Source organism: Arthrobacter sp. MYb214, assembly GCF_002979865.1.
Lineage (GTDB): Bacteria > Actinomycetota > Actinomycetes > Actinomycetales > Micrococcaceae > Glutamicibacter.
In genome coordinates, this window is sequence record NZ_PCPZ01000006.1 from 1 (window position 1) to 113,788 (window position 113,788).

The window sequence follows — 113,788 nt, forward strand, 5'->3', positions numbered from 1 at the left end:
CGCCCGCCGATGGTGACTTCGGGGTTGCGTATTGGTACTCCGGCGTTGGCTACCCGTGGTTTCTCGGAGGCTGCGTTCGCTGAGGTTGCGGAGATCATTGCACAGACGTTGATTGCTGGTGCTGAGGGTAATACGGCGGTGTTGCCGGAGCTGAAGGATCGTGTTCTGAAGCTTGCCGCGGCCCACCCGCTGTACCCGGAACTGGCTAAGGTTTCCGAGTAGCATCATCTGATTAGGATGTGGGCCCGGAAGGTGGAAATACTCGCTTTTCGGGCCCGCGGTCTTTCAACATCCAGAGGTCCAGGCGCTGCACGGTACGTGCGGTGGCCGCAAGCCTCTGGAACCACACTCCACAGATCCGGGGCAGAAGCTCTCGGATTACCCAAGTTCTAAGGATGTGACCCGCTATGGCGGTTAGCGTATTCGATCTTTTCTCGGTTGGCATCGGACCGTCTTCCAGCCATACCGTGGGACCAATGCGTGCAGCACACGCATTCATTGCCCAAGTAATCCGAGAAGGCCAACTGGACGCACTGGAAAATATCCGTGTTGATGTCTACGGATCCCTGGCCGCTACCGGACGCGGCCACGGCACCTTCACTGCCATCATGCTGGGGCTTGAAGGCTTCGAACCTGAAACCGTGCTGCCATCACAGGTCGATGACCGTCTGGCGGACATGGAAGCCACTGGAATCCTCCACCTGGCCGAACAGCTTGATCAGCGCAAGGACCTGAACTACAAGGTCGAAGACATGATCCAGCATCCGCTCACCGTACTGCCACGCCACACCAACGGCGTGAAGTTCATTGCCCTCGACGCTGACGGCAACGAAATCGCCAACGAGACCTTCTTCTCCGTAGGCGGCGGCTTCATCGTGCGCGAAGGCGCCGAAGACCGCATCGAGAAGAACCTCGAAGAGAAGCTGAACAAGCAGCCCTATCCCTTCACCACGGCAGCCAAGCTGCTGGAACATGTGAAGGAAACCGGCCTGTCCATTGCCGACATCATGATGGCCAACGAAATGGCTTACCGGTCCCGCGACGAGATCCGCAACGGCCTGGTCCACATCTACGAAGTGATGGAAGACTGCAAGGATTCCGCGCTGGAACGCACCGGCGTGCTGCCCGGCGGCTTGAAAGTTCGCCGCCGTGCGCCGGAATGGCATGAACGCCTGCGCAAGGAAGACAAGGACCGGGATCCGGTCTACTGGCAGGAATGGATCAACCTCGTTGCGCTGGCCGTCAATGAGGAGAACGCCTCCGGCGGACGCGTGGTCACCGCTCCGACCAACGGCGCAGCGGGCATCATCCCAGCCGTGCTGTTCTACGCCACCCACTACGCACCGGGCGCAAAGTACTGGAATGAGGAGGAAAAGCACGACGCTGTCGTACGCTTCCTGCTCACCGCTGGTGCCGTCGGCGTGCTGTACAAGGAGCAGGCATCGATCTCCGGCGCCGAAGTCGGCTGCCAGGGCGAAGTCGGTTCGGCATCATCGATGGCTGCTGGCGGCCTGGCCGAAATTCTTGGCGGCACCCCAGCGCAGGTAGAGAACGCAGCGGAAATCGCCATGGAACACAACCTTGGCCTGACCTGCGACCCGATCGGCGGACTGGTCCAGATCCCTTGCATCGAACGCAACGCCATCGCTGCTTCCAAGGCAGTGAACGCGGCGAAGATGGCGCTGATGGGCGACGGCGAACACCACGTCACCTTGGATGAAGTCATTATCACCATGCGCGAAACCGGCAAGGACATGAGCGACAAGTACAAGGAAACTGCGATGGGCGGCCTGGCCGTCAACGTGGTGGAATGCTGATTTCCCAGTAACGCATGACCCAGTTCGGGAGGCCTGCACTGCAGACCTCCCGAACTGTTTAAATGTGATCTTGGCCCCCAAGTCCGGCAATTCCCAGCCATAGCTGATAGAACTGGGACTAGGCCTGATGCGCGCTAGCGCAAACCAGTTTCGAGGAGGTGAGTGTCGTGGAAGACAGTTCTAGTCGATCTATGCACACGAACTCACCCGGACGCTCGTAGCCGAATCAGCCGAATCTGGCAGCATCCCGCCATGGGATCCCAACGAGTTCGTGACTCTTGTACATGTCACCGGCGCCTGGTCCTGCACGCAAATACTGACTGATTTATCTCCCTGTATTCATGGGGTGGTCAAGCGGTGAGAAGTTGCTGGCAGGCTTGTATTCACGCGCCAAATGAACCATTTGGACCAAAATCATGTTTTCTCCAGAAAAGGTAGACTTCTCTACTATTTCGCGAGCCTTGCGCTCCCATCTCAATCACGCAGAATTCCAGCTCGCGGCAGGGCTGCTGGGCGGTCTGCACATCGCCCAGACCATTGAGCACCTCGAAGCACTGGATGCCACGGAGGCTGCCCTGGCCTACCGGCTGCTTGACAAGCAGACCGCGGTACTGGTCTTCCAGGAACTCGACGCCCCGGTGCAAGCCGACCTGGTGCGGGCGCTGCAGTCGCAGACCGTCATCGATGCCTTCGCCCAACTCCCCGCCGCGGGACGGGTAGCGCTGCTCGATGAACTGCCAGCGATGGTGGCCACGAAACTGCTGGCAGGGCTGCCGACGGCCACGCGCCAGGAAACCGGAATCCTGCTGGGCTATCCGGAATCAAGCGCCGGCAGGGCGATGTCCCCGGATTTCATCTCGACCCACCCGCAGCTGTCTGTGGCCGAAACCCTGGAACGCATCAGCGCACGCCTCGGGAACTGCGAGAACGCGCAGCACATCCTGGTGATCGATGATGAACGCCGGCTGCTTGGCACCATCAAGCTCAGCGAGTTGCTCACCGAGCCGGCCGGGACAACGATCGGAGAACTGTGCACCCAGAGCCCGGTCGTCCAGGCCTGCGAGCCGGAGACGAGCGCGGCACGGGTGGTGGTGGATCGGAAGGCAGGGATGCTCCCGGTGCTTGATCGGGAAGATCGCCTGCTGGGAGTGCTGACCTTGCCCATGGCGATCGCGATCCTAGAGGATGCCGAAGAGCGCCGCTCCGCGTACGGCTCCGGAACGGATCCGCTCTTCCGCCCTTACCTGGGGACGCCATTGCGCCACCTGGTGAAGGCGCGCGTCATCTGGCTGCTGGTCCTGGCTATCGGCGCCACCTTGACGGTCAAGGTGCTGTCCAGTTTCGAGCAGACACTGGAGTCGATGGTGGTGCTTAGCTTGTTCATCCCCTTGATCGTGGGCATTGGCGGGAACACCGGCAACCAGGCGGCGACCACTGTCACCCGTGCGCTGGCCATGGGTGATGTGCGGGGAAGCGACTTCTGGCGGGTGCTGATGCGCGAGGTGCGAATCGGAGCGGTCCTGGGACTGTGCCTGGGCGCCATAGCGCTGGTGGTGGCCGGGAGCATTTTCGAACTGCGCATCGGATTGGTGATAGGCATCAGCCTGGTGGCACTGTGCAGCATTGCTGCCGCTGTCGGCGGGGTGATGCCGATCATCGGTAAATTCTTCAAGGTTGATCCTGCGGTATTTTCCAACCCCTTCATTTCAACCTTCGTGGATGCCGCCGGGCTGATCGTCTACCTGTCGGTGGCCGTGCTGATTCTTGGATAGCCTGCAGCTGCACTGGGGTGCGCGGAATAAATTCGCGCACCCCAGCGTCGTAACAGGTATGCCTCATAGCAAGCTCTTTACTGAATTTACCGTCCCGGCCAGAAGCGGAGCAGGCCTGAAGCTTCGCAACCGCGTCGTGCTTCCGCCGATGTGCCAGTATTCCGTGGAAAAACGCGACGGCGTTCCAACGACCTGGCACTTGGCTCACCTGGGTTCCATGGCCCATGGCGGATACTCCTTGGTGATCGCCGAAGCAACTGCGGTGGCAGCTGAAGGCAGGATCTCGGATCGCGATACCGGCCTGTGGAATGACGAGCAGGCCGAAGCCTGGAAACCGATTGCCCAATACATCCGCGCCCATGGGGCAGCCGCCGGCGTGCAGCTGGCGCACGCCGGAGCCAAGGCATCGACCTATGGCTGGCTCAAGGATCTTGAAGAAGCTGGAAAATCCGGCAGCATCAGCGCGGAAGATGGCGGCTGGGAGACCTTCACTTCCTCGCCCAGCGAGCTCTACGGGCTGAAGCCAGCTACCGCGATGAGCGTGGAACAGATCCAGGCATCGGTGCAGGACTGGGCTGATGCGGCTAAGCGTGCCGACGCGGCCGGATTCGACCTGATCCAGATCCATGCCGCGCACGGCTACCTGGTGCACCAATTCCTGTCGCCGCTGACCAATAAGCGCACCGACGAATACGGTGGCAGCTTCGAGAATCGCACTCGATACCTGCGTGAAGTCATCGAGGCTGTGGCTGCCGTGTGGCCGGAAAACAAGGCCCTGGGCATTCGCTTCTCCGGAGAAGACTGGGTGGACGATGGATGGAGCATTGCTGACACCGTTCGGATCGCCAAGGAACTCTACGGCTACGGTGTGCGCCACTTCGACCTCTCCAGTGCAGGAATTGGCAAGTTCAACGGACCGTCTGGTCCGGGCTACCAAGTGCCGTTGGCTCAGGCAGTGAAGGAAGCGCTGCCCCAGGATGCCTTCGTTACCGCGGTCGGCGTCATCACCGAGCCGATGCAGGCAGAGCAGATCGTCGTGACCGGGCAAGCGGACGGCGTCTGCGTTGGGCGCGCTGCCCTGGGCGATCCGCAGTGGGCTAACCGTTCGGCGCAGGAATTGGGTGCACCGATGGCATTCCCCGCCCAATACTGGCGCGGCCGCTGGTAAACGCAAGTTGCCATGCTGATTTCATCCAAACAACGACATAGTTTCTGGTTACCTCTTCCAGCCACTGAATAGTGATGTTAGGTTAGTGCCACGGATCTAGTCGCACCGCGGCCAAGGGTCGCGTGCGGAAGGGAGTCAGCATGGCACTACGCGCGGATTCTAATGGAATCGACGCTTCGCTCTATCGGAGAAACGGCTCGTGGAGCACAGCTCTCGTGGATGCATCGTTGGGAACCACTGCCGCCCAGGAAGCAGCAGACCGGCTTCCGGACGAGGTAGCCAAGCTGCTCAAGAGCCAGCAGGCGCAGCCCAGCGATGTCCAAGCACTGATCGGCGCACTGGAGCCAGCCCAGGGACTGCGAGCACCAGTAGCACGGTTCGTAGCTGTTCATGACGGCGAAATCGTCCTGAACGAAGTCATCCCAGGCCTCAAGGTCCAAACTTCATCGGTTGATGTGGGTCCGTTCCCGAACTTCACGGCGCTGGCCCGCGCCCGTGGCGGATCGTTCTCCTACCTCGTAGCTGAAGTCAGCAAGGACGGAGGCGAGGTGCACCTCTACAATACGGCGTCACCTGAACGCCTGGGCAGCCGTGGCATCGTCGGGTTGCCCGAGGAAATCCACCATGCACGCAAGGTGCCCGGGGAATACGACCAGCCCAAGGCGCAGGCCGCCGCCGATGAGATGGCTCGTCGAAACGCTGACGAAGTTGCCGAGCTGATCAGTGAAATGTCCAACGAGAACTACGTCCGCCTGATCATTCTTTCGGGCGACATCAAGGCTCGTGAACTAGTGCTCGGGGCAGTACCCGTGGCGCTCAAGGACTATGTAGAAGTCATCGACTCGCATACGCGCACCGGGGGTGCGGACACCAAGCAAGTCGATGCCCAAATCACCAAGCTTGTAGAGGAAGTGAAAGCCAAGTCCCTGGCTGAATTGGAATCGAAGATCGCTGCGCAGTCCGGCAACGGCAAAGCGCAGCTTGCTGTCGGTCTCGATGAAGTTGTCACTGCGCTCCAATCGGCGCAAGCCGAAATGGTGCTGGTTGGACAGTACCAAAGCGAGCATACCCTTCGCGCCTTGAGCGCCGAACCATGGATTGCCCATCAGGACGGAGATGACCATGCAGAGTTGGTCGTCGGGGAATGGCCGGCGCCAGAAGTGCTCCTGCGGGCCACTGCGCTGACCGATGCCAGCATTCGCTATGTACCGGATTCGGTGATTCCTGGCGGTGCAGGAATCGCAGCCTTGCTGCGCTGGGCCAAATCCTGAACAGTTCATTAAAAGAAACGATCCGCACAGGAAATCCTGCGCGGATCGTTTTTTGCGTTCCAGCTATCTGGTGCCTAGCGATCTGACGGGCCGGCTGCCGGGGGAGCCGGTGGGGAAACATCTGAACCGTGATCGGAGTTCTGCTGCTGTCCAGGCTGGTAGGCCGGAGGAGCCCAGTAGGCCTGGCTAGGGTGAACCGGTGGCTGGTTCATCTGCCAAGGCTGCAGCATCGGACGGCGCTCTGCTGCTGGAATCGGGCCTGCCGTACGCGCAATGCCTTGCCTGTCTGCCAGCTTCACCAGCACGAAGGTCAATAGGGCCATGAAGCACACCGAGAAGACCAGCGAGACCGGGTTGGATTCCGTGGCGTTCAGATCAACTACGCCCATTGCACCGAGCAGGAACAAGAAGGTGTTGTTGATGATGTGCATCGCCATCGCTGCTTCAAGCCCACCGGTGCGCCAGGTCAGATAGCCTGCCGCGATAGCGAACGCCGCCACATCGAGAAGCCCCCAGACATCGTAGAGATGGCCGATGGTGAAGAAGGGAACTGGAAGCAGGATGGCGAACAGTGGATGCTTCAGCCAGCTGCCGATGACCTGCATGAACGCGCCACGGAAAACAAGCTCTTCAGCTGCGCACTGGAAGGGCGTCAAGAGGATCACCAGCAGGGCATAGAACAGCGGATCGGCCGGCAGGCTGCTCGCCGGCACGGGTTCGGACTCGCCAATGCCCAAGGCGCCCAACCCGAAACTCAGCCCGAAATACACTGCGAACAAGATGGCGCTGGCACCCAACACCAGGCCGAACCAGCGCCAGCGCAATTTGCCGGCGACCGATATCAGCAAGCCGACAGGCTTGGGTCCGATGAGCAAGTAGGCGAGGTAGACCGCCGGGATCATGATGATCAGGGAGACCATGGTCATCGAGAAGTCCGTCGCCGTGGCCATGTTCAGGGTTGGATCCATGAGGAACTGATCGGGAGCCTCATCTGGATTCTCCGCAGCCCACGTCAGCGGGTTCATGATCAGTGCAATGAACATCGCCAGTATGGCGATGAGCAATGCCGCGCCGTAGAAGCCAATGCCGATGCCGGTGAACGCCAGCGGCCTCCACCAGCGGTAGTTCTCACTGCGTCTCATTAGGCGATGGAACGAATAGTTCATCTCAACCTCGGCGCCTTGCGGCAAGGGTGGCTGGTTCATTGGCAAGCTCATGGCTCAATTCTCCCGTTCCGCAGTGTTTGAAGGTATGAACCTTACGGAGGATTTATCGGGTCATCCTTTTGAATATCCAGGACCAGCTCTTCGCAACGCGGTCGGCATCCAAGGCAAACTCCAATGGGCTAGCTCTTACACTGGGAAAGAACGATTCGCCTTCTTTGATTTGGAGCAGCACCACGTGGGCCATCATCACCATGACGAACCGATTTTGCAGGATCCCCGGCGCCGGCGGCGTGCCTCGATCATCTTATGGGCGCTGCTTGCGCCTATCGGCGCCCTGGCCCTGGTCATGGTCATCTTGTTGTGGCCGCAAGGCAACTACGACAAGTTTGCCCTGAATGGAGCCATGGACACTACCGGTGGCGCAACGATGGAAGTGGGCACTGTCACGCGCAGCACAGTCCAGGACTGCCCGTCTTCCCAAGGGTTGGAAGAAGTTGGTGGCAAGGTTCTCGAATGCCAAGTCACCTACGTGATGCCCGAATCCGGAGGCGCGGAGATCCAATTGGAAATCCCACCGGAAATGCTGCAATCACGTGATGCGCGCGCGGGCGACAGCATTCGATACCTTGATCTCTCCGCGGTGGACACCACCAGCGGCAGCCCGTACGTATTCGTTGACTTCGTGCGCACTTTGCCCATGGCACTGCTGGCCATCGCCTATGGCGTGGTCGTGGTGCTGGTCGCCGGATGGCGCGGCACGCGGGCGATGATCGGCTTGGTCGGTGGCATCGCCTTCATGATCATCTTCATGGTTCCGGCCTTGCTTGAAGGCGGCAATCCGGTCCTGGTGGGACTCACCGGTTCTACCGCCATCATGTTTGTCGCGTTGTATTTCGCCCATGGTCTGAACGCGAAAACATCCACAGCGCTGCTGGGAACGCTCTTTGGCCTGGCGGTGACCGCGGCGATGGTGCTTTGGTTGACCGATGCGGCCGCTTTGACTGGAGCCAACGATGAATCGGCAATCACCCTATCGACGGTGGCCCCGCAAATTTCCCTGCCCGGCTTGCTGATCTGCGGCGTGCTGGTTGGCGGCATGGGTGTGCTCAATGACGTGACAATTACCCAGTCGGCAACCGTCTGGGAACTGGCAGAGAGCACGCCCAAGGCCTCGGCCAGGGAACTGTTCTTCCGCGGCATGCGCATCGGCCGGGACCATATCGCTTCGACCGTATACACCATCGCCTTCGCCTACGCCGGTGCGGCCCTGCCGGTGCTGGCCATTGCGGCGCTGAGCAACCAGAGTTTCGGGGTCACCCTCGGCTCCGGCGCCATGGCTGAAGAGGTCATCCGAATCCTGATTGGTTCCATCGGATTGGTATTGGCGATCCCGGTAACCACCGCCATTGCAGTGATGGTGGTGAAAGCTACCGGCACCGGTGGTGCCCACGGCAAGCGGGCTTTGCAGAGTGTAACCTCCGACTCCTAGGTGCGAACCATTCTCATATGTAATGTAGAATAGTTCTCAATAGCGATCCGATTTAGATGGAGACCACCATGAAGAACTACCGCTCGCTGCTCGCAGCTGCCGTCGCCCTGCCCGCTGCCGGACTGATCCTTGCCGGATGCGGTAGCGCCACGGGAAGCGAATCGAAGGACGCGGAATCTGCAGGGATCAGCGTAGTGGCCACGACGAACGTCTACGGACAGATCGCCCGTGCCATTGGTGGAGATAGCGTGGAGGTCAGCGAGATCATCACTTCGGCCGCACAGGATCCGCACTCCTATGAGCCAACCGCACGCGACAAGCTTGCGATATCCAGCGCGGACCTGGTCCTTGCCAATGGTGGCGGATATGACCAATTCATGGACTCTCTCGTTTCTTCGCTACCGGAAGGCAAGTCTGGAGAGATCACGCTCATGCACGCTGTGGACTCCTCGCCGGTAGCTGCGGAATCCGAAGAGGCCGGGCATGAGGGCGAAAGCGCTGAGGAGCATGCGCAGCACGCTGATGAGGGCGGCCATGAGGGCGAAAGCGCTGAGGAGCATGCGCAGCACGCTGATGAGGGCGGCCATGAGGGCGAAAGCGCTGAGGAGCATGCGCAGCACGCTGATGAGGGCGGCCATGAGGGCGAAAGCGCTGAGGAGCATGCGCAGCACGCTGATGAGGGCGGCCATGAGGGCGAAAGCGCCGAGGAGCATGCGCAGCACGCTGAAGAGGGCGGCCATGAGGGCCACGACCACGCGGGCTACAACGAGCACATCTGGTACGACCTGGATTCCATGGGTGAACTTGCTGATGCACTGGCCGAGTCCTTCGCCAAGGCCGATACCGCCAACGCGGATCAGTACAAGCAGAACGCAGCAGCCTTCAACGAAGGGATCGGGAAACTCGAAGCCCAGCTCGAAACCGCCAAGCTGGATGGCAAGAGCTTCATGATGACCGAGCCGGTTCCATTCCACTTGCTGGAAGCAGCCGGCATGGAGAACACCACTCCTGAAGGGCTGAGCGAAGCCATCGAAGAGGGCGAGGGCATTGCGCCGATGACCATGAAGAAGGCTGAAGGCAAGCTCGTTGCTGGCGACGCTGACATGCTTGCCTACAACGTGCAGACCGAAGGCAGCGAAACCAAGGCGCTGAAGAAGAACGCTGAGCGGGGACAGGTACCTGTAGTCGACTTTGCAGAAACCATTCAGGATGATTCCAGCTACCTCGAATGGATGGAATCCAACATTTCCGACTTGGCTTCCGCAATCAACGGCTAAACCTACGTAAACTAAATGCATGGCATTGTTCTCTTCCCAGATAACGCAAGCGACAGGTAAAGCACGCTCCCTCATTGCGGAGCGGTCTGTTCGAGCGGAGATCGCTCACTCGGACCGGGGAATCGAGCAAGCCGACCATGTGCTTTTCTTCGCCGAGGGGCCCGGGCAGTTCTACCAGCTCGGAGTCTGGCTGGGTACCTTCGAGCGACTGGCTGCCCAGGGTCTCAACGTCGGCGTGGTGCTCATGGACGCACTAAGTGCACGACACGCGCTGGCAGAGTCGAACCTGCCGATATTGTTCTCGCGTTCCATGGAGCAGATCGAGAATAAGCTGAGCGAGTGGAATACCAAATCCATCAACTACGTGAACAACGCCCAGCGGAACTTCACGATGCTGCGCTTCAACGGACCGGCGCATATTCACTTGAACCACGGTGAGAGCGAAAAGGCCTCCATGGTCTCCAACCAGCTCAAAGCCTACGATTTCGCCTGCGTGGCTGGTGCTGCCGCGGTAGAGCGCATCACCGAGAACATCTCCCGTTTCGACCCATCGCATCTGGTGCAGATCGGACGCCCGCAGCTCGATGAACTGGAATTGCCCGGCCCTTCGGAGAAGATCCGGGTTCTCTACGCACCGACTTGGGAGGGCGACTCGCAAGCCATGGCGTACTCCTCGGTGGCTACTTTGGGCGAGAGAATTCTAGCCCAGCTGAGCAACGATGAGCGTTTCGAAGTACGTTTCCGTCCTCATCCGAAGACCGGTGATGTGTCCGCAGAGGCAAAAAAGGCCGTGGTAAGCCTGAAAAGCAACTACGCTGCCACCGTGGATGCGCTCAGCGACGCGGCGCAGTCCTTGGTGTGGGCGGATGTGGCCATCTGCGACACCTCGGCGATGGCCTATGACGCGGTAGCGCTCAACATCCCGCTGCTGCTGGCCGGAGACCCCCAAAGCAAGCTCCATTCAGGGTTGCCATTGGACCAGCGGCTGGGCAACGCCAACGGACTGGCGCAGCGGGTTGCGGATCTTGCCGCATCCTCGGTTGCCGGGGCGCAAAAACAGCTGGCACAGTACTTCTTTGCCACCACAGAACCCGGGGTGGCTACGAAGAAGCTGAGCCAGCTGCTTTCGAGCCTCTAGCCTTCTGGGCCTAGCGCTGCTTGAAGACCGTATCCTGCCATTCGCGATGGGCCGCGGGATCATGGGAGATCATCACATGCTTGACATTGGTGTACTCATCGAAGGAATACTGGCTCATGTCCTTGCCCATCCCCGAAGCCTTGTAGCCTCCATGCGGCATATCGGAAACGATCAGGATATGCTCGTTGATCCACACGCAACCGGCCTGGATTTCGGCGCTGGCACGCATCGCGCGGTCAACGTTCTTGGTCCATGCGCTCGCCGCCAGGCCATACGGGGTGTCGTTGGCCAATTCGATGGCTTCGTCATCGGTATCGAACGCCAACGCCACCAGGACCGGGCCGAAGACTTCCTGCTGCACGATCTCTGAATCCTGCGCAGCTCCCACCACCAGGGTAGGACGGTAGAACCAGCCATCGCCCGGAAGCTGCTTGCCACCGGCAAGCACCGTTGCTCCGGCATCCTTGGCACGCTCAACCATCGAGGAAACCTTCTGCAGGTGGGCTTCGCTGATCATCGAACCCATGTCGGTATCGGGATCGGTCGGATCTCCCACCACCATGGCCTCCATCAGTTCGGCCACCTTGCTGGTGAACTTCTCGAAGACCGAGGAATGCACGTACGCGCGCGTGGCGGCGGTGCAATCCTGTCCGGAATTGATCGTCGAGCCGGCCACCGCACCATGTGCGGCAGCTTCGATATCGGCATCATCGAAGACCACCATCGGCGCCTTGCCGCCGAGTTCAAGATGAACCCGGGTACCGGTCTCGGCCGCCATGGACATGATCTTCAGGCCCACGGCGGTAGAGCCGGTGAACGAAGTCATCTTCACCAGCTTGTGGCGCACCAAGGGCGAGCCAACGCTGGGCCCGTCGCCAACGACAATGTTGATCACGCCGTCCGGCAACCCGGCATCCTTGGCGGCCCGGGCAAAGAGCACCGAGGTGCCCGGGGTCAGCTCGCTGGGCTTGAGCACAATCGTATTGCCGGCGGCAATCGCTGGCAGGACCTTCCACGCAGCCATCTGCAGCGGGTAGTTCCACGGGCTGATCGAACCGATCACGCCGATAGCTTCACGGCGAACCATCGAGGTGGTGTTGCCCGCGTAGTCCCCGGCGGCCAATCCCTGCAAATTGCGTGCAGCGCCAGCAAAGAAATTCACGTTGTCGATGGAACCGGGCACATCGAATTGGGTCGACATGCGGATGCTCTTGCCGGTCTGAGCGGTTTCCAGGGCGGCGATTTCATCGGCATGCTTTTCCAGTTCGCGAGCGAATGCCAGCAGGTGGTCGGCCCGTTCGCCCGGGGTCAGCCGGGACCAGGTCTTGAAGGCGCCGGCGGCCGCCTGCACCGCCTGGTCAACCTGCTCGCCGGTCGCGGTATCCACGTCCAGCAGCTTCTTTCCGGTGGCTGGATTCGCGCGCTCCAGCACCGGGCCGTGCCCGCGGACCTGCTGGCCATTGATGAACTGGTGTCCAAGGGAACTATCGTAGTAGGCCATGTGAATTCTCCTAGGGGGATTCAGAGGGTGAAATAGATCTTGCGCAGGGTTTCGGTGACGATCCAACGGGTTCTCATGCCCGCATGGAGCCGGACAACGCTGCCTGGAACCAGCACCAGTTCTTGGGCACCGAAACCTTCGGTTTCCAGAATCTGCACCGTCGCGCACCCGGCAAGCACCACGAAGTACTCGTCCGCTTCAATATCCTGCATGGCGCCGCGGGACATCTCCCAGACGCCGATTTCTGCATCCCCGAGGGTGCCCAGCTCGCGGTAGCCTGCGGTTGCGGATGCCTGACCGGCGACCACCTGCTCGTCGCCGATGGCAACATGCTTGACCTCAAGGGCATCGGCTTGGACGATGCCGGCTTGAAGTATTCTTCCAGGCATCAGGAATCGAACCCCATTCCGATCTTATCCATCAGCTTCAAGAAGGCCGAGCGCTCGCCTCGATTGCGATCGGCCTTGACCAGCTGGCTTGTCATCAGGTTCACGCCCACCCATGCGGCAGGTTCCGGCGGGAATGGGATCGGCTTGGTACGCACCAGTTCCAATTCGGTCAGCTCGGTCTTCTGGCCCGAGAGCAGATCCAGCATGACCCTTGCACCGAAACGGGTAGCGCCGACACCGAGGCCGGTGAAGCCTGCACAGTAGGCGACCTTGCCGCCGTAGGCCAGATCGAAGAAGGAGAAGAAGCGGGAGCAGGTATCAATGGCGCCACCCCACGCATGAGAGAACTTCACCTGTGAGAGGTCCGGGAAGCTGCCGAAGAAATGCGCGGCGAGCTTCTCGAAGGTCTGCTGGTTGGTGTCGTAGCTGGAGCGGACCTTGCCCCCGAAGTGGTAGACCGCGTCGTAGCCGCCGTAGAGAATGCGGAAGTTCCCTTCGGCGTCGATGGTTGGGCGGGCATAGTGGAACCGGTTGTTCAGGTCGGCCAAGCCCACCATGTTCTCCCAGCCGATGGCCGCGCGCTGCTGCGCAGTGAGCGGCTCAGTCATCAGCGCGTAGTCGTATACCGGCACAATTCGGGAGCGGTGGCGCTTGAGCAGAGACGGGAAAACATTGGTTGCCAGGGCCACATGCTTGGCGGTGATCTGCCCGTCGGCGGTCAGCACCTGGACCTGCGTGCCGGCATTGTTCATCTCCACGGCGTGGGTATGCTCGTAGAACTCGACGCCTAGCTCGCTGCAGACGCGGGCAAGTTCCCAGACCAGCTTGGCGGGGTGGACCAGCGCGGTTGAGTCATGGTCACGGGCGCCGGCCAAGAAGTCTGGCGAATTGACCAGTTGCCTTACCGCGCCGGCATCGAGGTAGTCGACACCCGGTGCCTCAGCTTCCTCGGCCACCCACGCAATCTGATGCTGTTCGGTGGCCACGCTGAGCGCGCCCTCGCGGACGAAGTCCACGTCCATTGCATAGCGGCGCACCGTCGCTTCGAACTCGTCGAGGTTCTTCCTGCCGAGCTCCGCAAGCAGCGCATTTTCCTTGGGCAGATGGTTTTCTCCGTTGGCCTCGCCATGGACCAGGGAGGCTTCGCAGAAGCCGCCATTGCGCCCGGAAGCAGCCCAGCCCAAGCGCTGGCCCTCGATCAGTACGACCCTTCGGCCGGGGTTCTGCTCCTTGGCTTGGAGCGCGGTCCACAATCCGGTGTAGCCGCCGCCGATAATCAGCAAGTCGGTGGTGAGCGAGCCATGCAGCGCCGGGTGGGGTGCGGGGCGGTGCTCATGATCCAGCCAGTAGCTGGTGCGCTTGGCGCCGGCCAATGCTCGGGAGATCAGGGTGGGCGAGGCTTCGGCTTCATGCCTGTCAAAAGTCAGGTCATTGGTGCTGTTCATTGGTTCTTTCCTCGAAGGTAGCGGGTTCGGCAGGCGCTATCGAGGCAGGGGAACGACCAGTGGTCCGTGCGGCTTTGCCGTCTGCTGGGCACCGGGGATGCCAGTTGAGTGCCAATCGGCGGCCAAGGCTATCCCTCTTCTCGGAAAGATGAATACAAATTGAATGTGATTCATTACTCATCTAAGCCTGCGCCGCTCGGGGTTGTCAAGGTCCCGAAGCCAAGCCGAAACCCGGCCTTCGAAACAGCAAAGCACTGCTTCGAAGACCGGGCCTGGTCATGCGGGAACCGCGACCGGTTTGCCGCTAGTGAATTGATGCGCCCGTCCCGGGAAATGGCGGCTGAGCCAAGCCGCGCCGAACATCAGGAGGAATTCGGCGGCCGCAACTCCCAGCATCACCGGTGCATGCTGGGCGCCGTGCGCAGCGTGGGACGCGTGATGGCCGCCAAACCACGGCATGCCGATCACCATCGCCACATGGGAGGTGCCCATGAGCGCGCTCATCACCAGCAGGCGCAGGGGAGAACCGCCGCGCAGCACGCACCAGGAGCATTTGATGCACCACAAGGTCATGGCAAGCAATGCCAGGTTCCACCACAAGGAGTGCGGCATCAGTGCCAGAACCAGCAGGTGGGTTGCGGCCAGGCCCAGCGAAGCGGCTCCCAGGGCAATGTGTCCGGCCGGCACCCTGGCCGCGTGGCTAGTCGCCGCTGCCACAGCAACCGTCTGATTCCTTGGTGGCGCAGCAGCCGTGCTGGACCGGGGCTGGAACATCAAGGACAGGGGAGCGGTCGAAGAAGCCCTCGGGACGGATGGTGAAGCCAACGGTGTCCACAGGCATCATCGGCCAGTCCTCGGTCCGCGGGAAGTGGGTCAACGCGAAGGTGTGCCACAGGCTGATCTGCTCGCCGTCGATGTTCTTGTCGTCCTCGATCCACGAGCCAATGCCGTCAACGCCCGGGTTCTGGTTCACGAAGTCACCGGTTGGATAGCGGTGGCCGTCCTCCCGCTTGGTCACCCACAGGGCCTTGGAGGCGAATTCTGCGCGACGATGGATGGAGGATCCTTCGGCGGCCAGCAGGGTCGGCAGTCCCTGGGACATCAGCTTGTAGCCCACCGGCTTGCCGAGGTAGTTCTTCGAATCCGGGTTGGTCACCACCCAAGTGCGGCCGGCGGTCGGATTGCTATCGCGTACTGCCTGCTTCTCGGTAGCCAGCACCGTGTGGCTGCGGGTGAAGGCGTTGCCCCGGGGGTTCTCCTTGCTGATGGGCAGGCGCACGGCTTCTTCTTCGATGACGCGGCTGGGTCCGCCGTCCAGGGCGAAGTCCAGCCGGGCGCCGAAGATGTGCTGGTGGAAGGGCGCGCCTAGGCCAGGCGCCATTTCCGAGGAGTAGCGCTCGTCGAGCATGGCCGAGGTGAACACGATGCCGGTGGCCTTGGCCTCGAATTCGATGGTGCCGTCCAGGTACAGGTACCAGTAGAAGCCGTAGTCGTAGTTGCCCACGGTAGTGAAGAAGCTGATCACCAGGCGGCGGTTGCGGCGCGTGTACTTCACGCCTGACCAGTCATCGGCGTGCTTGGAGAGGATCGAGGCGTCTTCCTCGTGCATGCAGATGCCGTTGGTGATCTTCTGCGCATTGCCATCGGCGTCGGTGACCACAGGGGAGATGTAGTGGATTTCGCCCAGGCAGTCGCAGCCCAGCTCCAGCGAGTTGGCCAGGCGCCCGATCAGGTACTCGCCGGTGTCGAAGTAGTTCTGCCAGCTGCGCACCGGGGAAGGGTCCCCGTAGGGGACTACCATTTCCGCGATGGACGCACGATCCAGGATGCGGCGTTCGGTGCCCCGATCGTTGAAGGCGATGTTGTAGAGCACCAGCCCTTCGCGCATGTCGAAACCGATATCCAGCGACCATTTCTCCCACTCGACGTGGTTGCCTGCGCTGACCGTGAAGCTGGCGCCCTCAGGCTGGGTGATCTCGATGGGCTTCTGGGTGGTGCGCACCGGGCCAGTGAGTTCCGGATCCGTGTAGTTGCCGTGGGTTTCGGGCACAGGGATGACTTCCAGGTCCAGCAGCTGGTCGATCTTTCCGGCGATGGTGTCAATGTAAACCACCAGTCCATCAACGGGATGGGCCCAGGCGGAGTCTTCGGCGAAATCCTGGCGGAAGGCCAGGCCGCGCAGGATGCGGCGCCCGGCTTCTTGCGGGTACTCGTCCTCGTAGACACCTGCGGAGAGCGGGGCAACGCGCACCTGTTCTGGCGTCAGATTGCGCTTGGCCAGAGCGGCCGCCCACTGCGGATCGGCAACCAGGATGGCCTCCACCATTTCGAATTCCTCCAGCAGCACGGGCATCTGCCCCACCTTGGCCGGATCCAGGTCGATTCGGGAGTGCACGGCCTGCGCGCCCAAGTCCAGGACGACGTCCTTGGGTGAGTTGGCCAGCTTGTCCATGAGCATGACGCGGACAAAACGTCCGGGGCGGTCAGCGCGTGGATCTTCCAGGCCCATGTAGGCGATGCGGGTGTTCTCGGTGAAAAGCTGGTGGCTGACCAGCAATTCCTTGGCGGTGGCAATCTCTGCTTCGCTGAGCAGGGTGAAATCCGTGGTGGTGGTGATTGGCATGGGAGTGGCTCCTTCGGCACTGAAGTGTGATCTGCGGCATTTATTATTCTCTAGTTGTAGAGAATACGGACGGGGCCAATGTGACGCAAGCCCTTGCCTGAAATAAATTGTTTTTCGCTAATCTTGAATCATGCCGAAAATCGTGGACCATGATCAGCGTCGCCGGGAGATTGTCGAAGTCACTTGGCGATTCATTGCCCGCGAAGGCATCGAGAAGCTGAATCTGCGTGACTTGGCGGCCGCAGCCGGCTATTCGAATGGCGCCTTCAAGCCCTACTTCCCGACGCGCGATTCGCTGCTGGTTGCCACGTTCCGCTACGTGGCCGAGGCTACTGACCGGCGCATCGCCCGCATGTGCCAGGGGCAAGCCGGGCTGGGTGCGCTGGAGGCGTTCTCGCGCGAAGTGCTCCCGCTTGATGAGCTGCGGCGCAATGAAGCCCGCATTGCTGTGCACTTCTGGCATCTGGCCCTCGGCGACCGTGCGCTGGCTGCGGTCAATGCGCAAACCATGGACCGGTGGCGCGAGCTCATCGACCAGTGGCTTGGGCAGCTGCTGGGTCCGGAGCATCCCGCGGCGCGTGTTGCCCGCGACTCGATGATCAATTTCCTGATGGGCGCTCAGGCCAGCAGCGTGCTCGATGAAGCTGTCAACACCGCCGAGTCGCTCGAAGCGCAGCTGCAATACCGCCTGGATGCCTTGCGCCGCCTGCACCCCCAGAGCTAGGCGGATATTCTCCGCGCGAAGAAAATAGTGACTTTTCGCCTCGCTCGGCGTACTCTCATTCGTGATGCCCGACACAGTTGATGGGCTTCAATGGGGAGGCAAGCATGTACCAACTTCAGCACGTCGATTCGTTCACCGCGTGGTCGCGGCTCATTTCCGACGCCTTCGTCAGGCTGCAAAGCGAGCAGATTTCCAGCGGCCATTTCACCGCCACGCTGGGTGCCAATATGCTCGGCGATATCGGTTTGATGCGCATACATGCCAAACCCCACGCAGTGCAACGAACCGAGAACCTCACCTCCAGCGGCGACGGGGATTTCTACAAGGTCTCCTACCAGCTCGATGGCTACGGGCTGCTGATCCAAGACGGTCGCGAGACCCTGCTGGCCCCAGGGGACCTGGCGATCTATGACACGCAGCGCCCCTACACCCTGGCCTTTGAAAAGCCGGCGTCGGTGCTCGTCGCATTGGTTCCCCATGGTCTTTTCCGCCTGTCCCAGCAACAGGTCGGCCAGCTCACCGCCGTCGCCCTGAGGCAAACCCACCCGCTATCGGGAACCGTCGCCCCGCTGCTGCGCCATCTTGGCGCCAATCTGTCCCAATGGGATGAATTCGGCGGCTACCAGCTGGCGCGCAATACCGTGGACCTGCTGGCAACTGCCCTGGGCGGGGCGCTTGGCGCCGAGTGCCATGGCGATGCCAAGGAGCGGCAGCGCGAATTGGCCACCAGCTACATCGGCGCACACCTGGATGATCCCGACCTGGGACCTGCACGCATCGCTGCCGCCCACTTCATGTCCGTGCGCAGCCTGCACGCGCTTTTCGAGAACCAGCCGCTCAGTGTTGCCGCATTGATCCGCCATCTGCGGATGCACGAAGCCGCGCGCCTGCTGCGCGACCCGCTGCTGGCCGAACTGCCCGTCCAAGCCATCGGGTCCCGGGTCGGGATTGCCGATGCGGCCGGATTCAGCCGCATGTTCTCCAAGGAATTCGGTTCCACCCCGGGCAAATACCGCTGCGCCGGCTGAGGCGCAGGACACTCTTGTGCACGCGGAGCCAATGGTCCTGCACTCAATGCCAAGGACAAGCCCGAGCACTTGGGCGATGCTGATATCCAAGCACTCGGCAAATGGGGGATCGAATGGGACTCGAACAACGCACACTGACGGTGCCGGCTCTGGTCGTGATGATCATTGCCGCCAGCGCACCGCTAACCGCCGTGGCTGGCGGCGTGACTACCAACTACGCGGTGACCGGCATGGAATCCGTGCCGTTGTCCTTCCTCATGGTCGGTGCCATCCTGCTGGTTTTCAGCATCGGCTACACCGCGATGAGCCGCTACATCCCGAACGCCGGCGCCTTCTACGCCTACATTGCCCAGGGGCTGGGACGGGCATTGGGCGTGGGAGCGGCAATGGTCGCCCTGGTCAGCTACAACCTCATGCAGATCGGCATCTACGGCATGTTCGGATTCGCCGCGGCATCCTTTGCCAATGCCTCCTTCGGCACCGCCATCCCATGGTGGGCCATGGCCCTGGCCGCGTGGGCAGTTGTCGGCTTCCTGGGCATGAACCGGGTCGACTTCTCCGTCAAGATCCTGGGCATCGTCGTGGCCGCAGAATTCCTCGTGGTCATCGTCTACAACATCATGGCCTTCGTGCTGGCTCCCGAAGCGCCGCAGCCGGCCGCATCCTTCAACATGGCTGACGCCATCGCACCGGGCATGGGCGCCGTCATGGCCTTCACCATCGCCGCTTTCATGGGCTTCGAATCCGGAACCATCTACAACGAAGAGGTCAAGGATCCAGCACGCACCGCCCGGCGTGCCACGATGATCGCGGTCGTCATCATCGCCTGCTTCTACGCGTTTTCGGCCTTCGCCGTAGCTGTCGGCGAAGGCGCCTCGAACGTCATCGGCGCTTCGGCACAATTCGGCCCCGACCTGATTTTCGCGTTCTTCGGCGCCAACGCGCCAGCCTGGTTCGTCGATCTGGCCAACATCCTGTTCATCACCAGCCTGTTCGCCGCGCTGCTGGCCTTCCACAACGTCATTGCCCGCTACTTCTACTCCATGGGCCGCGGCGGGGCGCTGCCGAAGTTCCTTGCCGCGACTTCGCGCACCACCCACGCCCCCGTTGCAGGCTCGCTGGCGCAGTCCACCCTCGGACTGGCGGTTATCGCCGTCTTCGCGGTGATCTCGCATGGCAAGGATCCGATGTATGTCGTGTTCACGATGTTCACCTGGATGACCAACTCGGCGGCCTACGGGCTGGTGCTGCTCATGGCACTGACCTCTTTTGCCGTCATCGGATACTTCAAGGCGAACCGCAGCGGAGAATCCCTGATAACCCGGATGATCGCTCCGCTGGTCTCGGGCATCGCCCTGGTCTATGTCTTCGCCCAAATCGTCATCAACTTCGAAATCTTGCTTGGCATGGCAGAACCGGGAATGCTCGGTTATGTGCTGCAAGGCATCGTGATCCTGCCTGGCCTCATCGCATGGGTGCTGGCACTGGTCATCCGCTCGTCCAAACGGCGTGCACCGATGGCCGAAGAACTTCCCGTCACCTAACAACTCAGTACCAAGGAGCTCAAAGATGGCTTACGCAAACGCCCAAGAACTGCTGGATGCGATCCAGCCAGCAACCGGTGGCACCGAAATCCTGGACCCGGCAACCGGTGAACTGGTTGGCCGTGTTGCCGAGCAGAGTGCCGCCGATCTCGACGCGGCCGTTGCCGCCGCAAAGTCCGCCCAGCCGGCCTGGGATGCCTTGGGCCACGACGAGCGCAAGCGCGTGCTTAATGCGGCCGCGGACAATATCGAAGCCAATGCGGAAGCGCTCGCCGAGCTGCTCTCCCGTGAGCAGGGCAAGCCGCTGAACGGGCCGAATGCGCGCTTCGAGGTCGGGGGAGCAGCCGCCTGGCTGCGCGCCGCCACCGCTTACGAAATCGAGCCGGAAGTGGTCGTGGACGACGGCGAAACCTATGCAGCCAAGCACTTCCGCGCACTGGGCGTAGTGGGCGCCATCGGCCCGTGGAACTGGCCCATGATGATCTCCATCTGGCAGCTGGCCCCGAGCTTGCGCATGGGCAACACCGTGGTGATGAAGCCCAGCGAATACACTCCGCTCTCGGTCCTGGCCCTGGTCCACGTGCTCAACGAAGTGCTGCCAGCAGACGTGCTGAAGATCGTGGCTGGCGGACGCGAGGTCGGCGAGAGGCTCTCGGGCCATCCGGATATCGCCAAGATCATGTTCACCGGCTCCACCCGCACCGGCAAGGCCATCATCCGCTCCTCGGCCGATACCGTGAAGCGCCTGACCATGGAATTGGGCGGCAACGACGCCGGCATCGTGCTCGAAGACGCCGATCCGCAGGCCATCGCCGAAGACCTGTTCTGGGGTGCCTTCATCAACACCGGCCAGACCTGTGCCGCGCTCAAGCGCCTGTACGTGCCCGAATCGATCTACGACGCGGTGTGCGATGCACTGGCCGGCGTCGCCGCGCAGATGCCCATGGGTGTCGGCCTCGACGAGAACAACGTGCTCGGCCCGCTGCAGAACAAGGCCCAGTACGACATCGTCGCTTCCCTGGTCAAGGATGCCGTGGATTCCGGTGCCAAGGTGCTGCTCGGTGCCAACCCCGATGAAAACGCGGCCGGCTACTTCTACCCGACCACGCTCATTGCCGACATCGACCCGGGCAACCCGCTGGTGGTCGAGGAGCAATTCGGCCCGGCCCTGCCGATCATCAAGGTCAAGGACACGGCCGAAGCGGTCAAGCACGCCAATGCCCTGGAAGTCGGGCTCGGAGCCTCGGTATGGAGCAGCAACCGCGAGAAGGCACTGGAAGTCGCGGCGCAGATCCAGGCAGGCACCGTGTGGATCAACTCGCACGGCACCATCGACCCGCGCATTCCATTTGGCGGCGCCAAGCAGTCCGGTTACGGCCTGGAATTCGGTATTGACGGCTTGAAGTCCCTGGCCCAGCCACAGATCATCAAGGGCTGACGGAGACTGCGTTCTCCAGCATTCCCCGGCGGTGCCCGGTGCCTATCCAGGCATCGGGCACCGCCTATTTGCGTGCGAAGGCTAGTTGATGATCTCGGCAGTGGGGTCATCGGCGATCCTTGCGATGCGTACACGCCAGCTTTGCAAGGCTTCGGGCGACAGCCGGGTCCAATCGTGGACTTCACGGATCACCCGTACGGGGTGCGCACTGCGGTAGGAGCGCGTGGGGTTGCCCGGGAATTTCTTGTCGGTGACATTCGGGTCATTTTCATACGCCCCGGTCGGTTCCACTTCATAGACATGGGCGGTCCCCTCCAGGGCCGCAATTTCGGCGGCCAACCCCGCGCCATCGGCAAGTGCGGTGAAGTAGATGTGGTTCATGATGATTTCGGGACGATAGTTCGAGGGAAAACCGGGGGACAGCAGATCCCCGGGGTGCAGCGCGGCTTTGGTGCCGTGGAAGAACGGGCCGTCATCAAGTTCGTTGCTCATAGGCCAAGACGATAGTCGCCATTGCCGGTTCATGAAAGGATCGGCCGCGTATCGCCACGTATATTGGGAAGTGAACCGACGACAGTATTTGGAGAGTAACGCGTGCCTATTTTGAACAAGGACATGACCCTATGCATTTCGTTATCTGGTCGACCATCTAATATCGGCACCCGGTTCCATAATTACCTGTATGAAGAACTCGGGCTGAACTTCATCTACAAGGCCTTCTCGACCGAAGACCTCGCTGGTGCCATCGCTGGTGTCCGGGCCTTGGGCATTCGTGGCTGTTCGGTATCCATGCCGTTCAAGGAAGACGTGATGAACATGGTCGATGAGATTGAGCCTTCGGCCAAGGCAATCGACTCGGTGAACACCATCGTGAATACCAACGGGCGACTGGTTGCTTCAAATACCGACTTCGAGGCGATCGCGACGCTCATCGAACGCCACCAGCTGGATCCTGAAAGTTCCGTGCTTGTCCGAGGCTCCGGAGGAATGGCCAAGGCCGTCGTGGCCGCCTTCCGCGAAGCCGGATTCAACGACCTGACGGTGCTGGCACGTAACGAAGTTTCCGGCCAAGCCTTAGCTGACAAATACGGTTACCGATTTACCAGTGCTGACCCGGCTCCAGGACACGAGATTCTTGTGAACGTAACGCCGCTGGGCATGGACGGAGCCCAGTCTGAGGAGCACGCATTTAGCACCCAGCAGATTGAAGCCGCACGAACCGTCTTCGACGTGGTGGCTTTCCCAAGTGAAACACCATTGATCCGCGCAACACGAACTGCTGGCAAGCAGGTGATTACCGGGGCAGAAGTCATCGCCCTGCAGGCCGCGGCGCAGTTTCAGAAGTACACCGGCCAGGCACTAAGTGAAGAGCAGGTATTGCGTGCCTCAGAATTCTCCCGGGAATCCTGAAGCCCCGAATATCAGTACGCGCCCTAGTTGGCGGTACTCACTTGGCTTATGATGTTCTTTCCACGAAAAAATACCATCAGCAGGACGAAGAACGCGATCGGCAAGAGCACGATCAATCCCATGGATAGCAACTGGAAGAATTGTGTGTTCAATGCAATTCCATTCGTGATCGGTACACCGTTCTCGGGCATGTAGTCGGCGTACCTTGCAGGCCTGGATGTCGCCCACAAGATAAAGAACCGGAAGATGAATGCACCTGCCGCGGTGATGGCGAGCGAGGGAAGCAGAAGTGACTGGTTGTCGGCACTTGTGCGCCTTATTTGGCATATACGGGCGAAGACCGATATTAGTGCCGAAGCGCCTAGACCCAGCGTGAGGATCTGCAATAACCACGAATGAGCCATGACGAAAGACAAAGCCATCATCGCAATGCTCAGCGCAGTCAGGATTCTGATCTTCGACAGGAAAGTTCTAGACATGATCCGAACCTACCTTGTTAAAGGAAGAAAACCAGCCCCGGCAACTGAACACGGGTGATAGGTATGCCAAGGGCCCGGCACTTTCGTGCCGGGCCCTGTTGCTGGTGAGCTGCTAACCGCGCAGCACGACCTCGACTTCTTCCATCTGCTGGCCGGCAGGGTACTGGCCGTTGAACAGTTTCGAACCTGCCTCGGTGAGCACCGCCGAGAAGCGGGTCTTGACCAGGCCGAAAGCGTTCGAAACGCTGGTTTCGGTGAGCTCGGCAATGGCAACGCGTTCGCCGGCTTCGTCGATCGTGAGGCTGATGTTCTCGTCATGGTTCACGATGCGCGGTTCAAAGAGATCCAGCTTCATCATGCCGCCGTGCCCGGAGAAGGACACACGCCCGTTGAACCAGATTTCGTTTTCCGGTACCTCTGCAGCGGGGGAGACGGGGAACGCCAACGCGTTGCCTGCCTGCCATACCCCGTTGGCAGCTTCAATGCGTCCGTCGGCGAGGGAAGAAATATAGCTCACGAACGAGGTTTTCAGACCCCATTCAAGATGCGGCTGGAACGGATCGCCTGCTGGCGCACCACTTCCGGTCATTGTCTTTTCCCTCCACAGGATATCGGCGTGAAAATATGCTGTGGCCAGTATTTCATACTGGAGTTGGATCATGGCGACAGTTCTCTGCCAGCTAATCCAGCGTCATCTTCGGTTCAACTAGTGGACGGTAGGCAGACTGCATTGAGATCTGGGCATCCACGTAGCTGGTGCCATCGGCAAAGGCGATATCTGCTGTTGCCCACGACCCGTTCCAGTACTTGATCTCCAACTCGGTCGGCGAATATTCCTTCTGGACGTTCGCCACGAGGTTGCTCATCGCGGTGTTGTAGCCGGTGATGCCCATGACCAGGCAGATGGCCGTTGCCACCACAGCAATACCGGCAGAAATGAACTCGGTGCGGATGGATGCGCGTCGCGCATAAGTCTGCTCCCCGTCACGCAGGCGCGTGAAGCCCTTGCGTCGGATCAGGGCGTGGATGATCAAGGGCAACCCGATCAGCAAGAAGATCACAGAAGCCGCCAGCGACACGAGAGGAAGGCTGAAGTCCACCGGTAGATACTCATCCATGTATTTACCCTACCCATGTCAGCGGATGACTTCTAGGGTTAAATCGCCTTGCCCGGGTTCAAGATGCCCTGTGGATCGAACACCGCGCGCACCCGTCGCTGCAGCGCAAGCGAGGTTTCGCCCAGCTCTTGGGCCAGCCAATCCTGCTTGAGCAAACCGATGCCGTGCTCGCCGGTGAGCGTGCCGCCCAGGGACTTGGCGAGGTGGAACATGTCTCCCAGCGCGGCCTTCGGTGCGCCGCTGGTGATGGATTGGCCTTCAGGCACCACGATGATCGGATGCAGGTTGCCATCGGCGGCATGGGCGATAGTGAAGATCGATACTCCGCGTTCATCCTCGATGCGCTGCAGGCCGGCGAAGGCTTCGGCCAAGCGATTGCGCGGCACGCCGATATCGCAGATCGAGGCCGTGCCCAGCAGCTCCATGCTCGGGATCGCCTGGCGCCGGGCTTCGATCAGCGCCTGTGCTTGCTCCTGGTCCGTGGCGATCTCGATGTGCGCGGCCAGCGGGGCGATCGCATCCTGCAAGGCCTGCATTTCCAGCTGCGCGCCGTAGCCGTCGGTCTGCGCGAGCAGCAACGCGCCGCCGCGCGCTTCGTGATCCGTTCCGAGCGCCGCATCCACTGCCTTCAGGGTCTTGCCGCACATCAGCTCCAGCACCGAGGGGGCCAGCCGTTCGGCGATCACCGCCGAGGCGGCCTTTGCCGCGGTATCCTCATCGGGGAAGTAGGCGACTAAGGTGGAGGTGTGCTTGGGCTTCGGGCGCAGGCGCAGCAGTGCTTCAACCACAATGCCCAAGGTGCCTTCCGAACCGATCATCAGCGCATTCATGTCATAGCCGGCCACGCCCTTGATGGTCCGCCGCCCGGTACGCAGCAGCTGCCCGTCGGGCAGCACCACCAGCAAGCTGAGCACCGACTCGCGGGTCACCCCGTACTTGGCGCACCACATGCCGCCGGCATTCGTCGCAATATTGCCGCCGATCGAGCAGATCGCGGTACTGGCAGGATCCGGGGCGTAGAACAGCCCGTGCTCGCCGGCGGCCTGGTTCACCGCCGCATTGAGCACGCCGGGCTGCACCACCGCGGTGGCTTCCACCGGATCGATTTCCAGGAGCTTGTCCATCCGGGACAAGTCGAGCACGATCTGCCCGGCCTCGGCGCTGGCCCCTGCCGCCAGCCCGGTGCCGGCCCCGCGCGGGACGATCGTGGCGCCATGCTTGTGGGCCAACTGCATCGCCAGCACCACATCATCGATGTCCTGCGCGAAGATCACCCCGTCGGCAAAGGTCGGGGGCACATAGCCGGAGCGGTCCACGCTGGCCTGCTTGCGGTCCTGCTCATCGAGCGAGGCCCGGGGATGGGCGCATAGCACTGGACTGGTCGCCACGGTAGTCATCTCGATCTCCTTTGAATGCAGAACTGGCAGGACAGCTGAGCTGTCCTGCCAGATCGGGGCTATTGAACGAACGTGTCGGCGACGGCCAAGGCCTGCTCGAGGCGATCCAGCGCCTGAATGAGCACCTCATCCTCGATGTTCATCGCCGGCACCACATGCAGCCGGTTGAAGTTCGCGAAGGGCAGCAGCCCTGCGGCCTTCGCGGCGGCAACCACCTGGTTCATCTCCGGGCTGCTGCCTCCATAGGCGGCCAGCGGCTCGCGGGTTTCCCGGTTCTTCACCAGCTCGATCGCCCAGAACACGCCGGTTCCGCGCACCTCGCCCACGCTCGGGTGCTCGGCCGCGAACTGCGCCAGGCGCGGCCCGATGATTTCCTCGCCCAAGCGCTGGGCGTTCTCCACCATGGCCTCGTCCTCCATCGCGGTGATGGTGGCTACCGCCGCCGCGCAGGCCAGCGGGTGGCCCGAATAGGTCAACCCGCCCGGGTAGACCCGCTCGCGGAAGGTCTCGAAGATTTCCGGGCTGATCGCCACCCCGCCCAGCGGCACATAGCCGGAGTTCACGCCCTTGGCAAAGGTCAGCAGGTCCGGCACCACGCCGGCATGGTCCACCGCGAACCACTTCCCGCTGCGCCCGAAGCCGGCCATCACCTCATCGGCGATGTACACGATGCCGTGCTTCTTAGTCAGTTCGCGCACGCCCTGCAGATACCCCGGGGGCGGCAGGTAGATGCCGGCGGTACCCGGAATGCTCTCCAGGATGATCGCGGCAAGGGTGCCGGGGCCTTCGAGCAGGATCGTGTCTTCCAGGTGCTTGAGCGCCCGCTGCGTTTCCTCTTCGGGGGTGCTCGAATTGAAGTAGGAGCGGTACGGGTAGGCCGGGAAGAAGCGCACCACCCCATCGGTTCCGTGGTCCGAGGCGAAGCGCCGCGGATCCCCGGTGAGGTTCACCGCCAGGTGGGTGCCGCCGTGGTAGGAGCGGTACGCGGAGAGCACCTTGTGCTTGCCGGTATGCAGCCGCGCCATGCGCACCGCATGCTCCACTGCATCGGCACCGCCATTGGTGAAGAAGATCTTGTCCAGCTGCCCGGGGGTGTGCTTGGCGATCAGCCGGGCCGCCTCAGAGCGCGCATCATTCACATGCTGCGGGGCGATGGTGGCCAGCTTGCCGGCCTGCTCCTGGATCGCGGCGATCACCTTCGGGTGCTGGTGCCCGATGTTCGTGTTCACCAGCTGGCTGGAGAGGTCGATCAGCGCGTTGCCCTCGCCGTCCCATACCCAGGAGCCTTCGGCCTTCAGGATGGTCATCGGGGCGAACGGCCCCTGGGCCTGCCAGGAGTGGAAGACGTGCTTGCGGTCCAGCTCGTAGGCGTGCTGGCCAGCGGCGATATCCGCTGCGGAAACGCCCTGCGTCAGTGGCTGTGCCAGTGGTTCAGTCATGGGTATCAGTCATTCTGCGGGAAGCCGAGGTTGATGCCGCCATGGCTGGGATCCAGCCAGCGCTTGGTGATCACCTTGTTGCGGGTGAAGAACTTGAAGCCCTCCGGGCCGTAGGCGTGCTGGTCGCCGAACAGCGAGGCCTTCCAGCCGCCGAAGGAGTGGTAGCCCACCGGTACCGGGATCGGCACGTTGACCCCGACCATGCCCACCTGGATCTCGTCCTCGAAGCGGCGGGCCGCGCCGCCGTCGTTGGTGAAGATCGCGGTGCCATTGCCGTACGGCGAGGAGTTGATCAGCTCGATGCCCTCGTTGAAGCTCTCCACGCGCACCACCGAGAGCACCGGACCGAAGATTTCCTCGGTGTAGATGGACATGTCCGTGCCCACGCGGTCGAACATCGTCGGGTGCAGGAAGAAGCCCTCGCCATCGGCGTCCACGGTGCCGGTGCGGCCATCGAGCACCAGGTCCGCGCCGGCGGAGATGCCGGCCTCGATGTATCCGGCCACCTTCGCCTTGTGCTCGCCGGTGATCAGCGGGCCCATGTCGCAGCCGCGGGTGCCATCGCCCACGCGCAGCGTCTTGGCACGTTCGGCGATCTTGGCCACCAGCTCATCGGCAATGGTGTCGATCGCGACGACCACGGAGATCGCCATGCAGCGCTCGCCGGCCGCGCCGAAGCCTGCGTTGACCGCCATGTCGGCGGCCAGGTCCAGGTCGGCATCCGGAAGCACCAGCATGTGGTTCTTCGCGCCGCCAAAGGCCTGCACCCGCTTGTTGTGCGCGGTGCCGGTGGAGTAGACGTACTGCGCGATCGGGGTGGAACCCACGAAGGACACGGAGTTCACGCGCGGATCGGTCAGCAGGGTGTCCACCGCCTCCTTGTCGCCGTGCACCACGTTCAGCACGCCCTCGGGCAGGCCGGCCTCGGTGAACAGCTCGGCCAGCCAGTTGGCGGCCGACGGGTCCTTCTCCGATGGCTTGAGCACCACCGCGTTGCCGGCGGCGATCGCTACCGGGAAGAACCACAGCGGCACCATGGCCGGGAAGTTGAAGGGGGAGATGATGGCCGAGACGCCGACCGGCTGGCGCATAGACTGCACGTCGATCCCGGTGGAGGCGTTCTGCGAGAACTCGCCCTTGAGCAGGTAGGGGGCGTTGCAGCACAGCTCGACGACTTCCAGGCCGCGGGCCACTTCGCCCAGCGCGTCGTCCAGCACCTTGCCGTGCTCGGCGGTGATGATCGCGGCCAGCTCGCCCTTGCGCTCGGCCAGCAGCTGGCGGAAGTTGAACATGATCGCGGTGCGGCGGGCCAGCGAGGTGTCGCGCCACTTCGGGAAAGCCTCGGCGGCTGCGGCGATCGCATGCTCGGTGGTCGCCTTGGAGGCCAGCGCAACCTGGCGGGTGACCTCGCCGGTGGCAGGGTTGTAGATCTTGCCGGTGCGGTCGTCGGCGGAGTAATTGGCGTTGTTGATCCAGTGCTGCAGGGTGCCGGTCAGCGTTGCGGTCATCGTATCGGCCTTTCGAAGTTGGGTGCCTGCCTTCATCATGGGTCATGGATGTGAGGGACGACACCATCACTGTGTCATGATTTAAGCACTAGTGCTGACGGAGTGTAAAAAATGCTGACGGTAGACGAGGTACTGCACCTGCCGGTGGTCCAAGCCGCCGACCCCCAGGTGCTCTGCGGAACAGGGATGGACGCGCCGCTTCGCTGGGTGCACGTGACCGAATCCACCGAGAACATCGACCTGCTGCTGGGCCGCGAGCTGATCCTCACGACCCTGCGCAACGTGAGCGACGTGCGCGCCTTCATCACCGCGCTGCGCGAGGCCGGGGCCGTCGGGGTCATCATCGAGGACCTTTCCGGCGCACCGCTGGACGTCGCCGACCTCGGCCTGCCGGTCATCGCCCTGCGCACCACCACCCGCTTCGTGTCCATCACCGAGGTCATCCACCAGAAACTCGTCGCCGAGCAGCTCGAGGCCGTCCAGTTCTCCCGCACGGTGCACGAAATCTACACCGGGCTCTCGCTGACCGAGGCCGACGAAGCGCAGATCGTGGACCGCACCGCGCAGCTGCTCTCGGCCCCCGTGGTCCTGGAAGATGTCCGCCACCACGTGCTCGCCCAGTCCGGCGCGCAACTGGAACACTGGATCACCCGTTCGCGCTTCGTCGGGTTTCTGGAGCACACTGGACGCGCCACCGGCACCGAGAACTGGCTGCAGACCCCGGTCGGCGCGGTCCGCAGCCGCTGGGGGCGGCTGATCGTCCCGGCCGTCCTGGAGGACGACGACCGCGCGGCCCTGGTGCTGGAACGGGCCGGCCAGGCGCTGACCATCGCCCGCCTGTCCGGGCGCGACCAGCGCGAGCTGCTCTACCAGGTGCGCACCTCCACGCTGCACGAACTGCAGGCCGGGCACAGCTACAGCGACAAGGACATCGCCATCCGCACCCAGGCCCTGGGCCTGGCCGCCGCCCCCTACTATGTCCCGGTGGTCATCTCCCTGGCCGGTTCCGGCACGCCGACCGAAACCCAGCTGGCCGACCGCGCCCTGCTCGAAGTGCTCGACCAGCTGGCCGACACCCTGCACCTGGGCATCCTGGCAGGCTCGCTCAAGCCCGGGTACCTGGGGCTGATTCTGCCGCTGCGCGCCCGCGAGCTGCTGGACTCCACCCTGCAGGGCTTCACTCGCCGGCTGGCCGAGCAGCTCACCGCGCCGGTGGCCATCGGCGTGGGGCCCGAAGGCACCCTGGCCACCAGCATCGCCGGGCTGGAGGAAGCCGCGCAGGTCGCGCAGATCGTCCCGCACCTGCCCACCCGCGCCCAGCCCTACTACCGCTTCGCCGACCTGCGCCTGCGCGGGGTGCTCTCGGCCATGGGCAGCGACCCGAAGCTGCGCACCTTCGCGCTGGCCGAGCTCTCCGGCCTGCTCAACCCGCTCGACCTGGCCGCCCTTGACCTGCTCGATCTCTACCTGGCCCACGGCGGGAACAAAACCGCGCTGGCCAAGGCCGGCTACCTCTCGCGGCCCACCCTCTACTCCCGGCTGGCCAAGCTCGAAGCCAAGCTCGGGGTGCAGCTGGACTCCGCCGAATCCCGCGCCTCGCTGCAGGTGGCGCTGCTCTGGTACCGCATGCACGGCTGAGCTATCCACACTTGGCTCCCGGTGAGAAAACCCCGCAGGACGCCGCAGGCATCATGGGGGCATGAGCACAGAGCAGGCACAGGCGCTAAAGGACCTGGCCGACGCGGAAGAACTCATCGCATCGGCCACCGCGGTCCTTGCCGGCGGGCCATTGAGCCCCGGCCACGCGGCCTGCTTTGCGCAGCTTGCTGACAAGCTCGCCCGCCGCCAGAGCCGCACCCAGCTGCACGCCGCCCATGCGCTGCGCCGCACCGGTGCCCACAAGCTCGACCAGGAATCCTTCCAGGCCGTCACCGAGGCAGGCGAGCACCCGAGCCTCGCCGCATTCCAGGCGGCCGCCGGGCGCACCACCACTGCCCGCACGCATTTCAAGAACACGGCCGGGCTGCTGCACGGCTGGCTGGACATCCCGCGCAGCACGGTCCGCGACCGGCTGGCCCTGGTGGATTGCTTGCTGGGCGGTGTCGACGAGGCAGGGCAACCGCTGCCCGCCTGGTTGCCGGAACTGGCCGGGCAATTCGCCGACCCCGACGTGGATCCCCGGCTGGTGTCCTCGGCCGCGCTGAAACTGCATTCGGCCCGCAAGGACTTCGGCGAAGGCCAGGCCGGGCAGGCCAAGAAGGACCAGCTGCAAGCCGAATCGGCCGCCTTCATCCGCAGCGAACCCAAGGCCGCCCGCAGGCACATCAACGCACTGGTGGCGCAGGTGAAGTCCGGCCAGCGCCCGTTGCAGGCCCTGCTGGATGGGATCGGGATCTTCAAGAAGGGCATGCGCCAGGGCCTGGTCGAATACGTCCTGCGCGTCCTGCCCGCCCATGCGGCGATGATCGAAGCGTATTTCAACGCGCTGGACAACCCGGCCACCGTGGCCGGGAACCGCGAAGCCCTGGCGCACGCCGAGGCGCAGTTCACCGGTGCCCAGGGCAGCGGCTGGGATGACGAGGAATCGATGCCCGACTGGGCCAAAGACGGGGAACCTGCCGGATCGGCACCCGAGGGATCCGCCGAACCTGAAGAACCCGAAGAACCTGACAAACCTGACAAACCTGACGAACCTGGAGAACCCGAGGAACCTGACGAACCCGAAGAACCTGAAGAGCCCGAGGAACCTGCCGGCCCGGCCGCCACCCAGTTCGAGGAGCTCAAGCCAGAACGACGCCGGCTCGTAGGATTCCTGGCCTTGTTGATGACCGACCGCAACCAGAGCGGTTCGCCAGGGAAACAACCCGGGTTGGCGGTACCGCAGGTGAGCATCATCCTGGATTACGAGAAGATGAGACGCGACGGCAAGGAATTCGCGGTCACTTCCACCGGGATCCAGCTATCCCCGGGCGAAACCAGAGCGGCATTGTGCACGGCCGGAATCTATCCGCTGGTGCTGAACGGCCAGAGCCTGCCCCTGGATCTGGGCCGCACCCAGCGGCTGTATAGCAAGGCGCAGGGCCGCGCCATCCGGGCGGCCTATCGAGGGTGCCTGTATCCGGGATGCAGCATGCCCGCCGAACGATGCGAACTGGATCATCTCGACGCGTGGGAAAAGGGCGGCAACACGGACATCGAGTCCGCGGCCTTGGGATGCATGATCCACCATATCGGCAGGCATTGCGGGTTGTTCCACGCGGTGAAGATCCCTGGATGCCGGCCGATGGCCCTGCTGTCCAAGGAACTCGACCCGCAGCAGAAACTCCGGGTGAACACCTACTGGATGACCCCGCAGGAAGCCCTGGCGGCCGATGCCCTCGCCGAGCGCATGACCGCGAAGTGGCGTGCCGGGGAACTGGACATCGAGATCGTGGAGCCCTAGGCATCCTCCGGGTAGGGCCACCGCACGTCTTTGCGAACTCCATCGGACCACTGGGCGATCCACTCTCCGGTGCCTTCGGAGACATCGCGGACCCCTGCCTCCAGCCACTGGAACTTCCCGTCCAGCAGGTCCGCGGCGATCCGTCCATCGGTACGGGTGGTGTTTTTCCAGAGCCTGCCGAAATGCTCCTCGCAGCGTTGCGCGGCCTGTTCGCAGAAGGCCAGGGCAAGATCCTGCGCCGAGTTGCGCTGGCCAGCCGGGGACTGCGGCAGCGCAGTGGTCTTGGCGATCACCGCGGACATGGCGAACAGCTCCGCGCCGATATCCACGATATGGCCCAGGAAGACCTGCTGCTTTTCCAGGCCGGCCTGCCAGCGCGCCATCCCGGCGAACGTCTGGCGTGCCAGCCGCCGCGAGGTCCGCTCCACATAGCGCAGGTGCTTGGCCAATGGGCCGTGCTCGGCATAGGAGTTCGGAAGCGAGCCTGCGCCCATCGCAAGCTTGGGCAGCCACCGGGCATAGAACCCCGAGGCATCCACCGCCGCTCGGGCCTTGTCCTGGATGCTCGACCCGGCACGCGCCAGGTCCCCGGCCGCCTGCAGGTGCGCATCCACGGCCTCGCGGGCAATCAGCAGGTGCATGATTTCGGTGGAGCCTTCGAAGATGCGGTTGATCCGCAGGTCGCGCAGCATCTGTTCGACCGGCACCGCCCGCTCGCCGCGCGCTGCCTGCGACTGCGCGGTCTCGAATCCGCGCCCGCCGCGGATCTGCAGCAGCTCATCGGCGATCGTGCAGGCAGCCTCCGAAGCCCAGAGCTTGGCCAGGGCCGCCTCGATGCGAATATCCTTCATGCCGGCATCGGCCAGCCGGGCGGACACCTCGAACACCGCTTCCAGCGCATAGCTGCTGGCCGCGATGCAGGCGAGCTTGCCGGCGACGGCTTGGTGCTTGCCGACCGGGTGGCCCCACTGCACGCGGGCCGCGGACCATTCACGGGCGATCTTCGTGGACCATTTGCCGGCCCCGGCGCACATGGCCGGGATGGACAAGCGCCCGGTGTTCAGGGTGCTCAGCGCGATCTTCAGCCCCGAGCCTTCCTTGCCCAGGCGGTTGGCCGCCGGCACGCGCACCGAGCGGAACCGGGTCACCCCGTTCTCGATTCCGCGCAGGCCCATGAACTGGTTGCGGTTCTCGACGGTGATGCCCGCGGTATCGGCCTCGACGATGAAGGCGGTGATTCCGCCGCGACCTGCAGGCTCTTGGCCGAGGGCCTCATGCGGCTGCACCGCGGCCATCACCACGAGCAGCTCGGCGACCACCCCGTTGGTGGTCCACAGCTTCGCGCCATCCAGGATGTAGTGGCTGCCGTCGTGACTGAGCCGGGCTTCGGTGCCCAACCGTGCAGGGTCGGAACCGACATCGTTCTCGGTGAGCAGGAAGGCGCTGATGGCTCCTGCCGCGCAGCGCGGCAGGTACTCGCGTTTTTGCTCCTCGGTGCCGAAGGCCTTCACCGGCTCGGGGACGCCGATGGACTGGTGGGCCGAGAGCAGCGCGCCGATGGCCGGGGAAACCACGCCGACGCGCATCAGCGCCCGGCCGTAGTCCAGCAGGCTCAGCCCCAGTCCGCCGTATTCGACCGGGATCTTCATGCCGAAGGCGCCGATGCGGCGAAGCTGGGCAATATATTCGCCGGGGATGCGCGCCTGGGCTTCGATGCGCTCCGGGTCGATGCCATCGAGGACCGCTTCGAGCTGCGGCAGGAATTCCTGTCCGCGTTCTGGATGCAGGGCGCTGGGCAATGGTTCGATCAGGGAGAAGTCCACGGCCCCCATGTACAGGCCCTTGGCGAAGCTGGGCCGGTCGAACTGCTCGCGGGACTCCTCGGCGACTTGCCTGGATTTGTCGGCGTTGATTTGCATGGCGATCCCCTTTGGCTCGGCGATCGGCCGCGGCGCCATCGCCTGGTGGCACCAGCGTAGCTGCCAAACCCCGGGGTTGCTAGAGCGCGTGCAGGTGGCCGCGGGTCGCCTGGCCGGCGTCGTGCAGGTTCTCTCCTTCGAGCAGCACGAACGCCTGCCCGAAGGTCAGCTCATGGATCTGCGATGCGGTTTGCCCTAATTCGCGGGCGATCCGTGCGGTGCTGGCCCGATGGTCGCGCTGCAGGGAGGGGAAGACCAGGGAGAAGACCCGGGAGACCAGCTGCTGGTGCTCCTGGGCCGGTTCCAGCGCCAGCTCCTGGGACAACCACTGGTAGGCGCCTTCGCCCAGCAAGCCGCGGGCACGCGAATGCGCGAGGATCACCTGGGCCGGTGCACCGAACTGCTCTTCGAGTGCCAGCAGCTGCGGGATCTGCAGGGAATCGGAGACCCGAACCTGCAGGGACAGGGAGGGCAGGAGCAAGCGTGCCGCGAATTCGTCGGCTTCGCGTTCCGCGGCGGCCACCTGCTCGCGGTTCTCGCCCAGCGAGGAGTGCATCAGCAGATGCCCCAGCTCGTGGGCCATCGCCAGGCGCTGTGCATTGCGGCTGCCGGCGGCCAGGAAGATGAAGGCCTGCCCGTCTTCCCAGAAGCTGAAGGTCTTGACCGCTTCGAGCGAGGCCGGCAGGCTCAGCACCCGCACCCCGCGGGCTTCGAGCAGATGCAGCAGATCGGGCAACGCGCCGCATCCCAGATCCCATTCGGTGCGCAGATGCGCGGCGGCATCTTCCGGGGTGAAGCCGCACAGCTCGGGGATCCCGGTGTGCGGGAGCCGGAAGTTCCGCGTGATCAGGTTGTAGAGTTCCACGCCGTTGCGGCCCAGCGCGGCCGCGGCGACTTTCTGCGCGGTGCTGGTGCGGCGCGGGGAGCGGAAGAAGATCCGCTCGGTGTCGATGCCCTGGGCCGCGGGAAGCCGGAAGAACTGCGGCGCGCAGCCCAGCGCATCGGCCAGCGCAAGGGAAAGATCCTCGGGAGCATGGGCGAGTTCGCGCTCGCAAATACCCAGCGAGGCGGCCAAGGCGGACCGGCTCAGCGCTGCACGTTCGCGTGCCAACCTGATTCTGGTCGGTTCCAAAGTCATGAGGTTCCTGCAATCTTCCAAAAGGCGATCTTGATCGTCTAATGACCTCAGACTAGTGGCCTATGCCACAAAGCACCAATTGCGTGCAGCTTCGTGAAGTAACACGCTCTGACTTGCGAAAAGGCTCGCAGGCGATGCCTGCGAGCCTTCGTGGCGCTAGATCTTGCTGGCCGCTTCCTTCAGCACGGTGCGCAGGATGGATTCGATCTGGTCGAACTCCGGCTGCCCGATCGTGATGGGCGGAGCCAGCTGGATGACCGGGTCGCCGCGATCGTCGGCGCGGCAATACAGTCCCGCCTCCCACAGGGCCGGGGAGAGGTACCCGCGCAGCAGGCGTTCGGACTCCGCGTCGCTGAAGGTCTCCTTGGTCGCCTTGTCCTTGACCAGCTCGATCCCGTAGAAGTAGCCGGCGCCGCGCACATCGCCAACGATGTCCAGATCGGTGAGCTTGGACAGCGTGGATTTGAACGCGTCGGCATTGTTCTTGACGTTCTCGTTCAATCCTTCCCGCTCGAAGATGTCCAGGTTCGCCATCGCCACCGCGGCTGCCACCGGATGCCCGCCAAAGGTGTAGCCGTGGTAGAAGGTGGTATCGCCCTTGGTGAAAGGCTCGAACAGCTTGTCGGAAACGACCATCACGCCCAGCGGGACATAGCCACTGGTCAGCGCCTTTGCCGAGGTGATGATGTCCGGGACGTAGCCGAAGTCGTTGCAGGCGAACATCGAGCCGATGCGGCCGAACGCGCAGATGGTTTCGTCGGAAACCAGCAGCACGTCGTATTCGTCGCAGATCTCGCGGACCCGGTCGAAGTACCCCGGTGGTGGCGGGAAGCAGCCGCCGGAGTTCTGCACCGGTTCCAGGAAGACCGCCGCCACGGTGTCGGCGCCTTCGAATTCGATGGCTTCGCGGATGCGCTCCGCGGCCCACAGCCCGAAGTCCTTCTCGTTGTCCGCGAACATCTGCGGTGCGCGGTAGAAGTTGGTGTTCGGCACGCGGAAGGTGCCGGGGACCAAAGGCTCGAACGGGGTCTTCATATCCGGCAGCGAGGTGATGGCCAAGGCTCCCTGAGGGGTGCCGTGGTAGGCCAGGGCGCGCGAAATGACCTTGGTTTTGCCCGGCTTGCCCTTCATCTTGAAATGCTGCTTGGCCAGCTTGAAGGCGGATTCGACCGCCTCGCCGCCGCCGGTGGTGAAGAAGACGCGGTTCAAGTCGCCCGGTGCATAGCTGGCCAGGCGCTCAGCCAGGTCGATCGCCGGTTCGTGGGCGTAGGACCACAGCGGCATGAAGGCCAGCTTCTCGGCCTGCTTGGCCATGGCTTCGGCCAATTCGGCGCGCCCGTGCCCCGCGTTGACCACGAACAGCCCGGCCAAGCCGTCGATGTATTCGCGCCCGGCATCGTCGTAGATCTTGTGCCCCTCGCCGCGCGAGATGATCGGAACGTGCGCGCCGTTGGAAATTCCGGAGTGCCGGGCCATGTGCATCCAAAGGTGATCGCGAGCGGCTTGCTGGCGATCGGTACCACGTGGTGTGTTCATCGTGTTCCCCAGTTGTATTCCTGTTTTTTGAGTGAAAGGTAGGTGTACGTATTGGTGCTGACCACGCCTTCGAGCCCGCGGATCGTTCCGATCACGCGCAGCAGGTCCTCATCGTTCGAGCAGATGACCTCCGCGAGTATGTCCGAGCTGCCGGCAGTGACCACGCAGTAGTCGACTTCCGGAAGTTCGGCGATCCGGTCGGCGGTGCCGCTGATGTCGCTGGCGGCGACGACGCCGATCATGGCCTGGCGGGTGAAGCCCAACTCCAGCGGGTTGGTGACTGCGACGATTTGCACGACGCGGCTCTCGACCAGCTTCTGCACGCGCTGGCGCACAGCCGCTTCGCTCAGGCCCACTGCCTTGCCGATGGCGGCATAGGAGCGCCGGCCATCTTCCTGCAGCTGCTCGATGATCTCCTTGGAAATTTCATCAATGGCCTGTGCCGTATGCGAGGGCAGCGTCATATCGACCTCCTAGGTCTAAGGGACTTTCCACAGACCCTACCGTCACTGATTCAGTTGCGAAAGGGGTATTTTTGAAAGTTTTCAGTTTTCGTAACGTAATTTTTACAAGGAAACTTGCGTTCGGGTCTTGTTGGACCTGTGCATTGCTGGCAGGATGAACGACAACACTTTCATGTGTGGCCGATCACATTCGTCGTTAGGATTCCAGCCATGTCGCACTCGCAACGCCGACTTCCGCAAGACCCCCAAGTCCGCGCACTGGTCCAGGCCATGAGCCAGCGCAGCTACTCCCGCCGCAGCGTGCTTTCCGCGGCCGGCGCATTGGGCCTGACCGGGCTGCTCGCAGCCTGCGGCACCGGAGGAAGCAGCACCAAAGCCGCACCGTCGATCGAGGACATTTCCGCAAATGACCCCACCGTGAACTGGGCCAACTGGACCCTGTACCTGGATTACGACGACGAGAAGAAGACCTACCCGACACTGGATGCGTTCACCAAGCAGACCGGCATCAAGGTGAACTACCGCGAGGATATCGACGGCAACGACACCTACTACGGCAAGGTGCAGGGCCAGCTCAAGGCAGGCCAGGACATCGGCCAGGACATCATCACGATGACCGACTGGATGGCCGGCCGCATGATCCGCCAGGGCTACGCCCAGGAGCTGGACCTGGCGAACATCCCCAACTCGGCCAACCTGCTGCCCAATCTGAAGGACGTGGACTTCGACCCGGGACGCAAGCACTCGCTGACCTGGCAGTCCGGCTACGCCGGCATCGCCTGGAATAAGAAGGCATTCCCCAAGGGCCTGAAATCCGTCGAGGACCTCTGGGATCCAAAGCTCAAGGGCCGTATCACCGTGCTCGATGAAATGCGCGACACCATCGGCCTGCTGATGCTGCACAACGGCGTGGACATCGCCGGCCAATGGGGCGAAAGCGAATTCGGCGCCGCCGCCGACGTGCTGCGCGAGAACATCGGAAATGGCCAGATCCGCCAGGTCAAGGGCAACTCCTACAAGGAGGACTTCGTCTCGGGCGATGCGATCGCCGGCATCGTCTGGTCCGGCGATATCGTGCAGATGAACTTCGAGAACGATGACCAGTGGGAGTTCGTGATCCCCGAGGCCGGCGGCACCCTGTGGAGCGACAACCTGATGGTCCCGGTGGCCTCGCCACGCAAGGCCAACTCCGAGAAGCTCATGGACTTCTACTACGACCCGGCCGTGGCCGCGCAGGTCGCAGCCTACGTGAACTTCATCTGCCCGGTGGTCGGCGCCCAGGAAGAAATGGAAAAGATCGACCCGGACCTGGTCGGCAACCCGCTGATCTTCCCGACCGATGAGGATCTGGCCAAGGCGCATGTCTTCCGCTCGCTGGAAGCGGATGAAGAGACCGCGTTGAACTCTGAATTCCAGAGTGCAATCGGCGCCTAGAAAGCGGGGAACACCATGACTCGCCAACGAGCCATCAACTGCCAGCGCCTGTCCAAAGGCCGCGGTCCGGGCCCGGCCCGCGCCAGGGACGTCGTCAACCGGGCAACCTCCGCACGTGCTGTACCGGCAGCAGAAACCGATTTCCACAACCAGTTCCAGGAAGTGATAGGGGCATGACAACCTTGGCAACGCGTACCGAAACCACTGCCACCGGCGCGGATCTGCACCTCTCGGGCATCACCAAGCGCTTTTCCAGCTTCGTGGCGGTCAAGGACCTGGATTTGGTGGTCCCTTCGGGCACCTTCTTCGCCCTGCTCGGACCCTCCGGTTGCGGCAAGTCGACCACCCTGCGCATGATCGCGGGCCTTGAGGCCCCCAGCGAGGGCAGCATCTCGATCGGCGGCCAGGACGTCACCGCGCTGGCCAGCCACCAGCGTCCGGTGAACACCGTGTTCCAGTCCTATGCGCTGTTCCCGCACATGAGCGTGCTGGAAAACGTGGCCTTCGGGCTCAAGCGCAAGAAGGACAAGCAGGCGATGGAGAAAGCCAGGGCCGGGCTGGACCTGGTGGAGCTCGGGCACCTTGCCAATCGCAAGCCGATCCAGCTCTCCGGCGGGCAGCAGCAGCGCGTGGCCCTGGCCCGGGCGCTGGTCAATCGCCCGCAGGTGCTGCTGCTCGATGAGCCCCTCGGGGCACTGGACATGAAGCTGCGCCGCCAAATGCAGCTGGAGCTGAAGAACATCCAGACCGAAGTCGGCCTGACCTTCATCCACGTCACCCACGACCAGGAAGAGGCCATGACCATGGCCGACGTGGTCGCGGTGATGAACGGCGGACGGATCGAGCAGATGGGCCCGCCGCGCGAACTCTACGAACTGCCCAAGACCGCGTTCGTCGCGAACTTCCTGGGCAAGTCGAACCTGATGCGCGGCACGGTCAGCGGCAATGACGCCGGCATGCTCAGCGTCATGGTCAACGGCCAAGCCATCTTGCTGCCGGCCGACCGCGCCGTGCAGGCTTCAGGGGAGGTGGTCGTCGGGGTGCGCCCGGAGAAGATCACGATCTCGCGCGAGGGCTATGCGGGGGAGAACCGCTTGTCCGGCACCGTGGTCGACGTGTCCTTCACCGGCACCACCACCGAGTACCTGGTCGAGGTGGACGGGATCGGCACGCTCGGGACCTTCACGCAGAATCGCGGCCAGCAGCCGGCTGCCGAAGGCGACACCGTGTACCTGTCCTGGGAGGCGCAGCATTCCTTCGGCCTGGCCGGTGCCGAGCACGAGGATGCCGGAGTTGACCAGCCATGACGGTCATGACCAAGAAGGGCATCGTCGACCTGCGCAGCCCCGAGGAGATCCGGGCGGAGCGGCGCAAGGGCCGCACCGGCGTCTACCTGATCGCCCCGGGCATGCTGGTGCTCGCCCTGTTCTTCGCGCTTCCGGTGGTTGTCCTGCTGGCAATGAGCCTGTACGTGAAACCCGAGGGCGGGGAAATCGGCGAATTCGTGCCGGGTTTCGAAATCGGCAACTACGCCACGGTGCTCGCCGCCTACTGGCCCGAGCTGCTGCGCTCCTTCGGGTTCGCGCTGATCGCCACCGTCCTGGCCTTGCTCATCGGCTTCCCGATGGCCTACCTGGTGGCAGTCCGCTTGCGCGAGAAGACGCTGCTGCAGGGCATCTTGCTGGTGCTGCTGATCGCCCCGTTCTTCTCCAGCTTCATTCTGCGCACCCAGGCCTGGAAGCAGATACTGGCCGACGAGGGGTTCATCGCCCAAACGCTGAAATTCCTGGCGATCCTGCCAGCCGACGGGCACCTGACCGCCACGCCGTTCGCGGTCGTCGCGGGCCTGACCTATAACTTCCTGCCGTTCATGGTGCTGCCGATCTACGCTAACCTGGGCCGGCTGGACACACGCCTGCTCGAGGCCTCGGGGGATCTCTATGCCAGCCCGATGACCTCCTTCTTCAAGGTGACGCTGCCGATGAGCGCCCCCGGCGTCTTCGCCGGCACCCTGCTGACGTTCATCCCGGCCGCCGGCGACTACGTGAACGCGGCCCTGCTGGGCAATAACCGCAATACTACGATGATCGGCCAGATCATCGATTCCAGATTCTTCAAGGTCATCGATTACCCGGGCGCCTCGGCGTTGAGCTTCGTGCTGATGGTCTCGATCCTGGTCCTGGTCACGATCTATATCCGCCGCTTCGGGACCAAGGAGCTGATGTAGCATGAAGCAGAAAATCGGACGCTGGTTCATCCCCGCTGTCGGCGGGCTGGCTTTCATCTACCTCCTGGTCCCGATCGCGTACATCTTCGTGTTCTCCTTCAACGATGCCGGCCGCACCAACCTGGACTGGCGCGGCTTCACCCTGGAGAACTGGCAGAACCCCTGCGGCGCTCCGGCGGTCTGCGAATCGCTGGCGCACTCGCTGCAGGTCGGCACGGTGGCCACGATTGCCGCCACCGCCTTGGGCACGCTGATCGCCATCGGCCTGGTCCGCTACAAGTTCCGGTTCCGCAAGCTCACCGATGTGCTGATCATTTTGCCGTTGGCTACTCCGGAGGTCGTGCTCGGCGCTTCTCTGCTGGCACAGTTCCTGAACCTCGGTTGGGAACTGGGCTACGCCACCATCGTGATCGCCCACATTGTGTTCTGCATGTCCTTCGTGATCGTCACCGTCAGGGCTCGTGTCTCCTCGCTGGATCCGCGATTGGAAGAAGCGGCCGCCGATCTCTACGCCTCGCCGCGGGCGGCCTTCTGGAAGGTGACGTTCCCGCTGCTGCTGCCAGGCATTGTGGCCGCCGCGCTGTTGTCCTTCGCGATGAGTTTTGATGATTTCATCATCACGAATTTCAACTCCGGCACCTTCCAGACCTTCCCGAAGTTCATCTATGTGGCAGCTACCCGCGGCATCCCGGCCCAGGCGAATGTCATTGGTTCGGCGATGTTCATCCTTGCCCTGCTCGTGGTGGTCATCGGACAGGTGATCAGCTACCGGAAGAAGAAACAGCTGGAGAATTCCTAGGTTCCAAAGGCCCGCGCTCTTCAGCGCGGGCCTTTGGCTTGCCAGCTGGTCAAAAAGCAGGGATCGTCACTAGCGTGAGCGGTACCCAGCTCGCTCCTTGCACCCTCTGGGACCTGCACGTTGTTGGACTGGCGCTAGGCCTCCGGCCGCTTGCTGCTCTTGCGGTGATTTGCAGGACCATTGCCTGCAGGATGCAGCCGCGCCCAAAGGCCATTAGGGTGGCTGGCGGAACGAAATATTGGCAGAGAGCCGAAATGCGGGCATCTGACATATAGTAAATACTTAGCTTTACAATATATGGTCTACAGGTTGATACCTTGCTGGCCTGTAGGTGCAGGTCTATGAACGATTGGAAACTTCATGAGCGATAAGCCAGTTTGGCTCTCCGGGCCTGAACGCGACGCCTGGCTTGGACTGCATGCTGTCATGACTTTGCTTCCGGCGGCCTTGGATTCCGATCTGCAGGGCCTGGAAGGCATCACGCTTTTCGACTACCACATGCTCGCCATGCTCTCCGAGGCCAAGGACCATCAGCTAACCATGACGACGCTGGCTTCGCACACCAGTGCTTCGCTTTCGCGACTGTCGCATGTGGTCAAGAAGCTGGAGAAGCGCGGCTGGGTTACCCGCGAGCAGTCCGCAGAAGATGCCCGTGTGAAAATCGCCTCATTAACGCAGGCCGGATGGGAAGCCGTGCAGCAGATGGCGCCTCACCACGTTGCCTCGGTGCGCGGACTTCTCTTCGATACCCTTGATGACAAGGACGTTAACGATCTCACGCGGATCGCACGCAAAATTACAACTTCGCTTGATGCGGATCATTGGATCCTGAATTCGGAAAACCTCGATTTGGAACACTGAGGAATTCTCGATAAGCTAATCAGGCGTTAATCGCGTGTGTTGTTATGCCGTCTAACAGCAGAACAACTGCGCGTTGCCCGTAATACCGAATATCGTGGCCGACTGAGTACGGGGAAATTGCTCGACCGGTTGCGAAGTTCACCGACTTACATACTTTAAGGCTCTTCGGTTGGTTCTCACCCAGCCTGGTTACCTTCCTAGTGTGCAGTATTAACGGTGTTTCACTGGTTGGCGGGACTCATAACGCAGAAGCGGTGTCGATATTTTGGTATGGGCACTGTGCGCGAGTACCGCCGAATTTTACTACTAACTAACTGAGGAGTGATCATGGCAGCTGTTTGCCAGGTAACCGGTACTACTCCGGCCTTCGGACATAGCATCTCCCACTCGCACCGTCGCAACAAGCGTCGTTTCGATCCGAACATCCAGAAGAAGACCTACTACGTGCCTTCCCTGCGCCGTAAGGTGACCCTGACCCTGTCGGTCAAGGGCATCAAGGTCATCGATGCTCGCGGTATCGACGCTGTAATTGCTGACCTGATTGCGAAGGGTGTGAAGCTCTAAAAATGGCAAAGAAGGATAAGGACGTACGTCCGATCATCAAGCTGAAGTCCACCGCTGGAACCGGTTTCACTTACGTAACCCGTAAGAACCGTCGTAACAACCCTGACCGCATGGTCATGAAGAAGTACGACCCAGTCGTCCGTAAGCACGTTGAATTCCGAGAGGAGCGCTAAGACATGGCCAAGAAGTCCAAGATCGCAAAGAACGAACAGCGCAAGGTCATTGTCGAGCGTTACGCTGCAAAGCGTCTCGAATTGAAGAAGACCCTGGTTGATCCAAACGCAACCGACGAAGCTCGCGAAGCTGCACGCGTAGGCCTGCAGAAGCTTCCACGCGATGCTTCCCCGATTCGCGTTCGCAACCGCGACGCAATCGACGGTCGCCCACGCGGCACCTTCCAGAAGTTCGGTATCTCCCGTGTTCGCTTCCGCGACATGGCGCACCGTGGTGAGCTTCCGGGCATCACCAAGTCTTCCTGGTAAGACCTGCAAGTCTTTTGACTTAGCAAGCCGCCTTCCCTTTCGGGAAGGCGGCTTCGCCTTTTAACGCCGCCACCACCGGCGTTTCACCGGTGCTTTCTCTGCCACCGGTGCAGGTTCTGCCGCCCGGCGTTCCTGCCAACCAAGCACCTCTGCGGTGGAATCGCGCAAAGCGGTGATCACCGGCGGGCCGCCAAGCAGCTGCCGCCGCGCCTCGATAATGCGGGCATTGAAATCCTCGATATGCTCACGCACGGCCCGCTCGGAGGGCAAGCGGTCCAAGGTCTGCTCCATCTGCTCATCTTCCACCCGCAAGGTCAGCGCTGGTGGGCCCAGCCCGGTAAGCTGCTCGCGGCGCATCATGGACTTCAGCCACCAGTCGGGATCGTCATTGCTGGTGATATGGTCGATCTTCTGGCCCGAGAGGGCAAGATTGTCGAAGTCCCCGCGGGCGAAAGCCTCATCGAGCACGGAGTTGGCCACTTCCCATGCCTCGTCCTCGGCATGCAGCTGCAGCGGCGTCTTCTGCTTCTCGACGGGAGCCATCCCGGTGGCCTGCGCATACTCGTCCACCGGCAACGGCTCGCTGTCCTGCTTCATCTTGTACCGGGCCGCATTCAGTGCGGCATCCTCGCTGTGCTCCATCTTCCAATGATCCCACCGTGCGCCTGAGCCCGGCAACGGCACTGGGACTTTCCGAAGCAATTGATGGGGGAGCTGGGAAGATAAAATCATTCCCTTCGGGTTCGGGCGCCTCGCCAAGGATTCAGTGCCCAGCAAGCGGCTGCGAGGTGGCTGGAGATCGCTATAAGCGGCCATGTCCCACCCGCAATCGAGCATTATCCCTGTAGTAGCGTGTATTCCATGAAGCCAGCGACGCGCTATCCGAGACCCGCAACTGACATCTACGCGAACCGGCAGCGGTGGGCGCCGCTGGGCCAAGGCAAGACCGTTGTGGTGACCGGCGCGAATAGCGGCCTTGGCTTCTTCGCGAGCCTCGGCTTGGCGCGAGCCGGTGCGCAAGTCATCCTGGCCTGCCGCAACCAGAGCCGTGCGGAGCATGCCATGGAGCAGATCCGGCTGCGCGTACCGGCGGCTAGCGTGGAATTCATGCAGTTCGACTCCTCGCGCATGGAATCCGCAATGGGACTGGCAGCTGAACTGCGCAATCGGCCATTGGATGCGCTGATCGCCAATGCAGGGGTCATCCGGGCGCCGCAGAGCCGCGTCGAGGGCCTGCTGGGCCATGAGCTGACCATGAGCACGAATTTCATCGGGCATGCGCGGCTAGTCGGCGAGCTGGCCGAACGCTTCGCCCAGCCGCTGCGGTTCATCGGGCTGGGATCGATGTCCACCCGGATGCTGGCTACCGATCCGCAAAACCTGGCCTTGACCCGCGACTACCATCCATACCGTGCCTATGCGCAGTCCAAGGCGGCAGTGCAAGCCTTCACCTTGGCCCTGGACCACCGGCTGCGCCAGCTGGAACTGCCGGCTCGCGCGCTGGCCATCCACCCGGGGTATTCGCTTTCCGGGCTGACCCCGCAGGTGCCCAACATCAACGAACCGGACTTTGCCAAGCGGCTGATTGGCCAATTGCAGTCCAGTTTCGCGCAGGGCAAACATGAAGGTGCGGTGGCATTGGTCGAAGCGGCATTGGCGCCGGAACTCGAAGACGCGCCCCGAGGCAGCTATTTGGGGCCGAAATACCTCACGAAGGGTCCAACGGCACTGGCCAGCCCGGCGAAAGCGACCCGCGGCAAGGAGCTGCAAAGCAAAGCCTGGGAACTTTTCGTGGAGGCAAACGAAGGCCTCGATCCGTTCGCGCTGTAGGTCCCGGGTGAACTTTCACACCCTTGATTTGGCGAAAATTCAGCAGAATCCGCAAGATGATGCACTTTTTGTCGCTTTCAGCTGGTAAGTTCAACTCTTGATAAGTCCGTGCGACCGTGCGGCGTTCGGGGCCCGGAAGAGGGCTTTGGATCACTAGTCCAGGAGGACCATACATTGGCTATGAACCGTAGCGAACTTGTTGCTGCTGTTGCAGCGAAGACCGAAAACTCCCAGGTTGCCGTTAATGGTGTTCTGGATGCAGTCTTCGAGGTTTTCGTCGACCAGATTTCCAAGGGTGAGAAGGTGTCGATCCCAGGTTGGTTGGCTGTAGAGCGCACCGATCGTGCAGCTCGCACCGGCCGCAACCCACAGACCGGTGAAGCAATCCAGATTCCTGCTGGCCACTCGGTCAAGCTGACCGCTGGGTCGAAGCTGAAGGCTGCTGTAGCCAAGAAGTAAGCTTCCGCTAGAGCTTTGCGCAAGGCCCGCTGTCCGTTCCCGGATTGGCGGGCCTTGCGGCGTTAAGGAACGTTGCAAAAGCCTTCATTGAACCCAAAAATGCTGCCGTTGAGCCAAGAAATCTGCAATTAGTTGAAAAAATCCCGGTTTTCCGCCTGTTTTCCGCAGTTCTGGGGCGAAACGTTTGATATGTTCTCACTGGTAAGACCGTGCGACCGTGCGGCGTTCGGGGCCCGGAAGAGGGCTTTGGATCACTAGTCCAGGAGGACCATACATTGGCTATGAACCGTAGCGAACTTGTTGCTGCTGTTGCAGCGAAGACCGAAAACTCCCAGGTTGCCGTTAATGGTGTTCTGGATGCAGTCTTCGAGGTTTTCGTCGACCAGATTTCCAAGGGTGAGAAGGTGTCGATCCCAGGTTGGTTGGCTGTAGAGCGCACCGATCGTGCAGCTCGCACCGGCCGCAACCCACAGACCGGTGAAGCAATCCAGATTCCTGCTGGCCACTCGGTCAAGCTGACCGCTGGGTCGAAGCTGAAGGCTGCTGTAGCCAAGAAGTAAGCTTCCGCTAGAGCTTTGCGCAAGGCCCGACCCGCTCCGGAGAAATCCAGGAGGCAGGGTCGGGCCTTCTGCTTTATCGGAGCACCGTTTGAGGCGCTCTTCTACTTCGCGTAGAATCAGCTTCGATCGTAGAACTCCGCGAAGAATGGCTGCCCATCGTGTCACAGAAACCCGCAACCCGCGTTATCCGCGGCTGGTTGGCGGCAAGCGTGTGCACCTGGACAGCCTTTGCCGCGCACGCCCACAGTGCGCCTACAGCGCTATCGGTGGTGGCCATGGTGCTCATTACCTGCGTCTCTGCGGCTATCGGCGTCGTGCTGGTGGGCCGGAAGTTCTCCCTGTGGGCGACCAGCCTGGTCGTGCTGCTCAGCCAGGGGCTCTACCACCTGAGCTTGTCGGTGATGAGCCACCAGGGCGGCGACATTTCCGGTCTGGAACACGCGCACCATGCGGGGCGCAATCCAGCGCTGGCGCAGGACATCACCGCGCAGTACGCCAACGTGCATACCGAATCGATGCTCTACGCCCACGTGCTGGCCGCGATCGCCAGCGTACTGGTGCTCTACGGCGGTGAACGCCTGCTCAAGGCCATGGCCTGCTGGCTCACCCTTTCAACGGCCCGGCGGATCCTCTCGCGCATTCGCGTGCAGGTACCTGCTGCCCGGCCGCTTCGTGCCTACTTCCCCTTGCGTTTCCAACTCAAGCTGGCGCAATTGGGAAGACTGCCGGAGCGCCGCGGTCCGCCCTGCTTCATTCTTGCTGCCTGAGTAAAGAATTGAAGCGCCCCGCAAGGGGCTTGGAAGGAACATCATGAGCGTAGTAACCAAGAACATCACCCGACTAGTCGCAGTACTGGCATTCTCCTTGCTGGCTTTCGCCGGCTCGATCGGTGCCGCCAACGCGCACGACCAGTTGATCGGCTCTACCCCGGAGGCCGGGGCCACCATCCAGGAAGTGCCCGAGGACATCACCCTCGAATTCTCCGGCGTGCTCCAGAGCCTATCCGGCGTGGACTCCACGGTGGTCTCGCTGACCCTCGATGGGGAAAAGATCGACACCGAGGCCAAGACCAAGGGCACCAAGGTCACCGTCACCCCGGCCAAGGAGCTGGGCAACGGCGAGTACCAGCTGGCCTACCGCGTGGTCTCGTCTGACGGCCACCCGATCGAGAACAAGATCGGCTTCAGCGTCGACGCGCCACAGGCCGCCCCCACCCTGGTCAGCTCGAGCGCGCCAGCGGCGCCTAGCGACTCCGCAGGGTCCGCCGACCTGGATCCAGGCGCTAACCCGGTCCAGGACCTGGGCAGCTCGATGAGCCCGGTGGTCTGGGTCATCATCGGCGTAGTCATCCTTGGCGGCGCGCTGGGCGTGCTGGCCAAGTTCATGCGCCAGTCCAAGTAGCCCCCACCCTTCCGGTGCGCCCGAGGCCACCGCTGCCTTTGGCGCGCCTGCACACCGAACCCGAAAGCTTGAGAACATGAATTTCCGCAAAACCACTGCACTGGCCCTGGGCCTTGGACTGCTGCTCACCGGCTGCGCGCAGAGCGCCGACGGGCAGCAGCCCGCACCGGCCGCCGAACAGAAAACCGCCGGGCAAGCCGAAGCGCTGGCCACCAGCGAAACCTGGGCCAAGGCCGCCGAGTCGGGCATGAGCGCGGCCTTCGGCATCCTGCACAATAATTCTGGCACCCCGATTGCGCTGCGCAAGATCAGCAATGCCCAGGGCGATCAGATCCAGATCCACGAAATGCGCGGCACCGGCGACGGGATGACGATGGCGCAGCTCGAAGGGGATCTGGTGATCGAACCCGGCAAGGACGCGGTGCTGGCACCGGGCGGCCACCACCTGATGTTCATGGACCTGCAGGAATCGCTGGTGGCGGCCCAGACGGCGAGGCTGAAGCTGGAATTCGCCGACGGGTCGAGCACCGAGGTGGACTTCCCGATCCGCAACTTCGACGGGGCCAACGAAAGCTACGACGAGCATGCCGGGGATGCGCATGCCGGGCACTAGCGTCGACCGCCGGCTGCTGCTGGGCACCACCGCGGCCGCCGCGCTGGGCGGAATGCTCACCGGGTTCGGCACCGGAAAGCTGAGCGCTCCAGCCCCAGCGGCCACCGCCAACCCGCAGGGGTACCGCCCGTTCTACGGGAAGTACCAGTCGGGGATTCTCGACGGCCAGCAGGCCCACGCGGTCTTCGCCGGGTGGGATCTGCACTGGCGAGAGGGCTCCAAGAAGGAGCAGCTGCGCGCGGTGCTGCAGATGATCACCGATGATGCGGCCCGGCTGGCCAGTGGCCGCGGGGTGCTGGCCGACACCGAACCGGAAATGGCGCAGCCCGGAGGCGAGCTGACGCTGACCGTGGGGCTGGGCCAGAGCCTGCTGGATGTGGCCGGGCGCGGGCAGATCGGCACGCTGCCGCGCTTCGCCGGGGACCAGCTCGATGAGCAGTACGGGCAGTGCGATCTGCTGATCCAGTTCTGCGCGCAGGAGCAGACCGTGCTGCACCATGCGGTGCGGGCGGTGTCCAAGAACCTGCGCGGGCTGGGCGCCAGGCGCTTCGCCCAGACCGGGTTCATCAACCCCGGCGGGCGCGGGTTCCGCAACCTGTTCGGCCAGCTCGACGGGATCAACAACCCCGGCGGAGAACTGCGCGAGAGCGCGGTGTTCGGCCAGCCGGGTTGGATCGAGAACGGGACCACCCTGGCGCTGCGCAGGTTCGAGATGGACCTGGACGGCTGGGACGAGGTGGACGGCGCCGGACGGGACCATGCACTGGGCCGCCGGCAGTCCGACGGCGCGCCGCTGTCGGGCGCCAGCGTGGATGATCCGGTGGACCTGGCCGCGGCCAATGAGCTGGGGCTGCCGGCGATCGCGGCCAACGCCCACGTGGCGCTGGCCAAGCCGGCCAGCGCGGACGAAACCATGCACCGGCGGGGCTACAACTTCGACGGGGCGGCTTCCGGGTTGCTGTTCGCCAGCTACCAGCGCGACCCGGCCACCAGCTTCATCCCGGTGCAGCACCGGCTGGCGGCCGCAGATGCGCTGAACACCTGGCTGAAGCCGGTGGGATCGGGCCTGTACGCGATCCTTCCCGGGGTGCGCGAAGGCGGCTACCTGGGGGAGGCGTTGCTGGGCCAGGTGTGAGATGCGCCCAAAGCGGGCTGCCGCGCGGTGACCGGCCGGGCGAAAAATGAGATGATGAGAAGGTTATGGATACAGCACAGCGCACGGTTTCAGTCACCCGCTTCATCCTGCCCGGAATCCTCGCTGCGGCGGTGGCCTTCCTGGCGGCGGTGTTGTTCACCGGGATCGCCCGGCCGGCGGATTTGGCCGATCCCGGGGCTTTCGTGCGCTGGTCGCTGCCCATCTCCCGGGCCATCCACCATGCCTCGATGTCGCTGAGCATCGCCGCGCTGGTTTTCGGTGCGGCGATCATCCCGCGGGCCGCCAAGGTGACCGGCGATGCCGAAGGCCAAGCCCATCCGGCGTTCGCCCGCACGATGAATATCGCCGCCGGGGCCGCGGTGGTGTGGACCCTGTCCGCGGCCACCGTCATGCTGCTGACCTTCTGGGATTTGGCCGGCATCCCGATGAGCCTGGATCCGCAGTATTCGGCCGCGATCCTGGACTACATCCTGTCGATCACCAGCGGGCGGGCCTGGGCCTGGATGGTGGTGATCGCAGCGATCACCAGTTCGCTGGCCCTGGCCGCGCGCTCCAGGACCACGGTGGGGCTCAGCGCATTCTTCTCGCTGTTCGGCATCCTGCCGCTGGCCTTCATCGGCCACGCGGCCGGGGGAGACGACCACTTCGCCGCGGTGAACTCCATCGGCCTGCACCTGCTGGCCGTGGTGCTCTGGTTTGGCGGCATCATGGTGCTGGCCCTGCTCGCTCCGACGCTGGCCGGCGAAGCGCCGGGACGCAAACGCGGGCAGGTGCTGGCCGGGGTGGTGCTCAAGCGCTATTCCGCGCTGGCCACCTTCGCGGTGTTCCTGATGATCGGCTCGGGCCTGGCTTCGGCGGTGATCCGCATCACCGGCTGGGACCAGTGGCTGACCCCGTACGGCATCCTGGTGATCGTGAAGATCCTGATCACCCTGGGGCTGGGCGCACTGGGCCTGTGGCACCGGCGCATGGTGATCCCGCGGCTGCTGGAGGGCAAGTTCACGGCGCTGCGCGCGGCCTGGCAGGTCGTGGCCGGCGAGGTCATCCTGATGGCTGCGGTGATGTCGGTGGCGACCGTGCTGGCGCGCACCGCTCCGCCGACTTCCGATGAGCCTCCGGTGCAAGCGACCCCGGCCCGCCTGCTCACCGGCTACGATCTGCCGCCGGCCCCGGATACCGCCGCGTGGTTCACCACCTGGCGCATGGACTGGATCTGGGTGGCCGTGTGCCTGTTCGGCCTGGCCGTGTACCTGTGGGCCTTCATCAAGCTGGCCCGCCGCGGCGACAAGCCCAGCGTGCTGCGCCTGGCCAGCTGGATCGTGGGCCTTTTCGCGCTGTTCTACGTGACCAGCGGCGCGGTGGCCGTGTACGGCAAGATCCAGTTCTCCACCCACATGGTCGACCACATGTCGCTGACCATGATCGTGCCGATCTTCCTGGTCCTGGGCACCCCGGTCACGCTGCTGCTCAAGGTGCTGGGATCGCGCGTCGACGGCACCCGCGGCCCGCGCGAATGGATCCTCTACCTGGTGCACTCGCGCTACTCGAAGGTCATCACCCACCCGATTTTCGCTGCGGTGAACTTCGCCGGCTCGATCGTCGTCTTCTACTTCACCCCGTTGCTGGAACCGGCCATGCGCTACCACGCGGGCCACGAGCTGATGAACCTGCACTTCCTGCTCACCGGATACCTGTTCGCGCTGTCGCTGGTGGACGCCGACCCGGTCCCCAAGCGCTACCCGTACCCGATGCGCCTGGTGGTGCTGCTGGCCACCGTCGCCTTCCACGCTTTCTTCGGGGTGGCGCTGATGAGCACCGAAACCCTGCTGGCCCCGGACTACTTCGGGAACATGGGCCGCACCTGGGGCGGCACCGCACTGGAAGACCAGGTGGTGGGTGCCGGGGCGATGTGGGCGATCGGCGAAGTGCCGACCCTGGTCCTGGCCATTTTCGTGGTCATCTCGTGGCTGCGCCAGGACAAGAAGGACACCAAGCGCTACGACCGCCAGGCCGAGCGCGACAACGACGCCGAGCTGGCTGCCTACAACGAAATGTTCGCCCGCTTCAAGCAAGCCGACCGAAGGGACCCACGTGCCTAGCACCAAGAAAATCCTCGCCGCCTCCCTGGCGGTGTGCGCGCTGCTGGCCGCAAGCGCCTGCTCCGCGCAATCCGAAATGCCGCAGGACGAAACGCACAAGATCGCCGTGCAGGGCACCGCGACGCCCAGCGCATCGCAAGAGCCGCAAGAGCCTGCCCAGCCGGAAGAAATGACCACCGCGCAGGTGGCCACCACGGCCGGCGCAGTGATGGCCGCCGAGCTCGGCTTCCCCTCCAGCGCCAAGATCCAGGGCGAGGACCTCGAATCCCTGGCCACGCCGCCTACCGATACGCTCAAGGACCTGGTGGTCCTGCCGTCCCAATGCTCGGCTCCGATCGAGGACTTGAACTGGTCGCCGGTGCAGCTGGGCACCGAGGCGGCGCGCACCGACTTCACCAACGAGAACCAGTCGATCACCGGGTCGGTGGAGGTGGCCAAGCTCGGCGACGGGGCGGAGAAGGTGGCGGCGCACAATGCGAACGTGGCCACCATCCTGGAGGAATGCAAGAGCGTGAAGCTCAACGGGCTGGACTACCGCGAGACCCTGGCATTCTCCGATCCGGGCGTGCAGGATGCCGATTCGGCCCTGTACTACAGCCGTGATGGGCAGTATGCGCAGGATTCGCTGGTGCTGATCAAGAGCACCGGGGAGTATGCGGTGATGGTCTCCTTCCTCTCGGCGACCTCGCTGCAGGATGCCGCCTTCAACCAGGTGGCCACCGGCATCATGGACACCGTGCTCGCGCAGCTGCCCTAGCTTGCCGCCCCGGCAGGGAATAGAAGCCCTGGGCCTGCGGTTACACCAGCAGACCGTGAGCGAGTTTCACACTTTTCTCAATGTTGCTTAACACCGTTAGCCCCAGCGGGCCGCGGTGGCAGATAATTGAGGTTCGAATTGCCGCAGCCGCGGCGACAGCGAAAGGATCACCATGAGCACTTCCGAATCCGTCCGCGCCAATTACAAGGTGCGCGCCAGCGAACTGCTGGGCCGCAACTGGCTGAATACCGGCGGCAAGCAACTGGATCTGGACGCATTGCGCGGCAAGATCGTGCTCCTGGACTTCTGGACCTTCTGCTGCATCAACTGCCTGCACGTGCTCGACGAGCTGCGCCCGCTAGAGGAGCAGTACAAGGACGTGCTGGTCACCGTCGGCGTGCACTCCCCGAAGTTCGAGCACGAAGCGGATCCGGATGCGCTGGCCGCCGCCGTGGAGCGCTACGAAATCCACCACCCGGTGCTCGACGACCCGGAATTGGTCACCTGGCAGGCCTACGGTGCCCGCGCCTGGCCTACCCTGGTGGTATTGGATCCCGAAGGCTACATCGTCGCGCATCTGTCCGGCGAGGGCCACGCCCAGGGCCTGGGCTCGCTGGTCGAGGAACTGGTAGCCGAGCACGAAGCCAAGGGCACGCTGCACCGCGGCAACGGTCCGTACGTGGCACCGGCAGCCCGCGAGGGCGACCTGCGCTTCCCGGGCAAGGCGATCGCCCTAGCCAACGGCAACTTCCTGGTGGGCGATTCGGGCCACCACCGCCTGGTCGAACTGGCCGGCGACCTGTCCACCGTGGTGCGCACCATCGGCGCCGGGGTCAAGGGCTATGCCGACGGGGACGCTGCCACCGCGCAGTTCAACGAACTGCAGGGGCTGGCCGCCTTGCCGGCGGAACTGGCCGCCGAAGTCGGCTACGACGTGATCGTCGCCGACACCGTCAACCACCGCCTGCGCTCGGTGAACCTGGCCACCGGCGCCGTGGGCACCCTGGCCGGCAACGGCGTGCAGCGCCTGCTGGATTCGGAGAACGCCCGCCAAGAAGTCCAGCCTACCGAGCTGGGCACCGATGCGCTGAATATTTCGCTCTCGTCCCCATGGGATGTGCTCTACCACCCATCGGGGCAGGTCATCGTCGCGATGGCCGGAACCCACCAGATCTTCGCCTTCGATCCGCGCACCGGCGCCGTGTCGGTCTTCGCCGGCACCGGGCTGGAAGGCCTAACCGATGGCGCGCCGGATGAGGCCTGGTTCGCCCAGTCCTCGGGCCTGGCACTGGATGGCGAAAACGTGTGGATCGCCGACTCGGAAACCAGCGCCCTGCGCTGGATCGAGGTTGAAGAAGGCAAGGCCAAGAGCGTGAACACCGCGGTGGGCACCGGCCTGTTCGACTTCGGCTTCCGCGATGGCGATGCGCAGCAGGCGCGCCTGCAGCACCCGCTGGGCGTGGCCGTGCTGCCGGACCACTCGATTGCCATCGCCGACTCCTACAATGGCGCGGTGCGCCGCTTCGATCCGGCCACCAAGACTGTCTCCACCCTGGCCAAGGGCCTGAAGGAACCGGCCGACGTGCTGGTGGACACCACCGTGGACGGCGATCCGGTGCTGCTGGTCGTGGAGACCAACTCCCACCAGCTGGTGCGCATCCCGATCCCTGCCGAAGCACTGGTGGTCGACCAGGGCGCCAGCCAGACCCAGCGCCCCAAGACCCGGGTGCAGGCCGGCAAGCACGGGATCCTGGTCCGCTTCGCCGCACCCAAGGGGCAGAAGCTCGATGACCGCTGGGGCGATCCGACCCAGCTGAAGATCTCGGCCAGCCCGGAGGAACTGATCCTCGACGGCGCCGGCACCTCGGTGGGCCTGTCCCGCACCCTGGAACTGAATCCGGAGGTGGCCGAGGGCGTGCTGCACATTACCGCCCGCGCGGCGGCCTGCGATGGCGAACCGGGCGGCGAGATTCCCGATCACGCGGCCTGCCACCTGTACCAGCAGGACTGGGGCATCCCGGTGGTGCTGGACGCAGAGGGCGAGAATGAACTGCTCCTTGACCTGCGTGGCGTGAACTAGCCCCGGCCCGAAGCATGCATCAGGCGCACCAGCGATGGTGCGCCTTTTGCGTGCCCGGCGGCGAACGCCGGGGCAGCGCCACAGCAAGAATCTGAGGAAACCTCAGCATTTTCCTGCCCGGGTGGCTAGACTGGAGGGCGGGAGGAGCCGGAGGGATCTGGCGGTAGCTATGGCGTCGAAAATGTTCCGTGCACTGGAAGTACCAAATTACCGGTTGTGGGTGATCGGTGCGCTGGTCTCCAATATCGGAACCTGGATGCAGCGCGTGGCCCAGGACTGGCTGGTGCTCACTGAGCTCACCGACCATGATGCAGTGGCCACCGGCATCACCACCGGCCTGCAGTTCCTGCCCGTGCTGCTGCTGGGCCCCTATGCCGGACTGATCGCCGACCGCTTCGACAAGCGCCGGTTGCTGATCCTCACGCAGAGCTTCATGGGAGTCTGCGCCCTGGTCCTGGGCCTGCTGGTGGTTACCGGCACGGCGCAGCTGTGGCATGTCTACGTGCTGGCCACGATGCTGGGCATCGGCGCCTCCTTCGACGCCCCGGCACGCCAGGCGTTCGTCTCCGAGGTGGTTCCCGGCACCCACCTGGCCAACGCGGTGGCGTTGAACAGCGCCAACTTCAACCTGGCCCGGCTGGCCGGGCCCGGCGTGGCCGGTGCGGTCATCGCGCTGGTGGGCACCGGACCGGCGTTCCTGCTCAACGGCGCCTCATTCCTCGCGGTGATTTTCTCGCTGGCGTTCATGCGCAAGGACGCACTGAACCCTTCCAAACCGGTCGCGCGCGCCAAGGGGCAGGTGCGCGAGGGCTTGGCCTACGTGAAGAACCGCAAGGATCTGGTGCTGATCTTCTTCCTGGCCGGCGTGATCGGCACCTTCGGGCTGAACTTCCAGATGACCAACGCGCTGATGGCCACCGAGGTCTACGGGGTAGGAGCAGGGGAGTACGGCATCCTGGGCTCGATCATGGCCGTGGGCACCTTTGGCGGGGCGCTGTTCGCCGCCCGGCGTTCGGCTCCGCGCTGGCGCTTCCTGATCGGCGGCGGCGTGTTCTTCGGCATCGCCGGGATTGCCAGTGCGTGGATGCCCAACTACATCGCATTCGCGCTGGTGCTGATCCCGGTGGGACTGGGGTCGCTGACCTTCTTGAACAGCTGCAACACCATGGTGCAGACCTCGGTGCCCCCGGAGTACCGGGCGCGCGTGCTGGCGCTGTACCTGATGGTGGTGATGGGCGGTACGCCCATCGGCTCGCCGCTGATCGGCTGGTTCGCTGAACTGTTCGGGATCCAGATCGCCGTGACCATTGGCGCCGGGTTGTCGCTGGCCGCCAGCTTGGCAGCGCTGGTGGTCTGGCAGAAGTTCAAGACCAACGCGGTGCCGCTGCGCAGCCAGTTCCGCGAACTGCTCGGACGCTAGCCGGCCACCTGTTCGCCGCCGGCCACCGGAACCACGGAAACTTCGGTGGTGCTGGTGGTCAGCTGCGCGGTGAAGGAGTAGTCATCCTTGACGGTCTTCTTGGCCTTGGCGCCGGTGCGCAGATCCTGCTCGGTCAGGGTCAAGGTGGCGGTGGCCTTCAGCGGGGACAGCACCCAGGCGCCGTTGTAGTAGTTCACTTCAATGGTGGGGTACTTCGCGATGGACCAGTCGATGGTTGCCGGGTCCACGCGCGCCGAGGTGCTGTAGGCGAACGGGCATCCGGCAGGCATCAGCACCTGCTCGCTGGCGCACTCGTTGAGGTAGTTCTTCACCTTGGCATTGATGGCAGCGATGAATTCCTTGGTCGGCTCGGTCTTCAGCGCGATCTCCACCGGCTCCTTGGCAGGCTTGGTGACCACCATCCCGCGGGTGTCGGCCGCAAAGTTCTTGGTGCTGAAGCTCGCGTCGAGGATCGAGGGGTAGAACACCGGAAGGGTGCTCACGCCAGCCGATAACGGGATCTTCTGCTCGTTGACCGTGACCTCGTTGACGGTGTTGGCCTTGATCTTCACGCTGGGCAGCGTGCTTGGCTCGAAGGCCCACTTGTCGAACAGCAGCCAGGATTTGCCGGCATGGCGCAGCGTGTAGGTCGATTCCTTGTCCACGCCGTGGGCCTTGTAATGCGCGGTGACGGTGCGCAACTGCTCATCGCCCTCTACCGCCTGGGCCTTGTCGGTGGAGAAATCCGTAATTCCGGCCTGGGTGCGCTTGAGCACGTCCCCATCCAGGGCAACAGCATCGCCCTGCGGGACCTGGGCCTGCATCAGGCCCAGGGCTTCGGCGCCTTCGCCCCTGGCCAGATGCTGCTGCAGTGCCTGCACCTGGTGCTGGGGGGAGAAGAGCGTACGGTTGGCGGCGATCGTTCCGGCAATGACCAGAAAGACGACAGCCGCTGCAGCCAATGCCCAGCGAAGAGCCAGGCGGGCAGCGGAGATCGGCGTGGAATTACGAGTGTTCATCAGTAGCTAGGCTATCTGGTTTCCGGGCCCAGACCGAAAACGGCGTGCTGGAAGAGCCAGGTATTACTAACGGCGGCGCTTGCGGTTGCCGAAGAAGCCGCGGATCAGCTCGCGGCCAAGCACCTTGGCGGCGCCCATGGCCATGTCCATCATCGGGTTCTCTTCTTGGCGCGGTTGGCTCTGGCGTGGGGCGCTTTCCCGTCGTGGCTCCTTCGCCGGCTCGGGAGCAGTCGCTGGCTCCGGCGCCGCGGCCCGGGTTTTGGCCTCGAGCATTTCGCGGGCAGAATCACGATCCACTGCGGCGCTGTACTGCGCAGCCAGCGTCGAAGTGCCACGGACCTGGGCCATCACCTCAGGTGAGGCCGGGCCGATGTTGGACCCCGGCGAGGACATCTTGGTCCACGCTACCGGGGTCGGTGCACCTTTCTCGCCCAGCACGGTGACCACAGCCTCGCCGACACCGGCCTGGGTCAGTGCTTCCTGCAGGTCCAGCTCACCGGTTGGGAAGGTCTTGATGATCTGCTTGAGCGCGCTCTGGTCCTTGGCGGTGAACACGCGCACCGCATGCTGGATGCGGTTACCCAGCTGGCCGAGCACCTCATCGGGCAGGTCGGTCGGGGACTGGGTGATGAAGAACAGGCCCACGCCCTTGGAGCGTATCAGGCGCACGGTGTTGATGATCGCATCGGTGAACGCCTTGGTCGCATCCTTGAAGAGCAGGTGGGCCTCGTCGAGGAAGAACACCAGCTTGGGCTTCTCCAGGTCCCCGGCTTCTGGCAGGTCCTCGAACATGTCGGCCAGGAGCCACATGAGGAACGTGGAGAAAAGCATTGGCTGGGAGCTGACCGAGGGCAGTTCCAGGATGTTGATGACGCCCGCGCCGTCGCGCACCTGCAAGAAGTCCGCGGTATCGAACTCCGGCTGCCCGAAGAACTGGTCCAGTCCCTGGGTCTGCATGATCGTGATGCCGCGCAGGATCACCGATGCGGTGGATGAGGAGACGCCGCCCAGGGCGGCCAGCGCCGGGGCGCCGTCGTCGCTGAGCAGGAAGCTGATGACAGCTTTCAGGTCGCTGAGGTCATCCAGCGGCAGCTTATTGGAATCGGCGTAATGGAAGATCAGCTGCAGGCATTCTTCCTGGGTTTCGTTCAGTTCCAGGACACGGGCCAGCAAAATCGGGCCGAAGGCGTCCACGCTGGCGCGTACCGGGACGCCCTGCCCATTGCCACCCAGGCTGAGGAACTCGACCGGGTTGGTGCGCGCAACGAATTCGTGGCCGAGCTCGGCCAGTCGGGCACTGAGCTTCTCCGACGGTTCGGCAGGCTGCGCCAGGCCGCTCAGATCGCCTTTGACATCGGCGAGGAAAACCGGAACCCCGGCCACAGAGAGCTGTTCTGCCATGGTCTGCAAGGTGACGGTCTTGCCGGTGCCGGTGGCACCAGCGATCAGGCCGTGGCGGTTGAGCATTTTCAACGGCAGGCGGACCTGCGCGGTTGGCTCGGCCTTGCCGCCGATCAGTGCAGCCCCGAGCTCCAAGCAATCGGATTCGAAGTTGTAGCCTTCAACGAGGCTGGTCAGCAAAGTATTCGTTTCCTGGGTCATGGCTTCACTTTATTGCTTTTAGAACGGGTGCAACAGACGCTGGACGAAAGTTTGGGTGCGGGGGTTGGCAGGCGTGCCGAGCACCTTGGCCGCCGGACCGGTCTCCACGACCACCCCGCCATCCATGAACACCACGGTGTCGGCCACATCCCGGGCGAAGGCCAGCTCGTGGGTCACCAGCACCATGGACCAGCCCTCCTGGGCCAATTCCTTGATGACCGTGAGCACCTCGCCGACCAGCTCCGGATCCAGTGCGCTGGTGGGTTCGTCGAAGAGCAGCAGATCCGGCTGCTGCATCAGCGCGCGGACAATGCCCACGCGCTGCTGCTGGCCGCCGGACAGGGAGTTCGGGTAGGCGTCGGCCTTGGCTTCAAGGCCCACGCGGGCCAGCAGCTTCTTCGCCTGCGCCAGGACCTGGTCCTTGGGACGCTTTTGCACCTCGATCGGCCCGATGCTCACGTTCTGCAGCACCGTCAGATGGGGGAACAGGTGATGTCCCTGGAACACCATCGCCGAACGCTTGCGCAGGATCTGTGCGGCCTTGGGTTTCATCCCGGCGCTGAAGGAAACTTCCGGCCCGCCGGCGAATCCGACGGTGCCGGCATCGGCGATTTCCAGGCCGTTCAGGCAACGCAGGGCGGTGGTCTTGCCAGAGCCCGACGGGCCAATCAGTGCAACTACTTCACCGGAATGCACGGTGAAGTCGATGCCTTCGAGCACCTGGTTCTCGCCGAAGGCCTTATGCAGGGCGGTGACGGAGAGCAGGGCGGAATTACTTGGCGACATACTTTTCAAGCCTTCCTTCAACAGAGTTTTGCAGGGCCGAAAGTACCAGGCAGATGACCCAGTAGATGGCTGCGGCCTCGCAATAGAGCAGCAGGAACTCGTAGGTGGAGGCCGTGATTTCCTGGGCCTTGCGGAACATTTCGGTGACCAGGATGGTGGAGGCCAGCGAGGTGTCCTTGACCAGGGAAATGAAGGAGTTCGACAGCGGCGGCACAGCCACCCGGGTGGCCTGCGGCAAGATCAGCCGGTACAGGGTGCGCGTGCGCGACATGCCCAGGGTGTAGCCGGCTTCCCATTGGCCCTGGGGGACCGAGAGGATCGCGGCACGAATGATTTCAGCGGCGTAACCGCCGATGTTCAGGCTGAAGGCGATGATGGCACTAGGCCACGGGTCGATGGTCAGGCCCACCGAAGGCATGCCGTAGAAGATGACGAACAGCTGCACCAGCAGCGGCGTGCCGCGAATGATGGAGATGTAGATCCGGGCAATCGAGGAGATGACCCGGTTCTTGCTGATCCGCATCAGCGCCATCAGCAAGGCGATGACCAGGCCCAAGGCCATGCTGATCAGGGCCAGCGGAATGGTTGCCGTGATCGCCCCGAGGGCTAACGGCCCGAGCGAGTCGAGGAATAACTGCCATTTCGAATCCATGGGCTACCTTTTGCGCAAATGAGACTGGCTCCACGCGTTCTTACGTGTGGAGCCAGTCTACTTATAGTGTTTGCTACTTGCTGACGTCTTCGCCGAAGTACTTCTCGGAGATCTTTGCCAGTTCCCCCTCGGCGCGCAGCTCCTCGAGCGCGGTGTCAATGGCCTGGGCCAGTTCAGTGGAATCCTTGCGCAGGGCTACAGCGGATTCGCTCTTCTCCTCGGATTCGGCAGCGATCTTGATGCTGTCATCCGGGTTGGTCTTCTGCGCATCCAGGAACGTCAGCTTGTCGTTCACGGTGGCATCGACACGGCCCTGCTTGAGCAGGGTGATCGACTGGGCCCAGCCTTCCACCGGCTCGACGTTCGCGCCGGCGGCCTTGGCGGTCTCGTAGAAGTTGCTGGTCAGCGACTGCGCGGTGGTCTTGCCCTCCAACGTCTCGAAGGAGGTGATCTCGCTGTTATCGCTCTTGGTCACCACCACGCCGGTGGAGACGGTGTAAGGCTCGGTGAACAGGTACTTCTCTTCGCGTTCCGGGTTGATCGAGACCTGGTTGGCGATGGCATCAAAACGCCCGGCATCCAGTCCGGCGAAGATCGCGTCCCACTGGGTTTCCTGGAACTTGACCTCGACGCCCATCTTCTCGCCGACGGCTTCGATGACCTCGACGTCGTAGCCGGTCAGCTCGTTGCCCTCGTGGTAGGAGAACGGGCGGTAGGTGCCTTCGGTGCCCACGGTCAGCACGCCCGAATCCTGGACCTTCTTCAAGGTGGCTCCGGTGTCCGCCGAGGACTTGGCGCCACCGGATTCGCTTGCGGAGGTCGATGGGCCTGCCGAGCCGCAGGCGCTCAGTGACAGGGCGATAATTGCGGCAGTAGCCAGCAGTGGTGCGGTGCGCTTCATGGTGACCTCGCTAGGGGAGTGGATAAAAGCTGTTGTCCTACTGAACACTCTAGTGATGATCGCTTATTCCTGCAGGTGGAAGTTACGCTAAATTCCGAGGACGATCGCCAGCAGCATCATCAACGGGATCGCGCAGATGGTGGTGACCAGGACCGTGTCCTTCGCGATTACCACCCCGTGGTCATAGCGCATGGCCGTCACGAAAATGTTCTGCGCAGTTGGCAGGCCGGCCATGATGACCGACGCCACCAGCAGCTCGCCACGCAGATTGAATACCCAGTAGGCCAGTGCCCAGGCCAGGAACGGGTGGAGCAGCAGCTTGGCCCCGGCGGCGATCAGCACATCGGCGCGGCGGCCCGACTTCTTTTCCAGCGGCTTGGAACCCACCAAGGAGATGCCGAAAGCCATGAGCATGGCGGGGATCGAGGCGCCGGCGATCAGGTCGATCGGTTCGAGCACGATGGAGGGCAATTCGATGCCGGTCAGCGCGACGGCCAAGCCGAGCAGCGACCCGATGATCATCGGGTTCTTCGCGGTGGCCAGCAGCAAAGCGATCGGGGTGGTGCGGTGCCGCGAGGTGGTGGCATCCAGCATCGCCAGATTTATCGGCTGGTAGAGGGCCAGCTGGAAGAGGATGATCGGGGCCGCGTAGGACATGTCGCTGAGCACGTACAACGCGATGGGCAGGCCCAAGTTGGCGGAGTTCACCGTGGAGGCGGACATTGCCGCGATGATGCTTTCCGAGGCCGGGCGCTTGAGCATCCGGGCCGTCGCCAGGTAGTAGAGCACCGCGGTCAGCGCCGCGGACAGGGCGGCAACCCAGAGCAGCGGCCCGAGCACGGAAACCGGATCGGACTCGGCCAAGGTGGTGAACAGCAGGGCGGGGCTGGCCACGAAGAAGGTGACCCGGCTGAGCACATGGCGGCCTTGCTCGCCCAGCACCCCGGTGCGGCCCACCAAGTAGCCGACGAGAATGACAACCCAAATGATGGAGAAGCCTTCGAGGACTCCGGTCATCGTGCTCCTTCGCTGGCTATCAGCAGACCAACAACGCCGGAGCACCATTGGTGCCCCGGCGTTCGCTTGAGCGGGCGACGGGAATCGAACCCGCGTATCGAGCTTGGGAAGCTAGCGCTCTACCATTGAGCTACGCCCGCAGTGCACCGAGCGGCCTATTGACGGCCCGGGCATCAAAAGCATATCCCACGAATCCCGCGCACCGGAAAACGGCACGGAAAATCGTGGCCAAAGTTACGCAATGCCTATTCGGAGGGCTTCTCGTTGAGCAGCTGCTCGCGCAGGATCGCCACCCCATCGGCCGGGACCTCGAAGCTGAGCTCGTCGCCGGGGTTCACCACGAAGCCGGTGTTCTCCAATGCGCGCACCACGGTGGCGCCCTGGACCTTCACGCCGTAGGGCGCCATGTCGATGTACGAGGAGGGGATGCGCTCCAAGGTGGTGAAGACCGCTACCACGGCCTCGCCGGAAGGGTTGGTCAGCATCATCGGCTGGGCATTCTTGTTCTCGCCGGTGACCTCTTCACGGGAGAGGAAATACACCTCGGCGCTCATGAAAGCGCCGATGACCGAGCCGGACAGCTCAGGTTTGTTGAGCCCGGCCTGCAGCATCATTTCGAAATGCGTCTTGGGCTGTGCCCGCTGCTTGTCCATTGGCGTTTCGATGATCGCATCCGGGACCTGGTCTGGTTCTTGGCCTTCAGCGGCGGCGGAGGTGTTCTCGTTGCTCATGTACTACAGCATGTCGCGATAAACCCCCAGGTGCAAACGCCGAATGCGGTTAATTCGGGGTAAAGGCCTAAAATGGCAGATGAGCACACACGATTGAATCAAGGACTGAGCATGCCTGAATTCCGTTACGAGGATCTTCTGCCAATTGGCGAAGATACCACCCCGTACCGCAAGATTTCCTCCGAAGGTGTCGAAGTTGTCGCCGGCCCGGATGGAAAGAACTTCCTGAAGGTCGCGCCGCAGGCACTGGAGCAGCTGGCCGAGACCGCGCTGCACGACATCTCGCACTACCTTCGCCCGGCCCACCTGCAGCAGCTGCGCAATATCCTCGACGACGAGGATGCCAGCCCGAACGACAAGTTCGTCGCCCTGGACCTGCTGAAGAACGCCAACATCGCCGCCGGCGGCATCCTGCCGATGTGCCAGGACACCGGTACCGCGATCGTCATGGGCAAGCGCGGCCAGCGCGTGCTGACCGAAGAGCAGGACGAGATCTCGCTCTCGCGCGGCATCTACAATGCCTACACCCGCCTGAACCTGCGCTACTCGCAGCTGGCTCCGATCACCACCTGGGAAGAGAAGGCCACCGGCAACAACCTCCCGGCGCAGATCGACCTCTACGCGAACACCAAGGACGGCGCTGACACCAGCTACAAGTTCCTGTTCATGGCCAAGGGCGGCGGATCGGCCAACAAGTCCTTCCTGTACCAGGAGACCAAGGCGATCCTCAACGAGAACTCGATGCTGAAGTTCCTCGATGAGAAGCTGCGTTCGCTGGGCACCGCCGCGTGCCCTCCGTACCACCTGTCCATCGTCATCGGCGGCACCTCGGCCGAGATGGCGTTGAAGACCGCGAAGTACGGTTCGGCCAAGTACCTGGATTCGCTGCCGACCGAAGGCGCGATGACCGGCCGCGGCTTCCGCGACACCGAGCTGGAAGACAAGGTCCTTGAGCTGACCCGCCACTTCGGCATTGGCGCGCAGTTCGGCGGCAAGTACTTCTGCCACGATGTGCGCGTGGTGCGCCTGCCTCGCCACGGCGCCTCGCTGCCGGTGGCCATCGCAGTATCCTGCTCGGCTGACCGCCAGATGCTGGCCAAGGTCACCGAAGCGGGACTGTTCGTCGAGCAGCTGGAAACCGATCCAGCCCGCTTCATGCCGGCGGAGGACCACCCGGCCCTGGCCGCGCACGACGACGAGACCGATGGCGTCACCGGCACCGGTGGCTCTTCGGTGGTCAAGATCGACCTGAACAAGCCGATGAGCGAAATCCTGGCCGAGCTGACCAAGTTCCCGGTCAAGACCCGCTTGTCGCTGTCCGGTCCATTGGTTGTGGCCCGCGATATCGCACACGCCAAGGTCAAGGAACGCCTGGATGCTGGCGAGGAAATGCCGCAGTACCTCAAGGACCACCCGGTCTACTACGCAGGTCCTGCCAAGACCCCTGAAGGCATGCCTTCGGGTTCCTTCGGCCCAACCACCGCAGGCCGCATGGACTCCTACGTGGACCAGTTCCAGGCTGCCGGCGGCTCGATGGTCATGCTGGCGAAGGGCAACCGCTCCAAGCAGGTCACCGACGCATGCAACACCCACGGCGGCTTCTACCTTGGTTCCATCGGCGGCCCGGCGGCACGCCTGGCCCAGGATTGCATCAAGAAGGTCGAGGTGCTCGAATACGAGGAACTGGGCATGGAAGCGATCTGGAAGATCGAGGTCGAGGACTTCCCGGCCTTCATCGTTGTCGATGACAAGGGCGAGGACTTCTTCGCCGAGACCTTGAAGCCGACCTTCACCGGCATTCCGGTGCGCGCGAAGTAATTCTCCAGCGCTCTGGGCAGGAACCACCTGCCATGAACTGCTCCCCAAAATTTGGACTGTAGAAGCCAGCAACTTTTGGGGAGCATTTTCATGCCACCTGGCGCCACGCAACCTGGAAAACCGTTCCCGGGATTGCTCGCGGTGCGGAGGGCAGATTCCAGGATGCTCCCGCAAAAGGGAAGCCCCTTGCGCGAAGCGCAGAGGGGCAGGGTGCTGACGAGGCTACTTCGTGTGAACTTGCTGCTTCGCGTCCCGGGCACTAGTTAATATTGGACGCTAGTACTGGATGCCCCGCTGCACCCTGATTCGGGCACCGCCCAACGCCCAGCGGATTCGGGCAGAGCCGCGAAATGGCGACTCGCAGCAACAATGTTCGTGGTTCCGGCGGTTCTAGTGGAGCTGGCAGCGGCCTGTTCCAGACCGGACTACTGCGTGAAGCCGAAGCCCCAGTCGCGGTACGGCGGAAGGAAACGCAGGACCATCAAGTCCTCGTCCACGACCACATCTTCGCCCGCCTTCTTGGATTTTTCCTGCGGCTCTTCGTCTTTGGCTTTCGCGGGTTCTTTCTCGATAGCTGCCTTTGCTTCGCTTTGCTCGGCCTCCGCTATCGAGGCAGCCAGCATCTGGTGGTACTCTTCGAAAGTTTCCGCTCCGGAAGCAAGCATCGCTTCGGCATGCTCGACGCCGACATAGCGCACATGCCACGGCTCGTACTTGTAGCCGGTGATCTCTTCCTTGCCCTGGGGGTAGCGGATGATCAGGCCGTATTCCGCCGCGTGCTCGGCAATCCACAGGCCAGCCGGGGTCTGGCCGAATTCGGCTTTCAATTCGGCGCGGCTATCGGTGTAGCCCAGGTCTGCCGCCAAACCAAGCTGGTGCTCGCTGGTTCCGGGGCGCGCAGAAATCCGTTCGGCATAAGCGGTGCCGTACTTGGCTTGGTACTGGTTGAACAAGACCGCCTGGCGCTGGTACGAACGGTATGCGCTCAGCAGCTTGATCGAATGGCCGGCAGCGCGCGCATCAGCAATGAACGCTTCAACGGCCTCTGCCGCCTCAGGACGCAGGGTCATCGAGCTGCCGGCAACACCAACGAGCTTGCCGGGAACGTAGTCCTCCGGCGAAAGCTTCGTGGTGGGGTTGATCAAGGCCAAGGGGCTCGATGCCTTCGACAGCTGCGAGCTCTGGACAGCAGGCAGATCCTCGGCCGGCGCAGCGAGTGCGGCGGTGCCGGAGAGCAGCAATGCCGATGCGAGTACGGTGCCAGTCAGCGCGGAGGCTAGGCGCATGTTGAATAAACCCTTGAGTTGCGGAGCGATGATGGGAAATCCCACCTTAACGATAGCTGGAAACGCTGGGTAATTGGTGGGAAATCTGCGACCAGCTGGTGAACAGGATGCGGCCAGTGATCTCGACTCACTGTACATAATTGGCCTAATAGTTCGGCTGCCGGGGAAAGTCAGGATAAATTTATACGCGTGTTGTATTCAGATGGTGACATTCGTCGAGAAATAGCGTCCGGTGAGATTGGGCTAGAGCCCTTTGACCCGCAGATGGTCCAGCCCGCATCCGTGGATGTTCGACTTGACCGGTTCTTCCGGCTTTTCGATAACCACAAGTATGCGCACATCGATCCTTCGGTGGAGCAAGATGAACTGACGCGCCTGGTCGAGGTCGACCCCGATGAGCCATTCATCCTGCACCCGGGCGAATTCGTGCTCGGCTCGACCTACGAAGTGGTGACCTTGGGCCACGGCGTGGCCGCGCGGCTGGAAGGCAAGAGCTCCTTGGGCCGCCTTGGCCTGCTGACCCACTCCACCGCGGGGTTCATCGATCCGGGGTTCTCCGGCCACGTGACCTTGGAACTGTCCAACATGGCTACCTTGCCCATTAAGCTGTGGCCGGGATCGAAGATCGGCCAGCTGTGCTTCTTCAAGCTGACGTCGGACACCGAGCATCCATATGGTTCGGGACCCTACGGCAATCGCTACCAGGGCCAGCGTGGCCCCACGGCTTCGCGCAGCCACCTGAACTTCCACCGGACCATCATCGAGAACTAAGCGGCAGTACCGCTCAGGATCCCGCAAACGGCGCTGGCCCCCAACATTTGTTGGGGGCCAGCGCCGTTTGCGGCTGGAAGCTACGCGGTGACCTTCTTGGGCGACCGGATTGGCAGGAGCAGGAGCAGGCCGAGCGCCAAGACCACCAGGATGCCCAGGATGCCGTAACGCTGGGCTTGGCCGGATGCCACCAGCGGGGTAGCGATGGCGATGGCTCCGGCAAACAACGCCGGTGCCAGGAAGGACACGGCGCGACCGGTGGTCGCGTACAACCCGAAGAGCTCTCCTTCGCGTCCTTCGGGAATCAAGCGCGAGAGGTAGGAGCGGGAAGCTGCCTGTGCCGGTCCGACGAACAAGCACAGCAGCAGGCCGAAGATCCAGAAGCCCGCGGCTTCGGGGGAGAAGAAGACTCCGGCGCCGGCAACCAGCAGGCCGATCAGCGAACCGACAATGACCGCCTTTGGGCCTGCCACGTCATCGATGCGGCCGCCAAGCACCGCGCCAAGGGCCGCAACGACGTTGCCGACGATCGCGAAGATGATCACTTCGGTCAGTTCGAAACCGAAGGTGCCCGCGGCAATGACGCCGCCGAAGGTGAAGATGGCGGCCAGCCCGTCGCGGAAGACGGCGGAGGAGCAGAGGAAGAAGAGCAGGTTGCGGTCGCTGCGCCACAGTTCCCTGATGTTGTTGAACAGGACCTTGTAGGTAAGCATCAGCGGGATTTTCTTCGAGGTGCTCGGTGGCGCTTCGGGGATGACGAAGAACAGCGGCAGCGCGAAGAGCAAGCACCAAGCGGCAGAGAACACTGCCACCCAGCGCAAGTTCAACGATTCTTCGGTGCTGGCACCTGGCCAGTCCACGATTGGCTGCACGAACAGGAAGAGCACCAGGGCGAGGGCGAGGATTCCGCCGACGTAGCCCATGCCCCAGCCGAAACCGGAGACCTTGCCGACCGTTGCCTTGGTGGAAATCTGGTTCAGCACCGCGTTGTAGTTCACGCCGGCGAATTCGCCGAAGACCGACATGGCCGCGACGAGGATCGCGCCGAACCAGAGGTAGGAAGGGTCGGGGTAGACGAAGAAGCAGGCCGCGCAGATGGCGACGAGAACCAGGGTGTTGACCACGATCCACAGCTTGCGCCGCCCGGCAACATCGGCGCGAAGCCCGGTGACGGGCACCAGCAGGGCGATGGCCAGTCCGCCGATGGCCAGTGCCTGCGAGAGGACCAGCGACGCATGGTCGGTGTCGCCGAATAGCTCGCTGGTGAGATAGACGGTGAACACGAAAGTGATCATGACAGCGTTGATCGCGGCTTGTCCCCAATCCCAGCTGGCCCACGCCCAAGTGTACTTATTAAGCCACTTTTCACGAATCGCCGACGGTTCGACCTGATTGATTCCCATGCTGGCATCGTACCTGCAACAGGTAATCAGGCGATGAATAGGAACGACCTTTTGGAGAATAGCGGCTAGCTTGGAAAATCAGCTGGTCGCGGAAAATGCAGGGAATATTCCTTAAAGGGCACATTCGTGCGATTGCAGGCAGGCCACGGCTGATAAAATTACAGATGCAGGCGCTTTTCGAAGTGCTCTGGATACTCTGCCCACCACCAGCCGACAGAGGAAAAGCGTGCTAATAATTCTCACTGCGCTGTTTGCCACCGCTGTTTTATGCCCATTAATATTCCGGGCCTTGAAACGAAACGGTTTTTACGTTGTGGCGGCCGTGCCCGCAGTGGGATTCATCTGGTTGCTGACCCGCATGCCGGCGGTGCTTTCTGCCGATAATTCCCTGGCCAATGGTGCGCCAAATGCGCCGCCATCGGTTCAAATGGAATGGATTCCCGGGCTGAATATCGCCCTGAATTTCCGCATGGATTCTTTGGCCGCGACAATCTTGCTCCTGATCCTCGGCGTGGGCGCGCTGGTGCTGTTCTATTGCGCCCGCTATTTCAAGAATGATGATCCGCAGATCGGCAGCTTCGCGGCGAAGATGGTCGCTTTCGCCGGAGCCATGACCGGCTTGGTCACGGCCGATGACATCATCATCATGTTCATCTTCTGGGAAATCACCAGCGTGCTTTCCTACCTGCTCATCGGTTTCAGCCAGGCCCTGATCACCGCGCGCCGTTCAGCCATGAACGCCCTGATCATCACGACCCTTGGCGGACTGGTGATGCTCGCCGGCATCTTGATGCTCGGCGCGGCGGCCGGCAGCTACCAGCTCTCGGAGATCATGGCATCGGCCGATGAACTGGTGGCCTTGGGGGCCTTCACCGATGTTGCGGTGGCGCTGATTATTGTCGGGGCGATCTCCAAATCGGCTCTGGTGCCTTTCCACTTCTGGCTGCCCGGCGCGATGGCCGCTCCGACTCCGGTGTCCGCGTACCTGCACGCGGCAGCCATGGTCAAGGCCGGCGTCTACCTGATCGCCCGACTGGCCCCGGGCTTCGCCGAGACCACCCTGTGGGTCCCCATGACCGTAGGCATCGGTATTCTCACCATGCTCATCGGCGGCTACCGGGCGCTCAAGCAATACGACCTGAAGCTGATCCTGGCCTTCGGCACCGTCTCCCAGCTGGGCTTCATCATCGCGGTCTTCGGCTTCGGCACCCCCGAAGCGGCTTTTGCCGCACTGGCCATGACGCTGGCCCACGGCCTGTTCAAGGCGACGCTGTTCCTGAGCGTGGGCATCATCGACCACAACACCGGTACCCGCGATATCCGCAAGCTCAGCGGCTTGCGCCGTGCCATGCCGATCCTGGCCACGACCACCGGCATCGCCGCGGCGTCCATGGCCGGCGTGCCGCTGCTGTTCGGCTTCGTTGCCAAGGAAGCGGTCTACGAATCGGCCCTGCACCTGGAAACCGGCTGGGGGATGGCCGCGCTCGTCGGCATCCTGATGGGTGCGGCGCTGACCATGGCCTACTCGCTGCGCTTCTTCTTCGGGGCTTTCGGCGTGAAGAAAAAGAAGTTGCCTGCATTGCAGTGCAAGGCCCCGACACTGATCTTCCTGGCGCCCTTGCTGGTTCTTTCGGCGGCGACGCTGTTCCTGGGCCTGTACCCGCAGCTGGTGGAGCCGCTGGCCATCCACTGGTCGGCCGCGCAGGGCGGACCGGGCAAAATGCACCTGCTGCCATTTGCCGGCTTCAACGCGGCACTGGGGCTGAGCGCCATTTCGGTGGGCCTGGGCCTGTGCTTCTTCTGGCTGCGTCACCGAACCGACACCGGCGCACCGCTGCGCCGCATGGTCACCTCGGCCGAGGAAATCTACCGCATGTCGGTGAACGTGCTGGACAAGGTGGCCATCTGGATCACCGGTCGCACCCAGCGTGGTTCGCTCTCCTTCTACCTGGGCGTCATCCTGGTCGTGGTGCTGGTGATTCCGCTGGCCATCGCGCTGACCGTCTACACGCCGTGGCCAACGAACTGGATCATCGCCGACCACCCGGCCCAGCTGCTGATCGGTGCGGTGATCATCGCCGGTGCGGTGGTCTCCATTACCGCGCCGAAGCGTTTCATGGCGGTGCTGATGGTTTCGGTGACCGGCTACGGCATGGTCGCGATCTTCGCCCTGCAAGGTGCCCCGGACCTGGCGCTGACCCAGCTGCTGGTGGAAACCATCGTGCTGGTTTCCTTCGTGCTCGCCTTGCGCGCCCTGCCCAAGCGACTGTGGGTGGGCCTGACCCGGATCAAGTGGGGCCGGGCCATCCTGTCGATCGCCTTGGCCGTGATGGTCGTCTACATTGCCATCGCGATGATGGCCGCCCGCAACGAGGCCCGCATTTCCCTGGCTTGGCCGGATCTGGCCTATTACGAGGGCTACGGCAAGAACATCGTCAACGTGGCCCTGGTGGACCTGCGCGTGTGGGATACCTTCGGCGAGATCACCGTGCTGGCAGCGGCTGCCACCGGTGTGGCTTCGCTGATCTTCGCCGGGCGCAGCTTCGGCAACCGGGTGCGGGCCCACCAGGTGGCACCGGGCAGCATCGACGCGGGTTCCGAAGCCATGGGCAGCAAGGACTCCAAGGAAACCGAGCTGCGCATTGCCCGCCGCTTTGCCTCCAGCTCCAACCAGGACTGGTTGATGGCTGGCAGCACCCTGGTCGCCGAGCGCCGCTCGATCATCTTTGAAGTGGTCACCCGGCTGATTTTCCACACGGTGCTGATCATGTCGGTGTACACGCTGCTGACCGGGCACAATACCCCGGGCGGCGGCTTCGCTGGCGGGCTGATCGCCGGCTTGGCGCTGACCATCCGCTACCTGGCCGGCGGCCGCGTGGAACTTTCCGAGTCGATGCGCATCGCTCCGGGCATGCTGATCGGCGGCGGCATAGCGCTGGCCGGATTGGCGGGCATCGTGCCGCTGCTGCTGGGTGATGGCATCTTCACCACCTATGCCCTGGAATTCTGGTTCTTCGGCGAGCACAAGTTCGTTTCCTCAACGATTTTCGACATTGGAGTGTATCTGGTGGTCCTTGGCCTCGTGCAGGACGTGCTGCGTTCTTTGGGCAGTGAGATTGATTCGCTCTCCGAGGGCCGCAGCCCGGTGGAGCGCCACGACGAGATCCAGGCCTCCCGGACTGGAGTTGGCCGATGAGCGTGAACATCACTTTCCTCGTAGTCACCGGCGTGCTGCTGGCGGCCGGCTTCTACCTGGTGCTCGAACGCACCCTGACCCGGGTGCTGCTGGGCATCATGCTGTTGGGCAACGGCATCAACCTGCTGATCCTCACCAGCGGCGGGCGCAAGGGCGCGGCGCCGTTGTTCAAGCCGGATGCGGCGGCCGACTCGTACTCGGACCCGCTGCCGCAGGCCCTGATCCTCACCGCCATTGTGATCACCTTCGCGGTGACCGCCTTCCTGCTGGCGATGATCTACCGGTCCTGGACCCTGACCAGCGCTGATGAGCTCACCGATGACACCGAAGATATCAAGGTGTCCCAGAAGACCGCCTACGACGAGGAAGAAGACTCGCCAGTGGCCGAGGATACGACCGAATTCGTCGATGAAGAAGGACGCCCAGTGCGCGAGGGGGAAGAGTGAATTTCCTGGATCTAGCCCCTTTGGCCGTGGTGCTGCCGATCTTCGGCGCCGGGGCAGCCTTCCTGGCCCGCCGCCAGGTCCGCCTGCAGCGCCTGATCACCATCGGCATCCTGTGCCTGACCCTGGTGCTCGAAGCGGGAATGCTCGCCGCCGTATGGGGCGGGGAAAGCTATGCCATCCATATTGGCGGCTGGGAGTCGCCCTTCGGCATCGCCCTGATGGTCGACGGGTTCAGCGCCTTCATGCTGCTGGTCTCCACCGTCGTCTCGCTGGCTGTGCTGCTCTTCGCCACCAGCCAGGGCCTGGCCGACGGGGACGAGCCCGGACCGGTGTCGATATTCCACCCGGCGTACCTGATCCTGCTAGCCGGAGTGTCCAACGCCTTCCTGGCCGCTGACCTTTTCAACCTGTACGTCGGATTCGAAATCCTGCTCACCGCCAGCTACGTGCTGCTGACCTTGGGCGGTACCGCCGAGCGCATCCGCGCCGGTACCACCTATGTGGTGGTTTCCGTGGTTTCCTCGGTGATCTTCCTGATGGCCATCGCGATGACCTATGCGGCCACCGGCACGGTGAACATGGCTGACCTTGCGGTGAAGCTGCCCGAGCTGGGCCAGGGCCCGCAGCTGATCTTGCATGTGCTGTTGCTGATCGCTTTCGGCATCAAGGCCGCGGTCTTCCCGCTGTCCCTGTGGCTGCCGGACTCCTACCCGACCGCACCGGCCCCGGTGACCGCCGTGTTCGCCGGGTTGCTGACCAAGGTGGGCGTCTACGCGATCGTCCGCACCGAAACCCTGCTCTTCCCGGGCGGCTCGGTCAACGCCGGACTGCTGGTGGTGGCCGCGCTGACCATGGTCATCGGTATCCTCGGTGCGCTGGCGCAGACGGACTTCAAGCGCATGCTTTCCTTCACGCTCACCAGCCACATCGGCTACCTTATCTTCGGCGTGGCCGTGGGCGGGCCGCTGGCCATCGCCGCGACCATCTACTACGTGGGCCACCACATCATCGTGCAGACTTCGCTGTTCATGGTGGCGGGACTGATCGAACGCCGTGCCGGTAGCTCGAATGTCACCCGGCTCGGCTCGCTGGCCAAGCTCTCCCCGGCATTGGCCCTGCTCTTCTTCATCCCGGCCATCAATCTGGGCGGCATCCCGCCGTTCTCCGGATTCCTGGGCAAATTCGGGCTATTGCATGCGGCCGCGCAGGATGCCGATCCGCTGACCTGGGTCGTGATCGGCGCCGGATTGCTGACCAGCCTGCTGACCTTGATGGCGATCATCCGCGTGTGGGCCCGTGTGTTCTGGCGCCGTGCTGCTGATGCCGAGGTGCCCAACCAGGATCTGGTGGCCGAAGCGACGCAGGTCGCCGACGAGACGTTGGCCGGCGGCGCGCAGAACCCCCGCTTGGGGTTGAAACTGGCCAAGCAGCTGGAAGCCGACTCCTTGCCGTGGGGCATGCGCTACGCCACCGGTTCGCTGGTGCTTGCGGGCATCGCCCTGACCGTCTTTGCCGGGCCGATCTTCGAATTCTGCGAGCGGGTGGCTGCGGAACTGATCGCCCGCGAACCGTATATCAGCTCGATCTTGCCATTCTGATTGGAGGGATGATGCCGAACAAGAACTTTGAACCGCGTGACCAGCGCATTGACGATGCGCTGGATACCTCCGGTGTGCGCCACCGCGCGACACTCAAGCAGGAATGGCCGCTGCTTCTGCTGCTGCTCTTTGTCTGGGGTGCTCTCTGGCAGGACTTCTCCCTGGGGAACATGGTCTTCGGCGTGATCATCGCGCTGCTGATCGTGAACCTGTTCCCGCTGCCGCCGGTGGTCCTTTCGGGCCGGATCAATGCCTGGTACTGCCTGAAGCTGTTCATCTGGTTCCTCGGACAGGTCTTCGCGGCCAGCGTCCATGTGGCCTGGCTGGCGCTGGTCCGCGGGAAGCGCACCCGCAGCGCGGTCATTGCGGTCCCGCTGCGCACCGACTCGGACCTGATCGTGATGACTGTGGGACACGTGCTCACGCTGATCCCGGGCTCCTTCGTGATCGACGTGGACCGCAGCTCGTCGACGCTGTACCTGCACTACATCGACATCGAGTCGCCTGCGGACGTGGAGAAGGCGCGTGCCGGCATCCGGGACATCGAACGCCGGCTGATCATGGCTATTGGCAGCCGAGACGAGTACGAAGCGATCAAGAGCGAATGCGGACCGAACTTTGATGCGAGGAAGGGGTAACATGCTGGATATCGTCATTTGGATCTGCGGCATCATGCTCGGGCTCGGTGCTGTCGCCTGCCTGGTCCGTGTTGCCAAGGGGCCGTCAATCCTTGACCGGGTGCTGGCCCTGGACGTGATGCTGCTGATCATCTCCGCCGCGCTGTGCCTGGAAATGGTGCTGCACAAGCACACCGACTACTTGCTGTTCGTCGTGGCCGCCTGCATGCTCGGGTTCATCGGTTCGGTGACCGTCTCGCGCTTCGTTTCGGATCAGAGGAACGCCTAATGGAAATCTTCCTCGATGTCCTCGTTGCCGTCCTGCTGATCCTTGGCTGCCTGATGTCATTGATCGCAGGTATCGGCTTGCTGACCTTCCCGGACATGCTCACCCGCATGCATGCAGCGACCAAACCGCAGGTACTCGGCTTCCTGCTGATTTTCGCTGGACTGGCCATTTACCTGCGCAGCTGGGCTGTGGTCCCGGTACTCGTGCTGGCCTGGGGAATGCAGCTATTGACCGCACCGGTTTCGGCCCACATGATTGGCCGTTCCGGCTACCGGACCAAGCACGCTGCCAAGGAAACCCTGTTCTCCGATGAGCTGAGCCACGTGGTCAACAAGGTCAACGGAACACCGCCGACCGGAACCACCCCGGTTTCCAAGACCGGATCGCCAGACGAACAAGATTGAGAAAAAGCGGGAGCCGCCCCTCTGGGCGGCTCCCGCTTTTGGCTCAACGCCGAAGCTTACTTGGTGAACTTGGCAACAACCTTGTTGGCGCTGCGGTCAGCCACCGTCTGCAGGATTGCTGCGACCAGGGCCGAAACGACTGCGAAGCCTAAGGCACGGCGGAAAGAAGCTTCCGCTGCTTCCTCAGTGCCCTTGCGTGGTGCTTTGCTGCCGGTTGCCTTCAACCAAAGGAAATCAACCAGCTTGCCGCCGAGCATGCCAGCGCCAACGGTGATACCGGTAGTGGCAAGTTTCTGCACTTTATCCATTTTTTCCTCGCGATCAAGCTCTTGACATATCGTTCCTCTGCCCAGCATACCTGCGGTATGGTGGGGGAGCAGTAATTATTCCGACAGGGGAGCGTCAGACTTTTAAAAAGTCGCAAGACGCTGAGAGTGCGATAGATCGCAGACCCTCGAACCTGCCCCGGCTAGTACCGGCGAAGGAAGTCGAGCATCTCGGATGCGGATAGGCGCGGCAGTATGCCCTCATTCCGTCCATCTCCCCTCCTTTCCACAGGAGGACCAGCAATGAACGAAACAGTTTCGAAGCAGCGGACCGGCTGGCGTGTAGTTGATATCGTCGTCGCCTCGGTGATCGCCGTCGCTTCAGGGGTCATTTTCTGGGCGTGGAGTGCCGGCTATGGCCTGTTCTCGCTCGCCTTTGCGGCTTTCCCGCCAGCCACCGCGTTGCTCACCGGCATGTGGCTCTTCCCGGCGGTGCTCGGCGCACTGATCATCCGCAAGCCAGGCGCCGCAATCTACTGCGAGCTGCTGGCCGCTGTGGTTGAAGCGCTGCTCGGCTCGCACTACGGCTTGACCGTACTGATCTCCGGCCTGGTCCAGGGCCTGGGTGCAGAGCTGGTCTTCGCAGCATTCCGCTACCGCAAGTGGAACCTGGGCGTGGCGCTGCTGGCAGGCTTGTTCGCCGGCTTGTTCGCCGGCATTTCCGAGGCCTACATCCTGGCCTACTACGTTGAGTACACCGCCGGAATGAAGATCTTCCACGTGATCGCCACCGGCATTTCCGGCGTAGTCGTCGCAGGGCTGCTGTCCTGGTTGGCCACGCGTGGACTGGCGAAGACCGGTGCATTGAGCGCCCTGCCGAGCCGGCGTGCGCACCTGGAAAGCGCAAAATGAGTTCCTTTGCCAATTCCGGCGCAGCCTCGCTGACACAGCGCGGTGCCGCCATCACCGCAACGGGGTTCGGCTGGCAGCACTCCGAGAGGAAGAATCCTGCCATCTCGGGACTGGACCTTGTGATCCACGCCGGTGAGAAGGTGCTGCTGGTCGGTCCATCGGGCGCCGGCAAGTCAACCTTGCTGCACGCGATGGCCGGGTTGCTGGAAGCGGATGAGGACGATCAGGTCGCTGGCCGGCTGCTCATAGATGGCAGCGATGCCTTCATCCGGAGCCACCCGGTGGGCTTGATGCAGCAAGACCCGGAAACCCAGGTAGTGCAAAGCAGGGTCGCCGATGACGTGGCCTTTGGCGCCGAGAACCTCGGAATGGATCCCGAACTGATCCGCCAGCGGATCCCCGAAGTGCTGGACGCTGTGGGTCTGGGTGCGCTGTCCTTCGAGCACCGCACCCAGCAACTTTCCGGCGGACAGAAACAGCGGTTGGCCTTGGCCGGCATTCTGGCCATGGAACCCAGCGTCATGCTGCTCGATGAACCGACTGCCAATGTGGACCCGCAGAGCATTGAGCTCTTGCGCGATGCGGTGCTGAACGCCGCCCGGCTTTCCGGTGCCACGCTGGTCGTCGTGGAACACCGGATTGAAGCCTGGGCGCAGCATGTGGACCGGGTTATCGTGCTGCAGCCCGGAGGGGGAGTCGCGCACGATCTGGACCCGCAGCAGCTGTACACCGATGAAACGGTGCGCGAGGAGCTGGCTGCTGCCGGGCTGTGGATTCCAGGCTACTTCCCGCAGGTGGCCCGGGCAACGAACGGTGCCGGTGCCACGCTGCTGGAAGCGCAGCAGCTGGTATCCGCCCGCACCGCCACGGCACCGCGCACCCAAGCGGTGGACGTGAATGTGCAAGCGGGCACCGCGACGGTGATTCGCGGCGAGAATGGCGCTGGAAAGTCGACGCTGGCCTTGACCTTGGGCGGATTGCTCGTCCCGGCCGACGGCGGCTTGGCGGCCACCGCGCAACTGGCCGACGGTCTGGGCAACTCCCCGTTTGCCTGGAAGGCCGGTGCATTGATTGGGCGGATCGGTTCGGTGTTCCAGGAACCCGAACACCAATTCGTGACCCAGAGCGTTCGGGAAGAGCTGGCTTTCGCTCCCAGCCGCGCGCAGGCCAGCAGCGCCGATGCGCCGAAATACGAGCCGGCCCAGGTCCAAGCGCGCGTGGACGCGTTGCTGGAACGCTTGGGCCTGGCGCATTTGGCTGACGCGAACCCGTTCACCCTCTCCGGGGGCGAGAAGCGGCGCTTGTCCGTGGCCACTGTTCTGGCCGCATCCCCCCAGGTGCTGATCCTCGACGAACCGACCTTCGGGCAGGATGCGAACACGTGGAGGGAACTGGCCGGGCTGCTGGTTGAGGAATTGCAGCAGGGCACCGCGATCATTGCTGTGACCCACGACGATCACTTTGCCTCGGTGCTCAAAGCAAGGGACCTGGTGCTCACTGCCGGCACCCCGGAAGCTGGTATCCCGCGACAGGGGCCGGTGCTTGATGCGCCGGTAGGGCATAGCTGGTTGGCGAAGATCAATCCGCTGGCCAAGCTCGGTGCGGTGGCTGCGGCAACACTGCCGTTGATCACCACCTTGGATTGGGTTTCGGCGCTGGTGGTGATCGTGGCGACCGTGGTGTTCTTCCCCCTGGCAGGGCTGAGCCCGCTGAAATTCCTCAAGCGCGCGTGGCCACTGCTGATTGCCGGAATCCTTGCGGCGTGGGGCATCGCCTTGGTGGGCCAGGATAGCGGCATGGTCTACGCCCAATTCGGCGCCTTCAGCATCACCGAGGGATCGGTGGCCGGGGGCATTGCCACCGGACTGCGCGCTTTCGCGCTGGCCATCCCGTGCATCTTGCTGCTGGCCACCACGAATCCAAGCGATTTGGGCGGGGCGCTGTCTCAGCAGCTGAAGGTACCCCACCGGTTTGTGCTCGGGGCCTTGGCCGGCATGCGATTGCTCGGGTTGATGGTGGAAGAATTCACCACGCTCACGCTGGCCCGGCGCGCTCGCGGTGTCGGGAACTTCGGCACCGTGGGCCAACGCATCAAGGCAACCCTGGGTCAGGTGCTGGCCTTGCTGGTGCAAGCGATTCGCCGCGCCGGACGGTTGGCCACCACGATGGAGGCCAAGGGGTTCGGCACGGCCAAGCGCACATGGATTCGCACGGCCACCTTCACCTGGCGTGATGGCATGGTGCTGGCCACGGGGATCCTGTTTGGCACGGCCGCAATGGCTGCGGCCGTGCTGGCAGGGACCTACAACTTGGTGTGGTCCTAGCGGATTGCTTCGCTCAGGGCGCTGAGCTCTTCATGGAGCTCAGCGTCCAGGCGCAACGGCTTGGCATCGATGGTGCGCACCGGGGTCAGCAGGCGGATGGAGGAAACCAGCCACACGCCATCGGCCTGATACAGGTCTTCCGGGCGCAACGGGCCGTAGCCCAGCTCCCAGCCATCCTGGGCCGCAGCGTCGAAAATGGCGCTTTGCGTGGTGCCTGGCAGGATGCCGGTTTCAAGCATCGGGGTCAGCAGCCGCTTGGTCTCGCCATCGCGCTGGGCTACCAGCACGGTCGAGGTCGGAGCTTCCAGGATGATCCCGTCGGCGGAGGTGAAAATGACATCATGGGCGCCGTGCTTGTGCGCGTAGCGCAGGGCGGCCATGTTGATCGAATAGGAAAGGGTCTTGGCGCCCATCATGAGCCATGGCGCACGTTCGGCCAGCTTCGAGTCGTAGCCGCGATCCAGCATCAGGACATCCACACCGGTTTCACGCTGTTCCCTGCCCAAAGCCGGGGCAGGGGTCACGGTGACCCAGCAAATGGCAGGATCATTGTCGTGCTCGCCGCGCGCGGCGACCAGCTTGACCACCGCTTCTTCAGCGCCGCCGGTGGCATCGAAATCGGCCACAGCGGTATCTACCGCGGCAAACCAGCTGCGCGCATCGGGAATGGCCAAGTCGGCAACTTCAGCCGAGGTCGCCAAGCGTGCCAGGTGCGCTTCGAATTTGCGTACGGCCTGGTTGGTGTAGAGCATCGATTCAAAGATGCCATCACCTCGCGTGACTCCCTGTGCTGTGACCAGAAGTTGCGGTGCAGTGATGTCTGCAAGACGACCAGCCGGATAGGCCGGATCCAAGAATACAAGTGAGCTCATAAAGACAGATTATCGAACCCCAGTGTCTTCTGCGCGATTTCTGCAGGCGGAGATTCAGACAAGTCCGGCAATGTTCGATAAGCTAAGCGAAGGATTTTGGCCTGTACATCGCAGATCAGAGGCCGATAATGCCGAATTCGCGGGGTGTAGCCAAGGGGGTGCCCGAGTGTGGCCAAGTAATGAAGTCTTCTTGCAGATTGGCGGCGTTCTCTGGAGCGTGCTGGTCGCAATAGAGCTAGCGGTTCGCTACTTCATGATCGGCATCGTTCCGGGCAACCGGCGCCCCACCACCGCCATGGCATGGCTATTGGCTATCTTCTTCCTGCCCGTTGTGGGACTTGTCGCATACTGGCTTTTCGCCAATCCGCACCTGTCGCGCCGCCGCTTGGAAAAGCAGCGGCGTGCGCACGATGAAATCATGAAGGCCACGAGCCACATGCAGCTGCCCGAAGAATTCCATTCCCAGGAGGAATGGGTCGAATCGGCAGTCATGCTCAACCGCAATCTTGGTGCCATGCCGCTGGAAGGCGGCAACCAGGTAGAGGTCATTTCCGATTACCGGGCTTCGCTCGATGCCATGCGCAAGGAAATCGATAACGCCACCCGCTATGTGCACATCCAGTTCTACATCATGGGCGATGACCCGGATTATGTTGGACCGGTACTCGATGCGCTGGAAGCGGCCGCGGAGCGCGGCGTGCACGTCCGGTTGCTCTTCGACCACCTGGGAACCTTGCGCGTCAAGGGCTACAAGGATTTCAAGAAGCGGCTGAAGAAATCCGGTATCAACTGGCGCCCGATGCTGCCCATCGACCTGATTGGCCGTCGTTGGCGCCGCCCGGATCTGCGCAACCACCGCAAGATCCTCGTTGTTGATGGCGAGGTGGCCTTCACCGGAAGCCAGAACCTGATTGAACCCGGCTACAAGCGCGAGTCCTCGCATAAGGTGGGCCGCGAATGGGTTGAAATGATGCTCCGGGTCGAAGGTCCGCTGGTGCGCAGCCTCGACGTCACTTTCGCTACCGACTGGTGGCAGGAGGACGACGACCAGGAAGTGCTGATGGACATGGCCGAGGCCCGCCACCCGCTGGCCTATGAGGAACGTCCCGGTTCCACCCTGGCGCAGCTGCTGCCCAGCGGCCCCGGATACGGTACCGAGAACAACCTCAGGCTGTTCAATACGCTGATCTATTCTGCCTCCGAACGCCTGGAAATCACCAGCCCCTACTTCGTTCCCGACGATTCGCTGCTCTATGCCATCACCACTGCCGCCCAGCGCGGAGTAGAAGTGGAATTGTATGTTTGCGAAGAGGGCGACCAGTTCCTGGTGCACCACGCGCAGCAGTCCTACTACCAGCAGCTGCTGGAAGCCGGCGTGCGCATTCACCGCTACCCGGCACCGATGGTGCTGCATACCAAGTGCTTCACCGTGGATAACGACGTGGCCGTGGTGGGATCCTCGAATATGGACATGCGCTCATTCAGCCTGAACATGGAAATTTCCGTGATGCTGCTGGGCAAGGAAATGGTCGATGCGGTTAATCAGGTGCAGAACCACTACCGCGGGATTTCCTCGGAAATCACCCTCTCGCAGTGGCGCCGCCGTCCTCGCATGCAACGCTGGATCGACAACGTGGCTCGCTTGACGGCCACCTTGCAATAATTCAGTTGGCTTGAGTGTCTTGCGGGAAGCTGGCGCCCAGCGCTTGAAGCACGCCACGGGATTTGGTGATGACCTCGTCCCACTCTTCAGCGGGCACCGAATCAGCGGTGATTGCCCCGCCAAGGCCCAGGCTCAACCGCCATGACTGGTCAGCTAGCCGGTCGCACACCAGGGTTCGGATCACCACGGAGAAATCGGCGGCACCATCAGCACCCAGATACCCCACGGCCCCGGAGTACAGGCCGCGGGCACGGTGCTCTTCGAGCTCATCCAAGATGCTCATCGTGGACAGCTTCGGTGCACCGGTCATGGAGCCCGGCGGGAAAGCTTCGCGCAGGGCTTCGGCGGCCAGCTGCGGGGAGGATAGCGTGGCGTCGATGGTGGAGACCATCTGGTGCACTGTCGCGTAGGTTTCCACCGCGCACAGCCGGGCAACCTTCACCGACCCGGGAACCGCATGGTGCGACAGGTCGTTGCGCAACAGGTCAACGATCATGATGTTCTCGGCCCGGTCCTTGGGATGGGTGGCCAGATCATGCTTCAACGCGAGATCTGATTCTTCATTTTCGCCACGCGGCCGGGTGCCCTTGATCGGCTCGGCCCGCAACTGCCCGTCCTTGGACAGCGCGAGGAACCGTTCCGGTGAAATGCTGGCGATTTGCAGATCAGTGAAACGCAGGTAGTGGGCAAACGGTGCAGGGCTGGAGCGGCGCATCCGGCAGTAGGCCTCGAACGGATCGAACAGTTCGGCATGGGCCGTCAGTTCGGTAGTCAGGCAAACTTCGTAGGTGTTGCCTTCATAGATCTCGCGTTGGGCCTGGCGTATCTTCTGCTTGTAACCGGCTTCGGTATCCGCGCAGCTGAACTGCGGGATAGGCAACGGGTGGTGGGCGCGCAGTTCTGGAGGATTGCCCAACAGGATGCTCAGCGCTGCTGCCGGTTCGCTAATGCTGTGCAGATGCATCTGGCCTTCTTGATGGTCAATGACCACCACGGTATCCGGCGCAAAGAACTGGGCATCGGGGCGCACCCGCCCGGGTTCAACCACTGCCTGCAGATCCGCGGCGCCGAGCTCGCGCTTGAGCTCATAACCGAGGTACCCCACCCATGCCGGCAGCGGGTAGCCGGCTTTAGCGGTGGTTCCGGCAGGCCAGAGGCCTGCCAGCGCGCAGAAGAAATCCTCGCCCAGCCGTACTTGCGCTCCGGGCAAGCTGACGGTGGTGCCGTGGCTGGTGGCGCTCAGTACCGGGGGCTGTTCTGCCGCCGAAAGCGCGATCAACGAATAGCGGTTGCGTCCCAACGGGTCGCTGAGCTTATGGCTTGTTGATTCCAGTAGTGCGGCATGCGGAAGGGACCGGGCCAGTTCCTCGAAGAGTGACGCCGTATCGGCTGGCGCCTCGTAGCTCTGGCGGAAGGCTGGGGCAATGGGGGACTGGTCGGAGCGGAGGCAAAGCTGGCGCATCATGGCCGGCAGGTAGCGGCAGGAACGCGCCCAGATATCGATGGGGTCGTGGTCGCCAGCGGCATCAATGAGCAGGGTTGCTGCGGCGTGCGGCTGATGGGCCAGCAGGTACCGTTCCTCTTGTTCGGCCCACATCTGCCAGTACGGACGGTAGGCCTGTCCATCGCGTGCCAGCGCCCGATCGCGGCGGAAGCTTTCGGGTGCTTCCAGCCAGATCCCGATATCGAGGAACTCTCGGGCGTCGGAATGGATCGCTCCTACGCCTTCGATGATCACTACCTCGGCCGGAGTGAAGTTCTTGGATGCGCCAAGGGCACCCGCGGCCCAGTCCCAGGTGGGGTAGGTGATCGTGTTGCCTGCTGCGAGCTGAGGCAGGATCCGGTGGTAGAGATCGAAGGACAGGTGCAGCCCGTCCCAACCGTGGTAGAGCTCTTCGAGGCGCAAAATAGCTATGGAGGCGGTGGCTTCCAGGTATTTCGCTAGGTCTGTTGCAAAGGTGCTTTTGCCGGATCCGGAACGCCCGTCAATGGCAATCAGCGTTGGTCTAGCGGTTTCCACGAGAGGCGATGTTACTCCGCACGTAATCTACAAGGGCAGGCAGGGAAGCAGAAATGAGTTTCCAGGTCTCGCGGAAGTCTCCGGCATCACCGTACCAGGGGTCATAGATGCCCTGCTGGTCGTGCGGGGAGCTCGCGGTTCCCGGATCAAAGGAACGGAACATCCGCAGTTGCGGACGTTCGCTCGGATCGATTTCGGCCAATTCGGGAACGAGTTCCTCGAAGTGGTCGGTGTCCATCGCCAGTACGAGATCCATCTTGGCGATTTCGTCCGAGTCGATCTGGGCAGCAATGTGCTCGGATGCATCAAGTCCATGGCTGCGCAGAGTACTGGCAGCACGCTCATCGATGCGCTTCCCGACTTCACCGTCGGTGATGGCTCGCGATATGACCTCGACCTGCGAGACCTCGGCATCCTTGAGCGCATTCTTGAGCATGTACTCGGCCATAGGCGAACGGCAAATATTTCCCGTGCACACGATCATTATCCGGAACATGGCATCAGTCTATGGGCACAAGGCGATTCGATCGATAGCTACGCGCCCGTTTCCCGGCAACAAATCGGCAACGATTCGGAAATTGGCCCGGGAATCGGTTCACGGCTAGGAGTTCTACGGCAAGAGCGGGGCGAAAATGCTAGTGCATGAGCAGCAGGAGCGCGGCGACCAGGATGAACAGTACGCCGAAGAGGACGTTCAGCAACTTGGCGCCGCGGTAAGTAGCGGTGAAGCGCTGGAAGGTGCGGGCCGTGCCGGCAAAGAAGAAGAACATCACCGCAATGTCCACCACGATGACCGTGCCGATGAAGATGGCATATTGCGCCAGGAGCGGCTGATCAGTGCGGATGAACTGCGGGGTGAAAGCCAGGAAGAAGACGATGGCCTTCGGATTGAGCAGGTTGACCAGGATGCCCCGGTTGAGCATGGACCAGCGGGTCAGGCGATGCCCGGTGCTAGTTCCGTCGGAGGCGACCTCCGGCTTGGAGAGCAGCATGCGGATACCGAGGTACACCAGATAGGCAGCGCCTGCGTAGCGGATGATGGCGAATAGCAACGGCGAGCTGGCCACGAGCAGCCCGACTCCGGCGGCAACGATCACCACGTGGATCAGCAAGGCGATCTGCTGCCCGAGCACGCCCCAAATGGAAGCGCGCCAGCCTTGGCGCATCGAATTGCTCATCGTATTGATGGCTCCGGCCCCGGGGGTGAAGCTGATGACGATGCAGGCGCTGAGAAGGGATATCCAGAGTGAAAGGGTCACTGCTTAAGGCTAGTGTCCGTCGCGCTCTTGGCTGGTTTCGTTGCTCGCTGTGTTACGACTTCTTCGCGCGCGCTGTCCACGCCGGCGACGGCTTCTGCCATGAAGCGGGCTATGACCTGCAGCTGCTGCTCGTCGTAGTGGCTGATCACTTCCCGCATTTTGGCACCTAGCGGCATGAACATTTCCATGCCCTTGCCGCGGGCTTTGGGTGTCATGGCGATGCGGATGACACGGCGATCCCGGTCCGAGCGCTGGCGCTCGATCATTCCCAGTTTTTCCAGGCGGTCGAGCATGGCGGTGGTAGCCGGAGAACTCAGTTGCAGGTCGCGGCTCAGGTCGCGCGGGGAAGGCAGAAGGCTGCGCTGCTCGTATTTCATGATGATTGACAGCGCATTCATATCCGTGCGGTGCGTTGCGTAAAGTGCTCCGGTGGACTCAACGTAGCGGTCCGAGGCTTGGCCGAATTCCTGCAGGAGCATGACCAAATTGTGCTGTTCTCTTGCGCTCATAGGCGCAATCCTAGTCGGAAAAGCATTTAATAGCCTGGGAAGTATTTCTACGATGGAAGTAAGTCTTGTAGTATGGCATTCGGATCGCCCTTTGATCCACCGCCAGCAATCACGAGTGAGGACGGATCAGTGGCGCATGTAGCGAAAACCGACCAGCCATCGGGCAAGAAGCGATTGGACAAGAAGGGTATCGGCATCAGGGCAGGAATCTACGCCCTGCTGATCATCCTCTGGCTGGGTGTAGCCGGAATCGGCGGCCCGACCTTCGGCAAGCTTTCCGAGGTCCAGACCAACGACCAGACCTCCTTCCTCCCGGCCACCGCCGAAGCAACCGAAGCCCTGGAATGGCAGAACAAATTCCGCTCCACCGAAGCAATCCCAGCGGTGGTCCTGCTCACCAGCGATGGCGAGGTCAGCAAGGAAACTGCTGGAGGGGTCGGCGAGGCGCTGAAGGACTTCACGCATCTGGACGGGCAGATCACCGGGCCCTTCCTCTCCGAGGACGGCAAGGCCGCTGAATTCATCGTTCCGGTCTCCGGCGAGGTGGAGGCCGATACCGGAGTCGAAGAGCTGCGGGCGCTCCTGGCCGCCGAGAAGCCCGAGGGCACCACCGCCTACGTCACCGGGCCGGCAGGCTTCAGCGCCGACCTGGTCGAGGCCTTCGGCGGCATCGACGGCGTGCTGCTGGGCGTGGCCCTGGCAGCTGTGCTGGTGATCCTGCTGCTGGTCTACCGTTCGATCCTGCTTCCCTTCACGGTGCTGCTCACCTCGGTCGTCGCGCTGTGCGCGGCAATTGTCGCGGTGTACTTCATGGCATCCGAAGGCTGGATCCGGCTCGACGGCCAGGCCCAGGGCATCTTGTCCATCCTGGTCATCGGCGCGGCTACCGACTACTCGCTGCTGTTCGTGGCCAGGCACAAGGAAGCGCTCATGGCCGGGCAGGACAAGTGGCAGGCCGTGGCTTCCGCATGGAAAGGCTCGCTGGAACCGATTGTCGCTTCGGGCGGCACCGTGACGGTGGGCCTGCTGTGCCTGCTGTTCTCCGATCTGAACTCCAATAAGGCACTGGGACCCATTGGCGCCTCGGGCATCATCTTCTCGATCGTTGCCGCGTTGACGTTCCTGCCGGCGGTGCTCGGCTTGCTGGGACGGGCCGCTTACTGGCCCTTCCCGCCCAAGCCGGTGGCCGTGGACGCCCAAGGCCAGGAGAAGGAAGGCCTGTGGGGCCGCATTGCGCGGTTCGTTGCCAGCCATCCGCGCCCGATCTGGATCATCACCGCTCTGGTGCTCGCCGTGGGAGCGCTGGGCATGACCCAGCTCAAGGCCCATGGCGTGCCGCAGAGCGAGCTGGTGGTAGGCGGTTCGGAGTCGCGTGACGGGCAGATCGCCCTGGGCGAGCACTTCCCTGGCGGCTCGGGATCCCCGGCCACGGTGATTGTCGATGAAGCCGAAGCGCAGACGGCCCTGGAAAAGGCCCTTGATGTCACCGGCGTGGATTCGGCCTACTTGCAGGCTGAAGACGGCGGACCGGCCATGGCCGCCCGCGGGGCCGAGCCAATGAGCGTCGAAGGCCGCAACCTGATGTCGGTGACGCTGGCCGATGCGGCCGACTCGGATGCCGCCAAGCAGACCGTGGTCGAGCTGCGCGAGCAGCTGCATGCGGTCGACGCCGACGCGCTGGTCGGCGGCACCACTGCGACCCAGCTCGATACCAACGAGACGGCCATCGCGGATCTGTTCAAGATCATTCCGATTACCCTCCTGGCCATCTTGCTGATCTTGATGCTGCTGCTGCGTTCCATTCTGGCTCCGGTGCTGCTGATCCTGACCACCGTGCTGTCCTACGGTACGGCGATGGGTGTCAGTGCGCTGGTCTTCAACAATGTCTTCGGCTACGTGGGTGCCGATCCATCCGTACCGCTGTTCGGCTTTGTCTTCCTGGTGGCGCTGGGCGTTGACTACAACATCTTCTTGATGACCCGTGTGCGCGAGGAATCCTTGAAGCGCGGAACCCGTGAGGGCATGCGGGTGGGCTTGAAGGTCACCGGCGGCGTGATTACCTCCGCCGGCGTGGTGCTTGCCGCTACCTTCGCCGCACTGGGTGTGGTGCCAATCATGTTCCTGGGCCAGTTGGGCTTCATCGTGGCCTTCGGGGTGCTCTTGGATACCTTCGTCGTGCGAAGCCTGCTGGTGCCGGCGCTGGTCGAAGAAATCGGACCAAAGGTCTGGTGGCCCTCGAAATTGGCGAAGAAGGAATTCGAGCTGAACTAGGCCGCGCGGCGGCCTGTCCCGGGAGCCCTAGTGGTGAACGTCTCCCGGGGCGGCAGTGCAAAGCGGGGCCGCTCACAGACGGGCCCCGCTTTCGCACTGTAGTATGGATACTTGTGCGTCACCGGAAAATTCTGTGGCGCATGCGTCGACAGTTTAGATTTCCCTCCTGTGAATCGCCCGGAAAACCTCCGCCGGTCCACTTTTGGCAGCAGGCCTTCCTTGGCCTTGCATGTTGCGGACTTCCTCCTGGCTCGGCGAAACCCAACGCCTGAAGCAGGCGTGCGAATCAGAGAGAAAGTTTGAATATGTCCGTAACTTTTAGCGCCCTCGGCGTGCCCGAATACCTGTCGAAAGTCCTTGTTGCCAGCGGGATCGAAGCCGCTTTCCCGATCCAGGAAGCCACCTTGCCGTCGACCTTGGCCGGCGGCGACGTCCTGGGCCGCGGCCAGACCGGCTCCGGCAAGACTTTGGCCTTCTCGCTGCCCCTGGTAGCTCGGCTGGCAGATCGCCCACAGCGTCGCAAGGCCCGTTTCCCACGCGCGCTGATCATGGCTCCAACCCGTGAACTGGCGACCCAGATTGCCAAGACCGTTGACCCGCTGGCAAAGGCCGCAGGCCTGCGTACCACCGTGATCTACGGTGGCGTGGCCCAGAGCCGCCAGGAAAAGGCCATGAACGAGGGCGTGGACATTGTCATCGCCTGCCCGGGCCGCCTGGATGACCTGATCAAGCAGAAGGTCGTGGACCTGTCCCAGCTGGAAATCTCCGTGCTGGATGAAGCCGACCACATGGCCGACATGGGCTTCCTGCCTGTAGTTCGCCGCATCATGGACCGCATGCCAACCGGCATCCAGCACATGCTGTTCTCCGCTACCTTGGACAACGGTGTGGACAAGGTGGTCAAGCGCTACCTGAGCAACCCGACCATTCACTCGGTGGATGCACCCAAGGCCGCTGTGAACACCATGGAGCACCACGTCTTCGTCATCGGCAACGATGATAAGAAGGACCTGATCCGCGTTCTGGCCCAGGGCACTGCCCGTCGCATCATGTTCATGCGCACCAAGCACCACGCCAAGAAGATGGCGCTCACCCTGTCCAAGGCTGGCGTTCCGGCGGTAGACCTGCACGGTAACCTCTCGCAGAATGCCCGTGACCGCAACCTTGCGGCTTTTGCTTCAGGCGAGGCGAAGGTTCTTGTCGCCACCGACGTAGCCGCTCGTGGCGTGCACGTTGATGGTGTGGAGCTGGTTGTCCACGTTGATCCACCAGCAGAGCACAAGGCCTACACCCACCGCTCCGGCCGTACCGCACGTGCGGGTTCGGATGGAACTGTAGTGACCATCTGCACCCCTGATCAGCAGGGCGACGTTTCGACTTTGCTGAAGCAGGCCGGACTGAAGGTGCCTTTCGAAAAGGTCAACCTGAATTCTCCGGTTGTGGCCAAGGTCGTCGGCGAAGTTGCCGAGCCGGTTGCCTACGTTGCTCCGGTTCAGCAGAAGCGCAATCCTGCCAAGAGCAAGCCTGCCGGTGAAGGTGCCGGCCGCGGTGGCCGCGGCCAGCGCCCGGCGCGTGGCGCCAAGCCAGCTGCCGAAGCCCAGGGCCGTGGCGGCGAACGCCGCCGTACGGAACGTGACGGCGCTAGCCAGGGCGAGCGTCCAGCGCGCAGCGCCCGCGGTGCGAACTCCGACCGTCCAGCCCGCGGCGCACGAGGTGCCAACGCTGAACGCCCGTCGAGCCCTTCGCGCTCACCGCGAACCGGCGGCCGCAATGCCGCTGGCGGTGCAACCGGTGGCCGTTCGCGTGGCCCGCGTCGCGCATCGAGCCCAGCTGGTCGTGGCAACTAGGCGCTGGCACTAATCCTTGCGGAGTACTCCCTCGCATCCATCCCAATGGATGCGGGGGAGTTTTGCGTTAAACCCGGGAAATTGCGCGTCAAAAGTTTAGCTCCGCTGATTGATCACGTTTCGACTAGGCGATACATAGGATTGAAGCAACGAGCTGCCGATTAACCTTCACCGCTTCAGGAGCACCAGCCATGATTGAATCCCTGCAGAATTTCGCCGCGTCCTTCCCGGAGCCACTGCAATTCTTGGCGGTTGCCTTGCTAGCTGCCATTCCGCTGATCGAGTCCTACTTTGGTTCGGCCATTGGCGTGGTCATCGGTGTTCCGGTGGTTGCTGCCATCGCCACCGCCGTGATCGGCAACGTGATTTCCATGCTGTTGTTCGTCAACAGCGCCCACGCCGTGCGGAACAAGGTTCGCAAGGGCAAGGACTCGGAGAAGAAGGAACGCAAGTTCGAGAAGCTGCGCCGAGCTTTCGATAAATACGGCATTGCCGGGGTGAGCCTTCTGGGGCAGACCATCCTGCCTTCGCAGGTGACCTCGGCTGCCTTGGTCTCCTTCGGCGCCAATAAGCAGAAGGTGATCATCTGGCAGATCATCTCGATTATCTTGTGGGGCACCGCGTTTGGCGTTCTGGCTGCCCGGGGAATTAGCCTGATGGGCTAACCCGAACTCGCTGAAAGCGAACAAGCCGTCCTCGAATGACCGAGGACGGCTTGTTTTCCAGTGGCTATGGAATGCCAAGGGATTACTTGCGGCGTCCAAAAGCAAAATAGGCGATGGGGCCAAGGAAATTGATCATGCTGGCCGCTGCCCATGCCGGCTTTGGACCCTTGACTTGTTCTGCAGGGCGCTTGTACAAATCCCGCAGTGCCGCAACCATCAAGGTCAGCTCGGCAATTGCCGCAGAGGCGACCGCGATCTTTCCGCCCGGTGGCAGATCCTGGAACTTGCGCTTCGTTTCCATGAGGTGGCTCCTAGCTGCCGCTTTTCCCGCCCGCTGGAAGCGTTGAAAGCGGATGAATGAAAAATTATTTCAGGACGGGAATTATTCTCTCACCACGGCAGTTGAAATGAGCAGAACGCAAAGTTGAGTCGCCTTCGCTCAAGTTGATTTGACAGTCGAAAGCGGCTGAGTAAACTTGAGTGCAGAACGCTCAATGAGGATAAATGTCCTCAGCGTTAGTACTTTCAACCAAGGCAAAGGAGAGCCATTATGTCGCGTGCCGTAGGTATCGACCTAGGAACCACCAACTCCGTAGTTTCCGTGCTCGAAGGTGGTGAGCCAACCGTTATCGCAAACGCGGAAGGCAACCGCACTACCCCGTCGATCGTTGCTTTCTCGAAGAGCGGCGAAGTCCTGGTTGGCGATATCGCCAAGCGCCAGGCCGTCAACAACATCGACCGCACCATCGCATCGGTCAAGCGTCACATGGGTACCGACTGGACCATTGACGTTGACGAGAAGAAGTACACTGCTCAGGAAATCTCGGCTCGTACCCTGATGAAGCTGAAGAACGACGCTGAGTCGTACCTGGGCGAGAAGGTCACCGACGCGGTGATCACCGTTCCTGCATACTTCAACGACGCAGAGCGCCAGGCCACCAAGGAAGCTGGCGAGATCGCCGGCCTGAACGTCCTGCGCATCGTCAACGAGCCAACCGCAGCTGCGCTGGCTTACGGCCTGGAAAAGGGCCAGGAAGACGAGCTCATCCTGGTCTTCGACCTCGGTGGCGGCACCTTCGACGTTTCCCTGCTGGAAGTCGGCAAGGACGACGACGGCTTCTCGACCATCCAGGTCCGCTCCACCGCAGGCGATAACCGCCTGGGCGGCGACGACTGGGATCAGCGCATCGTGGATTGGCTGCTGGCCCAGGCCAAGGCCAAGGGCGCGGACCTGTCCAAGGACAAGATCGCGCTGCAGCGCCTGAAGGAATCTGCTGAGCAGGCCAAGAAGGAACTGTCCTCGGCTACCAGCACCAACATCTCGCTGCAGTACCTCTCGGTGACCCCGGAAGGCCCAGTGCACCTGGACGAGCACCTCTCGCGTGCCAAGTTCCAGGACCTGACCAAGGACCTGCTGGAGCGCACCCGCAAGCCATTCAACGACGTCATCGCCGAGGCAGGCGTCAAGGTTTCGGACATCGCCCACGTGATCCTGGTTGGCGGTTCCACCCGCATGCCAGCCGTTGCCGAACTGGTCAAGGACCTGGCCGGCAAGGAAGCGAACAAGGGCGTGAACCCAGATGAGGTTGTCGCCGTGGGCGCAGCGCTGCAGGCAGGCGTGCTGAAGGGCGAGCGCAAGGACGTTCTGCTCATCGACGTCACCCCACTGTCCCTGGGTATTGAGACCAAGGGCGGCGTGATGACCAAGCTGATCGAGCGCAACACCGCGATCCCGACCAAGCGTTCGGAGACCTTTACCACCGCCGAGGACAACCAGCCTTCGGTATCCATCCAGGTCTTCCAGGGCGAGCGCGAGTTCACCCGCGACAACAAGGCGCTGGGCACATTCGAGCTGACCGGTATCGCACCGGCTCCTCGCGGCATCCCGCAGGTTGAGGTCACCTTCGACATCGACGCCAACGGCATCGTGCACGTATCCGCCAAGGACAAGGGCACCGGCACCGAGCAGTCGATGACCATCACCGGTGGTTCCTCGCTGTCCAAGGAAGACATCGAGCGCATGGTCCAGGAAGCTGAAGCACACGCCGAAGAAGACAAGGCACGCCGCGAGGCCGCTGAGACCCGTAACGCCGCTGAGCAGGCTGCCTACTCCGTAGACAAGCTGATCAAGGACAACGAAGACAAGCTGCCTGAAGAGGTCAAGACCGAGGTCCAGGCTGACGTCGACGCCCTGAAGGCTGCGCTGGAGAAGCAGGACAACGACGACGAGGTCAAGGCCGCGTTCGAGAAGCTGCAGGCATCGCAGACCAAGCTGGGCGAGGCAATCTACGCCAACGCGCAGGCCGAGGGCGCCCAGGCTCCTGAGGGCGAGCAGGCACCGAACGCTGATGAAGACATCGTCGACGCCGAGGTCATCGACGAAGACGAAGCCGACAAGAAGTAAGGAGTTTAGGAATATGTCCGAGGCAAAGGACCAGAACGAGAACTCCGGCCAGGAGCCGGAGAACCAGCCAGAGGCCGCCAACGAGCAGCCAACCGCTGACGCCCTGGGTCAGGCCGAGGCGATCCTGAACGAAGCTGCTGCTGGCGCTGAAGCCGATTCGGCGCAGCCGGAAGAGGCCGGTGCGGTGGAAACCGAACTGCGCAACGACCTGCTGCGCCTGCAGGCCGAATACGTCAACTACCGCAAGCGCGTGGAACGCGACCGGGCCGTAGCGCGTGAAAACGCCGTGCAGTCCGTGCTCAACACCCTGCTTCCGGTGCTTGACGACATCGATGCGGCACGAGCCCACGGCGACCTCGCCGACGGCCCGTTCGCATCGATCGCCAACAAGCTGGATGGAATTCTGGCTCAGCATGGCCTGGAGCGCATCAACGAGGCCGGCGTGGAGTTCGACCCGAACATCCACGAAGCCCTGCTTCGCCAGGCTGTTGACGAGATTCCAGCCGACCACGTGGGACAGGTGCTGCGCACCGGTTACCGCAAGGGAACCATCATCCTGCGTGCAGCTCAGGTGCTGGTAGCAACCGGCGAATAGCCACGAATAGCACAATCGATACTGCCCACTGCCGAGTCTTCGACAGTGGGCAGTGTCGAATTGGCACTGAAAGGATGGGGCCCTGATGGCAAGTCAGGACTGGATCGAAAAAGACTTTTACGCCATTCTGGGCGTCTCCAAGGACGCCAGCGAGGCGGACATCAAGAAGGCGTACCGCAAGCTTGCGCGCAAGTACCACCCGGATACCAACCAGGGTGATGCGGCCGCTGAAAAGAAATTCAAGGACATCTCCGAAGCCAACTCGGTGCTTTCGGACAAGGAAGAGCGCGAGCAGTACGACGCGATCCGCGCCATGGGCGGCGGAGCGCGATTCTCTGCTGGTGGCGGACCGGGCGGCCCCGGCGGGCAAGCCGGCTTCGAGGACATCTTCTCCAACCTCTTCGGAGGCGGCGGAGCGGGCCCACGTGGCCGCGGCGGACAGCCGGACTTCTCCGACCTCTTCGGTGGTGGCGGCGGTTTCGGTGGCGGCGGCTTCGGCCAGAGCGCACCACCGCGCAAGGGTGCTGACCGCACGGCGAGCACCACGATTTCCTTCTCCGGATCAATTAAGGGCACCACCATTGGCCTGCGCGAGCAGAATGGCGAGGTCATTGACGTGCGCATACCGGCGGGCATCAAGGATGGCCAGTCGGTGCGCGTGCGCGGCAAGGGCCAGCCTGGTGCTGCCGGCAACGGCGACCTGCTGGTCAAGGTCAAGGTCAGCGAGCACCCGTTCTTCAAGCGCGAAGAGAACAACATCCGCATCCACGTGCCGGTGACCTTCGCTGAAGCGGTGCTTGGAGCAAAGATCCACGTACCGACCCTGGACGGGGATTCCGTTGCGGTGAAGGTTCCCGCTGGATCCAACTCCGGGCGCACCTTGCGTCTGAAGGGCCGCGGCGTGAAGACCTCCAAGGCCACCGGCGATCTGCTGATCGTACTGGATGTCGCGATTCCGCAGAACCTCTCGGATGCTGCAAAGAAGGCCGTGGAGGACTTCGCATCAGCCACCGAGGGCGAGGATCCACGAGTGGATTTGGCTGCCAAAGCCAAGCTCTGAACCCAATAGGCTGTCTTCCCTGCCCCGTCATCGAATTGGCTGGGCAGGGAAGATAGACTCGAAGGCAATAGGGACCGAATCCAAGGTCCTTGCAGAAAGGTGGTAGAAGCAACGTGAACGGGGAGTACCTGCGACCTGTCTTCGTCATTTCCGTCGCCGCGCAACTTGCAGACATGCATCCGCAGACGCTGCGCCAGTATGACCGCATTGGTTTGGTTTCGCCCAGCCGCCAGAGCGGAAAGCAACGCCGCTACTCGCAGCGCGACGTATCACTGTTGCGCCAGGTGCAGGCCCTGAGCAAGGAAGGCGTCTCGCTCGAGGGCATCAAGCGCATCCTGGACCTGCAAGATCAAGTCGCCTATCTGCAAACCGAAGTCAATGGGCTTCGCCAAGAACTTTCCGCCGTACGCCAGGGCCAATCTCGCATCTTCGCTGCGGGCACCGCTGGAGGCGACATCGTTTCGTTGGCTAGGGGCATGCGCCCTGAACGCCGTGAACCGACCGTGACGCTGTTTACCGCGCGCCGCGCTATCGGACGCTAGATCCGTCCGTGCCGGGCCAAGCGCGCTTCCAATTGGGTGCGCACGGCAGGCCATTCGTGCGGGAGTATTGAGAACATCACCGTATCGCGCAGGGTGCCGCTCTTTGGATCATATTTGTGATTGCGCAGCACGCCATCCTGCTTGGCGCCGAGCCGTGCAATCGCGGCGCGTGAAGCGGCATTGTGCCAGTGCGTGCAGAAAGCCACTGAATAGCAATCCAGTTCCTCGAAAGCCCGGCGCAGCAGCATGAACTTGGCAGCTGGATTGATCCCGGTGCCTTGGGCTGGCATGGCCAGGAACGTTGAGCCGATTTCCACGCGGTGATTTGCCGCGTCGATATTCAAGTAAGTCGTGGCCCCCACCGCTTTGCCGGTGGACAGGTCGATGATCGCAAAGGGAGCCATCTCGCCAGTTTCCTGCAATGCCAAGCGGCGCTGGATATCCAAGCGCATGGATTCGGCCGATGGAGTGGTGGCAAACCACGCTTCATCCAACTGGCCGTTGGCTGCGAGCTGGATCAGATCCGGGGCGTGGTCCATTGACAATTGTTCTAGCCGCACCCCGGCATAGTCCATTCTCGGAGCTTGGGCGTAGTGCAGACTTTGCGCAGAAGAAGAGGCCATGGAATCCATCCTATGGATTCCATGGCCTCTTCAATGCTTTATTTCGGCGACTAGCCGATGCGGGTGTACGCCAGATCGAAGACCAGACGACCAGCCTTGAGCGCCTTGCCTTCGAAGCTGGTCAGGATCCGGCGCTCGAAACGCGGGGCCCAGCCACCCTGGGCATCGGTGAATTCTGGCTCGGGGTCGAAGCCTTCCATGCCCTCGCGGCGCACCTTGGTCAGGTTGCTCTCAGTGCCGGACAGATTGCCATGATGCTGGTTTTCGAAGTCCGGATGGGCTTCGAGGACTTCGCGCATTTGCTCGGCGTAGTTGGACCAGTCGGTGGCCAAGCGCAGGGTGCCTCCCGGCTTGAGCACGCGGGAGACCTTGTCCAGGAACGAGGCCTTGATCAGGCGACGCTTATGGTGGCGCGGCTTGTGCCATGGATCTGAGAAGAAGATCCAGATCTCATCGGCGCTGTTCTCGTCCAGCATGACATCCAGAACCTCTGGGGCATTGGCCTGCACTGCGCGGACGTTGGCGATGCCGAAAGACTCGACCTTCAGCATCAGCTGGGCCAGGCCCGGACGGTAGACCTCAACGGCGAGGTAGTTGCGCTCGGGATCATCCTTGGCGGCGTTGGCGATGCATTCGCCCAGGCCGGTGCCGATCTCCACGATCAGCGGTGCGGTGCGTCCGAAAGCCTCGGCAGGATCGAGCTGGAAGTCATCGGCAACCGAAGTGTCGGCGATCTTGCGGGGCGGCTCAATGACGTACTGATCGGCATTGCGCTCCCAGGCGCTGGCACGGCGGCCCTGCAGGCGGTTGCCGCGGCGCACGAAGGATACCGGCTCGGCACGGAAAAGGTCTGGGTTCCTAGGGGCAGTGCCGTGGGCTGGGCGCTGCTGCTCGCTCGATTCGCTCATGATGATTAATCCTATCCGAGCAAGCTGCTTCGATGCTTGCCGAACGGTAGGGGATTGGACACCCCTAGAAGAAAATCGGGGGGATCCCCGATGGAGTAAAACAGGCAAAAGACAGAGAATATAACCATGACTGATTTAGTGCGCGGTATTCTCAACATTATTTGGCTGCTTTTCGGCGGCCTGTGGCTGGCCTTGGGCTACGTGTTGGCAGGCATCATCTGCTGCGTGCTGATCGTGACCATTCCATTCGGCATCGCCTCGTTCCGCATTGCCGGCTATGCGCTGTGGCCGTTTGGCCGCACCGTGGTCGACAACGGCCCGGTAGGCGCGTTCTCCACCCTCGGCAACATCATCTGGATCATTTTTGCTGGTATCTGGATTGCCGTTGGGCACGTGGTAACCGCGATCCCGATGTTCATTTCGATTATCGGCATCCCGCTGGGGATCGCAAACTTGAAGATGATCCCGGTTTCCCTGATGCCTCTGGGCAAGGTCATTGTGCCTTCGGACTATTTCATCGGCGGTGTTCGCCGCTAGGCTGCGCCAAGACAGCGAATGGCTGCCAACCCTTGATGGGGTTGGCAGCCATTCGCTTTATGTACGAACCTGATCAGCTCTTGAGGTACTCATCGTGCTGGCGGTGCGCTTCGGCGACCTCGACACGGATCTTGTCCACGTCCTTGGCCTTGTCGCGGTACTTCTTTTCCATGGTTTTCACATACGCTTCTTCCTCCACCAAGGCGCGGTAGATGCGTTCGCGTTCGACCGCGTCCGAGGTGTAGCTCAGGTCGTTGTAGCTGTTGGCATGGCGGCGCAGGTTGCCGATGGCAGTCTGGGCCTTGCCTGCCTTGCTGAACAGCGAAGCGAGAATTGTCAGCACCAGGACGCCGATAATGACGCTCAGCGACAGGCCGGTGCTGATTTCAATGACCATCACGTGCTCACCATCATTGATGAATGGCAAGTTGTTCTCGTGCAGTGCATGCAGGATCAGCTTCACGCCGATGAATGCCAGGATTGCTGCCAACCCGTAGGACAGGTAGATCAAGCGGTCCAGCAATCCGTCGAGCAGGAAGTAGAGCTGGCGCAGTCCCATGAGCGAGAAGGCGGTAGCCGTGAACACGATGTAGACGTTCTGGGTGAGTCCGAAGATCGCAGGGATGGAATCCAGAGCGAAGAGAATATCGGTACCGCCGATGGCCACCATGACCAGCAGCATCGGAGTCAGGACCTTCTTGCCATCGATCTTGGTGAACAGCTTGTCGCCGTCATAGTTGTCGGTAGTGTGGAATAGCTTCTTGGCGATCCGGATGATGAAGTTGTTGGCCTCATCGGATTCGTCATCCTTCTTCAGCAGGTTGCCTGCGGTCAACAGCAGGATCAGGCCGAACAGGTAGAAGACCCAAGCGAACTGGTTGATCAGCGCCGCGCCGACAAAGATGAAGGCGGTACGTGCGATCAGCGAGAAGACGATGCCGAAGAGCAGGACTTTCTGCTGGTCTTCGCGGGGTACGCGGAAGCTGGCGATGATAATCAGGAAGACGAACAGGTTGTCGACCGACAGGGCCTTCTCGGTAATGTAGCCGGCAAAGTACTCGGCACCCATGTCGATTCCGCCGAAGACCAGCACCAGCACACCGAAAACGAGGGCCAAGCCAACATAGATGCTGGACCAGATGGCTGCTTCACGCAGCGATGGAACGTGGGCCTTGCGGATGTGGAAGAAATAGTCGAAGGCCAGAAGGGCGAGAATCACGACAAGCGTGATGCCCCAAATCATAGGGGAAACTCCCATAGGGATTCCTGCTTTCGTAAGTAGCGCGCGAACGCATCTGAGTAAGTCTCTTCACCGACCCCGGGGCTGGCCGCAAAACCCGGCAGGACCATGAAGTCCTGCGTATTGACGGATTCAACGATTATGAATACTCCCTTACGTTCTACCAGCTTATCCTGATGCGATGCTTCTGGAAAAATCTTGGTCCGTGGATGTCATGATGATCTGTAATGTACTTTGTCTTTGTGCAGTTGGGTAGGCGTCAATAGCAATTCGAAGAATGCACTTTGCTTGGAGCAACGTGGGCTAGGGGCAGGAACTAGGCGCTGCTAGAGCGACTTGCGCATCTTGATGCTGGTGGTTTCATATCCAAGCGATTCATAGAGGCCGCGAGCGCTCTGGTTGAATCCGAACACATTCAGCCCCAGGGTACGTGCGCCGTGGGCACGGGCGTATTCTTCGGCCAAATTCATGGCCTGGCGTCCGAACCCCTTGCCGCGGTGCCCGGGGTCGACAACTATGTCCCAAACCCACCATGAAGCCGGATCGCCTGAGGTGTCGTGGCCGATCCAGACATAGCCCACATCGCCGAAAATGCCATGCTCCAGGGTGAATACCGCATTGGTGCAACTTGGCAATCCGGTGGGAAAGGCCCGGGTCATGGCCCGGTCTGCATCTTCCTGCGCCTTGTGCTGGGAACTGCCAGCGGCAACAAGGTCCGATACGTACTCGGCGGTACTTCGTGCCATCCACGAATGGAATTCTTCAGCGGGAAGCGGGTGGAGTTCTAATGGCATGCCCGGAGTCTACCGGTTGAGGGCGGCACGCTATTTCCGCGCGGCCAGGATTTGTTCACGCAGGATATCTGCGTGTCCGCAATGCTGTGCCAGTTCACGCAGCATATGCAGCTGGATCCAGCGCAGCGGCAGCGGTCCACGCCGGTTGCCTGAGAAGACGTCATCTCCTGTTTTGCCTTCGACTGCTTGATGCGACAGTTCGATGGCTTGGGCATATTCGTGCCGAATCGAATCGATGGTGTCGGAAGCCTCCAAGTCGAATGATTTGCTGGGCGAAGAGGCAATGCCCAGCTCTGCACGGCTCCGGCCGGTGGCTGCTTCACCGAACCAGACCCGTTCCACGAAGATCGCATGTTTCACCAGCCCGAGCAGCGTGGTCTTGGATTCAACCAACTTCAATCTGGCTTCGGCTTCACTCAGTCCGCCGGTGCAGGAAAGCAGCATCTGCCGGTGCTGATCGATGAAAACTTGGACCATATCATCGTGGGTCAGTGAAAAAATGTCTTTGGAATCCGGGTTGACCATGCCTTATCTTAAGTCGGCAAATCGTTAGTGACAAGGGATTTTGCCTCTGGGGCAAGTGAAATAGAAAATCTTTCGAAAATCTTGCTCTAGCTGGAATACGAAGAGTGCGAGTAGAGTTGAGTTAAGTACACTCAAGTTTATGGGTTCACCCAATTAGAGAAAGGATGCGCGTGGACACCAAACTCACCACTAAGAGCCAAGAAGCTCTCTCGGCTTCCGGGATGAACGCTTCAACCGCAGGCAATCCGCAGATTGAACCTGCGCACCTGCTGAAGGCCTTGCTGGACCAGCGCGACTCCGTCGCAGTCGCCCTCCTGAAGACCGCCGGATTGGATGTCGACGCGCTTTCGATCAAGGCAAGCGCTGTCATCAACGCATTGCCTTCCAGCTCCGGCAGTTCAGTGGCCCAGGCCCAGTACTCCCGACAGCTGCTGCAGGTTGTGAGCAACGCCCAAGCGGCTGCCGCAGAAATGGGGGACACCTACGTCTCCACCGAGCACCTGCTTATCGCCTTGGCATCAGACCAGACCAAGGCCGGCGACGCGTTGCGCGAATTCGGGGCCACCCGCGAACTGCTGGTGGGCACCTTGCCCACCATCCGCGGCGACCGCAAGGTCGATAATCCGGATCCGGAGGCCACCTTCCAGTCCCTGGAGAAGTTCGGCACCGACATGACCGCCCTGGCGCGCTCGGGCAAGCTGGATCCAGTCATCGGCCGCGACCGCGAGATCCGCCGCGTGGTCCAGGTGCTCTCCCGCCGAACCAAGAACAACCCCGTGCTGATCGGCGAGCCAGGCGTTGGCAAAACCGCTGTAGTTGAGGGGCTTGCCCAGCGCATGATCGCGGGCGACGTGCCGGAATCCCTGCGTGGCAAGACCCTGATCTCGCTGGATCTGGGCGCCATGGTCGCCGGCGCCAAGTACCGTGGCGAATTCGAAGAGCGGCTGAAGTCGGTATTGGAAGAGATCAAGGCTTCGGACGGCCAGATTGTCACCTTCATTGACGAGATCCACACCGTGGTCGGCGCCGGAGCCTCCGAAGGCGCCATGGACGCGGGGAACATGCTCAAGCCAATGCTCGCCCGCGGCGAGTTGCGCTTGATTGGTGCTACTACCTTGGACGAGTACCGCGAGAACATCGAGAAGGATCCCGCCCTGGAACGCCGCTTCGCACAGGTGTATGTCGGTGAGCCCAGCGTGGATGACACCATTGCCATCCTGCGTGGGTTGAAGGAGCGCTACGAGGCGCACCACAAGGTTTCCATTGCGGACTCCGCCTTGGTGGCAGCATCCACGCTGTCCAACAGGTACATCTCCGGCCGCCAGCTGCCAGACAAGGCCATCGACCTGGTTGATGAGGCCGCTAGCCGCCTGCGCATGGAGATCGACTCGGCTCCGGAGGAAATCGATGAGCTGCGCCGCGAGGTGGACCGGCTGACCATGGAGGAGCTGGCGCTGTCCGATGAAACGGATCCAGCTTCGGTGGAACGCCTGGATGCGCTGCGCAAGGACATGGCCGACAAGAAGGAACAGCTGGACGCGCTGAACTCCCAGTGGGAAGCCGAGAAGGCTGGCTTGAACCGCGTCGGTGACCTGAAGGTCAGGCTCGACGAATTACGCAGCCAGGCCGACAAGGCCCAGCGCGAGGGCGACCTGGAGCAGGCCTCTCGCCTGCTCTACGGGGAGATCCCAACGCTGCAGCAGGAACTGGATGCGGCGGCAGCTGCCGAAGCCGATAAGGCCGATACGCACACCATGGTTGCCGAGGAAGTCACCGCGGATGACATTGCAGAAGTCATCTCGGCGTGGACCGGTATTCCGGCCGGGCGCATGCTGCAGGGCGAAAGCCAGAAGTTGCTGGATATGGAAGAAATCATCGGGCAGCGCCTGATGGGGCAGAAGCAGGCTATTGCCGCTGTCTCTGACGCCGTTCGCCGTACCCGCGCCGGCATTGCCGACCCGAACCGGCCTACCGGATCCTTCCTGTTCCTGGGTCCTACCGGTGTCGGCAAGACCGAGCTGGCCAAGTCCCTGGCTGACTTCCTCTTCGATGATCCACGGGCGATGGTGCGGATCGACATGTCCGAATACTCGGAGAAGCATGCGGTTTCGCGCCTGGTCGGTGCCCCTCCGGGCTACGTAGGGTATGAAGAGGGCGGGCAGCTGACCGAAGCTGTGCGCCGCCGCCCGTACTCGGTGATTCTGCTGGACGAGGTGGAAAAGGCGCATCCGGAAGTATTCGATATCCTGCTGCAGGTGCTCGATGACGGGCGGCTGACCGATGGCCAGGGCCGCACCGTGGACTTCAGGAATACCATTCTGATCCTCACCTCGAATCTGGGTTCCCAGTTCCTGGTGGACCAGAGCATGGAAGACGAGGCCAAGAAGTCAGCGGTGATGAGCGTGGTCAATGCATCGTTCAAGCCGGAGTTCTTGAACCGTCTCGATGAGGTCATCCTCTTCGACCCATTGAGCATCGAAGAGCTGGGCAGCATCGTCAAGCTGCAGATCGACCTGCTCGCACAGCGCTTGGCCGACCGCCGCTTGAACCTGGAGGTGGATCAGGCCGCCAGCGATTGGCTGGCCCTGACCGGTTACGATCCTGCCTACGGCGCTCGTCCGCTGCGCCGCCTGGTGCAGCGCGAGATCGGAGACCGGCTGGCCAAGGAGATCCTGGCTGGAACGGTGCAGGACGGGGATACTGTAGGGGTCACCCTGGACGAAGTTGGCGACAAGCTCAAAGTTGCCAAGAAGGCCTAGGAGCCTGGCAATGGCGAGGGCGTGAACGGATGGAATCCCGTTCATGCCCTCGCCATTTTTCCTGAACGCAGACTTAGCTGTCGGTGGTCTCCTGTGCCTTGGACGGCTCCTCTTCGGAGTTCTCCGATTCTCCATCCGTAGCGCCCTCTGGCAGCAACGAGTTGCGGACGTCGCCCTCGGACAGGCTCAGGAAGCACGAAACGGTGCGGTCGCCCTGGCCCCAGGTGCTCTCCGAGGGACGCGAGAAGTGATAGGTCCAGGTGGAGTCCAGCCCTGCACGAGGATCCAGTGACACCGATTTGCACAGGTCTTCGGATTGGGTGAGCAGCACGTTGGCTCCCGGGTACTCCTCGCCAGTGACCTGGAAGATGCCGATCAGTTGGGCATTGTGGGAGGAATCACAGGTTACGACCGTCTGCGGATCCAGTGGTGAATTGAATCCGCGCAGGCAGTCGCCTTGCTCCAACTGGGTTGGAGGCATCTCGGTGGCAACAATGCCGTCGAGGCCTGGATTCTCGTTGCGCTCCACGTTGTTCGCAGTTGGCGAAGCAGGGGGATCCACTAGTCTCAACACCACGAAAACCACTGCCGCGGCCAGTGCGAGAACGGCGACAATCATCAAGGCCCATTGGGCACTTTGACGCTTGGGCTTCTCCGGTTCTGGCTGCAATGGCGGCAAAGCCGCCTGCGGCTCGGGCAGATTGTTTTCCACCACCTGTTGAGCTCCTTCGTGGTTGGGTCGGGCGATCGCTCGCCGGCTCAATACATAGTCGTTGGACTAATCGACAGTCTAGCGGTTTCGGAGGGTGTTGCATTCAGCGCTCGCCGGTGAATCGTGTTAACCTTTAATTACGAAAGAACTGATCACATATTCGGGGGCCTTCATCTTTTCAAGGTGGACCACCTCCCGACTCTACTGAAAAGAGGGGGTCACGCCATGGGGCGCGGCCGTCAAAAGGCTAAAGCACAGCGTCAGGCGCGAGATATCAAGTACTACTCGCCGTCCACTGACCTTTCGGCACTTGAACGCGAGTTGGGCGTTCAGTCCGATCATCATGCTCAGAACACTGAGCGTAATGATTCATCGTATGACGAAGAATATTCGGAATACGACGAGCTGACTAAGAAGTACTCGGGAGATGACGAAGACGAGTAGCCTCGTCTTCTGATGCCGGGAGTCCTTGGCTCAGAGTGCCACACCTTAAGCATTGAGTGGTACAGCTCTTCAGTACATTTTGCGACAAGCCGCAGCGACTAAGCTAAATTAGCTTTTAGTCGTTGCGGCCTTTGTCGTGCCCAGTAATTGTTAGGTGGAACGTGAGCACTCCAGAAGAGCTATCCATCCAGATGGCGCATCATTCGGCCATCCGGTCGATGCAGCGCATTGTCGAGCAGCAGGCACCTGAATCCCCGGAAGCTGAAGCGCGTGCCGGGGTGCGCCAAATGCTTTCCGCTGGCGGGGTCCTGGTGGTCACCGGAGCCGGTGTTTCTACCGATTCCGGAATCCCCGACTACCGGGGACCCAACGGTTCATTGCAGCGCCACCGGCCGATGACCTATCAAGAATTCCGATTCCGTCCTGAAGCCCGGCAGCGCTATTGGGCCCGTGGCTACGTCGGCTGGCGCCATATGGACAAAGCCGAGCCTAACCACATTCACCAGCGCTTGGTGCAGTGGGAAGAGCACGGGAAAATCAGTGGAATCATTACGCAGAACGTTGACGGGCTGCACCAGCAGGCCGGATCCAAACGGGTCATTCCGGTCCATGGCGACTTGTCGATCGTCCGCTGCCTGGACTGCGGGTACAGCGAGAACCGCAATGACTTTGATCTGCGCCTGCAGGCGGCCAACGAAGGCTATTTGGAAGCCGTGGAAATCGACCCCAGCGCGGTGAACCCCGATGGGGATGTGGAGCTGCCCCAGTATCTGGTTGACCGGTTCAACATGGTGGCCTGCTTGAGCTGCGGCTCGCTGGCCCTGAAGCCTGATGTGGTGTATTTCGGCGAGAACGTTCCGGTTGAACGCAAGGAACGCATTGCGGCACTGGAAGCGGAATCCACATCGCTCTTGGTGCTGGGCTCCTCCCTTGCAGTGATGAGCGGGTACAAGATCCTGTTGAACTTCGTCAAGCGGGATTTGCCGGTGGCGCTGATTACCAACGGCCACGTCCGCGGTGAACAAAAAGCAACCTGGCGCTGGCGTGTGCCTTTGGAGCACGCCCTGAAGCAACTGGACTAGCAGGCCGGTATTTCGTCCCGCAAGGGACACCAATGAAGCGTGCCAAATGCTGCTCTGGGCACTCAGCCCGGCAGGAAGCTCGCACTGGTGCAGCACCACCGGCAGCATTGCCTGGCGCCTGGAAGCCGGGCAAGAGGGCTCCGGTCAACCCTGCATCCCCATTCGCATGGCGATGGCGTTAAAGAACCGATGCGCCGCACTGGGATCAGTGCGGCGCATCGGCAAGGAAGCGGATCCTGCGAGTACTACTTGGCGTAGTTGCCGGTCAGCAGCACTGCGCCGCCGTCAACGCCCTTGGCTCCCTGGACGTAGTCCAGTCCGGCATCGACTGCCGCTGGATCGATATTCTCGACGCCGCCCATGACCCAAGCTCCCATGCCAGCCTTGTTCAGCAGCTCTACGGCACGATCAGCTACAGCTGGATCAACAACAGCAACCATGCCCACACCCAGGTTCAGGGTGCGCTCAAGGTCAGGCTGCGGCACGTTGCCCAGCTGGGCGATGGTGGAGAAGACTGCTGGCAGGGACCAGGTCGAGCGGTCCACACGGGCCATCAGGCCCTGGGGCAGCACGCGAGCCAGGTTGGCAGCCAGGCCGCCACCGGTGACGTGGCTGAAGCCGTGCACGCCGAAGTTCTCGCCGTCGTTCAGCTCGCCCACCAGATCCAGGCAAGCGGTGGTGTAGATGCGGGTCGGAACCAGCAGTTCCTCGCCCAGGGTCTTGCCGAACTCTGCAACTTCGCGTTCCAGCTCCCACTTGGCGTGGGCGATGACGCGGCGCACCAGCGAGTAGCCGTTGGAGTGGATGCCCGAGGACGCCATGCCGATGACGACGTCGCCGGCCCGCACGCGCTCCGGGCCCAGCAGCTGGTCAGCTTCGATGACACCGGTAGCAGCACCGGCAACATCGTATTCGTCCTCGGCCAGCAGGCCCGGGTGCTCCGCGGTTTCGCCGCCAACCAGCGCGGTGCCGGCCAGCTTGCAGCCTTCCGCGATGCCGCGCACGATATCCGCGATGCGCTCCGGGACGACCTTGCCGGTGGCGATGTAGTCGGTCATGAACAGAGGCTTGGCGCCCACCACGACAATATCGTCGACCACCATGCCGACCAGGTCCTGGCCGATGGTGTCGTGGATGTCCAGCTTCTGGGCGATGGCAACCTTGGTGCCTACCCCGTCGGTGGAGGTAGCCAAGTACGGCTTCTTGTAACCGGTCAGGAACGATACATCGAAGAGCCCGGCGAAGCCGCCGACCCCTCCGACAACGCCCGCGGTGTGGGTTGCCTTGATCGCGCCCTTCATCAACTCAACGGCACGGTCACCGGCCTCAACGTCAACGCCGGCACCGGCATAGGTGATGGAAGTTGGCTGCTGATCATTGCCGCTCATGGCAGTCGGTTCCTTTTCTGTTCTGGGCGCCGCATTTCCGGCGCCCTTTGCAACGAGATGGTTGGGATCGTGGAGGGGATTAGCTGTTGGTTTCGAACTCGGCATCAGGACCCGGCTCGCAGCCGCCCTGGTTGCTGCGCTCCAGCAGGTTCTTGCCGCGGCGCTCCTCGTTCGGCAAGGCGATCGGGTACTCGCCGGTGAAGCACGCGGTGCACAGGCGCTCGCGCGGCTGGCGGGTCGCTTCGATCATGCCGTCTTCGGAAATGTAGGCCAAGGAGTCCGCGCCGATGGAGGTCGCGATCTCAGCCACGGCAGCGCCGTTGGCGATCAGCTCGGCACGCGAGGCGAAGTCGATGCCGTAGAAGCAAGGCCACTTGACCGGAGGCGAGGAGATCTTCACATGCACCTCGGCGGCACCGGCCTCGCGCAGCATGCGCACCACCGCGCGCTGGGTGTTGCCGCGGACGATCGAATCATCGACCACCACGACGCGCTTGCCGCGCAGCACGGTTTCCAGCGCATTGAGCTTGAGCTTGATGCCCAGCTGGCGCAGGGTCTGCGATGGCTGGATGAAGGTACGGCCCACGTAGGCGTTCTTCACGAAGCCGTGGGTGAATGGAATGCCCGATTCCTCGGCGTAGCCGATGGCGGCCGGGGTGCCGGACTCCGGAACCGGGATCACGATGTCCGCGTCCGCGCTGTTCTCGCGGGCCAGCTGGCGGCCCATTTCCACGCGGGATTCGTAGACCGAGCGGCCGGCAATGGCAGCATCGGGACGAGCCAGGTAGACGTACTCGAAGACGCAGCCCTTGGGGGTGGCTTCGGCGAAGCGGGTGGAACGCACGCCGTTCTCGTCGATGGCGATCATTTCGCCGGGTTCGATTTCGCGGATGAACGAGGCGCCAACGGTAGCCAGTGCAGGCTGCTCCGAAGCAACAACCCAGCCTCGGTCCAGCCGGCCCAGGACCAGCGGGCGAACACCATGCGGGTCGCGGGCTGCGTAGAGGGTGTCCTCGTTCATGAAGACGAAGCAGAAGGCGCCTTCGATCTTCGGCAGCAGCTCCAGCGCGGTTTCTTCGAGTGACTGGCCTTCGGAACCGGCCAGCAAGGCGGTGACCAAAGCGGTGTCGGTGGTGTTGCCCTGGGCGAGTTCGCCGCGGACCTTGCCGCCTTCGGCCTGCTGCTTGGCAGAGACCATATCGGCCAGATCAGCGGAGTTGGTCAGGTTGCCGTTGTGGGCCAGGGCGACGGTACCGGCCTGGGTCGGGCCCAAGGTCGGCTGCGCATTGGCCCAGTGGCTGGCGCCGGTGGTCGAGTAGCGGCAGTGGCCGATAGCCAGCTGGCCGACCATGGAGTTCAGCGTATTCTCGTCGAACACCTGGGAGACCAGGCCCATGTCCTTGTAGACGTTGATACGCGCACCGTCGCTCGTGGCAATACCAGCGGATTCCTGTCCGCGGTGCTGCAGGGCATACAGGCCGTAATAGGTGAGTTTTGCGACCTCTTCGCCAGGAGCCCAAACGCCAAAAACGCCGCATTCATCCTGCGGCCCCTTTTCGTTTGGAAGCAGGTCGTGATTTAAGAATCCATCGCCACGCGCCATGTTGGTTATTCTCTCATGTTCCAGTTGGTCGACACCGACCAAAAATGTGGTGGGTGGCGGCCAGGTGCGCGGCCGCCTGCTCTTCTAATTCAGGAGAAAAGCTGCCTAGCCTTGTAGTCCGCTGGAGTCAGTGTCCTCGGCCAGAGGAACTGCCAGATGCTTGGTGGTTTTGCGTGAGGTCACGCGATCAACAATCACATACGCCAATGCGCCGATGCCTACGCCCAGGCCTGCACCGAATATGGCGAAGAATCCGGACGCCGAGGTGCGGGTGTAATCCTGCGATGGTTCGCCAAGCAGGCCAATGATGAGACCGGCTAGCGCGCCAAGGACCGCGAAAGTCAAAATGAACGGCCAGAACTTGGGCGACGAGTGAATATGCACTTCAACACTCTGATCGGCAGAAGACGGGGTAGCGGGGTGTTGCTCCATACCCTTAAGGGTACTCAATAAGTGGTAGGTGCGCTGACAAGTCTGCCCTAAGTCCCGAGGCATGCAATTGCCCAGTCTGCAAGGCCTCGGCCCAGCCGATACGCCCAGTAGCGAGGGAAAGCCAGAGTTCAGCAGGCATTTCGACCACGTTCGGGGGTGTTCCGCGGGTGTGCCGGGGACCCGCTATGCACTGAGTCACACCGAAGGGCGGAACGCGTACCTCGACCGAGTTGCCCTCGGCGCGGGAGGCCAGCTCCTCCAGCGAAAAGCGCACCGCGGTGGCGAGCACCGGGCGGGCTATTTTTCCTTGTCCCTGCGTGGTTCCGGACCATTCGCGCAGGGCCGCTCGGCCAGCGGTTTCATCAACGCGCCGTTTGATTGCCATGGGTCGATTCCACTTTCTCTCAATGACGGAGAAACGTCATATTTGCGTGCGCTGGGCATCTACTGTGGATCTGGAAAACCAAGAAATCCAGCCATGCCAACTCTAGTTCAGCCAACGCAGCGCCGGTTGGATGCCGGCATGATGCTGTGCCGAAGACTTCCAGGGGGCGCTTTGGGCTTGCTGGCGCCGAATTCGCCCAGCGGCCCGGTGCCAGGCGGGCGGCCAGATGGACGGGGCCTGCGGCTAATGCCTGCGCGTCATAGACGCGGTTGACCCGCTGGATCTCCGGTAAACTCGACCGGGTGAAGGTACTGGTTATTGGCCCAGGCGGCCGTGAGCATGCAATTGTCCGTGCACTGAGTGCAGACCCCTACGTCAACGAAGTTCATTGCGCCCCCGGCAACGCCGGTATCGCACAGGACGTCACTACCCACGCGATCGATGCGCAGGACCCTGCCGCAGTCGTCGCGCTCGCCCAGGAATTGGGCAGCGATCTGGTGGTCGTCGGCCCCGAAGCGCCGCTGGCTTCCGGTGTTTCCGATGCGCTGATCGCAGCGCAGATCCCGGTCTTCGGCCCGACCCAGGCTGCCGCGCAGCTCGAAGCGTCCAAGGCTTTTGCCAAGAACGTCATGGCTGCCGCTGAGGTTCCCACCGCCATGGCCCATGTGGCCACTAACCGCGAGGAAGCCGCCAGTGCGCTGGATGACTTCGGTGCGCCGTATGTGGTCAAGGACGATGGCCTGGCCGCCGGCAAGGGCGTCGTGGTCACCGGCGATCGCCACGAAGCGCTGGAGCACGCAGAAGCCTGTTTTGCCGCCGGCGGAACCGTAGTGATCGAAGAATTCCTCGATGGCCCAGAAGTTTCCCTGTTTGTCATCTGCGATGGCAAGCATGCTGTTCCGCTGGCCCCGGCACAGGACTTCAAGCGCATCTTCGATAACGACGAAGGCCCGAACACCGGTGGCATGGGTGCCTACTCGCCGCTGGAATGGCTGCCTGAGAGCTTCGTCGACGAGGTCATGGACCGCGTCGCCTATCCGACCCTGCGCGAAATGGAAAAGCGCGGCACCCCGTTCACCGGCGTGCTGTACTGCGGCTTGGCGATCACCAAGCGCGGCATCCGCGTCATCGAGTTCAATGCCCGCTTCGGCGACCCGGAAACCCAGGCTGTCCTTGCCCGGCTGAAGACTCCGCTGGGCGGTGTGCTGCTGGCTGCCGCCAAGGGCCGGCTCGATGATGCCGAGCAGCTGACCTGGTCCGCGCAGACCGCAGTTGATGTGGTCATCGCCGCCGAGAACTACCCGGACACCCCGGTCAAGGGAGCGGTGATCTCCGGGCTGGAGGCAGCCAACGGAATTGACGGCGTGCACGTGATGCATGCCGGAACTTCCGCGGATGCTGAAGGAAACATCATTGTTTCCGGTGGCCGCGTACTGGCCGTGGTGGGCCTGGGTGATGGCCTCGCCGCGGCCCGCGCCGCAGCGTACGCCGGGGTTGCCGAGATCAGCTGGGACGGTGCCCAGTCGCGCACCGACATTGCGTTGAAGGCCGAACGCGGCGAAATCGCCATCGCCAACGAAAGCAAGTAGAGGACTACAGAACTCATGGCAGGATTCCAGACTGAAGTGCTCGACCTAGAAGGTTGGGACCATTACTACTCGGGCAAGGTACGCGACCTGTACGTGCCTGCGGGCGCCAGCTTCGAAGGCACCGACCGTGTCCTCGTGGTGGCCTCCGACCGCATCAGCGCCTACGACTTCGTGCTGGCCAGCGAAATCCCGGACAAGGGCAAGGTGCTCACCCAGCTCAGCCTCTGGTGGTTCGAGCAGCTGGGCGACTTCGCCAACCATGTCATCTCCACCGATGTTCCAGCCGAGGTGGCCGGACGCGCGATGGTGTGCAAGAAGCTGGGGATGTACCCGATCGAGTGCATCGCCCGCGGATACCTGACCGGATCGGGCCTGGCCGAATACAAGGCCTCGCAGACCGTGTGCGAGCTGCCATTGCCGGAAGGACTGGTGGATGGCTCGCGTCTGGAACCGGCGCTGTTCACCCCATCGGCCAAGGCCGAGGTGGGGGAGCACGACGAGAACATCTCCTTCGAGCAGACCGTGGAACGCGTTGGCGCCGAAGTGTCCGAGACGCTGCGCGAGAAGACCGTGGCCCTGTACGAGCAGGCCGAGCAGATCGCCCGCGCGCGCGGCATCATCCTGGCCGATACCAAGGTGGAGTTCGGAGCTGATCCGGCCACGGGCGAGATCACCCTGGGCGATGAGGTGCTGACCCCGGATTCCTCGCGTTTCTGGGATGCCGAATCCTACAAGCCGGGCCAGGCGCAGGCCAGCTTCGACAAGCAGTTCGTCCGCGACTGGCTGACCTCCGCCGAATCGGGTTGGGACAAGAACTCGGGCGAAGAACCGCCTCAGCTGCCAGCCGGAATCATCGAGAAGACCCGTGCCCGCTACATCGAGGCCTATGAACGGCTCACCGGCCAGGTCTTCAGCGCCTAGGCGCAGGCGAAGAACAACCACGCACGGCAAAGCCCTCCGCTGATCGAAGTGATCTGCGGAGGGCTTTGCGCTGTCCTGGACGGGATCAGACCAGCGAGTCCTTCCACGCCTTGTGCAGGGCCGCGAAGCGCCCCTCATCGGCAATCAGCTGCGCTGGGGTGCCGTCCTCGGTGATCTTGCCATCGTGGACCACCAGCACGCGGTCCGCGATCTGCACGGTGGACAGGCGGTGCGCGATGATCAGCGCGGTGCGGTTGCCCAGCAGGGTTTGCAGTCCGCGCTGCACTGCCCGTTCCGAAGGGATATCCAGGGAGCTGGTGGCCTCATCAAGGATCAGCACCGCAGGATCGGCCAGGAAGGCGCGGGCAAAGGAAATCAGTTGGCGCTGGCCGGCCGAGACCCGTCCGCCTCGCTTGTTCACGTCGGTGCCGTAGCCCTCAGGCAGATCCATGATGAACTCGTGGGCGCCGACCGCACGGGCGGCGGACTCGATATCCTCCGGCGAGGCGCCCGGCCGGCCCAGCGCGATGTTCTCGGCCACCGATCCGGAGAAGAGGAACGCCTCCTGGGTGACCATCACCACGTGCTGGCGCAGTTCCTTGTTCGACAGCTCGTTGATCGGCACCGAATCCAGTTCCAAGGTGCCCGAACGCAGGTCGTAGAAGCGGGCAATGAGCTTGGCCAGCGTGGACTTGCCGGCACCGGTCTGGCCTACCACGGCCACCGTTTGGCCCGCCGGGATCCGCAGGTCGAATTCCTCCATGATCACCGGGCCCTCGCCGTAGCCGAAGACCGCATCCTTGAAGACCAGCTCGCCGGCCACCTTGCGGATGGTGCGAGGGGCCGCAGGCTCGCGCACCGTCGGTTCTTCCTCCAGCAGCCCCGAAACCTTCTCCAAGGCGGCGGTGGCCGACTGCAGCGAGGAATAGAACATGGCGATCTGCTCGACTGGCTGGAACAGGCGCTTGGAGGCCAGCAGGATGGCCACCATCGCACCGACCTGCATGGTGCCGTCGATGATGCGGAATCCGCCGTAGGCCAGCAATGCCGCCACCGTCAGGTTGCCGATCAGGACCAGTCCCGGCTGCAGGACGCCGAAGAGGTTGAAGGAACGCACCGAGTTCACCCGGTACTGCTCCGCGAGATCCGAGTAGTTCGCGTCGTTGGCTTCCTCGCGGCGGAAGGCCTTGACCGCGCGGATGCCGGTCATGGTTTCCACGAAGGTGGAGATGACCTTGGCCGAGACCACGCGGGATTCGCGGTAGAGCAGCTCGGAGCGGCGCTGGTACCAGAAGAAGAGGATCGCTACCGGAAGGACGGCCACGCAGACCACCAGGCCGCTGCGCCAGTCGAGGAAGAAAATCGAGACCAGGGTGAAGACCACGAACACGCAGGAGGAGGCCAGTTCCGAGACGCCTTGATCGAGCAGCTCGCGCAGCGTTTCCAGATCGGAGGTCTGCCGGGAAATGATCCGCCCGGAGGTGTAGTTCTCGTGGAATTCGAGGCTCAGCCGCTGGGTATGGCGGAAGACCTGCTGGCGCAGATCCAGGAGCATCGCCTGGGAGATCTTCGCCGCACTGGTGATGTACCAGGAGAGCAGCACGCCGCTGAGCACGGCGCACACGATGTATCCGGCCCCGGTCATCCCCAGGGCGCCCCAGTTGCCTTCGCGCACCTGCGGCAGGGTCCAGTCGATCGAGAAGGCGATCAGCACCGGAAGCAGCACGCGTGCCGCGTTGGAGAACAGCACCAGCACCACGGTGAGGACGAACAGCTTCTTCTGCGGCACGGCCAGCGAGGCCAGCAACCGGAAGGAACGTTGCCGCACGACCTTGCGCTCGGCGGCAGAGAGCTTGATGGTGTCTTCATTGGCGACGCCCAGTGGCTTGCTCATCGGGAGACCTCCACGGTGGCTGGCTGGTCTTCGTCATCCAGGCTGGCGATGACGAATCGGTAATGCTCATTGGTGCTCAACAGGTGGGCATGGCTTCCCACCGCGTCGATGCGGCCATCGCGCAGCAGCGCCACGCGGTCGGCGAGCATCACGGTCGAGGGCCGGTGGGCCACGATCAGCGTGGTGGTTCCGGCCAGGACTTCGCGCAGCCTCTCGGTGACCAGTTCCTCGGTGCGCACATCCAGGGCGGACAGCGGATCGTCGAGGACCAGCACGCTCGGGCGCGCCGCGATGGCGCGGGCCAAGGCGATGCGCTGGCGCTGCCCGCCCGATAGCGACAGGCCTTCCTCGCCGATCAAGGTCTCTACCCCTTCGGGCAACGCGTAGGCAAACTGCGCCTGGGCGACGTCCAGGGCCTCGGCGAGCAGGGCTTCGCGCTGCTGCTCATCCAGGTTTTCCGGGGCGCCGAGCAGCACGTTGCCGCGGATGGAGGTGGAGAACAAGGTGGTGTCCTCGAAAGCTACAGCGATCTCGGTTCGCAGTTCCCGGAGGTCCCAGTCCTTGACGTCCTGTCCGTGGATGAGCACCTCGCCGGCGGTCGCTTCATGCAGGCGCGGAACCAGGTTCAGCAAGGTGGACTTGCCTGAACCGGTGATGCCGACAAGGGCCATGGTTTCCCCGGGACGGATCTCCAAGTTGATGTCGGCCAGGATCGGCCGGTGGGTACCGGCGGTATCCGGGTAGGCGAAGCGCACATGCTCCAGCTTCACGCTGCCATCGCGTTCTGCAGGGACCCGGGGCTGCGCGGGGGAATCGATGTCATTGATTGAATCCATGACCTCGAAGTGGCGGTCCAGCGCAGTTTTGGTGCTCAGCGTCATGCCCAGCAGCATTCCCATGCCCTCGACGGGGCCGGCGATGACCGCGGCGATGGCGAAGTAGGCCACCAGCGAGCCGACGCTCAGCGTGCCGTTGGCGACCTGGGCAATGCCGATGAGCAAGCCGATGCCCAGAATGGTTTCAGGCACCGCAACGACGGTGAGCAGGAAGCTGGCCAGCGTCTTGGCCTTGGTTATTTCGGTTTCCTGCAGCGACTTTGCCTGGGCGCTGAAGCCCGCGTAGACATGCGGCCCGCGGCCGAAGGCCTTGATGACGCGGATACCGTGCACTGATTCTTCCACCGCGGTGGCCAGGTCCCCAGCCTGGTCCTGGCTGCGGCGGCTGGCGGCCCGGTAGTCGTTGCGGAAACGGTAGGCCTTGATGGCAATCGGGATGGATCCCAGCAGGTAGAGCAGTCCCAGGATCCATGAATGGGTGAACATCAGCACCAGCCCGGTGATGACGGTGACGGTTTCAACAACCAGCATCATCGCGCCGAACGCGAGCCAACGGCGCAACAAGGAGAGATCCGACATGGAGCGGGAGAGAAGCTGCCCCGAGCCCCAGCGTTCGTGGAACGCCACGGGCAGGCGCTGCAGGTGCTTGTAGAAGCGGATGCGCATCTGCGCTTCAAGGCCTGCTGCGGGATTCAGCACGAATTGGCGGCGCAGGAAGATCAGCAGGGCTTCGACAAGGCCCAATGCGGCAACGATGCCAACAGAGAGCCACACCTCCGAGGCTGCCCCATCACGATGCAGGACGACATTGACCAGCCAGGCGAGCACCTGGGGGATGGCCAGCGCGACAATTCCGGCGCCGAGCGCGCAGAGGAAACCGCAAAAGAGCCGGGGGAAGATCGGCTTGACGAAAGGAGCAAGCCGTTTCAGTGTTGCGGAGAGCGGGACCGGATCTTTCGAACCGGCCTGTTGAGCTTGAGCCACGGTAC

Annotated in this window: 104 protein-coding genes, 1 tRNA gene, 1 pseudogene and 1 riboswitch; of the genes and pseudogenes, 59 read left to right on the forward strand and 47 right to left on the reverse strand. The window is 62.7% G+C overall.

Annotated features, from left to right (window positions below):
• The 5 genes and pseudogenes from CQ012_RS14065 to CQ012_RS14085 all read left to right on the forward strand — a co-directional run.
• Positions 1-222 (forward strand): annotated as a pseudogene (locus tag CQ012_RS14065) (serine hydroxymethyltransferase); the annotation flags it as partial.
• Between the two features lie 185 nt (positions 223-407).
• Positions 408-1,817, forward strand: coding sequence for an L-serine ammonia-lyase (locus CQ012_RS14070; protein WP_105657073.1), 1,410 nt, complete (start codon positions 408-410; stop codon positions 1,815-1,817).
• A 416-nt stretch (positions 1,818-2,233) separates the two neighbouring features.
• The gene (gene mgtE, locus CQ012_RS14075; RefSeq protein WP_105662516.1) at positions 2,234-3,589 is read left to right on the forward strand and encodes a magnesium transporter; all 1,356 of its coding nucleotides are present in this window, start codon (positions 2,234-2,236) and stop codon (positions 3,587-3,589) included.
• A 58-nt stretch (positions 3,590-3,647) separates the two neighbouring features.
• Positions 3,648-4,757, forward strand: coding sequence for an oxidoreductase (locus CQ012_RS14080; RefSeq protein ID WP_105657071.1), 1,110 nt, complete (start codon positions 3,648-3,650; stop codon positions 4,755-4,757).
• A gap of 140 nt (positions 4,758-4,897) precedes the next feature.
• Positions 4,898-6,028: a baeRF2 domain-containing protein gene (locus CQ012_RS14085; protein WP_286134138.1), complete on the forward strand. Its 1,131-nt coding sequence runs from the start codon at positions 4,898-4,900 to the stop codon at positions 6,026-6,028.
• A gap of 74 nt (positions 6,029-6,102) precedes the next feature.
• Here CQ012_RS14085 and CQ012_RS14090 read toward each other — a convergent pair whose 3' ends face one another.
• Positions 6,103-7,170 carry a CPBP family intramembrane glutamic endopeptidase gene (locus CQ012_RS14090; protein ID WP_166650705.1) on the reverse strand — a complete coding sequence of 356 codons (1,068 nt, stop codon included), beginning with the start codon at positions 7,168-7,170 and terminating at the stop codon, positions 6,103-6,105.
• A gap of 259 nt (positions 7,171-7,429) precedes the next feature.
• Between CQ012_RS14090 and CQ012_RS14095 the strand changes: the two genes are divergently transcribed.
• The 3 genes from CQ012_RS14095 to CQ012_RS14105 all read left to right on the forward strand — a co-directional run bounded on the left by CQ012_RS14095 (position 7,430) and on the right by CQ012_RS14105 (position 11,098).
• A complete protein-coding gene (locus CQ012_RS14095; RefSeq protein ID WP_105657068.1) occupies positions 7,430-8,683 on the forward strand; it encodes a YibE/F family protein in 1,254 nt (417 codons plus the stop codon).
• A 68-nt stretch (positions 8,684-8,751) separates the two neighbouring features.
• Positions 8,752-9,960: a metal ABC transporter solute-binding protein, Zn/Mn family gene (locus tag CQ012_RS14100; protein ID WP_105662541.1), complete on the forward strand. Its 1,209-nt coding sequence runs from the start codon at positions 8,752-8,754 to the stop codon at positions 9,958-9,960.
• A gap of 19 nt (positions 9,961-9,979) precedes the next feature.
• Positions 9,980-11,098 carry a CDP-glycerol glycerophosphotransferase family protein gene (locus CQ012_RS14105; RefSeq protein WP_146112246.1) on the forward strand — a complete coding sequence of 373 codons (1,119 nt, stop codon included), beginning with the start codon at positions 9,980-9,982 and terminating at the stop codon, positions 11,096-11,098.
• A 10-nt stretch (positions 11,099-11,108) separates the two neighbouring features.
• Here CQ012_RS14105 and CQ012_RS14110 read toward each other — a convergent pair whose 3' ends face one another.
• The 5 genes from CQ012_RS14110 to CQ012_RS14130 all read right to left on the reverse strand — a co-directional run bounded on the left by CQ012_RS14110 (position 11,109) and on the right by CQ012_RS14130 (position 17,056).
• Positions 11,109-12,599: a gamma-aminobutyraldehyde dehydrogenase gene (locus tag CQ012_RS14110; RefSeq protein ID WP_105657065.1), complete on the reverse strand. Its 1,491-nt coding sequence runs from the start codon at positions 12,597-12,599 to the stop codon at positions 11,109-11,111.
• Between the two features lie 20 nt (positions 12,600-12,619).
• Positions 12,620-12,988 carry a cupin domain-containing protein gene (locus CQ012_RS14115; RefSeq protein WP_105657064.1) on the reverse strand — a complete coding sequence of 123 codons (369 nt, stop codon included), beginning with the start codon at positions 12,986-12,988 and terminating at the stop codon, positions 12,620-12,622.
• Entirely contained in the window at positions 12,988-14,433 is a 1,446-nt protein-coding gene (locus tag CQ012_RS14120) for an NAD(P)/FAD-dependent oxidoreductase (RefSeq protein WP_105662517.1), read from the reverse strand. Before CQ012_RS14120 ends, CQ012_RS14115 begins: the two co-directional genes overlap by 1 nt.
• Before the next feature lie 276 nt (positions 14,434-14,709).
• Entirely contained in the window at positions 14,710-15,150 is a 441-nt protein-coding gene (locus tag CQ012_RS14125; protein WP_105657062.1) for a hypothetical protein, read from the reverse strand.
• Positions 15,134-17,056, reverse strand: coding sequence for a primary-amine oxidase (locus tag CQ012_RS14130; RefSeq protein ID WP_105657061.1), 1,923 nt, complete (start codon positions 17,054-17,056; stop codon positions 15,134-15,136). Before CQ012_RS14130 ends, CQ012_RS14125 begins: the two co-directional genes overlap by 17 nt.
• A 130-nt stretch (positions 17,057-17,186) precedes the next feature.
• Here CQ012_RS14130 and CQ012_RS14135 point away from each other — a divergent pair, with 130 nt between their 5' ends.
• The 4 genes from CQ012_RS14135 to CQ012_RS14150 all read left to right on the forward strand — a co-directional run bounded on the left by CQ012_RS14135 (position 17,187) and on the right by CQ012_RS14150 (position 21,790).
• On the forward strand, positions 17,187-17,780 hold the full coding sequence (locus CQ012_RS14135; RefSeq protein WP_105657060.1) for a TetR/AcrR family transcriptional regulator: 594 nt from the start codon (positions 17,187-17,189) through the stop codon (positions 17,778-17,780).
• A gap of 104 nt (positions 17,781-17,884) precedes the next feature.
• Complete coding sequence (locus tag CQ012_RS14140) at positions 17,885-18,808, forward strand: AraC-like ligand-binding domain-containing protein (RefSeq protein ID WP_181148814.1); 924 nt, start codon at positions 17,885-17,887, stop codon at positions 18,806-18,808.
• A 113-nt stretch (positions 18,809-18,921) separates the two neighbouring features.
• Positions 18,922-20,352, forward strand: a complete 1,431-nt coding sequence (locus CQ012_RS14145; RefSeq protein ID WP_105662518.1) for an APC family permease — start codon at positions 18,922-18,924, stop codon at positions 20,350-20,352.
• 25 nt (positions 20,353-20,377) lie between these two features.
• Positions 20,378-21,790, forward strand: coding sequence for an aldehyde dehydrogenase family protein (locus CQ012_RS14150; protein ID WP_105657057.1), 1,413 nt, complete (start codon positions 20,378-20,380; stop codon positions 21,788-21,790).
• Positions 21,791-21,871: 81 nt separating this feature from the next.
• On the opposite strand, the gene arr is transcribed toward CQ012_RS14150, so the two are convergent.
• Positions 21,872-22,282 (reverse strand): NAD(+)--rifampin ADP-ribosyltransferase, encoded by a 411-nt coding sequence (gene arr, locus CQ012_RS14155; RefSeq protein WP_105662519.1) that lies wholly within the window; start codon positions 22,280-22,282, stop codon positions 21,872-21,874.
• 102 nt (positions 22,283-22,384) lie between these two features.
• Between arr and CQ012_RS14160 the strand changes: the two genes are divergently transcribed.
• A complete protein-coding gene (locus CQ012_RS14160) occupies positions 22,385-23,200 on the forward strand; it encodes a shikimate 5-dehydrogenase (RefSeq protein WP_105662520.1) in 816 nt (271 codons plus the stop codon).
• A gap of 23 nt (positions 23,201-23,223) precedes the next feature.
• Here CQ012_RS14160 and CQ012_RS14165 read toward each other — a convergent pair whose 3' ends face one another.
• From CQ012_RS14165 to CQ012_RS14190, 6 genes are all read right to left on the reverse strand, one after another.
• Positions 23,224-23,679: a hypothetical protein gene (locus CQ012_RS14165; RefSeq protein ID WP_105662521.1), complete on the reverse strand. Its 456-nt coding sequence runs from the start codon at positions 23,677-23,679 to the stop codon at positions 23,224-23,226.
• A 112-nt stretch (positions 23,680-23,791) separates the two neighbouring features.
• The gene (locus CQ012_RS14170) at positions 23,792-24,340 is read right to left on the reverse strand and encodes an HtaA domain-containing protein (RefSeq protein ID WP_105657053.1); all 549 of its coding nucleotides are present in this window, start codon (positions 24,338-24,340) and stop codon (positions 23,792-23,794) included.
• A 19-nt stretch (positions 24,341-24,359) separates the two neighbouring features.
• Positions 24,360-24,797: a hypothetical protein gene (locus tag CQ012_RS14175; RefSeq protein WP_105662522.1), complete on the reverse strand. Its 438-nt coding sequence runs from the start codon at positions 24,795-24,797 to the stop codon at positions 24,360-24,362.
• A 38-nt stretch (positions 24,798-24,835) separates the two neighbouring features.
• The gene (locus CQ012_RS14180) at positions 24,836-26,194 is read right to left on the reverse strand and encodes an FAD-binding oxidoreductase (protein WP_105657051.1); all 1,359 of its coding nucleotides are present in this window, start codon (positions 26,192-26,194) and stop codon (positions 24,836-24,838) included.
• A gap of 59 nt (positions 26,195-26,253) precedes the next feature.
• Complete coding sequence (locus CQ012_RS14185) at positions 26,254-27,633, reverse strand: aspartate aminotransferase family protein (protein WP_105662523.1); 1,380 nt, start codon at positions 27,631-27,633, stop codon at positions 26,254-26,256.
• 5 nt (positions 27,634-27,638) lie between these two features.
• Positions 27,639-29,141 (reverse strand): CoA-acylating methylmalonate-semialdehyde dehydrogenase, encoded by a 1,503-nt coding sequence (locus CQ012_RS14190; protein ID WP_105662524.1) that lies wholly within the window; start codon positions 29,139-29,141, stop codon positions 27,639-27,641.
• A gap of 111 nt (positions 29,142-29,252) precedes the next feature.
• Between CQ012_RS14190 and CQ012_RS14195 the strand changes: the two genes are divergently transcribed.
• Positions 29,253-30,779: a PucR family transcriptional regulator gene (locus CQ012_RS14195; protein WP_105662525.1), complete on the forward strand. Its 1,527-nt coding sequence runs from the start codon at positions 29,253-29,255 to the stop codon at positions 30,777-30,779.
• Positions 30,780-30,840: 61 nt separating this feature from the next.
• Entirely contained in the window at positions 30,841-32,583 is a 1,743-nt protein-coding gene (locus tag CQ012_RS14200) for an HNH endonuclease signature motif containing protein (RefSeq protein WP_105657048.1), read from the forward strand.
• Here the strand turns inward: CQ012_RS14200 and CQ012_RS14205 are convergent.
• From CQ012_RS14205 to CQ012_RS14220, 4 genes are all read right to left on the reverse strand, one after another.
• Positions 32,580-34,502, reverse strand: coding sequence for an acyl-CoA dehydrogenase family protein (locus tag CQ012_RS14205; protein WP_353615989.1), 1,923 nt, complete (start codon positions 34,500-34,502; stop codon positions 32,580-32,582). The two genes, CQ012_RS14200 and CQ012_RS14205, sit on opposite strands and share 4 nt — an antisense overlap.
• Positions 34,503-34,581: 79 nt before the next feature.
• The gene (locus CQ012_RS14210) at positions 34,582-35,640 is read right to left on the reverse strand and encodes an ImmA/IrrE family metallo-endopeptidase (protein ID WP_105657046.1); all 1,059 of its coding nucleotides are present in this window, start codon (positions 35,638-35,640) and stop codon (positions 34,582-34,584) included.
• Between the two features lie 156 nt (positions 35,641-35,796).
• Entirely contained in the window at positions 35,797-37,176 is a 1,380-nt protein-coding gene (locus CQ012_RS14215) for an aspartate aminotransferase family protein (RefSeq protein ID WP_105657045.1), read from the reverse strand.
• Positions 37,173-37,640 carry an Lrp/AsnC family transcriptional regulator gene (locus CQ012_RS14220; RefSeq protein WP_105657044.1) on the reverse strand — a complete coding sequence of 156 codons (468 nt, stop codon included), beginning with the start codon at positions 37,638-37,640 and terminating at the stop codon, positions 37,173-37,175. Before CQ012_RS14220 ends, CQ012_RS14215 begins: the two co-directional genes overlap by 4 nt.
• Before the next feature lie 210 nt (positions 37,641-37,850).
• Here CQ012_RS14220 and CQ012_RS14225 point away from each other — a divergent pair, with 210 nt between their 5' ends.
• The 9 genes from CQ012_RS14225 (at position 37,851) to rpsN (ending at position 44,007) form a co-directional block, all read left to right on the forward strand.
• Entirely contained in the window at positions 37,851-39,074 is a 1,224-nt protein-coding gene (locus CQ012_RS14225) for an ABC transporter substrate-binding protein (protein WP_105657043.1), read from the forward strand.
• Between the two features lie 15 nt (positions 39,075-39,089).
• Positions 39,090-39,251: a hypothetical protein gene (locus CQ012_RS17665; RefSeq protein WP_181148813.1), complete on the forward strand. Its 162-nt coding sequence runs from the start codon at positions 39,090-39,092 to the stop codon at positions 39,249-39,251.
• The gene (locus CQ012_RS14230) at positions 39,248-40,381 is read left to right on the forward strand and encodes an ABC transporter ATP-binding protein (RefSeq protein ID WP_105657042.1); all 1,134 of its coding nucleotides are present in this window, start codon (positions 39,248-39,250) and stop codon (positions 40,379-40,381) included. The genes CQ012_RS17665 and CQ012_RS14230 overlap by 4 nt, the downstream gene beginning before the upstream one ends.
• Positions 40,378-41,301: an ABC transporter permease gene (locus CQ012_RS14235; protein WP_105657041.1), complete on the forward strand. Its 924-nt coding sequence runs from the start codon at positions 40,378-40,380 to the stop codon at positions 41,299-41,301. The genes CQ012_RS14230 and CQ012_RS14235 overlap by 4 nt, the downstream gene beginning before the upstream one ends.
• Before the next feature lies 1 nt (position 41,302).
• On the forward strand, positions 41,303-42,100 hold the full coding sequence (locus tag CQ012_RS14240; protein WP_105657040.1) for an ABC transporter permease: 798 nt from the start codon (positions 41,303-41,305) through the stop codon (positions 42,098-42,100).
• A 360-nt stretch (positions 42,101-42,460) separates the two neighbouring features.
• Positions 42,461-42,961, forward strand: coding sequence for a MarR family winged helix-turn-helix transcriptional regulator (locus CQ012_RS14245; protein WP_105657039.1), 501 nt, complete (start codon positions 42,461-42,463; stop codon positions 42,959-42,961).
• Positions 42,962-43,288: 327 nt separating this feature from the next.
• Positions 43,289-43,525 (forward strand): 50S ribosomal protein L28, encoded by a 237-nt coding sequence (gene rpmB / locus CQ012_RS14250; RefSeq protein WP_013349911.1) that lies wholly within the window; start codon positions 43,289-43,291, stop codon positions 43,523-43,525.
• Between the two features lie 2 nt (positions 43,526-43,527).
• Complete coding sequence (gene rpmG, locus CQ012_RS14255) at positions 43,528-43,698, forward strand: 50S ribosomal protein L33 (protein ID WP_013349910.1); 171 nt, start codon at positions 43,528-43,530, stop codon at positions 43,696-43,698.
• Between the two features lie 3 nt (positions 43,699-43,701).
• The gene (gene rpsN, locus CQ012_RS14260) at positions 43,702-44,007 is read left to right on the forward strand and encodes a 30S ribosomal protein S14 (RefSeq protein ID WP_013349909.1); all 306 of its coding nucleotides are present in this window, start codon (positions 43,702-43,704) and stop codon (positions 44,005-44,007) included.
• 60 nt (positions 44,008-44,067) lie between these two features.
• Here the strand turns inward: rpsN and CQ012_RS17670 are convergent, their stop codons facing one another.
• Complete coding sequence (locus tag CQ012_RS17670; RefSeq protein ID WP_166650710.1) at positions 44,068-44,649, reverse strand: DnaJ family domain-containing protein; 582 nt, start codon at positions 44,647-44,649, stop codon at positions 44,068-44,070.
• 219 nt (positions 44,650-44,868) lie between these two features.
• On the opposite strand from CQ012_RS17670, the gene CQ012_RS14270 reads away from it, so the two are divergent.
• The 11 genes from CQ012_RS14270 (at position 44,869) to CQ012_RS14320 (ending at position 56,382) form a co-directional block, all read left to right on the forward strand.
• The gene (locus tag CQ012_RS14270) at positions 44,869-45,837 is read left to right on the forward strand and encodes an SDR family NAD(P)-dependent oxidoreductase (protein WP_105657037.1); all 969 of its coding nucleotides are present in this window, start codon (positions 44,869-44,871) and stop codon (positions 45,835-45,837) included.
• A gap of 174 nt (positions 45,838-46,011) precedes the next feature.
• Entirely contained in the window at positions 46,012-46,296 is a 285-nt protein-coding gene (locus tag CQ012_RS14275; RefSeq protein ID WP_013349906.1) for an HU family DNA-binding protein, read from the forward strand.
• A 275-nt stretch (positions 46,297-46,571) separates the two neighbouring features.
• A complete protein-coding gene (locus CQ012_RS14280; protein ID WP_013349906.1) occupies positions 46,572-46,856 on the forward strand; it encodes an HU family DNA-binding protein in 285 nt (94 codons plus the stop codon).
• 158 nt (positions 46,857-47,014) lie between these two features.
• The gene (locus CQ012_RS14285; RefSeq protein ID WP_146112975.1) at positions 47,015-47,623 is read left to right on the forward strand and encodes a hypothetical protein; all 609 of its coding nucleotides are present in this window, start codon (positions 47,015-47,017) and stop codon (positions 47,621-47,623) included.
• A gap of 43 nt (positions 47,624-47,666) precedes the next feature.
• Positions 47,667-48,257, forward strand: coding sequence for a copper resistance CopC family protein (locus tag CQ012_RS14290; RefSeq protein WP_105657035.1), 591 nt, complete (start codon positions 47,667-47,669; stop codon positions 48,255-48,257).
• Positions 48,258-48,333: 76 nt separating this feature from the next.
• Complete coding sequence (locus CQ012_RS14295) at positions 48,334-48,870, forward strand: copper chaperone PCu(A)C (RefSeq protein ID WP_105657034.1); 537 nt, start codon at positions 48,334-48,336, stop codon at positions 48,868-48,870.
• Positions 48,857-50,005, forward strand: coding sequence for a Dyp-type peroxidase (locus tag CQ012_RS14300; protein WP_181148812.1), 1,149 nt, complete (start codon positions 48,857-48,859; stop codon positions 50,003-50,005). Before CQ012_RS14295 ends, CQ012_RS14300 begins: the two co-directional genes overlap by 14 nt.
• Before the next feature lie 65 nt (positions 50,006-50,070).
• Complete coding sequence (locus CQ012_RS14305; RefSeq protein ID WP_105657032.1) at positions 50,071-52,125, forward strand: bifunctional copper resistance protein CopD/cytochrome c oxidase assembly protein; 2,055 nt, start codon at positions 50,071-50,073, stop codon at positions 52,123-52,125.
• Positions 52,118-52,882, forward strand: coding sequence for a hypothetical protein (locus tag CQ012_RS14310; RefSeq protein ID WP_105657031.1), 765 nt, complete (start codon positions 52,118-52,120; stop codon positions 52,880-52,882). The genes CQ012_RS14305 and CQ012_RS14310 overlap by 8 nt, the downstream gene beginning before the upstream one ends.
• 172 nt (positions 52,883-53,054) lie before the next feature.
• The gene (locus CQ012_RS14315) at positions 53,055-54,962 is read left to right on the forward strand and encodes an NHL domain-containing thioredoxin family protein (RefSeq protein ID WP_105657030.1); all 1,908 of its coding nucleotides are present in this window, start codon (positions 53,055-53,057) and stop codon (positions 54,960-54,962) included.
• A gap of 181 nt (positions 54,963-55,143) precedes the next feature.
• Entirely contained in the window at positions 55,144-56,382 is a 1,239-nt protein-coding gene (locus CQ012_RS14320; RefSeq protein ID WP_105657029.1) for an MFS transporter, read from the forward strand.
• Here the strand turns inward: CQ012_RS14320 and CQ012_RS14325 are convergent.
• The 8 genes from CQ012_RS14325 to CQ012_RS14360 all read right to left on the reverse strand — a co-directional run bounded on the left by CQ012_RS14325 (position 56,379) and on the right by CQ012_RS14360 (position 63,090).
• Positions 56,379-57,401, reverse strand: a complete 1,023-nt coding sequence (locus CQ012_RS14325; RefSeq protein ID WP_105657028.1) for a zinc ribbon domain-containing protein — start codon at positions 57,399-57,401, stop codon at positions 56,379-56,381. The genes CQ012_RS14320 and CQ012_RS14325 overlap by 4 nt on opposite strands.
• A gap of 66 nt (positions 57,402-57,467) precedes the next feature.
• Positions 57,468-59,003 (reverse strand): helicase HerA-like domain-containing protein, encoded by a 1,536-nt coding sequence (locus tag CQ012_RS14330; RefSeq protein ID WP_105657027.1) that lies wholly within the window; start codon positions 59,001-59,003, stop codon positions 57,468-57,470.
• A gap of 18 nt (positions 59,004-59,021) precedes the next feature.
• A complete protein-coding gene (locus tag CQ012_RS14335) occupies positions 59,022-59,789 on the reverse strand; it encodes an amino acid ABC transporter ATP-binding protein (protein ID WP_105657026.1) in 768 nt (255 codons plus the stop codon).
• The gene (locus tag CQ012_RS14340; protein ID WP_105657025.1) at positions 59,776-60,441 is read right to left on the reverse strand and encodes an amino acid ABC transporter permease; all 666 of its coding nucleotides are present in this window, start codon (positions 60,439-60,441) and stop codon (positions 59,776-59,778) included. Before CQ012_RS14340 ends, CQ012_RS14335 begins: the two co-directional genes overlap by 14 nt.
• Before the next feature lie 73 nt (positions 60,442-60,514).
• Positions 60,515-61,342, reverse strand: coding sequence for an amino acid ABC transporter substrate-binding protein (locus CQ012_RS14345; RefSeq protein ID WP_105657024.1), 828 nt, complete (start codon positions 61,340-61,342; stop codon positions 60,515-60,517).
• A gap of 87 nt (positions 61,343-61,429) precedes the next feature.
• Positions 61,430-62,359: an AEC family transporter gene (locus CQ012_RS14350; protein WP_105657023.1), complete on the reverse strand. Its 930-nt coding sequence runs from the start codon at positions 62,357-62,359 to the stop codon at positions 61,430-61,432.
• 69 nt (positions 62,360-62,428) lie between these two features.
• Positions 62,429-62,499, reverse strand: a tRNA-Gly gene (locus CQ012_RS14355).
• A 105-nt stretch (positions 62,500-62,604) separates the two neighbouring features.
• The gene (locus tag CQ012_RS14360; RefSeq protein WP_105662527.1) at positions 62,605-63,090 is read right to left on the reverse strand and encodes an SseB family protein; all 486 of its coding nucleotides are present in this window, start codon (positions 63,088-63,090) and stop codon (positions 62,605-62,607) included.
• 111 nt (positions 63,091-63,201) lie between these two features.
• On the opposite strand from CQ012_RS14360, the gene CQ012_RS14365 reads away from it, so the two are divergent.
• On the forward strand, positions 63,202-64,908 hold the full coding sequence (locus tag CQ012_RS14365; protein WP_105662528.1) for a fumarate hydratase: 1,707 nt from the start codon (positions 63,202-63,204) through the stop codon (positions 64,906-64,908).
• 425 nt (positions 64,909-65,333) lie between these two features.
• On the opposite strand, the gene CQ012_RS14370 is transcribed toward CQ012_RS14365, so the two are convergent.
• Positions 65,334-66,194 carry a M15 family metallopeptidase gene (locus CQ012_RS14370; RefSeq protein ID WP_181148811.1) on the reverse strand — a complete coding sequence of 287 codons (861 nt, stop codon included), beginning with the start codon at positions 66,192-66,194 and terminating at the stop codon, positions 65,334-65,336.
• A 189-nt stretch (positions 66,195-66,383) separates the two neighbouring features.
• Between CQ012_RS14370 and dcd the strand changes: the two genes are divergently transcribed.
• Positions 66,384-66,965, forward strand: a complete 582-nt coding sequence (dcd, locus tag CQ012_RS14375) for a dCTP deaminase (protein ID WP_013349886.1) — start codon at positions 66,384-66,386, stop codon at positions 66,963-66,965.
• An 80-nt stretch (positions 66,966-67,045) separates the two neighbouring features.
• Here dcd and CQ012_RS14380 read toward each other — a convergent pair whose 3' ends face one another.
• Positions 67,046-68,368 carry an MFS transporter gene (locus CQ012_RS14380; protein WP_105657019.1) on the reverse strand — a complete coding sequence of 441 codons (1,323 nt, stop codon included), beginning with the start codon at positions 68,366-68,368 and terminating at the stop codon, positions 67,046-67,048.
• Between the two features lie 226 nt (positions 68,369-68,594).
• Here CQ012_RS14380 and CQ012_RS14385 point away from each other — a divergent pair, with 226 nt between their 5' ends.
• Genes CQ012_RS14385 through mnhG form a run of 6 tightly spaced genes read left to right on the forward strand, consistent with a single transcriptional unit; the run spans position 68,595 to position 74,918 of the window.
• Positions 68,595-71,564 (forward strand): Na+/H+ antiporter subunit A, encoded by a 2,970-nt coding sequence (locus CQ012_RS14385; protein ID WP_105657018.1) that lies wholly within the window; start codon positions 68,595-68,597, stop codon positions 71,562-71,564.
• On the forward strand, positions 71,561-72,010 hold the full coding sequence (locus CQ012_RS14390) for a Na(+)/H(+) antiporter subunit C (protein WP_105657017.1): 450 nt from the start codon (positions 71,561-71,563) through the stop codon (positions 72,008-72,010). The genes CQ012_RS14385 and CQ012_RS14390 overlap by 4 nt, the downstream gene beginning before the upstream one ends.
• Positions 72,007-73,608 (forward strand): Na+/H+ antiporter subunit D, encoded by a 1,602-nt coding sequence (locus CQ012_RS14395; RefSeq protein ID WP_105657016.1) that lies wholly within the window; start codon positions 72,007-72,009, stop codon positions 73,606-73,608. The genes CQ012_RS14390 and CQ012_RS14395 overlap by 4 nt, the downstream gene beginning before the upstream one ends.
• An 8-nt stretch (positions 73,609-73,616) precedes the next feature.
• Positions 73,617-74,246: a Na+/H+ antiporter subunit E gene (locus CQ012_RS14400; protein WP_105657015.1), complete on the forward strand. Its 630-nt coding sequence runs from the start codon at positions 73,617-73,619 to the stop codon at positions 74,244-74,246.
• 1 nt (position 74,247) lies between these two features.
• A complete protein-coding gene (locus CQ012_RS14405) occupies positions 74,248-74,514 on the forward strand; it encodes an MrpF/PhaF family protein (RefSeq protein WP_105657014.1) in 267 nt (88 codons plus the stop codon).
• Positions 74,514-74,918: a monovalent cation/H(+) antiporter subunit G gene (gene mnhG, locus CQ012_RS14410; RefSeq protein ID WP_105657013.1), complete on the forward strand. Its 405-nt coding sequence runs from the start codon at positions 74,514-74,516 to the stop codon at positions 74,916-74,918. The genes CQ012_RS14405 and mnhG overlap by 1 nt, the downstream gene beginning before the upstream one ends.
• A gap of 56 nt (positions 74,919-74,974) precedes the next feature.
• Here the strand turns inward: mnhG and CQ012_RS14415 are convergent, their stop codons facing one another.
• Positions 74,975-75,217, reverse strand: coding sequence for a DUF4235 domain-containing protein (locus CQ012_RS14415; protein ID WP_105657090.1), 243 nt, complete (start codon positions 75,215-75,217; stop codon positions 74,975-74,977).
• 84 nt (positions 75,218-75,301) lie between these two features.
• Positions 75,302-75,422, forward strand: a riboswitch (TPP riboswitch).
• A 65-nt stretch (positions 75,423-75,487) separates the two neighbouring features.
• Here CQ012_RS14415 and CQ012_RS14420 point away from each other — a divergent pair.
• Both CQ012_RS14420 and CQ012_RS14425 read left to right on the forward strand, forming a co-directional pair.
• A complete protein-coding gene (locus CQ012_RS14420; RefSeq protein WP_105657012.1) occupies positions 75,488-76,096 on the forward strand; it encodes an ECF transporter S component in 609 nt (202 codons plus the stop codon).
• Positions 76,093-78,420, forward strand: a complete 2,328-nt coding sequence (locus tag CQ012_RS14425) for an ATP-binding cassette domain-containing protein (protein ID WP_105657011.1) — start codon at positions 76,093-76,095, stop codon at positions 78,418-78,420. The genes CQ012_RS14420 and CQ012_RS14425 overlap by 4 nt, the downstream gene beginning before the upstream one ends.
• On the opposite strand, the gene CQ012_RS14430 is transcribed toward CQ012_RS14425, so the two are convergent.
• Entirely contained in the window at positions 78,417-79,292 is an 876-nt protein-coding gene (locus CQ012_RS14430; protein ID WP_105657010.1) for an aminodeoxychorismate lyase, read from the reverse strand. The genes CQ012_RS14425 and CQ012_RS14430 overlap by 4 nt on opposite strands.
• A 166-nt stretch (positions 79,293-79,458) precedes the next feature.
• On the opposite strand from CQ012_RS14430, the gene cls reads away from it, so the two are divergent.
• Entirely contained in the window at positions 79,459-80,955 is a 1,497-nt protein-coding gene (gene cls / locus CQ012_RS14435; RefSeq protein ID WP_286134130.1) for a cardiolipin synthase, read from the forward strand.
• Between the two features lies 1 nt (position 80,956).
• On the opposite strand, the gene CQ012_RS14440 is transcribed toward cls, so the two are convergent.
• From CQ012_RS14440 to CQ012_RS14455, 4 genes are all read right to left on the reverse strand, one after another.
• The gene (locus CQ012_RS14440; RefSeq protein ID WP_105662529.1) at positions 80,957-82,975 is read right to left on the reverse strand and encodes a chorismate-binding protein; all 2,019 of its coding nucleotides are present in this window, start codon (positions 82,973-82,975) and stop codon (positions 80,957-80,959) included.
• The gene (locus CQ012_RS14445) at positions 82,962-83,471 is read right to left on the reverse strand and encodes a low molecular weight protein-tyrosine-phosphatase (RefSeq protein ID WP_105657007.1); all 510 of its coding nucleotides are present in this window, start codon (positions 83,469-83,471) and stop codon (positions 82,962-82,964) included. Before CQ012_RS14445 ends, CQ012_RS14440 begins: the two co-directional genes overlap by 14 nt.
• Positions 83,472-83,610: 139 nt before the next feature.
• Entirely contained in the window at positions 83,611-84,234 is a 624-nt protein-coding gene (locus CQ012_RS14450; protein WP_105657006.1) for a LysE family transporter, read from the reverse strand.
• Positions 84,231-84,743 (reverse strand): MarR family winged helix-turn-helix transcriptional regulator, encoded by a 513-nt coding sequence (locus CQ012_RS14455; RefSeq protein WP_105657005.1) that lies wholly within the window; start codon positions 84,741-84,743, stop codon positions 84,231-84,233. The genes CQ012_RS14450 and CQ012_RS14455 overlap by 4 nt, the downstream gene beginning before the upstream one ends.
• A gap of 129 nt (positions 84,744-84,872) precedes the next feature.
• Between CQ012_RS14455 and CQ012_RS14460 the strand changes: the two genes are divergently transcribed.
• From CQ012_RS14460 to CQ012_RS14470, 3 genes are all read left to right on the forward strand, one after another.
• Complete coding sequence (locus tag CQ012_RS14460; RefSeq protein ID WP_105657089.1) at positions 84,873-87,014, forward strand: MMPL family transporter; 2,142 nt, start codon at positions 84,873-84,875, stop codon at positions 87,012-87,014.
• Positions 87,015-87,319: 305 nt separating this feature from the next.
• Positions 87,320-88,861, forward strand: a complete 1,542-nt coding sequence (locus CQ012_RS14465) for a DEAD/DEAH box helicase (RefSeq protein WP_105657004.1) — start codon at positions 87,320-87,322, stop codon at positions 88,859-88,861.
• 191 nt (positions 88,862-89,052) lie between these two features.
• Positions 89,053-89,526, forward strand: coding sequence for a small multi-drug export protein (locus CQ012_RS14470; RefSeq protein WP_105657003.1), 474 nt, complete (start codon positions 89,053-89,055; stop codon positions 89,524-89,526).
• Between the two features lie 82 nt (positions 89,527-89,608).
• On the opposite strand, the gene CQ012_RS14475 is transcribed toward CQ012_RS14470, so the two are convergent.
• Positions 89,609-89,827 (reverse strand): PLD nuclease N-terminal domain-containing protein, encoded by a 219-nt coding sequence (locus CQ012_RS14475; protein WP_105657002.1) that lies wholly within the window; start codon positions 89,825-89,827, stop codon positions 89,609-89,611.
• Positions 89,828-90,076: 249 nt separating this feature from the next.
• Here CQ012_RS14475 and dnaK point away from each other — a divergent pair, with 249 nt between their 5' ends.
• The 4 genes from dnaK to CQ012_RS14495 all read left to right on the forward strand — a co-directional run bounded on the left by dnaK (position 90,077) and on the right by CQ012_RS14495 (position 94,127).
• Positions 90,077-91,930, forward strand: coding sequence for a molecular chaperone DnaK (gene dnaK, locus CQ012_RS14480; protein ID WP_105657001.1), 1,854 nt, complete (start codon positions 90,077-90,079; stop codon positions 91,928-91,930).
• 13 nt (positions 91,931-91,943) lie between these two features.
• On the forward strand, positions 91,944-92,525 hold the full coding sequence (locus tag CQ012_RS14485) for a nucleotide exchange factor GrpE (RefSeq protein WP_105657000.1): 582 nt from the start codon (positions 91,944-91,946) through the stop codon (positions 92,523-92,525).
• Positions 92,526-92,610: 85 nt separating this feature from the next.
• Entirely contained in the window at positions 92,611-93,585 is a 975-nt protein-coding gene (locus CQ012_RS14490; RefSeq protein ID WP_105656999.1) for a DnaJ C-terminal domain-containing protein, read from the forward strand.
• 113 nt (positions 93,586-93,698) lie between these two features.
• Positions 93,699-94,127 (forward strand): heat shock protein transcriptional repressor HspR, encoded by a 429-nt coding sequence (locus CQ012_RS14495; RefSeq protein ID WP_105656998.1) that lies wholly within the window; start codon positions 93,699-93,701, stop codon positions 94,125-94,127.
• On the opposite strand, the gene CQ012_RS14500 is transcribed toward CQ012_RS14495, so the two are convergent.
• Both CQ012_RS14500 and trmB read right to left on the reverse strand, forming a co-directional pair.
• On the reverse strand, positions 94,124-94,750 hold the full coding sequence (locus CQ012_RS14500) for a GNAT family N-acetyltransferase (RefSeq protein ID WP_105657088.1): 627 nt from the start codon (positions 94,748-94,750) through the stop codon (positions 94,124-94,126). The two genes, CQ012_RS14495 and CQ012_RS14500, sit on opposite strands and share 4 nt — an antisense overlap.
• Positions 94,751-94,800: 50 nt before the next feature.
• A complete protein-coding gene (gene trmB / locus CQ012_RS14505; protein WP_105656997.1) occupies positions 94,801-95,658 on the reverse strand; it encodes a tRNA (guanosine(46)-N7)-methyltransferase TrmB in 858 nt (285 codons plus the stop codon).
• A gap of 126 nt (positions 95,659-95,784) precedes the next feature.
• Between trmB and CQ012_RS14510 the strand changes: the two genes are divergently transcribed.
• Complete coding sequence (locus tag CQ012_RS14510; protein ID WP_105656996.1) at positions 95,785-96,195, forward strand: YccF domain-containing protein; 411 nt, start codon at positions 95,785-95,787, stop codon at positions 96,193-96,195.
• A gap of 73 nt (positions 96,196-96,268) precedes the next feature.
• On the opposite strand, the gene CQ012_RS14515 is transcribed toward CQ012_RS14510, so the two are convergent.
• The 3 genes from CQ012_RS14515 to CQ012_RS14525 form a co-directional block, all read right to left on the reverse strand.
• Positions 96,269-97,453: a TerC family protein gene (locus tag CQ012_RS14515; protein WP_105662530.1), complete on the reverse strand. Its 1,185-nt coding sequence runs from the start codon at positions 97,451-97,453 to the stop codon at positions 96,269-96,271.
• A 308-nt stretch (positions 97,454-97,761) separates the two neighbouring features.
• Positions 97,762-98,229 (reverse strand): GNAT family N-acetyltransferase, encoded by a 468-nt coding sequence (locus tag CQ012_RS14520; protein WP_105656994.1) that lies wholly within the window; start codon positions 98,227-98,229, stop codon positions 97,762-97,764.
• 30 nt (positions 98,230-98,259) lie between these two features.
• Positions 98,260-98,754: a DinB family protein gene (locus tag CQ012_RS14525; RefSeq protein ID WP_105656993.1), complete on the reverse strand. Its 495-nt coding sequence runs from the start codon at positions 98,752-98,754 to the stop codon at positions 98,260-98,262.
• Between the two features lie 170 nt (positions 98,755-98,924).
• Here CQ012_RS14525 and clpB point away from each other — a divergent pair, with 170 nt between their 5' ends.
• Positions 98,925-101,513, forward strand: a complete 2,589-nt coding sequence (gene clpB / locus CQ012_RS14530) for an ATP-dependent chaperone ClpB (RefSeq protein WP_105657087.1) — start codon at positions 98,925-98,927, stop codon at positions 101,511-101,513.
• Positions 101,514-101,586: 73 nt separating this feature from the next.
• Here clpB and CQ012_RS14535 read toward each other — a convergent pair whose 3' ends face one another.
• Positions 101,587-102,228 (reverse strand): septum formation family protein, encoded by a 642-nt coding sequence (locus tag CQ012_RS14535; protein ID WP_105656992.1) that lies wholly within the window; start codon positions 102,226-102,228, stop codon positions 101,587-101,589.
• Positions 102,229-102,450: 222 nt separating this feature from the next.
• Here CQ012_RS14535 and CQ012_RS14540 point away from each other — a divergent pair, with 222 nt between their 5' ends.
• Both CQ012_RS14540 and CQ012_RS14545 read left to right on the forward strand, forming a co-directional pair.
• Positions 102,451-102,669: a DUF3073 domain-containing protein gene (locus CQ012_RS14540; protein ID WP_105657086.1), complete on the forward strand. Its 219-nt coding sequence runs from the start codon at positions 102,451-102,453 to the stop codon at positions 102,667-102,669.
• Positions 102,670-102,860: 191 nt separating this feature from the next.
• Positions 102,861-103,751 (forward strand): Sir2 family NAD-dependent protein deacetylase, encoded by an 891-nt coding sequence (locus CQ012_RS14545; protein WP_105657085.1) that lies wholly within the window; start codon positions 102,861-102,863, stop codon positions 103,749-103,751.
• A gap of 245 nt (positions 103,752-103,996) precedes the next feature.
• On the opposite strand, the gene purM is transcribed toward CQ012_RS14545, so the two are convergent.
• The 4 genes from purM to CQ012_RS14565 form a co-directional block, all read right to left on the reverse strand.
• Entirely contained in the window at positions 103,997-105,139 is a 1,143-nt protein-coding gene (gene purM / locus CQ012_RS14550; RefSeq protein WP_105656991.1) for a phosphoribosylformylglycinamidine cyclo-ligase, read from the reverse strand.
• 79 nt (positions 105,140-105,218) lie between these two features.
• On the reverse strand, positions 105,219-106,742 hold the full coding sequence (gene purF / locus CQ012_RS14555; protein ID WP_105662531.1) for an amidophosphoribosyltransferase: 1,524 nt from the start codon (positions 106,740-106,742) through the stop codon (positions 105,219-105,221).
• Positions 106,743-106,847: 105 nt separating this feature from the next.
• Positions 106,848-107,126 (reverse strand): hypothetical protein, encoded by a 279-nt coding sequence (locus tag CQ012_RS14560; protein ID WP_181148810.1) that lies wholly within the window; start codon positions 107,124-107,126, stop codon positions 106,848-106,850.
• Between the two features lie 52 nt (positions 107,127-107,178).
• Positions 107,179-107,559, reverse strand: a complete 381-nt coding sequence (locus CQ012_RS14565; protein ID WP_105656988.1) for a sterol carrier family protein — start codon at positions 107,557-107,559, stop codon at positions 107,179-107,181.
• 302 nt (positions 107,560-107,861) lie between these two features.
• Here CQ012_RS14565 and purD point away from each other — a divergent pair, with 302 nt between their 5' ends.
• Together purD and CQ012_RS14575 are read left to right on the forward strand one after the other, a co-directional pair.
• On the forward strand, positions 107,862-109,148 hold the full coding sequence (gene purD / locus CQ012_RS14570; RefSeq protein ID WP_105656987.1) for a phosphoribosylamine--glycine ligase: 1,287 nt from the start codon (positions 107,862-107,864) through the stop codon (positions 109,146-109,148).
• Between the two features lie 15 nt (positions 109,149-109,163).
• On the forward strand, positions 109,164-110,069 hold the full coding sequence (locus CQ012_RS14575) for a phosphoribosylaminoimidazolesuccinocarboxamide synthase (protein WP_105656986.1): 906 nt from the start codon (positions 109,164-109,166) through the stop codon (positions 110,067-110,069).
• Positions 110,070-110,154: 85 nt separating this feature from the next.
• Here CQ012_RS14575 and CQ012_RS14580 read toward each other — a convergent pair whose 3' ends face one another.
• Both CQ012_RS14580 and CQ012_RS14585 read right to left on the reverse strand, forming a co-directional pair.
• Positions 110,155-111,963, reverse strand: a complete 1,809-nt coding sequence (locus tag CQ012_RS14580; protein ID WP_105656985.1) for an ABC transporter ATP-binding protein — start codon at positions 111,961-111,963, stop codon at positions 110,155-110,157.
• Positions 111,960-113,783, reverse strand: a complete 1,824-nt coding sequence (locus tag CQ012_RS14585) for an ABC transporter ATP-binding protein (protein ID WP_105657084.1) — start codon at positions 113,781-113,783, stop codon at positions 111,960-111,962. Before CQ012_RS14585 ends, CQ012_RS14580 begins: the two co-directional genes overlap by 4 nt.
• Positions 113,784-113,788: the final 5 nt, after the last annotated feature.

Excerpts from the sequence above, each read along its gene's own strand:
- CQ012_RS14190 (WP_105662524.1), bottom strand. The coding sequence starts at position 29,141 with ATGACCGCAACGCTGACCGGCACCCTGCAGCACTGGATCAACAACGCC.
- CQ012_RS14115 (WP_105657064.1), bottom strand. The coding sequence starts at position 12,988 with ATGCCTGGAAGAATACTTCAAGCCGGCATCGTCCAAGCCGATGCCCTT.
- CQ012_RS14240 (WP_105657040.1), top strand. The coding sequence starts at position 41,303 with ATGAAGCAGAAAATCGGACGCTGGTTCATCCCCGCTGTCGGCGGGCTG.
- CQ012_RS14300 (WP_181148812.1), top strand. The coding sequence starts at position 48,857 with ATGCCGGGCACTAGCGTCGACCGCCGGCTGCTGCTGGGCACCACCGCG.
- CQ012_RS14215 (WP_105657045.1), bottom strand. The coding sequence starts at position 37,176 with ATGAACACACCACGTGGTACCGATCGCCAGCAAGCCGCTCGCGATCAC.
- CQ012_RS14580 (WP_105656985.1), bottom strand. The coding sequence starts at position 111,963 with ATGAGCAAGCCACTGGGCGTCGCCAATGAAGACACCATCAAGCTCTCT.
- CQ012_RS14525 (WP_105656993.1), bottom strand. The coding sequence starts at position 98,754 with ATGGTCAACCCGGATTCCAAAGACATTTTTTCACTGACCCACGATGAT.
- CQ012_RS14110 (WP_105657065.1), bottom strand. The coding sequence starts at position 12,599 with ATGGCCTACTACGATAGTTCCCTTGGACACCAGTTCATCAATGGCCAG.
- CQ012_RS17670 (WP_166650710.1), bottom strand. The coding sequence starts at position 44,649 with ATGGAGCACAGCGAGGATGCCGCACTGAATGCGGCCCGGTACAAGATG.
- trmB (WP_105656997.1), bottom strand. The coding sequence starts at position 95,658 with ATGAGCGAATCGAGCGAGCAGCAGCGCCCAGCCCACGGCACTGCCCCT.
- CQ012_RS14400 (WP_105657015.1), top strand. The coding sequence starts at position 73,617 with ATGATGCCGAACAAGAACTTTGAACCGCGTGACCAGCGCATTGACGAT.
- CQ012_RS14575 (WP_105656986.1), top strand. The coding sequence starts at position 109,164 with ATGGCAGGATTCCAGACTGAAGTGCTCGACCTAGAAGGTTGGGACCAT.
- CQ012_RS17665 (WP_181148813.1), top strand. The coding sequence starts at position 39,090 with ATGACTCGCCAACGAGCCATCAACTGCCAGCGCCTGTCCAAAGGCCGC.
- CQ012_RS14565 (WP_105656988.1), bottom strand. The coding sequence starts at position 107,559 with ATGGCAATCAAACGGCGCGTTGATGAAACCGCTGGCCGAGCGGCCCTG.
- CQ012_RS14360 (WP_105662527.1), bottom strand. The coding sequence starts at position 63,090 with ATGAGCAACGAGAACACCTCCGCCGCCGCTGAAGGCCAAGAACCAGAC.
- CQ012_RS14345 (WP_105657024.1), bottom strand. The coding sequence starts at position 61,342 with ATGAAGCGCACCGCACCACTGCTGGCTACTGCCGCAATTATCGCCCTG.
- CQ012_RS14150 (WP_105657057.1), top strand. The coding sequence starts at position 20,378 with ATGGCTTACGCAAACGCCCAAGAACTGCTGGATGCGATCCAGCCAGCA.
- CQ012_RS14170 (WP_105657053.1), bottom strand. The coding sequence starts at position 24,340 with ATGATCCAACTCCAGTATGAAATACTGGCCACAGCATATTTTCACGCC.
- rpsN (WP_013349909.1), top strand. The coding sequence starts at position 43,702 with ATGGCCAAGAAGTCCAAGATCGCAAAGAACGAACAGCGCAAGGTCATT.
- CQ012_RS14405 (WP_105657014.1), top strand. The coding sequence starts at position 74,248 with ATGCTGGATATCGTCATTTGGATCTGCGGCATCATGCTCGGGCTCGGT.
- CQ012_RS14200 (WP_105657048.1), top strand. The coding sequence starts at position 30,841 with ATGAGCACAGAGCAGGCACAGGCGCTAAAGGACCTGGCCGACGCGGAA.
- CQ012_RS14445 (WP_105657007.1), bottom strand. The coding sequence starts at position 83,471 with ATGTTCCGGATAATGATCGTGTGCACGGGAAATATTTGCCGTTCGCCT.
- CQ012_RS14080 (WP_105657071.1), top strand. The coding sequence starts at position 3,648 with ATGCCTCATAGCAAGCTCTTTACTGAATTTACCGTCCCGGCCAGAAGC.
- CQ012_RS14085 (WP_286134138.1), top strand. The coding sequence starts at position 4,898 with ATGGCACTACGCGCGGATTCTAATGGAATCGACGCTTCGCTCTATCGG.
- purM (WP_105656991.1), bottom strand. The coding sequence starts at position 105,139 with ATGAGCGGCAATGATCAGCAGCCAACTTCCATCACCTATGCCGGTGCC.
- CQ012_RS14290 (WP_105657035.1), top strand. The coding sequence starts at position 47,667 with ATGAGCGTAGTAACCAAGAACATCACCCGACTAGTCGCAGTACTGGCA.
- CQ012_RS14380 (WP_105657019.1), bottom strand. The coding sequence starts at position 68,368 with ATGGGAATCAATCAGGTCGAACCGTCGGCGATTCGTGAAAAGTGGCTT.
- CQ012_RS14485 (WP_105657000.1), top strand. The coding sequence starts at position 91,944 with ATGTCCGAGGCAAAGGACCAGAACGAGAACTCCGGCCAGGAGCCGGAG.
- CQ012_RS14500 (WP_105657088.1), bottom strand. The coding sequence starts at position 94,750 with ATGGCCTCTTCTTCTGCGCAAAGTCTGCACTACGCCCAAGCTCCGAGA.
- CQ012_RS14235 (WP_105657041.1), top strand. The coding sequence starts at position 40,378 with ATGACGGTCATGACCAAGAAGGGCATCGTCGACCTGCGCAGCCCCGAG.
- CQ012_RS14090 (WP_166650705.1), bottom strand. The coding sequence starts at position 7,170 with ATGAGACGCAGTGAGAACTACCGCTGGTGGAGGCCGCTGGCGTTCACC.
- CQ012_RS14350 (WP_105657023.1), bottom strand. The coding sequence starts at position 62,359 with ATGACCGGAGTCCTCGAAGGCTTCTCCATCATTTGGGTTGTCATTCTC.
- CQ012_RS14340 (WP_105657025.1), bottom strand. The coding sequence starts at position 60,441 with ATGGATTCGAAATGGCAGTTATTCCTCGACTCGCTCGGGCCGTTAGCC.
- CQ012_RS14325 (WP_105657028.1), bottom strand. The coding sequence starts at position 57,401 with ATGAACACTCGTAATTCCACGCCGATCTCCGCTGCCCGCCTGGCTCTT.
- CQ012_RS14520 (WP_105656994.1), bottom strand. The coding sequence starts at position 98,229 with ATGCCATTAGAACTCCACCCGCTTCCCGCTGAAGAATTCCATTCGTGG.
- CQ012_RS14430 (WP_105657010.1), bottom strand. The coding sequence starts at position 79,292 with ATGAGCTCACTTGTATTCTTGGATCCGGCCTATCCGGCTGGTCGTCTT.
- rpmB (WP_013349911.1), top strand. The coding sequence starts at position 43,289 with ATGGCAGCTGTTTGCCAGGTAACCGGTACTACTCCGGCCTTCGGACAT.
- CQ012_RS14165 (WP_105662521.1), bottom strand. The coding sequence starts at position 23,679 with ATGTCTAGAACTTTCCTGTCGAAGATCAGAATCCTGACTGCGCTGAGC.
- CQ012_RS14140 (WP_181148814.1), top strand. The coding sequence starts at position 17,885 with ATGTACCAACTTCAGCACGTCGATTCGTTCACCGCGTGGTCGCGGCTC.
- CQ012_RS14540 (WP_105657086.1), top strand. The coding sequence starts at position 102,451 with ATGGGGCGCGGCCGTCAAAAGGCTAAAGCACAGCGTCAGGCGCGAGAT.
- CQ012_RS14470 (WP_105657003.1), top strand. The coding sequence starts at position 89,053 with ATGATTGAATCCCTGCAGAATTTCGCCGCGTCCTTCCCGGAGCCACTG.
- mnhG (WP_105657013.1), top strand. The coding sequence starts at position 74,514 with ATGGAAATCTTCCTCGATGTCCTCGTTGCCGTCCTGCTGATCCTTGGC.
- CQ012_RS14245 (WP_105657039.1), top strand. The coding sequence starts at position 42,461 with ATGAGCGATAAGCCAGTTTGGCTCTCCGGGCCTGAACGCGACGCCTGG.
- CQ012_RS14370 (WP_181148811.1), bottom strand. The coding sequence starts at position 66,194 with ATGCGCCTAGCCTCCGCGCTGACTGGCACCGTACTCGCATCGGCATTG.
- CQ012_RS14465 (WP_105657004.1), top strand. The coding sequence starts at position 87,320 with ATGTCCGTAACTTTTAGCGCCCTCGGCGTGCCCGAATACCTGTCGAAA.
- purF (WP_105662531.1), bottom strand. The coding sequence starts at position 106,742 with ATGGCGCGTGGCGATGGATTCTTAAATCACGACCTGCTTCCAAACGAA.
- CQ012_RS14425 (WP_105657011.1), top strand. The coding sequence starts at position 76,093 with ATGAGTTCCTTTGCCAATTCCGGCGCAGCCTCGCTGACACAGCGCGGT.
- CQ012_RS14335 (WP_105657026.1), bottom strand. The coding sequence starts at position 59,789 with ATGTCGCCAAGTAATTCCGCCCTGCTCTCCGTCACCGCCCTGCATAAG.
- CQ012_RS14120 (WP_105662517.1), bottom strand. The coding sequence starts at position 14,433 with ATGAACAGCACCAATGACCTGACTTTTGACAGGCATGAAGCCGAAGCC.
- CQ012_RS14185 (WP_105662523.1), bottom strand. The coding sequence starts at position 27,633 with ATGACTGAACCACTGGCACAGCCACTGACGCAGGGCGTTTCCGCAGCG.
- CQ012_RS14420 (WP_105657012.1), top strand. The coding sequence starts at position 75,488 with ATGAACGAAACAGTTTCGAAGCAGCGGACCGGCTGGCGTGTAGTTGAT.
- CQ012_RS14455 (WP_105657005.1), bottom strand. The coding sequence starts at position 84,743 with ATGAGCGCAAGAGAACAGCACAATTTGGTCATGCTCCTGCAGGAATTC.
- CQ012_RS14365 (WP_105662528.1), top strand. The coding sequence starts at position 63,202 with ATGCCTGAATTCCGTTACGAGGATCTTCTGCCAATTGGCGAAGATACC.
- CQ012_RS14220 (WP_105657044.1), bottom strand. The coding sequence starts at position 37,640 with ATGACGCTGCCCTCGCATACGGCACAGGCCATTGATGAAATTTCCAAG.
- CQ012_RS14545 (WP_105657085.1), top strand. The coding sequence starts at position 102,861 with ATGGCGCATCATTCGGCCATCCGGTCGATGCAGCGCATTGTCGAGCAG.
- CQ012_RS14205 (WP_353615989.1), bottom strand. The coding sequence starts at position 34,502 with ATGCAAATCAACGCCGACAAATCCAGGCAAGTCGCCGAGGAGTCCCGC.
- CQ012_RS14100 (WP_105662541.1), top strand. The coding sequence starts at position 8,752 with ATGAAGAACTACCGCTCGCTGCTCGCAGCTGCCGTCGCCCTGCCCGCT.
- CQ012_RS14490 (WP_105656999.1), top strand. The coding sequence starts at position 92,611 with ATGGCAAGTCAGGACTGGATCGAAAAAGACTTTTACGCCATTCTGGGC.
- CQ012_RS14390 (WP_105657017.1), top strand. The coding sequence starts at position 71,561 with ATGAGCGTGAACATCACTTTCCTCGTAGTCACCGGCGTGCTGCTGGCG.
- CQ012_RS14320 (WP_105657029.1), top strand. The coding sequence starts at position 55,144 with ATGTTCCGTGCACTGGAAGTACCAAATTACCGGTTGTGGGTGATCGGT.
- CQ012_RS14230 (WP_105657042.1), top strand. The coding sequence starts at position 39,248 with ATGACAACCTTGGCAACGCGTACCGAAACCACTGCCACCGGCGCGGAT.
- CQ012_RS14210 (WP_105657046.1), bottom strand. The coding sequence starts at position 35,640 with ATGACTTTGGAACCGACCAGAATCAGGTTGGCACGCGAACGTGCAGCG.
- rpmG (WP_013349910.1), top strand. The coding sequence starts at position 43,528 with ATGGCAAAGAAGGATAAGGACGTACGTCCGATCATCAAGCTGAAGTCC.
- CQ012_RS14225 (WP_105657043.1), top strand. The coding sequence starts at position 37,851 with ATGTCGCACTCGCAACGCCGACTTCCGCAAGACCCCCAAGTCCGCGCA.
- CQ012_RS14175 (WP_105662522.1), bottom strand. The coding sequence starts at position 24,797 with ATGGATGAGTATCTACCGGTGGACTTCAGCCTTCCTCTCGTGTCGCTG.
- CQ012_RS14145 (WP_105662518.1), top strand. The coding sequence starts at position 18,922 with ATGGGACTCGAACAACGCACACTGACGGTGCCGGCTCTGGTCGTGATG.
- CQ012_RS14180 (WP_105657051.1), bottom strand. The coding sequence starts at position 26,194 with ATGACTACCGTGGCGACCAGTCCAGTGCTATGCGCCCATCCCCGGGCC.
- CQ012_RS14330 (WP_105657027.1), bottom strand. The coding sequence starts at position 59,003 with ATGACCCAGGAAACGAATACTTTGCTGACCAGCCTCGTTGAAGGCTAC.
- CQ012_RS14270 (WP_105657037.1), top strand. The coding sequence starts at position 44,869 with ATGAAGCCAGCGACGCGCTATCCGAGACCCGCAACTGACATCTACGCG.
- dnaK (WP_105657001.1), top strand. The coding sequence starts at position 90,077 with ATGTCGCGTGCCGTAGGTATCGACCTAGGAACCACCAACTCCGTAGTT.
- CQ012_RS14475 (WP_105657002.1), bottom strand. The coding sequence starts at position 89,827 with ATGGAAACGAAGCGCAAGTTCCAGGATCTGCCACCGGGCGGAAAGATC.
- CQ012_RS14295 (WP_105657034.1), top strand. The coding sequence starts at position 48,334 with ATGAATTTCCGCAAAACCACTGCACTGGCCCTGGGCCTTGGACTGCTG.
- CQ012_RS14195 (WP_105662525.1), top strand. The coding sequence starts at position 29,253 with ATGCTGACGGTAGACGAGGTACTGCACCTGCCGGTGGTCCAAGCCGCC.
- CQ012_RS14510 (WP_105656996.1), top strand. The coding sequence starts at position 95,785 with ATGACTGATTTAGTGCGCGGTATTCTCAACATTATTTGGCTGCTTTTC.
- CQ012_RS14135 (WP_105657060.1), top strand. The coding sequence starts at position 17,187 with ATGCCGAAAATCGTGGACCATGATCAGCGTCGCCGGGAGATTGTCGAA.
- CQ012_RS14070 (WP_105657073.1), top strand. The coding sequence starts at position 408 with ATGGCGGTTAGCGTATTCGATCTTTTCTCGGTTGGCATCGGACCGTCT.
- CQ012_RS14515 (WP_105662530.1), bottom strand. The coding sequence starts at position 97,453 with ATGGGAGTTTCCCCTATGATTTGGGGCATCACGCTTGTCGTGATTCTC.
- CQ012_RS14315 (WP_105657030.1), top strand. The coding sequence starts at position 53,055 with ATGAGCACTTCCGAATCCGTCCGCGCCAATTACAAGGTGCGCGCCAGC.
- CQ012_RS14305 (WP_105657032.1), top strand. The coding sequence starts at position 50,071 with ATGGATACAGCACAGCGCACGGTTTCAGTCACCCGCTTCATCCTGCCC.
- CQ012_RS14130 (WP_105657061.1), bottom strand. The coding sequence starts at position 17,056 with ATGCCAATCACCACCACCACGGATTTCACCCTGCTCAGCGAAGCAGAG.
- CQ012_RS14105 (WP_146112246.1), top strand. The coding sequence starts at position 9,980 with ATGGCATTGTTCTCTTCCCAGATAACGCAAGCGACAGGTAAAGCACGC.
- arr (WP_105662519.1), bottom strand. The coding sequence starts at position 22,282 with ATGAGCAACGAACTTGATGACGGCCCGTTCTTCCACGGCACCAAAGCC.
- mgtE (WP_105662516.1), top strand. The coding sequence starts at position 2,234 with ATGTTTTCTCCAGAAAAGGTAGACTTCTCTACTATTTCGCGAGCCTTG.